We start from the raw sequence: 115,343 nt of genomic DNA on the forward strand, positions 1-115,343 counted from the left end.
ACTGATGCAAATTCAAAATAGCAATCTTGTTTTTAAATGGGTTTTAATTATGTTTATTTCTCTACAATAGTTCGGAAGGTAAGGTTAACTCTAGGAGTTTTAATTTTTTTGGTAGGAGGTAAGCGATGGAGCCAATAAGTTTGTGTAGTTCCTTTCATCACTAATAAACTTCCATGTTCTAAAAGAAGTTCTATTTTCTCTTTTGAGTCTTTGTGTTTAAAAGCAAATTTTCTTTCTGCACCAAAACTTAATGAGCCAATAGCACCATCTTTTTTTAAATCTTTTTCACCATCACTGTGCCAAGCCATTCCTTCGTCCCCATTGTGATAAAGATTCAGTAAACAAGAATTGTATGTTTCTCCTGTTTCTTTTTCAACTTTATTTTTTAGAATTAATAATTCTTCAGTCCAAGGTAAAGCATGTTTTGTGGTATTAGAATAGGTATATTCGAATGGTTTTTCTCCGTACCATGCAACTTTACGCTTTGTGATAATTTTTTTTCCAAAAACAACAGCTTCGTCATTTTTCCATTCAATACTATCAAGTAATTTTTTATAAAAAAAATCAGCTTCTTCTTTCGTTAAAATATGACCATAATAGTTTACAATACCATCTTTTGGTAACCAATTTATTGTTCCATCTATAGTTTGGTTAAATAAGTCGTAGTTCATTTTATATGAATGGATTTTTAATTAATGTTTACTCAATCAGGTTAAAATCTATTTTAATTCCATTGAATAAAGTATATTCTAATTTTATGAAACCATATGTTTCATTGAAATAAGAAATTAAGATACTTTTACCTATTTCTGATGTAGCAGAGGAATAAACTTTTAGAGATTTTAAATTTCCTAAAGGTGTTTTTATTATTTCTTCACCTATAATTTCGTAATTATACTTTAGTAATAGCCTATTTTCCCAAGTTCCCCATCTTTTATCCGACCAATAGTTTCCTATGCTCATAGCATCATTCCATTTGTAACCTATAGGTTTATTTAATATAATATATGGAAAAGGACAAGTTTCTAATGAACGTAAAAAACCAAATCTTGGCGGATGTATCCAAATATTTTGGTTGTTTTCTACTAACCCTGTTGAGGTTTTAAACATAAGATTTGGAATGCTATAATAACTAATTTCTGTTTGGTTTTTATTAGTTCTTCCTTCAAATAATTTTGGTTTTAGAACTTCTAATGCAATATTTTTTATGGCATCATTTGTAGAGGATGTAAGAGAATCAATATTTATTTTAGATAAATAATAGTTTTTATTATCTATTTTTATTTCTACATCAAAGTTATATCTATTTTTTATTTGGTAAATTTTATTGTTTTTATCAACTTTTGATTTTTCTATAAATACATTATCATATTGTTGAGAAATTACGAATGTTGAGAAAAAGAAAGGTATAAAAAGTAATTTTATATTCATGATTAATTTTTCTATACAATGTATGAATTTTTAGTTTAAAAACGTCGTATGTGCGGTACGGATAGTAGCGGCATCCTTTTCTAATTGGTCATTGAGCGAAGTTAAAATGCAGCAACGAATTATAAAAGATATAGCGAATAGCCGGTTAAACCGCCCAATAAAAATTAAATGTCATTATTAATTTTTGTTGCTTCCCAACCTATTATTGCTGTTTTTCGAGTATTTCCCCACATATAACCTCCTGTGTTACCAGACGATTGTATAACTCTGTGGCAGGGAATAAGAAATGCAATAGGGTTATTCCCAATAGCGGTACCAACAGCTCTAGATGCATTTGGGCTTCCTATTTTGTTTGCGATATTTCCATAAGTGGAAAGTTGTCCCAACGGAATTTTAAGCAAGGCTTCCCATACTTTTAGTTGAAAATCTGTTCCTTTTAGGTGTAATTTTATTTCTGATAACTTACTCCAATCATTTAAGAAAATATGTAAGGCTTGTTTGTGAATTGTATCTGCTTTTTGTAAAAAAGTTGCCTGGGGAAATTTTTCTTTGAGATGAAATAATGCTTGTATTTCATCATCATTAAAAGCTATATAACAAATTCCTTTTGGTGTTGAGGCAATGATTATTTTTCCGAATGGACTTTGGTAGAAATTGTAATGAATAATCAGATTTTTACCTTCATTTTTGTATTCGGCTGGTGTCATTCCTTCGATATTTATAAAAAGATCGTGTAAACGACTTGTACTCGAAAAACCAGTTTCGTATGCAGTATCAAAAAGTGTTGCTTGTTTTCCTTTTAATAGTTCTTTGGCGTATTGTACACTTATATACTGTAAGAATTTTTTTGGTGTTGTACCTGCCCATTCTTTGAATATTCGCTGAAAATGAAATGGACTTAAATGGACTTGTTCTGCAATTTCATCGAGTGTTGGTTGCTGTTTAAAATTATTTTTTATGTATTCTATTGCTTTTGCAATGCGAATATAATTTATGTTTTCTTGCTCGTTCATTGTTCAGAAATTATGGTACAAATATCATTGTATGAATGTAATTACAAAATCTGAAACTTGCTATTTTAATAATTCTTTGAATTCATTATTTTTTGTTTTTATGTCATGTTGAGCTTGTCGAAACATAAATTGTTAAGAAATTCATTTAAATAATTTTCTATTTCTTATAATTAGGAATAATTTTAAGAGAATCTACGAAAATAGTATCTTGATTTTCAATGTTAAAAGAACTGTTATTTTTTTCATATAAAAATGTTTTATAATCAGTTTTTTGATACTTATAAAATTCTGTAATGCTACTCGGATTTGCTTTGAATATAAAATTAGCAACGCTATCTATTTTAGAGTTTTTGACTAACTTTAGATTTATCTTTTTTAATTCTACCGAATCTATTTCAGAGTTTGGTAAAGGATTTAATTTATTTATGTTTTGTAAACTATCTTGTGTAATTGCAGTTTCTGCAATTGGTGGTGTTGGTATGGGATTAGTTTTAGGTAATATGAAGAAATAAGTAATTAACAAGCCAACTATAATCAATCCGAAAAATAAGCTCAAAATTTTAAAAATTGAAGAATTAGAATTTTTTGGCTGATGTTGAGATTGTGTTTTATTTTCATTAAAATGATAAAGCGTACTATTATTATTCTCTTTTTTAGGTAGATTAAAATTAGAAGAAACTTCAGGTTTTTTTAATGAAGAAATCAGTTGAAGTTCATCTTTATTTTGAATACTTTTTAAAAAGATATTTTTATTTTCTACATATAATTGTTGAACAGTTTCTAATTGTTCATTTTTTTGTAATAAATGTACAAGCTCATCTATTTTAGACGAAAAAATAGAATACTTTTGGTTGATTGTATTTAAATCAGTTTTTGAATCTTGAATTACTTTCTCGTTTTCTTTTTGTTTTAATTCATTTTGTTCAATCTGAATTTTAAGCTTTTCTACAAGAGCTTTTCTATCAACTTCTAAACTATTTTTTGCTTGTTGCAAATCATTTATTTTAGATAGAATTTCTTGTTTTCTTTTTTCTTTTACCTCATCAATTATTTTTTTAAAACCTTCTTCATCTGTTATTTCAAAGATTTTTTTCGAATTTACATATTCAGCAATTTCTTTGTCTTGTGTAAAATAAATTGTATCATATTCACTCAATAAATTCAATGATTTTTTGAAATATGATTGTAATTGATTTAATGATGTTAAGCAATAAACAACAAGAATTTTATTCGAATTTTGATTAAAATTGACACCATCAACCGTTTTAAGATTATAATTTATTTTATCAAAATCTTTAGGCTGAGTTACTGAAAAATCTTTTGAATGATTTACGACAAGTGTTTCATTATTCAAATTTTTTTCGATGAGGTTTTGATGAAAATCATTCAGTAAATTAATGCTAATACTTTCTTCAGTAATTTGATCAATAAAAGATAAACCAGAACCAATGAAAGAACCACTTCTATCAGAATTTGGTTCTTTGGCGTACGTATAAATCGTGTAAGAAATGATTTTATTTGCTCCTATGTTATCTTTTCGAATAGAATATAATTTTGTATTCGGAAATAACATAATTGCATTTGTATTCAAATCAAATTTTTTAATACTTTGTGCAATAGTTTTGTCTTCTAGAAACAAGAAAGATTGGTTAAACCCATTCGGGCTACCAAAAGTTCCAAAAACTGAAATAAAGTAATTGTTATTCATTAATTTTTAAAACTAAATTTTAAACGCTCCCAAAATGTACCTTCGTAATCTAAATCATAACCAACAATGTTTTTATAAATCCATTTAGACAATACTTCTGCTGTCGAAAGATTTAGTAAACTAATTTTTTCTTGCCCGCTAGAATTTGTAATACTACCAATCGTATAGTAAGATTTACTTAAACCATATGTATCTATTCGTTGGGCAGTCATTGGTAATCTATCGTAAATAAAATTATCTAGTTCTTCAGCACTTTCAACATCCATTTTACCAGATTTATCCCATTTAGAAATAACTAAAACAAGGTTAATTGCTTTTATGTTTTTCCCTTTTCTTTCTAATTCATCTATAAATTCGTTGATTAAAGCATCTTCTTTGTGAGCAGAATCATAACTTGTAACTACAATAAAAGTTAATGGAATATTGGCGTTCAAATAAGATTCTATACTACTATGATAATTTCCACCTCGTCTTATTTCATTATGATTTTCTCCCGATGTTTCAAGAAACGTAAGGTTAATTGGGTGTACTTTTTTTGATTTATTATTTGGCTCAAAAACTAAATCCAATCGAGTAACTTGATCGCGTGTTGTTCTATTAGGTAAAATACCTTGTCGAATATTTTCGAAAAAATCTGATAATAATACATTGGCTTCTTTAGAATTCGGTGTACCGATTCTTGGTCTAAGAACGCCAGCTTGCGATTTTAGATAATATAACATTGACGATAGAATTACAGATTTTCCCGATTCGGCAGTTCCGAAGAAAAAAATGAAATTACTATCTTTATTTTTCAATTCGTTTGATGTTCCTTTTGCCATTGGTACAAAATCATCATCACTTTTTTGATGATTATCAAAAGAAAAAGGTTTTAATTCTTCTTCATTATCAAAAGATAATGGTTTCAGATTTTCGTTATCATCCATCATAAAATTAGTTATTAGGGATTAAAGTTTTACCACTTCTTTTGTTATTAAACACACTACCTCCATTTCCATTGTTTCCATTATTTTTTTGGTCTGTAACGAGTAAAATAATAATTACGATAACAAAATCTAATAAAATACAACCAGCTAAAACCACAAATTGGTAAATTCCGAAGTTTTTAATAGCATGTTGAAATGCAAAACCAATTTTACCAACTTCTTGTGTTTGTGAAACAAGTGGTTGAAATTCAAATTTTTATTTACCAAGAACAGTTTGAGCTCTATTTCCTAGTTTGTTGTATTCTGATAATGATTCATCAATAAGAGCTTGTGATTTTTCGTCTTGTTCTTTTTTAGGTAAGATTAATAAATCCTGAATTTTTTTGTCCCATTTCACAGCAGCATTATCCAAATCTGTTTTCAAAGATCTTTCATCAGGAGATAAGTCAGAAATAATATTATCAATTTGTTTTCCCATTCTTTCAGCCAAATCTTCATAGTCGTTTACAACAGGAGTTAATAAATCAACTTTCTGACCAGTCAATTTTTCAATATCTTTTATAAGAGATTGTGCTCTTGTTCCAATTCCTAAATTTCCTGGATCCTTAATTTGTTCAATTAATTGTTTTTTCTTAATCTCTATATTTTGTGTCGTTTCTTTGTTGTATTTATAACTCAATTTCGACTCAACATTATTTTCTAAATCAGTGTATGATTTATCGATATCACGAAGCTCGGTTGTATAAATATCCGTTCTCATAAATCGAGTATACAAAGCATTAAAGTTTGCAATAAAACAAAAAGAAGCAATAAAAATATAAATCCCAACAAGACTGCCAGTTGGTTTACCTTCTAATTTCGCATTTCTTAGCATCCAACACAAGAAAAGCAATAATAATGATAATACTAAAGCAATAATAAATGATGCTGGCCCAAAAATTTGTTCTAAACCAAGCCAAGTTTGATAAAAACTTACGCTGATTAATAAGAGTGCAAGAATCCCCAAAAATAGGTCAGTTGGAGTAATCGATTTATTCATAATTAAATGTTATTTAGTATTTTGATAAAACAAAAATATAAAAATTAACGATTTGTAAATCAAAAGTTTTAATTATTATGAATAAATAAATAATTTGGTTAAATTGATATATTGTATTTATATTATGAATAGGCTTATAAAGGTTTGTTTATTTGAATATATTCAGAAGGTGTTATACCTTTTATTTCTTTAAATACTCTATTAAAAGTAGATTGACTTTTATAACCAGCATCTGTATATATAAATAAAAGTGTAACTTTTTCTAAATCTGTGTTTTGTATTAGTCTTATTACATGCTCTATTCTATGAGAGTTTATATAACTATTAAAATTATCAAATCCTTGATGTCTTATACATCTAGAAATATAACTACTATTAACTTTTATCATAGCACTTAATACAGAGATGTTTAGATTAGGATTTTTATATAATTCTTTTTCAGTCATTAGTATATCAATCTTTTTAAAAATAGTTTGATATTGTTCTAATTCTTTTTTATCTAAGGAAATTGGTAATTCTATTTTTTTTTGAATTTCAATTTCAGAAATTATTTCTAGACTTCTTATTTTATCTTTGTAATGAATCAAATGAGCACAAATTATAATGTTTGATATAAATAAAAATGTATCTAAAACTAAAACTTTTTCTTTTGAAATTCTTATATAAAAATTAGGAAATAAGAAAGCTAAAATAATGGTAATAAAAATTATTAGTAAAGAATAACTACTGAAGAATATAACTTCTTTTTTTGAAAAAAAAATGTAAGCTCCTAACGGAATAGGTACTAACCATACAAAAGAAGCAACAGAATAAGGCCAAAATTTTAATATAACAATTATATTGTATAAAGGAGCAATTAGTAAATAGCCTCTAACAATTTTTTGAACACAATAATTTTTTTGAAGAAAAAAACAAATTATTGTTAATGTCAATGTAGCAGATAACAAATAGATTCCCATAAAATTATCTTTTATATAAAATAAAAAATATAAAGAATAAAAGAAAAAGATAATACACATGAGATAAATATATCTATTTGTTAATTCTTTCTTTAATTCAACAATTTTTTGCTTTCTTAATTCAGTATTTATCATTTTTATAGCTAATTACAGTAAATGGTTTGTTTAATGGTTTGTTTTTTAATGCTTTATATTGGTATTAGTCAATTACAGTAAATTGTTTATACTTCATTAAAATCTTAAATTAATAGGTTATAAATTTGCTTAACAAATGTAAAACAAATAATTATTTATTAATTAAAATAAAAACATTACATTTACGCAACAACATGTTATAGAGTAACTTATATAGTACTAATGTAAGTTTTAAAATAGGATTAAATAAAAAAAATAACTTAATAATCAAATTATAATTTATTTAAACTTTAACCAAAAAATCTGAAGTATATGAAAAGAATACATTTATTATTTATGCTAATAGCTTTTAGCCTTTCAACTTTTGCTCAAGTGGGAATAAACACTGAACAACCTACTGAGTATACAGCTTTACATGTTTCTGAAAGAAATATCCTCACTAATTCTACTCCTGATTCGTATAATGGAATTATTATTCAACGCTACACGGAGGAAGAAAGAGATAATCAATTAACTCCTAATATGGGGACTAATCAAAATAGTTTAATGATTTACAATACAACAGAAGATTGTTATAATTATTGGAATAATATTGATAAGGAATGGAAAAGTTTATGTGGTTCTTTGGGAAAATCTCAATTTACTTTTGATTGTTCATCTATTTCAATTATAGGTTCTTACATAAAAGGAAAGTCTTTAACAAATTCTAATTATATAAACATACCTGTAACAGTTACTAAGCCAGGTGAATATAATGTTACAATAACAACAACTAATGGATATAGTTTTCAAGGAAAAGGAACTTTTCTTAATTCTGGAACATATACTATACAGGTTACTGGTCAAGGAACTCCAATTGAAGCACAAACTGATAATTTGACTATAAATGCAAATGACGTTGAAATAAGTTGTACACCTGTAAAAACAATTACTGTAATGTCAGCTTCTGGACAATATACATTAAGTTGTGGTTCAGCAATAGTTAATGGAGTTTATAAAGTAGGTACAGCACTTACAACAAGTAATACGATAACTTTACCTGTAAATGTAGCGACTTTAGGTAGTTATACGATAACGACAAATACCGTTGATGGAATTTCTTTTACGGGATCTGGAGTATTTACAGCTACAGGAAGTCAGAATGTTACTTTAAATGGGACAGGTACACCTACTTCAACTACAACAAAAAAAATGACAATTACATCAGACAGTCAAGGGGCAGTTTCAACTACATGTAATGTGGATGTAATTGTTGTAATACCTGGAAAAAGATTATTAACAATAGGAAATTCTCCTAATGGTTATGGTTACAATTTTTCAGGTACAGCCGCATCAAATAAATTAATTACAACACCAGCTAATTATGGAGCTTTAGCAAATAGTGTTGTAAAATATGATGGTTGGACTCAAATTATAAATGGAGGTGGATCTCCAAATGCTACTCAGCTTACTAATTGGACAACAGGAAGCGATCCTGTAGATATTATTGTTATAGGTTTTGATTGGGGAGCAAGTACTGCAGAAGCTCAGGTAATAGCAAACTATTTAGCCAAAGGAGGGGTAGTATTAGCTTTTATAGAAAGTGGTACCGGTTCACAAAATATTTTAAGAGCTGTTTTCGATGGATCTGTTACTACAACTTCAGTTAATTCTGCAGGAGCTTTATATAAATTACCATTAACTAATGATGCTATTTTAAATGGTCCTTTTGGTGATATTAGAGGAATGCAATGGGGAGAAGATGCTTCTTCTACTGAATATGCACTTGGATTACCTACAAGTGGAATAACAGTTTATTCAGGTGATACAAATATCTCTACAGCAACACCTACAGGAAATGTTGGTCGTGTTACGGGGTTTAAGCATAATACGTTAAATTTCATTTGGATGGGAGATGGAGGTTTTAACTCAAATGATGGAGGTACATCAAATACTATCTGTCCATTTTATTTAAATAGTAGTAACTTCCCTATTCCCAAACCTAATTATGGAAATGGTGCTACAGCATATAGAATGAATGTTTATAATTCAATTTTTACAGCTAATGCTTTTGCTTGGGCTATAGAAAGAGCTGAACATAATGGAATAAATACTAAATAATTAAATAAAATTTATTTAGGCTCAATAGTTGCAGAAAAATCTGCAACTATTTTTTTTTAAATAAAAGTTATCATTTATATTATGTTAGAGTATATATTATTTTATAGAATAACTCTTTTACAACATCTTATTCCATATTTATTAGTGTCATGTTGTTTTTATTTTCTTTTTTATTTTCTTTTGAAAAAAAAAATGACCTATAAAAAAATACAACAAAAAAATACAATAAATAAAGATATTATGCGAGAGTTTTTATATTCTCTATTGAGTATAGTTTTTTTTGCATTTTTTGTAACTGTAATTTTTAAAACATCACTTATTAACTATAGTTTTTTATACACAAATATTAATGAACATTCAAAATTATATTTTTTATTCACTATATTTTTATGTATTCTTATTCAAGATACTTGGTTTTATTGGATGCATAGGTTGATGCATATTAAAATAATATTTAAGTATATACATATTATTCACCATAAATCTATAAATCCAACACCATTTTCAGCCTATTCTTTTCATCCCATAGAAGCATTTATAGAATCATCAGTTTTTTACATTATTTTATTTATAATTCCTATACATCCTCTTGCTGTTTTTATTGCGGTTAATTTATCTTTATTAATTAATGTTTACGGTCACTTAGGTTATGAAATTTTTCCTAAAAAAATAACAAAAACATTTTTGTTTAAAATAATAAATACTTCTGTACATCATAATATGCATCATAGAAATATTAAAGGAAATTATGGTTTGTATTTCAGATTTTGGGATAAATTAATGGGCACAGAATTTAAAGATTATGAAAAAAAATTTAATGAAGTCGTTAATAAAAATATAGATAATAGTTAGTTAATAATATTTAAATTACTATTCTGGTAAGTAATTTAAATATTATTAAAAAAATTAGACTAAGTAATAAACTTATAATCAACAAAAGTTAAAATACTAATTCATATATTAATTTATTTTAAAAAATCTTTCTGTTCAAATTCAGGATTAGGATATTTATAAAATCCTTCGCCTGTAGATGTTCCTAATTTATTTTTATCAATAAAATTATCTTTAAAGTATTCAACAACTTTTATTTTTAGAGGATCTTTAGTAGAATCTGCTTCCAATTTATTTATATCATAGACAGTAGTTAAACCTACCATGTCTAGTATAGCAAAAGGTCCCATAGGAGCACCAGTTGCAACCATCCATGTCTTATCAATAGTTTGGGCATCTGCAACATCATTAACTAATAAATTTGTTGCAGCATCCAATAAAGGAACAAGAAGAGAATTAAGCACATAAGCAGGCTGTTCTTTGTGCAATTCTATAGGAATCATTCCTATAGCTTTTGCAAATTCAACAACTTCATCATAAACACCTTTATCAGTTTTGGGATGACCCATAATTTCAGCAGTATTTCGTTTCCATATTTGATTTGCAAAATGAAGAGCTAAAAATTTTTCTGGACGACCAGTAACATCAGCAAATTGACTAGGCAACAAAGTAGATGAATTAGTAGCAAAAATTGTTTTTTCTGGTGCTACTGCTCTTAGATTTTCATAAAATGAAATTTTAATTTTAGGATTCTCAGGAACAGCTTCAATGACCAAATCTGCATCTTTTACAGATTCAGCTAAATTAGAAGAATAATTAAGATTCTTTAAAGTTGCATTTATTTGTTCTTCACTTGCATTGATATCACTTTTATAACTATTAGCTAAACCATTAAATTTTGTTTTAGCTTTTTCTAAAACTTCATCATTTATATCATAAACAATTACTTTAAACCCATGAAAAGCTGTCTGAAAAGCTATTTGATAACCTAATACACCACTACCTGCAACTGTTACATTTTTAATACCCATAATATTATTTTTTTACATAATTTAGATTATAATATTTACTTGTACTACAATCAAATTTAATACCTAATTAGTTGATTGTTAATTTTAAATGGTTAAAAAATATTTATGTGTATTGAGATTATTTTTTATCAAGAATCTTGTTGAAAAATAACCAATCTCCTAAATTAAAATTTCGAAGAATACTATCGTTTTTATATTTGTTGTTGAGGATGAATAAAGTTGTATTAATTGTTGGATGTTTAGTAGTATCTACTTTTATATTATTTTCTGAAACTTCTAAATCTAATTTCAATGTATTTTTTTTGTTATCGTATTTTGAAGAAATTGCTAATAAATGGTCTTTTAATTCCCAAAAATAAACAAAGTACGACCCAAAAAAATCATATTCTTTTACAATTGCTTTACCATGTTTTTGTTCTATAAAACTCAAAAGTTGTTTGAAATCATTTGTTCCTTTGCTTTCGTTTAAAGCTACTAATGCCATAAAATCTCCTTCGAAACTTTTAGTCATTTCAATTTTTTCAAAATGCATTTTTCCATAATAACCTAAATTATCACTATTCTTCCAACTTCCCATATTGTACTGAATACCAATAGGATTTTCACGATTATAATAATCATAATTATAAGGGGCATTATATATAGTGTCTATTTTAATCCATTTGAAATTGTTAAGTTCAGATAATTTTTCATCCAATTTCTTAATTTCTTTTTCAGTATGTTTTTTTTCGCGTATTTTTTCTATTGTTAAATCTTTTTGTTCTTCATATTTTTGTTCTTTCTCTATTTCATTGGCATAGAATTTAGCAACATTAAAGTTTAAATTAAACTTTTCTAAGTTTAACTTATCTTTTCCTAATTCTGTATTTTGTCCACAAGATTGTAGCGAAAAAGTAAATATAAATATTAGTAAGATTAGGTTTTTCATGTTGTTATTTTAATTTATAAAAGATATTTATATTTAGTAAAATGATTAAATAATTATAATTTCTAACCTGTTGTGCATTTTGAATTAAAATTCGTCAATTCGAGTAATTTTTCGGAATAAAATGTAGAAAAATTGTATCGAGAATAGAATTTTATCTTCAAAACCTTTTTTCTCAATACAAAACTCTTACAGAATTCCACTCTAAATGACGGTTTTGTTAATAAAATAAACAAAATGCACAACATGTTAATTTCTAATTTATGTAATTACTGTTATTTACTAATTTTAGTTTTTATCTCAAAATTACAGTTGTACAACAGTTACTGATGTTAACGTTAGTCAATGTTTTTTTTTTTCTAAGTATTCAATATAACACTCAAGATTTCCTCGAATTTTGTCAAAAATTTTTGGTAAATATGGAATTATTGATTTAGTATTTAATTCTCCTTCAAATCCAAAACCGTGATATGTATTTAGATAACTAATAATGTTTTTCTTGTCAATTTCTTCTAATTTATCAAATATATTTTCATTTTGATAATCATGAAAATTTGACAAATGGATAAAGCCGCAACCAAATTTATAAACATTTCTTGTTCAACCATTTAATTCATCTGCAAGCTCTACCATTACTTTATCAGTAATTTGGGTTTTACCAATTTTCCATTTTTTTCCTTCAAAAGTCTGGTTTATTAGTTCTGTTCTAACACTAACAGGTTGATTTAGTAAAAATAGGATTCTAACTAAAGTATCTATTTCTTGTCTCAATACAGATATTGTTTGCCCATATAAATTTGATTGATATAAGATTTTGAATGCATTTTTATTTTCTTCAGAGCGTTTTCGAGCAATGTTACAAAATTTCTGAGTTTCGTTCATTTATATGGTTTTTTGCGGAGTATTACAACTAACGGGAAATGCATTTGACAGTAAATGGTGTACAAACATTCATTTAGCCTTGACCAGCCATTTTGCAAAACTTATGTTATCTATAGTCTTTTTACGAATAAATTGATGGATTTGTAATAATTCCAGCAATAATGTTTGATAATGTATTAATTCCAAAATCTTTTAGTTTTGAACCAATACTTTTCTTTTTCTCTTCAGTAGTTTCTTCGGAATCTAATATATTTTGAATTTCTTCAAGTTGATTTCCATTTAATTCTTTTCTCAATTCTTCAATAATAATACTCAAATTAACAGTTTGGGTATTTTGTTGATTTTGAGTAATATTAAGATTCAATCCTTCTTTTTCTCCCGTATATATTTGGTTTGGGTTTCCTAAAATTTCTAACTCAGTTATGCAAGCATTTAGTATTGCTCTTGCTCTTTCTTTAACAGTTTGAACATAATAAATTGTTGGTCCATTTAATGAAACACGACTTTTTAATTCAATTTTTTCAATCTCTTCTATTTTTTTACTTTTTTGTCCAAAAATTGTTTCGAGTATCGAAATTGTAGCACTTTTCCAAGCCTCAACACCATAAGATCGTTCATTAACTGTTGATTCATTAGTTCCAATTTTTTCTACTTCTTCAAGTTGTCTTTTTAACAATAAAATGTATTTGTCATTCATATGATTTAACTGTGTTTTTTAGAAAGATTACAATTAATTTATATACCTCCGTAAATATAGTATATTTTTATTAATCAATATATTAATTATAAGAGTTTTGCGGTACGGATAGCAGCGACATCCTTTTATAAAAAATGGAACTTCTTACAAAATAAAAAAGTCCCATTTGTTTATCAAAGATACAGCGAATAGCCGTGTCAACCGCCCAAAGAAAAAATAGCTTAATCGTTGTGCCATTCGCCACGGTGCGGAATTAAAGCATCGCGTACCTGTATCATTTCCGATTCTACAACCACCAAATAAGCAACCGCATATTCTGGTTCTACCTCCACAAAATCAGAAAGTGTACTTTGTAGTTTTTCTTTCTCTGCATATTGTTTCAGATGAATTGCATGATGTTTGGCTGTTGGTATTGCGTCGGGACCATAGAAATCCCAGATTAATTTTAATTTTTTTTCCATTTTATATTTTATCAAATGATGTTTTGATTCCTTTTATCAAAGCAGAACTGAAACCTTGGTGTTCCATTTCATTAAGTCCTGCAATGGTGCAACCTTTTGGAGTTGTTACTTTGTCTATTTCTTGCTCTGGATGCAATCCGTTTTCTATTAACAATTCTGATGCTCCTTTTACTGTTTGTGCAACTATTTTTGTGGCTGTTTGTGCATCGAAACCTATTTCGATTCCGCCTTGTATCATAGCACGTATAAAACGTAAAACATAAGCAATTCCACAAGCACCAACTACAGTTGCAGCATTCATCAGTTCTTCGTTAATGAAAATTGAATCTCCAATAGTATCAAAAATAATTTTTACTTCGTTGCTTACTTTTTCGTCTTTTGTGTTTCCACAAATACAAGTGATAGATTCTTCTACCGCAGCAGCTGTATTTGGCATTGCACGAAAAATATTAATGTCTTTCCCAATTATATTTTCGTAGGTGTTTAGTGAAACGCCAGTTGCAACAGAAATAAGAGTTTTGGCTGAGGTAAAATCGTCTTTCAGTTTTTGTAAAACTTCTTCAACCTTGAAAGGTTTTACACATAATAGAATATAATCTGCCTCTTTTACTGCAAACTGATTATCCTTGGTAATCGTTACACCTAGTTTTTCGAGATGTTGTAGCTGAGCTAAATTATTTCTTGTGGCAATAATCTGTTCTGCTCGGAAGGTATTTTTCTTGATTAAGCCTTCTGCAATAGCAATCCCAAGATTTCCTGCTCCTATAATAGCAATTTTTTTCATAGTAGTGGTTCTATATTAGTTTTGTGTTTGTTGTAATTGTTTTGTACTTACGGCATATAATCCCAAAAATGTTAATAATCCGTTGACTACAATAAGTTCTACACCAATTCTGTAATCGGTAAAATTAGTCACAGATTCGTTGATGATATAAGTGAATAATGGTGCTAATACTGCAACGGTTACAATAGCATATTTTTTGTAAATGTTTCGTTTGGTTAAAATTCCGAATGCAAACAAACCTAACAATGGTCCGTATGTATAACCAGCAATTTCCATGACCAAATAAACAATTGATTTGTTATTGATTACCTTAAAAATCATGATTAAAATAAAGAAAATAATTGTAAATACTAAATGTACACGAATTCTGGTTTTCTTTTTTTCTTTTTCGGTTTTGTTTTTGTCTTCATTCAAGTTCAATAAATCGACACAAAAAGAACTTGTAACAGCTGTTAATGCTCCATCTGCCGATGGAAAAAGAGCAGAAATAAGTCCGATGATAAATATAATTGCAATAATCATAGGAAAATGATGTCCTAATAAAGATAAGGCAGGGAACATATCGTCTCCCATAATATTTTGTCCACCTTGTTGCATAAAGAAACCATCTGTCGTATAAAATCCACCTTCGCTCATGGCATAGATATACAATAATCCACCAAGAAATAGGAAAGCTAAATTCACGATAAGTAATGTTCCCGCAAAGGTTAGCATATTCTTTTTCGAATTATGTAAATTATCTACAGAGATATTTTTTTGCATCATTTCTTGGTCCAAACCAGTCATTGCAATGGTTATAAACATTCCACCCAAAATTGTTTTCAGGAAATAAGTTTTAGAATTTGGGTCAGAATTGATGAAATGAGTATAATTTTTTGCTTGCATAATATCGTATGCTTCACCTACACTAAGGTTAAGATGAGATAGAATAAACCATATACAGGCAATTAAACTAATAATCATAAACGATGTTTGTAAAGTATCTGTAACTACAATTGTTTTTACTCCACCTTCAAACGTATACAATAAAATCATTAATAGTAAAATAAATGTTGTTACCCAAAACGGAACACCTAAATTGTCTAATAAAAAGATTTGTAAAACATTTACAACAAGATACAAACGTGCTGTAGCTCCAATCCCTCTAGAAATAATAAAGAAAATAGAACCCATTTTGTGTGCCTCTACATTAAAACGTTTCCCGAGATAGGTATAAATAGAGGTTAAATTCATTTTATAATAAAGTGGTAATAGAATTCCTGCGACAATAAAATAACCCAAGAAAAAACCAATCACCATCATATAATACTCGAAACCACCATATATATATTCTGTTCCTGTCAGTTTACCAACAGTTCCGGGAACGGAAATAAAAGTTACACCACTTAAACTTGTTCCTATCATTCCGAAGGCAACCAACCACCATTTACTTTTTTTGTTTCCGTTAAAAAAAGATTGATTGTCGGAATTACGACTTGTAAAGTAAGAAATGACTAAAAGCCCTACAAAGTATAGGATTACACAAAGTAGTATAATTGTTGAATTCATAATTTATTCTAGTAAATAATTTCAAATTTAAACTTTTTTGTAGATAACAGCCTATATTATTTTTACAGAGATAAAATTGTAAATTTGTAATCTATTATTTTTTAAAATACATGAATTATCCAAGTAAGGTTTTAGAACGAGCAGTAGAAGAAATGTCGAATTTACCAGGAATAGGAAAACGTACAGCTTTACGACTGGTTTTGCATATGCTAAATCGTCCAAAATCTCAAACAACAGCTTTGTCCGAAGCACTTTCTCATTTGGTAGAAGATGTCAAGTATTGCGAACATTGCCATACAATTTCTGACGAAGAAATCTGCGAAATTTGTAGTAATCCATTACGTGACGAAACAACAATTTGTGTGGTAGAGGATGTACGAGATGTTATGGCGATAGAAAATACAGGACAATTCAGAGGACAATATCATGTATTGGGAGGTAAAATTTCTCCAATGGAAGGAATTGGTCCAGACCAATTGAATATCGCAACATTAATTCATCGTGTAAAAAATGAAGATGTAAAAGAAATAATTTTTGCATTAAGTTCTACGATGGAAGGAGACACGACGGTATTTTATTTATATAGACAGTTAAAAGACGTAGATGTAATTTTCTCTACCATTGCAAGGGGATTGGGCGTTGGTGACGAGTTAGAATATGCAGATGAAGCTACATTGGTTCGTTCTATTCAACATCGTATCCCTTATTCAGAAACTAAGTTTTAATTTTTTAGGGCAATCCCTTCGGGTCGCGCTTTTTGTTACAATCTTTTTATTTCGCTAGAATGCTACATAAAAAGGATTTTCACGTCAATCGCTATTGCAGATTAAGACTTATTTTCTGTCAGATAGAGTGATTTTCGCAGAAAATTACAATTTGAATTTATTATGTCATGTTGAGCTTGTCGAAACATAGATTCTTTATAAATTTCGTTTCTGTCAGATAGAGTGGTTTTCGCAGAAAATTGTATCGAAATCTAAGACAGAAAACAAATTAATTAAAATAATATTCCAAAAAATCTTTACTTATTTTTCGATATTAAATTCTAATCGAATTTCACTCAAAATGACAGATTTTCTTTCTGTCAGATAGAGTGGTTTTCGCAGAAAATTGTATCGAGATTTGAGATAGAAAACAAATTGATTAAAATAATATTCCAAAAAATCCTTACTTATTTTTCGATACAAAACTCTAATCGAATTTCACTCAAAATGACAGATTTTTTTTCTGTCAGATAGAGTGATTTTCGCAGAAAATTGTATCGAAATCTAAGATAAAAAACAAAATTAATTAAAATAATATCCAAAAAATCTTTACTTATTTTTCGATACTAAATTCTAATCGAATTTCACTCAAAATGACAGATTTTTAGTATATTAAGAAATGAAAAATTATTATGTATACATTATCGAATGCTCTGATAAATCATTTTATGTTGGAGTTACAAATGATATTCTTAAAAGATTTTCGGAACATCAAAATAATAATGACTACAAATCATATACTTTTAATAGAAAACCTTTAAAATTAGTATTTTTTACATCTTTTAGTAATATTGAAATGGCAATTGAAAAAGAAAAACAAATCAAGAAATGGTCACGAAATAAAAAAATAGCATTAATAAATGGTAACTATGAAAATTTACCTAATTTATCAAAAAAGAAATTTTAATTTTTCTGTCAGATAGAGTGGTTTTCGTAGAAAATTGTATCGAAATCTAAGGCAGAAAACAAAATTAATTAAAATAATATCCAAAAAAATACTTACTTATTTTTCGATACTAAATTCTAATCGAATTTCACTCAAAATGACAGATTTTCTTTCTGTCAGTCAGATAGAGTGATTTTCGCAGAAAATTGTATCGAAATCTTAGACAGAAAATGTTATTAAATAATTTAGATACAAAACAGATCTATCATACAATTAACATCTTTTTGTGTTTTTATTGCTAAGTAAAAATCGTAAATTAGTAATAAATAAAACTTTAGTCGATTATTAGTTGTTTTTTAATGTTATTTCATTGATTTAAAACAAATAATGATCGTTTTTTGAGTTTAATAAAAAGTATAAAAAACATGAAAAAAATATTTATCATAAGTACACTAATTGTAGTGGGAATTATACTTGCTAGTTTTAGTTGTAAAGAGAAGAAAGATAATCAAGTCAATAAAAAAAGTGAACATATTATGAGTAATTCAGAAAGAGAAATATATTTTGCAGGTGGGTGTTTTTGGGGGACAGAACATTTTTTTCAACAAGTTCGAGGTGTTACCAATACAACTGTTGGTTATGCGAATGGAAAAATTGAAAATCCATCGTATGAGCAAGTTACAACCGGTGAAACTGGTTTTGCAGAAACCGTAAAAGTAACGTATGATCCTAAAGTTGTTGATTTGGGATTGTTGATTGATTTATATTTTAAAACGATAGATCCTACAAGTCTTAATAAACAAGGTAATGATGTAGGAACACAATACAGAACTGGAGTTTATTATACAAATCCTGATGATAGTAAGATTATAGACGAAAAAATAAAAGGATTAGAAAAACAATACAATCATAAAATTGTTATTGAACATGAACCTTTACGTAATTTTTATGATGCTGAAAGTTATCATCAAGATTATTTAGTGAAAAATCCTGGAGGGTATTGCCATATAACACCAAATATGTTTGAGATTGCTCGTAATGCGAATCCTGCTCCAAAAGGAAAGGTAGAATATGCAAAAAAAGACGATGCAGAACTTAAAAAAGAATTAACTCCATTACAATATGAAGTTACACAAAATAATGCAACAGAAAGACCATTTGCAAATGAGTATAATGCTGAGTTTAGAGAAGGTATTTATGTAGATATTACGACAGGAGAACCTCTTTTTATTTCAACGGATAAATTTGAATCAGGTTGTGGTTGGCCAAGTTTTTCAAAACCAATAAGTGAAAATCTTATAGAAGAAAAAACGGATAACACTTATGGTATGAAAAGAACAGAAGTGAGAAGTAAAACAGGAGATGCTCATCTAGGTCATGTTTTTGATGATGGTCCACAAGATAAAGGAGGATTAAGATACTGTATTAATAGTGCTTCGTTAAAATTTATTCCAAAAGATGAAATGAAAGCTAAAGGTTATGAAAAGTATTTGACATTATTAGATAAGAAATAGATAATTTTTTTATATAAAATGGATTAAAAAAATAAAAGAGGTAGATATTTTTTCTACCTTTTTTTATGAAGAATATATTTAACGTTTTTTGTGATGAGTTAAAAACTATAAAAGCTTTACTTTTGTAATATGATAGCAGTGATGATGGAACAAATGAAATTAAAACAAATGATTCAAAAAGAAGAAGATCATAATTTATCTTTTCGAATATTTGAATTATCTATTGACAGAATAAATGATTATTCTAAACCCCATCAAAAAGATCATTTTTGTGTTTTAATTCCAGAATCAGGTAATTTAGAATTATTGATAGAAGATAAATTACATGTTCTAAAAAAAGGAAAAGTCTCTGTTATTTTTCCAGAACAAGTACATTCTATTACTAATTATTCTGAAGATGTTACAGGAAAAATAATATTATTTGAAGAAGTTATGTTCTGTTCTGATATTTTAAAAAATGAACTAAGTGCATACAATGTTAACTTATCAAATCAATTAAATTGTACTGTTCTTCCTATCAAAGATTATCAAGAAAAAATACATATTGTTTCTTTAGTCAAAGAGATATACGAGAATCCAAGTCAAATCAAGAAAGAGCAGGCTCGTTTTTATATTAAAATTTTGTTGTTATCTCTTATAGAATCTATTCATGGTCAGCATCCTGTTTTAGGACAACATACAAATGATCAGCCATTATATATTCAATTCAAAAAAATGTTGAATGAAAGTTATAAAGAAGAAAGAACAGTACAATATTATGCTGATAAACTTTTTATAACGACAAAAAAATTGAATTCAATAACAAAGAAAAGTTGTGGAGAAACGGCAATTAATGCAATTCATAATCGTATTTTAACAGAGATTAAGCGGCAATTAATGTTCGCAGATATTTCTCACAAAGAAATAGCTTTTGACTTAGGTTTTAATTCTCCAGCGGCTTTAAATAAATTTGTAAAAGCTAAATTAAATCTTACTCCAACACAATTACAACAAGAATTGGCACAAAAGTATAATACATAGTCTTGTTTGTATAACATTTGCTTTAACGTTCACAACTAATTTTGCATTAGAAAAATAAATAAGAACAATATGAGCAAATTATTTGTTGCTGGTGAAGTATTTCACGGAGCAGGATCATTAGAAGAATTAAAAAATATAAAAGGTAAAAAAGCTATTATCGTTACAGGAGGAAGTTCTATGAAAAAGAGTGGAGCTTTGGATCGTGCAATTGCTTTTTTAGAAGAAGCTGGTTTAGAAACTAAAGTTTTTGATGGAGTAGAGGAGGATCCTTCTTCTGCAACAAGTTTCAAAGGAGCTGAAGTAATGAACGAATTTCAACCAGATTGGATTATCGGTTTAGGTGGTTGTTCTGCAATTGATGCAGCGAAAATGATGTGGGTTTTTTATGAGCATCCAGATGCTAGTTTTGATGCTATGACAAAACCATTTACAGTTCCTACATTAAGAAATAAAGCTAAATTTATTGCTATTCCTTCTACAAGTGGTACAGGTACAGAAACTACAGGTTTAGCTGTTATTACAGATAGAGAAAAAGGAGTAAAATATCCTATCGTTTCTTATGAATTAACACCAGATATCGCAATTGTTGATGGAGAAATTTGTGCTTCTATGCCTGCGCATATTACTTCTAACACAGGATTGGATGCATTAACACACTGTGTTGAAGCTTATGTTTCTAATATTGAAGATAACTATGCTGATGTTTTAGCTAAAGGAGGTTTAGAAATTGTTTTTGATAACTTACAAGAGGCAGTAAACAATCCTACAAACATTAAAGCTCGTCAAAATATGCATGACGCATCTTTTATGGCTGGATTAGCATTTAACAATGCATGGTTAGGAATTGTACATTCATTATCTCACCAAGTTGGTGCATTATACGGTATTCCTCATGGTGCTGCAAATGCAATCTTTTTACCAAACGTAATTCGTTACAATGCAAAAGTTTCAACTCGTTTCCCAGATTTAGCAAAAGTTATAGGAAAAGAAACAGCTGAAGATTTAGCACAAGCAATCGAAAAATTACGTTCTGATGTAAATAATATTTCTTCAATCAAAGAATTTGGAATTTCTAAAGAAGATTGGGAGAAAAACTTAGATTATATTTCAAACAATGCATTAGTTGATCCTTGTACAGGTTTCAACCCAAGAGTTCCAGTTTTAGAAGATTTAAAAGCTATCTATAACGCTTGTTACGAAGGTGTTGTTTTTGAAGGATAAGATTATTCTGAAAAATATTTATAAAAGCTGTCCTTTTTGGGCAGCTTTTTTTATTGATTAAAAAAGATATAGCGAAAAAGCACGGACCGAAGGTATTGCCCCAAAAAAAAAGTGTTCTTTATAAAGAATAAGGTAATTATGAATTGCTTTTAAAAACAAAAAGAGATTTCTATACGAAATCTCTTTTTGAATAATTAATTATATTTTATTGTTTTATGCTCTGATGTGCAAGTCGAATGAAATTCTATTAAAATAATTAAAGTTCTTCGACAAGCTCAGAATGACATTTTATTATAAATAAAAACTCATAATAGAAATGTAAACAATGTTATTTATAATTTTAGTTGAATAAAAATTATTTTTCAATTTTTACTCTCCATTGGTAAGGGTCTTCAACCAAACCATATTGGATATCTTTTAATTTCTTTTTTAATGATAAAGCAAAAGATTCTTCTTCTGGTAAATCTGCTAATTGAGCTCTTTCATCACCAAAACCAATTGCGTTATATTGTGTAATAACTACTGCTGTTCCACATCCGAAAACTTCTTTTAATTCTCCAGATTTGTAAGCATCGTATAATTCTTGTACTTCTACAGGACGAATTTCAACATCGTATCCAGCGTCTTTTGCTAAAGTTAAAACAGAATCACGTGTAACACCATTTAAAATTCTTTCAGAAGTAGGAGCTGTTAATAATTTATTTCCGATACGAACCATTACGTTCATTGTACCTGCTTCTTCAATATATTTGTGACTAATAGAATCTGTCCAAATAATTTGGTCATATCCTTCTTTTTGTACTTCTGCAGCTGGGAAGAAAGATGCAGCGTAGTTTCCACCACATTTAGCGAAACCAACACCACCTTGTGCAGCACGACTATAAAAATCTGCAATTTTTACAGATAATGGTTTTTCATAATAACTAGGTGCATAAGCTAATAAAATAGCAAAAATATATTCGTTAGCAGCTCTAGCAGAAACAGTTTCTTCTGTAGCGAACATTACTGGACGAATGTAAAGAGATGTACCATAGTTTTTAGGAACCCACTGGCGATCGATATCAACGATGGTTTTTAAACCATCAATAAAAATTTCTTTAGGAACTTCTGGCATATTAAGGCGAGAAGCTGATAAATTAAAACGCTCAAAGTTTTTTTCTGGACGGAAAATAAAAACTTCATCATTTTCATTTTTATAAGCTTTCATTCCTTCAAAAATAGTTTGTCCGTAGTGGAAAGACATTGCTGCAGGAGTTAAAGAAATAGGTCCATAAGGTCTAATTTCTGGCTCGCTCCATTTACCATCTTTGTAATGAGCGATTAACATGTGATCAGAAAATTCACTTCCGAAAGCCTTCGTGTCGAAAACTGAATCGTTGAATTTTGATTCAGCTACTTTTTTTATAATCATTTTGCGTTAAATTTTGCTTGTTGCTGTATCAAAGATACATTTTATTTGTTCTTTTTCACAATAAAAAATGATAACTTTAGACGATGAAAAGAATAATTCAAGAGACAGAAGATGGCTCTAAAACTATTTTTATAGAGGATTTAAATGAGACGTATCATTCCAAGCATGGGGCTGTACAAGAGGCCTTTCATGTCTTTATAAATAATGGCTTAAAATATTTTGAATCTGATAATGATTTGATTAGAATTATTGAAATAGGTTTAGGAACAGGGCTTAATGCTTTTATTACTTTACTAGAAGCTGAAAAACTTCAGAAGCCAATAGAGTATGTTGGAATCGAAAAATACCCTGTGTTGGATGAAGAATTTCAATTGATTAATTTTTTTGATGATGTTTTTAAATTTTATCCTGAGTTTGAAGATAGAAAAAAGGAATTTATAGAATTTTATCATCAATTATTTTATTCACAATGGTCAAGTTGGAAAACAATTTCTCCTTATTTTAAAATAAAAAAAGTAGAAGAAGATTTTTTTAATATACAAAAAATAGGTGAACAAAATTTTGATTTAGTTTATTTTGATGCATTTGGTTCTCGTGTTCAACCAGAGTTATGGGAAAAAGAATTATTAGAAATAGTAGATTCTGTGATGAATGAAAAATGTATTTTTACAACTTACGCAGCAAAAGGTTCTATAAAAAGAGGACTTAAAGATTTGAGTTATAATGTTAATAAATTCCCTGGACCTCCTGGAAAAAGAGAAATGATGGTAGGTTTTAAAAATATAGATTTATAGTAGGCATTCGCTTTAGTACTTTCTTACAAATATTTGTAAATTTGTCGCCGAAAGCTTTTTTAATATCTTTCGAATTTTAAATATGACAAATTATATTGAATATAAATTTAAAGTAGCAGAAATAGATCCATGGAATGAGATTTTGATTGCTATGATTTCAGAACTTCCATTTGAAAGTTTTGTAGAAAACACAACCGGATTTGATGCTTATATCCCAAAAACAGATGAAAATATTGCTATAATTAAAGAAGTAATAGAATCTATTGAAAATATAGATTTTACTTACGAACGTAAAGAAATAGAGCAAGAGAATTGGAATGCTACATGGGAAGAGAGTTTTACTCCAATTTTAGTGAATGATCAATGTTTGATTCGTGCTGAATTTCATGAATCTGTAGAAAATATTCCTTATGAAATAATTATTCAACCAAAAATGTCTTTTGGTACTGGACATCATTCTACAACACACTTAATGGTGGAGTATATTTTAGAAACAGATTTCCAAGGAAAAGATATTCTAGACATGGGATGTGGAACATCTATTCTAGCTATTTTAGGAATGAAACGCGGAGCTAATTATGCCGAATGTATAGATATTGATGAATGGGCAGTTGAAAATTCTATTGAAAACGGAAAGAAAAATGGTGTTAGTCTTGACGCTAAAATGGGAGATAATTCTCTTTTAGGAAGTAAAGAATTTGATATTATTTTAGCTAACATTAATAAGAATATTTTGATTAGTCAAATACCTTCTTATATTAATGTTTTAAAGAATGAAGGTGATTTATTCTTAAGTGGTTTAATGGAACAAGATTTTGATGATATTTATGCTTTCTGTAATGAGAAAGGATTAAAATTCATCTCGAAAAAACAACGTAATGAATGGATAGCACTCCATTTTAAAAAATAATTAAAAGATGATAAGAAACGCAACACAACCAATGTGGGAAACAGAAAAAGATTCTTCTGTAGATGTTTTAGAACAAGAATCTCACAAACATCAAATTATTGTTTATAACGATGATGTAAATACATTTGATTGGGTAATCGAATCTTTAATTGATGTTTGCGAACATACACCAGAACAAGCAGAGCAATGTTCATTGTTAATTCATTACAAAGGAAAATGTGAAGTTCTTACAGGTGAATATGAAGATTTGAAACCTCGTTGTACAGAATTACTGAACAGAGGTTTGAGTGCAGAAATTATTTAATAATTATAAATAGTATAATCAGAGTCGTCTAGCGTAATGTTAGACGATTTTGTATTTTGATTATCTTCTATAAATGAATCATAAATTTTCTGATAAACTTCTTTTTCTACTTTAGCATTAACTATCTGTTGATCTGATTTCTGTTTATTCATTAAAAAGATTTCAACTGAGAGTAACACAAAAACTAATATACAAGCAGCAGATAACCAATAATTAATAGAATATAATTTTGATTTTTTGCCTTTAAATTCTTGTAAGTTATGTTTTTTAGAAACAACTTTTTCTAATTGACTAAAATATTTTTTTGGAACATCAAAAGAATCTTCTTTTTTAAGAGAATTCAAAAGTATTTTATCCTGTAAATTATTGAAGTAATTTTCAGGAACTTTAAAATCATTATTTAATTCATCTTTTTTCATATCAACTATTAGACTATAAAATTATAAAAAAGTTTAATCATTCTTTTCTAAAAATTCTTTAATTTTTGCTACTGCATGATGATAAGAGGCTTTTAAAGCACCAACAGATGTTCCTAATATATCAGAGATTTGTTCATATTTTAATTCATCATAATATTTCATTGCAAAAACTAAACGTTGTTTTTCAGGTAAACAAGCGATAGCATTCTGTAATTTATAATTAATTTCATCACCAGAATAATATTCATCAGCCATTAAATCTTTTGCAATAGATGATGAATAATCTTCAAGAGATAGATTTTTTTCTTTTGCATTTTTTTTGATGTAGTTTATTGTTTCATTATAAGTAATTCTAAAAATCCAAGTAGATATTTTTGACTCATTTTTAAATGTTCCAAGATTTTGATAGACTTTAATAAATACATTTTGTGTTACATCATCAGCATCTTCATGAATAAAAACCATACGACGAACTTGCCAATAAATTTTTTGGTGATATTCAGAAACTATAAGCTGAAAAGCTTCGTCTAATTTATTTGCTTGTAAGTAATTTTTTATTTTAAGATCCAAATTTTTTGCATTTCATTAAATGTAAAGCTAAGAAAATTTAGCATAGTCTATTACACGAATAAATACTTAAAATAAAAAAAAATCTAATAATGAGGTAAACCATTAAATTTTGTCGGAAAACGTTATTTTATATTCTTCCACCATTCATCAAATGAAAAATCTTTATTATTTAATTTAACAACTTCTCCAATTTTAGGAGTTACAATAGTAAAATCATGTTTTTTGCTATTCTCTTGTATTTTCTCTAATGGTTCATCCCAAGAATGTTTTGCTAATGCAAATTTAGATGAATGTACAGGAATTATATTTTTCGCTTTAAGATCATTTATAACTAAAGGAATTTCTTCTGGTAAAGTATGTATATATCTCCATGCTTCGTTATATTGACCATTTTCTAAAATAGCGAAATCAAAAGGGCCAAATTTATCCCCTATTTCTTTAAAATGTGTATCGTATCCACTATCACCTCCTAAAAATATTTTTTTATCAGAAGTCTCAAGAACATAAGAAGTCCATAAAGTGTTATTACGTTTAAATTTTCTTCCAGAAAAATGTCTTGCAGGAGTGAAAGTTATTTTTAAATTATTTTTCAATTCAATAGTAGTCCACCATTCTTCTTCTATTAATTGTTCTGGTTTATAATTCCATTTTTCAAAATGAGCACCAACACCCAAAGGAAGAATAACTTTATTTACTTTTGTACGTAATTCTTTTACAGTTTCATAATCTAAATGATCATAATGATCATGAGAAATTACTAAATAATCTATTTCAGGAAAATCTTTTGGTAAATAAGTATTTGTACCTTTAAATGCTTTATTAAAAATAGGTAAAGGAGAACCATAATTACTAAAAACAGGGTCTATTAAAAAAATTACACCATTTAGTTGAATATAATAAGATGAATGCCCGAACCAAATAAAAATATTCTCATCTTTTGGAATGGATAAAATATCCGTTTTTATATGTGGAATGATTTCTTTAGGATAAAGATTTGGATTTTTTTTTCCAAAAAAGAAATCCATCATTACTTTTTTACTATCAAAACCTTCTGCAAATGCAGGTGTATTATGAATATTGTAAAAAGCATTTTTTTTGTAGTATTTAGATTTTTTTAATCGTTCTAAACGTTTTCCACTTGGTTCAGCACCAAAAGTAGGTAATTGCAATACAACAAAAGTTAGTATAACAAGTAACAGTATAATAGAGATAATTATATATAACATTTTCTTCAATTTTATTTAAATTTATTCTGTGTAGTCAATAATATCACCAGGCTTACAATCTAGTGCTTTGCAAATAGCATTTAAGGTTTCGAATCGAATTGCTTTTGCTTTCCCATTTTTCAGGATAGAAAGATTAGAGAGTGTTATCCCGACCCTTTCACTCAGTTCATTCAATGACATTTTTCGTTTTGCCATCATTACATCCAAATTAATAATAATAGCCATAATTATACAGTTAAGTCATTTTCTTCTTTGATGTTAATACTTTGTTTTAATGCAATAGCAAATGCAAGTACAAATAAACTTATAAATAAAGAAGATATATCTAATAAATTGTCATTAGAAATAGTGTATATACTAGTATCTATATATTTAAGTAAATTTTGTCTTTTAATTACTTCTAAAATAAAATCCAATAACGTAATAATTAATAAAGAAAAACCGAAATATAATAATGTATTATAAGTACTTATTTCAAAAAGTTGTCCTTTAATAAATCGTTTTATTAAGCGGATAATAGATAATAAAAAAATAATAACAGCGAGAACTAAAATAGTATATAAAGCCCAATTATAAAAAGGAATAATATTTAAAGAATTTTTACTATAAATAGCTAATTCAATTTTTTCTGCAATTACTTTTCCTTCTATTTTTGGGAATTCTTTAGACAAATTATAATCATAAATTGGAACAATATCAAGATAGTTATAATTTTTATAATTATTTTGATATCCATCTTCAAATCCTTTTATAAAATCACTGAAATGTCCATTAATAGTTAAATCAAAAATTGGAATAATTAAAAGTATTATACCAATTAATCTTAAATAAATTTTAGCTTTAAATTCCATAATTAGATTATTTTATAATTCAAATATATATTTAATTTATTTTAAAACAAATTATTTTTATTGTTTTACAATAAAAATTAATTACAAAACAATTTATTGGGCGTTCGGGCGGGCTTTATATTTCAATCTTTTCACTTCGCTAGAACGCTACGTAAAAAGGATTTCCATTGCAATCCCTAACGCATTTTTATTTTCCAATAAAATTGTCATCACTCAGTGTTTTCATAAAAGCAATCAATTGTTGTTTTTCTTCATCATTCATAGGAATTCTATTTCCATTATTTTTAAAAATGGAATCTAAATTATCTCCCTCCAAAACGCCATTATCCATATAATCTAATACAGCTTTTAGTGTAGCAAATTGTCCAAAACTTCCATAAGGAGCAGTGTATTCTATATTTCGAAGTGTTGGAACTCTAAAACTCATATATTCGGATAAATTTCCAGTAACTCTTGCTCGTCCTGCTTCATTGGAATCTGTATTGATAGGAAAACCAATATTTCTAAAACTTTGGTCTGTAAATAATTCTGTATTGTGACAACTTGCACATTTTTGTTGAAAAATAGTATAACCTTTTTTTTCCTCTGTTGTAAAAGAAATACCTGGTTCATTACGCTTTATTTGGTCATATTTACTATTTGTAGAAATTAGAGTATATTCATATTGTGCAATACTTTTATAAATGCGTTCTGCGGTTAATTTCTCATCTCCAAAAGCTTTTATTAATAAATTTTTATAGGAAGAATCATTTTCTAATTTTGAGATAACTTCCAAAATGGAAGAATTCATTTCTTCATGAGTGATAATAGGAACTAATGATTGACTCTCTAAATTTAATTTACTTCCATCCCAATTATAAAATTTCATAAAAGCTAAATTCTGAATAGGAGGTACGTTTCGGATTCCAATTCTATCATATACTCCAATTGCTTGTGCATTATGATCTGAGAATGCAGAAGATTGTTGATGACAACTGGCACAAGAAATAGAGTTATTGGTACTAAATCTTGTATCATTAAAGAATTTTTCACCTAGTTCTACTCCATATTTTGTTGGTGGATTAAGAGAATAAGCTGAATTTAGTTCAGGAAAATTTTCAGGAAAATTTATTTTTAGTTCAGGATTATCTGTGATAATATTTCCTGTATCAATATTGTCTTCAGAACAAGAAATAAAAAGACATAAAAAATAAAAAAAAGGAACTGTTTTTTTCATAATATAGGTTCTAAAACTTTTTTATCGGTACAAAATTCTTGCATAATCTCAATAGAAATGACAGTTTTATTAATAAAATGCACAACTGATTATTGTAAATTAATTGGATGAAAGAACTGTACTTTAAAAGCACAGTTCTTTTTTATTTATGAAGTTGTTTAAATTATTGTTTTATATTATTTAATCACGAATTTGCAATAGTGATTGACGCGGCATCCTTTTTTGATTGGATACATTTCGAAATTTGCTCAATGACCAATCAAAAAAGATATAGCAGAAAGCACGGTGCGAAGCAATTGCCCAAAAAATAATCATAATTTTAAAAAAAGTTTAAACAACTTTTATATTAATTTTCTACGTTAATGATAGAAAACATTCCACTTAAATCACTTGTTCCATTTCCTCCTAAATTATCAACAAACTTTACCATGTTAGCTGCTGTATGTATACTAGGTGTAGCATTGCCATCGCCTAATGTTATTGTTGTTGTTTTACCACTTAGTAGTTTATCAAAATCTGCTTTTATAATGATTTTAGGAGAAATTCTTCCAACAATAGCATGTGTAGTAAGATTTAGGGTAATCTCTCTGTACGCATTAACACCTTGTGTATAGGTAGATGAATCTCCATTTGTTCCAGATACAGTACTTCCTGTGTGTATAGAAAGTTCTTTATTATCGGTATCGTAAAATCCTTCTATTTTAGTAAAACGATATCCTGTTCCCCATTCCCAATGCATTTTTGTGTCATTTGCACCTGCTGCTTCATAGAATTTAGGAAAACGTACTTGGTCCAATGTATTTAAATCTGCTCGAATACCTAATCCAAATTTTATTTGTTTATAATCTCCAGATGGAATTGTTGATAGAGTATAATTAAGAGAAGATGTTTTTGATTGATTGATGACAGTTGCTCCTTTGTCCAAATCATTTACATTGTATGGTATTTCTGTACCATCGGTTTTTATTAATCGAATGTTACTAATAACATATTTTAATTCAGAGAAATGATGTGTTTGTCCTTCAACTGAAGTATTAGTTGTTGCAGAAGTAGAATTGGCATCTCCTAATACAATGATTTCGTCTTTGAATGTATTTTGAAATTCTAAGGTTACATTATTTGCAACAGAATTAGTATCGTCGTCATTTTGACAAGCAATAATTGTAAATAAAGCGATTAATATAATTATAGAGTTTATTAATTTTTTCATGTTATATGTTTTTTTATTTTAAAAATTTATTTTTAATGATGTAAAGAAATTACGTCCCATTCTTGGGATATTTCCCCAATCGGCGTAGGTACTATAATATTCGTCTAATATGTTTTCTACACCAACTTGTATGGTTGCATTCACTTTTTTAAAGTTTATACGATAATCTGTAGAAAGATTCCAAATGGTATAAGCTGGTGTTTTGTCTTCTCCGTATTCAGGACTAAAATTAATTTGTTTCAAATCTCCATTTACCGAGGTCTGAATTCCAAATTCTTTGTACATATAATGCAACGAAGTTTGATAACTTAATGGACGAATAAAGGGTAAATTATTTTCTTTATTATCCATTCCTCGTGCATAGGTTAAAATTCCATTCCAATGTAATCCATTTGTTATTTCGTAATTGGTATTTAAAGAAAAATTAAATAATGTTGCATAATCAAGAGATGTATAGCTTTTAACGCCTACTGATTGATAATTCATAGGGCTACCAAGACTAAGAATTTTTCCTATGATATAATTTTCTATATGAAAATAATTGACTTTTGCTTGAACACTTAATTTTTTATTTTTGAATCCAGCACTTGCATTACCTTCATAAGAAATTTCATTTTTAAGATTAGGATTTCCTATGTAATCATACCTATCGAAGCTATTATAAATATAGTAACCATAACCCTCGGAAACAGAAGGAGCTCTTTGTCCATATCCGCCTCCAACAGAAAAATTAAATTGATTGATTGTTAATTGATAATTTGCATTTATACTAGGTAAAAACCTTGTCTTTTCTTGTGGGCTTCCTGGATGGAAAATCCAGTTGAATTCTACATACTTAGAACGATTGTAATTTAAACCAAGAGAACCTCCAAAATTTAACTGACTATTTTTAGAGATATCCCAAGAGTTATTGAATGATATACCTGCATATGAAGTTGTAACCCAAGGCCAGCTATAAGCAAACATAGTTTGTTTACTTCTGTCTTGTGGGTACATTCTCATTTCTGTAATTGACCTATTATTGTATGCGTTGAGTTGTATTTCTGATGAAATATCGCCTTGTTTTATGTTTAATTTTGATAGTAAACCATAGGTTGTACTCCAACCCGGCATATCCATATGAACAAGGTTTTCTGGTCGTTTTGTATCGTCCATATAATGTTCTATGGCATTAAAATAGACTTTAGTATCCCATGCTTTTATAATTCCTTTTTTATATAGCTGTTTGTATGTTGCTGAGGTTATTATTGCTCGAGATAACCATAAATCCATTGGTAATGCAGGATATCCAACATCTTTTGCTTGATCGAAAATAGCATCTAATCGAATTGAAGATAATTCACTTGTCTTATAAGCAATACCCAACGAAGTATTGAATTTTTTGAATTGAGAATGCTTTACTTCATGTCCGTTTCCATCATAGTAATTTTCTGCTTTTCGGTAGGAAATACTTCCATCAACAACAAATCTGTTACTAGAGAATGAAAAATTACCAAGATTAAAAAACTGTTTATTATTGAATTCGAATCCAGATTGATAAACACCTTGCCATTTTTGTAATCGACCAAATGGAGAGTTTTTCCTTTTAAGATCAATGCTTCCTGCAATAGTAGAGCCATGCATTCCACCTTCTTGTCCTGATTTTATATCAATTGTAGCAAGATTATTACTTTCTACATAAGATGTAATGGGATCCATTTTGTCTGTACAAGCTCCAAAAACATGCATTCCATCAATTGTAACTGTAGAACGTTCGGTACTCATATTATTAAGTAAAGGCTCCCAAGCATAAGCTCCCCTTTTTATAAAACTAATTTGATCCGAAGAAGCAAGAAATTCATCTACAGAAACATTCATTTTCATATCTGTTTCAATTTTTTTCTTGATGTTATTCATAATTAAAACTTCATCAAGAACTTTTATGCTATCTTTTTTCTCGTGTAGATCTTGTCCTTTTACTACCCAACTTAGAAAAAGTAGAGTGATTGTTAATTTCTTCATGTGTTTTTAGAATAAAATATCAATAAACAATTCACTTTTAGCTCCTTCAATTCCAGGTGTGAAATCTGTTGGTACTTCTGTTCCTTTTATAATTCTTCCTTTTTCATTGAAAAGAATAAAATTTAATGTCCAATTTCCTGTCATAGTATAATTAACAATACCATGATATAATAGATCCAATTGTTGTGTTAAATCTTTATTATTAGGTGAAGAATGATTTCCCATAGAAGGTTCAGGCATTCTTGGGTCAATTTTTAAAGTGTATTTATTAACAATTGAATAAGAAAATTGTGATTCATCAGGAAATACAGTTGTACTTTCAGTTGGCTGATTATATTTGTATATACCAGCAACTAAATTATTTTCTGAAACAGTAGGTTTTTGAGGAGAAATTAATGCAATTACATATTGCTCATCGTCATTTCCAGTAAAAGTTGTCATGTTTAGGTTTTTATTTTCCTGTTCATCTACTGTTATTTTTTGATCGATTTTATATGTTTCTCCATCAATAGAAAAATTAATGTATAAATTCCAATTATTTTCTGAATCAGTTTTTTTTGTAAAAACAGAATAGCCAGAATAATGATTAGCTTTCTCATTGTAAGTCAACTGATATTGATGTGGACAAGATGAAGCATTAGAATTCGGACTTGTTTTAATAGGTAAAAAAGTGATGTCAGAATTATTTATAAATTGATTTGTTTCTGTATTTGTAACTTTTAAATGAATTTCATTATATCCTTTATAAAAAGTACCATTTAATGTTTCTATACTTATTTTATAATGTTCTTTTTCAAAGGAAATAGCTTCCTTGAATTCAGTTTTTTCTGGTATATCTCTATCTTTTTCAGCTTCATAATCTGTCATATCTAACGTACAAGATATCAGTACAAAAAATAGTGAAGCCAAAAGCAGTTGAGGTAATTTTACTGTAATTAGTTTTTGGATAAACTCCATTTTTGATGTTTATTTTTTATCCCTCACAACCAATGAAATAATTTGAATACTATTACTTGAATAAAATGTATTAGTATACTTTAGATAGATTATTTTTATTTTGAAATATATAAAATAATCTAACTATTAAAAATATAATTGATTTTGAGGTTTAAAGGTTAATTTTTAATAAGTAAATGATACGTGAAAGTTTACTTATAGAATATATTCAATAAGCACAAACTACATATCCGAAAAATTAACTAAACAATTGGAGGTTGAAGTAAATTAGATAACAAGAATTGATTTTTATCTTCTTTTACGAAGTCTGAATTGATAAGTATTATTTTATCTGTAATAATATTTTCAATTTTTACTTCAGAATTGTAAACAAAAAAGTCAATTGATTTTATTGTACTAAGGATTTTATCTTTTTGTTGATCTTCACTTGTTTTTGAAACTTCTTTTTTTAGATAACAAAATCCATTACAATCTAACTCTGGTCTATCCCTATTAACACAAAGTTCTGTTATAATTTTATCATAATTAACTAAATATTCTAAAACAGGTAGAAAAGGTCTACATGTAATAAGCACAACAGTTAATATGAATAAATTTGACTTCAACTTTATTTGAAAATTTGCGTAAATATATTAAGATTCTATAAATACTTGGTAAAATTTATTTATGATATATGATCATAAAATAAAATTTATTTTAGGGATAAACTGTTTTTATTAATCTAATTTACTATTAGAACTTCTTTTTTTATTTGTTTTTTGTACAACACTAGTTATATAAACTGTAAAAATTGGAAACATCATCATTCCAAGTACTGGAAGTATTATTGATAGTACTTTTCCAACAGGTGTAATTGCAAAAATATTAGATCCTACAGTTGTAACATTCATCCAAGCCCACCAAAGAGCATTACCATAAGAATCAACAGATTTATTTACGTTATGCTCTACTGCATAAAAGATAAGACTAGAAAAATATATACAAGTAAGTAAAATAGTTAAATAAGAAATAAATAAACTTTTAGCTCTGTTTTTACAAAACCATTCTACTAAAATATAAAATGCGTATCCACCTCGTATTAAAGGAATTAATCTGATTAAAATTTTAGCTTCTTCTGATAATGAAATATTAAAGTAGTTAATGATATTTAAATAAGGTATTGAAATAAAAATAAATAATAAGTGAGTTTTTATGTAATATGTTTTATTTTTTGAAATAATGAATTCATAAAATAGTTCACCTAAGAAGAATATACATACCCAAAATTGAATACGTAGATAAGAATCTTGTGTTTGAAAAGAAATATTATTAAATATATCAATTGATATATCAATGACTAATAATAGAGAAGCTAATATGATTAATAATCGATGGTTCATATTTAGGAATATAGGTGAAAAGTATTAAAAAACTTTTATAAAACTAATATTTTTGAATCATAGTATAATTATTTAAATAGAATCTTTTATTGGATTGTTAATTATTATTAATTTTAATAATAATCTATGTATAGTTATATAATAAAGAACTATAAAGAAAAATACTTATATTATTTTAAAGACTTTTCATTCGTTGTAACTTTGTAGTAGAAATTTCATAAAAATGAATTTAGTAAAACAAGTTGCAATAATTTTTGGATGTTTATCATTTGGAGAATTAGTTGTATATCTTACACATTTAAAAATGCCTTCTAGCATTATAGGATTAGTACTTCTTTTTATTTTATTACAAAAAAAAGTAGTTAAAGTAGATGAAATAAGCTCATTTAGTGGGTTCTTAATTAAAAATATGGGAATATTTTTTGTTCCACCTTGTGTTGCAATGCTTAATTACTTTGATATCCTTGGAAAGTCTATTGTTCCTATTTTAGTAGCTACATTATTAAGTACAATAATTGTAGCAATGTTCACTGGATTTACTCATCAATATTTAAGAAAAAGAAAATGATATTTTTTGAAAACACAACGTTTATACTTTTTTTAACTGTTGCGTTGTATAGTATTGGACTTTTTTTAACAACAAAGTATAAGATGATTATTTTTAATCCAATTATTCTTTCTACAATGATTTTAATGGCTTATTGTATTGTATTAAAAGTACCTTATGAAAAATATGAAGAAGCAGGACAATATATAGATTTCTTTTTAAAACCTTCTATTGTTGCCTTAGCCATACCACTTTATTTACAATGGGATAAAATAAAAAAACAATTACTACCTATTATTTTTAGTCAATTGGTAGGTTGTATTATAGGAATACTTTCAGTTGTTGTTATAGCAAAACTTTGTGGTGCAGAAAAAGAAATAATTTTATCTCTTGCTCCAAAATCTGTAAGTACTCCGATAGCTTTAGAGGTTTCGAGTTCATTGAAGGGAATTCCGTCTATTACTGCTGCTGCTGTTATAATAACGGGTATATTTGGTAGTATGGTAGGTTTTCGATTGTTAAATTTATCACGAATTACAAAACCAATGTCACAAGGAATTGCAATGGGGACATCTTCGCATGCTCTTGGAACAATGAAAGCCTTACAAATTAGTGATAAGTATGGAGCTTTTGCTTCTGTAGGGATGATATTTAATGGAATATTAACAGCTATTTTGGCTCCAATTATTTTAGATTTTCTAAAAGTTTATCTTTAACGTTCTAATTATTTTTTAATGAATATAGCATATTAATTCAAGAGTTAATATGCTATATTTGTTTATTTGAATTTTGTAATTATTAGATTATGGCTTTAAGACTAGAAACAATATCAGATTATTATAATAGAATAAGTGAGGAACAAGCTAAATTAATGAACTCTACTACTTTTGAAAAGGACAAAGCTCATTTTAATATATCTCCTCGAAAATATTGTGGTTTTAAATGTCCTTACAGTAGAAGAGATTATTATAATGTAAGTTTATTTATAGGAGAAGGTATATTGAGGTATGGAAATACCGAAACACATGTAACTAAGCCTATTTTGTTTATTCCTTCACCAAATGTTTCTTATAGATGGGAATGTAAAACTAGTCATCAAGAAGGTTTTTTCTGTTTATTTAATCAACAATTTTTTTCTGAAAATAAAGAATTTGATGTTTTTAAAAAAACATCTTTGTTTAAAGATTGGTCTTCTCCAATTATAGAATTAAAAGAAGAACAAATTATTTTTGTAGATTTCTATTTTAGAGAGATGTATCGTTTGAATCAATCAAATTATCCTCTAAAATATCATAATATAAGAAATCATCTTGCAGCATTATTACATTTTGTTTTAGAACTTGAAGGTAAAGAATATACTATCGATGAATTGCCTTCAAACGTAAGACTTTTTAGAAAATTTGATGAATTATTAAATAATCAATTTCCTTTAGGTTCTCCTGCTAATCCTTTATTATTAAAATCTCCATCAGATTTTGCAAGTCAATTAAATGTACATGTAAATCATTTAAATTCCTCAATTAAATCTGTTACAGGGCAAACAACAACACAAATTCTTAAGAAAAAAATAGTAGAAGAATCTAAAAAATTGTTAATGTTTACTGATTGGGATATTTCTCAGGTTGGTTATACATTAGGGTTTGATGAGCCTGCATATTTTAATAATTTCTTTAAAAAATATACCAATATTTCTCCTTTAAAATACAGACAAGAAAAATATAATAATATTTGATTTTTATAATTTTCTATTTGTCTTTTTCAATTTTTTAATTTTATTCTAGCGTTAAATTTGTAGATATATAATTGATAGGATAAATGTTGAAAGAAGCATCTGAAAAAAGAAAAAAAATTATAAGCATGATAGGTTTTCTATCAGTTCCTATATCTGGTTTTGTTACAGATATTTATTTACCATCTTTTCCAGCTATGGCAAACTCTCTGATGGTATCAGAAAAAAGTATACAATTGACTTTAACATGTTTCTTGTTAAGTTATGGAATATCACAATTATTTGTAGGAAGTATTTTAGATTCAATAGGAAGGTATTATCCTAAATTGATTTCATTAATCATCGTATTATTATCAAGTTTAGGAATTGCTCTTGCCGACAGTATTTTACTTATTTGTATTCTACGTATTATACAAGGAATAGCAATAGCGATTATTGTTATTTCAACTCGTGCACTTTTTATTGATATACATACGCCAGAAAAAGCAAAACATTATTTAGGTTATTTTACTATAGCTTGGTCTTGTGGACCAATATTAGCACCATTTTTAGGTGGATACTTAGAGAAACTTTTTAATTGGCAAGCTAATTTTTATTTTCTTGTAATATATGCTGTAGTATTATTGGTATTAGAGTTAGTGTATGGAGGAGAAAGTATAGTTAGTAAAACTAAATTAAATCTAAAAAATACAATAGAAATTTATAAAGAAATGCTACAAAATAAAGCGTTTGTATTAGGTATTTCAGTTCAGGCTATTGCTTATTCAATTGTTATGTTATTTAATATCACAGGACCATTTATTATAGAAAATGTTTTTAAATATAATTCTGTAACAATAGGTTATTGTACATTAATTCTTGGTTTTTCTTGGATGATAGGTGGATTTGTTGGTAAAAAAAGAATGCATTTAGATTTTAAAGAAAGTATTGGTTTACCAGTTGTTATTCAATTCTTATTAATATCATTACTTATAGTAGTGGGGTATTTTTTTCAAAATCTATTTGTTTTAATATCATTTGCGTTTTTTATTCATATTTGCTCAGGAATATTATTTACATCATTTTTTACTTCAAATATGATGACTTTTCCAAAGAATGCAGGAATTGCAGGAGGTTTGATGGGAGGAATGACTTATGTAATTACTTCTTTGACTAGTTTTGTAATAACAAGTACTGGTAAAGTAGATTCTCAAATAGCTTTATCATGGAGATATCTTATTTTTTCTATTGTATTATTTATGATTATTATAGTTTTATCAAGAATTAGTTCAAAAAGAAAGCATAATATGGTTTAAAATTAATCAAAATGATTTTTTAGATACTAAAAAAAGCTAAATCAAATTTTGATTTAGCTTTTATATTTAAATAACATTTTTACTATCGATGTAAGAATTCGCAGCTGCTTTTCTTCCAAAATAAAACATTAATAAAATGACTATAAAGATGAAATAAAAAGAAGTATTCCATGAATCTCCTTCAAAATGCAGTACACCAAATAAGGGAGGACCAATAGCAGCAATTAAATAACCTATTGATTGAGCCATCCCTGAAATTTTTATAGCATTAATACTTTTCTTTGTTTTTAAAGAGAAAAATAAAATAGATAAACTAAAAGACATACCATTTGATAACCCCAATAATATAGCAGCAAAAAATATATATGATAATTTAGTCCATGTTAATAATGAAATACTAATTAAGAGTAAAACACAAACAAAAGTTATTATACTTTTTTGATTACTCATTCTATTTGCAATAATTGGACTTATAAAAGTTACAGGAAGCATAGCCATCTGTATTACAAATAAAACCCAACCAGTATCTTTTACCATCATACCATAATCAACCAAAATAATGGGTAGCCACGAAATCATACAATAATATACTAATGATTGTAATCCCATAAATATACTGATATACCAAGCTTGAGCTGATTTAAAAATATTGAAATCATCTTTTTCTATAATAGGTTTCTCTTTGATATTTATTTTATTGAAAAATAAATCGATACAAACAAAAATTAATGCTAATAAACTAAATACTAACCAAATTCCTAAAGATCCTTGCCAATTAAGTCCTGTCCATTCTCCTATTTTTACACTATATCCAGATGCTAAAGCTGCAATAATATTCATGGAAATAGCAAATACACCAGTCATTATACCAATTTGAGAAGAAAAATTATTTTTAATATATCCAGGTACGATTACATTTCCTATACAAATACCTAAACCTATAAAAATAGATCCAATAAATAGACTCCATCTTGGACCAAGTACACGTAAAAATAAACCAATGTTTAAAAATATAAGAGCATATAGTAATAAGTTATTTATACTTAATTTATTTGAAAATGTGCTTACTAAAACAGAACATGTTGCAAACATGAATAAAGGAATAGATATTAAAAGACTACTTTGGAAATGAGTAAGATTTAAAGCGGCTTCTAACTGATGTAAAACTGGACCAACAGCCGTAAGAGGAGATCTTAAATTGCTTGATACTAAAATAATCACACATATATTAATGAATAATAATATATATGAAGAATTATTATTTATTTTATTCATAATTCTAATTAAATATAATGACAAAAATAAAAAGGTATTTTTAATTATATTTACCATTATCTTAATATATAACGACATGAGCTGTACTGATAAATACATTGTTATAGATGAAATACAAAAACCATATTTTGTTTGGTACGAGGACAATTGGGTACATGATAATATAGTACATCGTCATGAGAAAGGACAATTGGTATATGTTGATAGTGGTTTTCAGTATCTTACTATAGAAGAAAAAACATATTTATTACCTCAAAATCATGCAGCTTGGATTCCATCAAAAGCTTTGCATAAAACAAATACACATTCGGATAAGATAAAATTGATGATTCTTTTTTTTGATGTATCATCTGAAGAATCATTTTATAATAATGTACAAATTTTTTCTGTTCCTCCTTTATTAAAAGAAATGATAAGATATGCAGAGAAATGGTCTTTACAAGAAAAAGAAAATTCTAATGAAAGTGTTTTTCTACATGCAATGCTTAATGAATTACCTCAGTTGGTAGAACAATCATTGCATTTACATATAACTTTACCAGAAGATTTACGGTTAAAAAAAGCAATTGATTATTTACATTCACATTATACTGATAAATTAAAGCTAGATACACTTAGTGAAATTTCTTCTGTTTCGTTGAGGACTTTAGAACGGATTTTTAAAAAAGAAACAGGTTTGACAATAAATAAATATCAACAAATATTACGTATTATAAAAAGTTTAGAATTATTAAGTGAAAATGAACTTACGGTATCAGAAATAGCATTTAAAGTTGGTTATAAAAGTTTACAAGCTTTTACAAATAGTTTTTATACTATTATGAAGAAGCGACCAACATATTTCTTGAAAGAAAATATATGATTTTTACAAAAAAAATGACTTAGATAGTTTTTTATCTAAGTCATAAATGAAATAATTATATGTATAAATTATATTCTAACTGTATCAGGAACTAATATTTCATAATTACCTCCATTTCTCATAACATCTCTTACGATACTCGAGCTGATATAAGCTTTTCCAGAAGAAGTTAATAAAAATATCGTTTCTATGTTTTTATTTGTGATCGCTCTATTTGTATGAGCAATAGCTTTTTCAAATTCGAAATCAGCAGGGTTTCTTAATCCTCTTAAAATGAATTGAGCATTCACCTCACTGCAAAAATCAACAGTTAATCCTTTATAGGCTTTAACTTCAACATTTTTGAATTTAGCTACAGATTCTTCAATAAATTTTATTCTCTGTTCTAGAGAAAACATATAACTCTTAGAAGAATTAGTCCCAATAGCAACAATTATTTTGTCGAATAATGGTACAGCTCTTTCTATAATATCTAAATGACCTATAGTAATTGGATCAAAAGACCCAGGAAATACGGCTATTCTTCCCATGGTGATTTTCTATTAAGTGCTAATTCAATTTCACTATCCATAAGATCTTCTAATGCAATTCCTGCGTGAGCTGCTTGCTGAGGGAATATACTTGCAGGAGAAAATCCAGGTAAAGTATTCATTTCTATAAAATGAGGTTCTCCATTTACAATGATATATTCTGAACGAGAGAATCCTGTCATATTAAGGCAATTGTAAGCTTTAGCTGCTATTTCACGAACCCTTTTTTCTACATCTGAAGGTATGCGAGCGGGAGTAATTTCATCAGATAAACCATTATATTTGGCATCATAATCAAAAAACTCTGTATGAGAAACAATTTCTGTAATTCCTAAAACAATAGTTTCGTTTTTATAATTTAAAACACCAACAGAAACTTCTGTTCCATCAAGAAAAGATTCAATAAGAACTTCTCTATCTTCATGAAATGCTTTTTCCATTGCACCTTCAAAATCTTCTAATTTCTGTACTTTAGAAATTCCTAAACTAGAACCAGAACGATTTGGTTTTACAAAACAAGGAAGTCCAACATTCTCTATAATTTCTTTTGCGGAATATTTATCTCCTTTAGTTATATATACAGATTTAGCATGAGGAATTCCATATTTACTTAAAACTGCAATACAATCTTTTTTATTAAATGTTAATGCAGATTGGTAAAATGGACATCCATTATATGGTAAACCAATCATTTCGAAATATGCCTGTAAATACCCGTCTTCACCAGGTGTACCATGAATTGTATTAAAGACAACATCAAAATTTATTTTTTCTCCATTTTTTTCAAAAGAGAAATCACCTTTGTTGATAGGAAATTTTTCTCCATCAATTTCGGCATACCATCCTTCTTTTAAGATTCGAACTCTTGTTCGATCATATTTTTCCGGATTTAAATTAGCATAAATTAATTCGCAACTTTTTAACGAAATAACGCTTTCATCCGAGTATCCACCTGCTACAACTGCAACTCTTAACATTTTTTAATTAAAATTTATTCAAATATAGAACTTTGACATCAATCATAAATATTATTTTTAAACTATATTTGTGCGATAATTTATCATTTCAATGAAAGGTATAAAATTAATTAGTCAAGTCTTGCTTAATGTAATTATTGTAATTGCGTTATCTTACGGTATTTATCATTTTGTTTTTAATGTATGGATAGCTTCATATACAAATCATAATAAGGTAATTACTGTTCCAGATTTGTCGAATATGAATATTGTTGATGCTACAGCAGAATTAGAAAAGTTAGGTTTAACTTACGAAGTAGATAGTTCAAGGTTTGATCCTGGAACAAAACCTTATGCTGTAATGGATTTTTACCCTACAGCAGAATCTCAAGTAAAAGAAGGACGTCGTATCTTCCTTAAATCAAATCCAAAAACGTACAGACCAGTAGAGTTACCTGATTTAGTAGGTAAATCAAAACGTTTAGCATTTACTCAATTAGGTATTTCTGAATTAAAAATTGGAAAAATTCTTTATGAACCTGATTTGGCTAAAGATGCAGTTCTCAAAATTCTATATAATGGTAAAATAATGAAAGCAGGTGATTTGTTACCTCGTTTTGCAACTGTTGATTTAGTTTTAGGTAGAGGAATGTTATCAGGAGTTAAAATGCCTAGTTTAATAAATTTAACACTTGATGAAGCTAAAAAAATAATCAATGATAATTTCTTTGAAGTTGGTCAGATAAAATTTATTGGTGGAGGAAATGACACAATTAATGCAAGGGTTGTTTATCAATTCCCTTTCTCTACTGATACTTATGATCAAGGACAGCCTATTGATATTTGGTTATCTACACAAACAAGAGATCAGATTAGAGTACAACTTAAAGAATTAGATGTACAATATAAAAACTTCTCTAATGATGACGAAGATGATTTAGGAAACTCATATAGAGATATGATGAGACAACAACGTACAGATGATCAATTGAAAGAATTACAACAAAATAATAATACAACTAATCCTCCTGTTGAACAAAAGCAACCCGAAGCTCCAAAAACTCAAGAGGAAGTTATTATTGAATAATAATATAAATGACAGAAGATTTAGAAAACTTCTTAGAAGAAGACGATAATAAATTATACGAACATTTCTCAATAACGGTTGACAAAGGTCAATCGTTATTGCGTATAGATAAATTCTTAATGGTTCGTATAGAGAATGCAACACGAAATAAAATACAACAAGCAGCAGAAAATGGAAACATTTTAGTGAATAACGAAGCTGTAAAATCAAATTATAAAGTTAAACCAGGAGATTTTATACAAATTATGTTAGAAAATCCTCCTCGTGAAAATGATGTTGTTGCAGAAGATATTCCAATTCGTATTGTTTACGAAGACGATCAAGTTGTAGTAATAGACAAAGAGCCAGGAATGGTTGTGCATCCAGGACATGGAAATTATACAGGAACTTTAGTAAATGCATTAAAATTTCATTTTGATAATTTACCTTCAATGTCAGACCAAATGGAACGTCCAGGTTTAGTACATCGTATAGATAAAGATACAAGTGGATTATTAGTAATTGCTAAAACAGAAGTAGCAATGACTTCTTTAGCAGAACAATTTGCTGATCACTCTACAGATCGTTTATACAATGCTTTGGTTTGGGGAGTTTTGGCTGAAGATCAAGGAACAATTACTGGGCATATTGGTCGTCATTTAAAAGATCGTATGCAAATGGCCGTTTTTGAAGATGGTTCGCAAGGGAAACATGCTATTACACATTACAAAGTGATAGAAAATTTTTCTTATGTAACTTTAGTTGAGTGTAAATTAGAAACTGGTCGTACACACCAAATACGTGCTCATTTTAAACATATCGGACATCCTCTATTTAATGATGCTCGTTATGGTGGAGATAAAATATTAAAAGGGACAACTTTTAATAAATACAAACAATTTGTAGATAATTGTTTTAAAGCTTGTCCACGTCAAGCATTACATGCACGTACATTAGGATTTAATCATCCAACAACGGGAGAAAGATTATATTTTGAATCTCCTGTTCCTACAGACATGTTAGATATTATTGAGAGATGGAGAAATTATTCAGTTAATTCTGTTCACGCTCAAGAGCAAGACGCTCCAATAGATAGAAATGCAAAAGAATTAGAGGATTAAAATCACAATAAAAATCACTTCGATCGAAGTGATTTTATTTTAATACCTATTTCAATAATTAAATTAAAATTGTTTATTAAATGAATTTTTCAGAATTAAATATAATCTCTCCAATTCTTGATGCTATAAAAGACGCTGGTTATGAAGAACCAACAGAAATACAGCAAAAATCGATTCCTATTGTTTTAGCAGGAGAAGATATTATTGGTTGTGCCCAAACAGGAACAGGAAAAACAGCTTCTTTTGCTATTCCTATCCTACAAAACTTAACAAATAAAGCTAGTAACTCAAAAAAAATACGAACATTAATTTTAACTCCAACCAGAGAGTTGGCAGTTCAAATCAATGATAATTTCAAATTATATGGTAAAAATTTACCATTAAAACATTTGGCTATTTTTGGAGGAGTGAATCAAAAACCTCAAATCAGTACAATAAAAAATGGCGTTGATATTTTAATAGCAACTCCAGGTCGTTTGTTAGATTTGATTGCTCAAGGACATATAAAATTAAATCAAATAGAAATTTTAGTATTAGATGAAGCAGATCGTATGTTGGATATGGGATTTGTGAACGATATTAAAAAAGTTTTAAAATTTGTCCCAGAAGATAGACAAACCTTGTTTTTCTCTGCAACAATGCCAAAGCCTATCAGAAAATTTTCTCATACAGTTCTTAGAAGACCAAAAGAAGTTAATGTAACACCAGTTTCATCGACTGCCGAAACTGTTGAGCAATTTGTTTATCATGTTGACAAAGAAAATAAAGTAGAATTGTTAATTCAACTTTTGAAAGAAAATCCAGATGATCGCACACTTATTTTTACACGTACAAAACATGGTGCAAATAGATTAGCAAGAAATTTAGAAAAAGTTGGAATTCCTGCTGCTGCCATTCATGGCGATAAATCTCAGAATGCGAGACAACGTGCTTTGAATGAATTTAAAGAAGAAAAACTGAAAGTTTTAATTGCTACAGATATTGCTGCAAGAGGTATTGATATTGATATGTTACCTTTTGTAATCAACTTCGAGTTGCCAAATGTTCCAGAAACCTATGTGCATAGAATAGGAAGAACAGGTCGTGCTGGTAGAGAAGGAAAAGCAATTTCTTTTTGTGCTCCTGATGAAAAAGGTGATTTAATGAACATAGAAAAGTTAATCGGAACGTATGTACATGTCTTAAAAACGCCTAAAATGGAGAAGAAAGCATCAACTTCATCAGCATCTAATCACTCAAAACCAAATAATCCTACGGATAAGAAAAAAAATTTCAAAAAGAAAAATGATAGAGGGAGAAGAAGATAATTTTTTGGGCAATCCCTTCGGGTCTTGCTTTTTCGCTATATCTTTTTTGCTTGGGCATTGTATTTCGACTTGATCATTGAGGTTCTCGAAATGCAACGACCAAGTCGAAAAGCCCAATCAAAAAAGGATGCCGCTTCAATCACTATTGCAATTTATGACTAAAAATAAATGAATTACATTTAATCATAAGAATATATAAAAAAAGACCTCTAATGTTTTAGAGGTCTTTTTTTTTAAATAGTTTTTAAATATCTTGATCATAAACATTTTCAAGAATAATTGCATAACCTTGTCCAACACCAACACACATTGTTGCCAAGCCATATTTAGCTCCAGTATTTTTCATTTCTAATGCAGCAGAATAAGTTATTCTCATACCAGACATTCCAAGAGGATGTCCAATAGCAATAGCTCCTCCATTTCTATTAATACGAGAATCATCATCGCTTAAACCTAATTGTCTTGTGCAAGCCAATGCTTGCGCGGCAAAAGCTTCATTAAATTCCATTACACCAATTTCATCTAAAGTTAATCCTGCTTTTTTCAATGCTTTTTTAGTTGCAGGAACAGGACCAATTCCCATTATACTTGGTTCTACACCAACCACAGCAGATGATATAATTTTAGCAATAGGTTTTAAATTATATTTTTTTACAGCTTCTTTAGATGCAATTAAAACAACACCTGCACCATCATTTAATCCAGAAGCATTACCTGCAGTAACAGTTCCATTTTGTTTAAATGCTGGTTTTAATTTATTTAATGCTTCAAGTGTTGTTGAAGGTCTTATAAATTCATCATGTTCAAAAATAACAGAAGGTTTGTTTCTTTGTGCAATTTCAACATTTACTATTTCTGAAGCTAATCGTCCATTATTTTGAGCATTTGCCGCTTTCACTTGAGAATTAAGAGCAAATTTATCTTGGTCTTCTCTAGATATATTATATTTTTCAGCAAGATTTTCTGCTGTAATACCCATAGGATCTGTACCGTACATTTCTTTCATTTTAGGATTTACAAATCGCCATCCAAATGAAGAATCTTCCATTTTAGCATCAATACCAAAAGCTTTAGATGTTTTTGATATTACCAAAGGACCTCTTGTCATGTGTTCTATTCCTCCAGCAATAAATAAATCACCATCGCCAGCTAATATAGCTCTGTTAGCATGTACAATAGAAGACATTCCAGAAGAACATAATCTATTAATAGTTTCACCAGGAACGGTAACAGGTAAACCTGCTAATAAACCTGCCATTCTTGCTACATTTCTGTTGTCTTCTCCAGCTTGATTGTGACATCCTAAAATAACATCATCAATTGCATCGACTGGTACAGATGGATTTCTAATTATTAACTCTTTAATTACAATTGCAGCTAAATCATCAGCTCTAACTTGAGATAATCCTCCTTGAAATTTTGCAATAGGGGTTCTTATTCCATCAATTATATATGCTTCTTTGTTCATTAGATTATTATTTTTCAAGTTTTTCAATAAAACTAGCGGTCGTAGTTTTTCTAACTTCTTCTAGCGTAGATCCAGGCATAACTTCAATTAACGTAAGTTTGTTGTCAATGAATTTGAAAACAGCTTTATCTGTAATAATCATATCAACAGCATTTAATGCAGTGAAAGGTAAATCACATGAGTCAACTACTTTTGCATCACCATTTTTTTCGTTATGCATCATAGTTATAATTAATTTTTTTGCTCCTGTAGCTAAATCCATAGCTCCACCAACACCTAATAAAGGTTGTCCAGGTACAGCCCAATTCGCTAAGTTAGCTCCTTCATCAACTTGTAATCCACCCATAATAGCAACATCTACATGTTTTCCTCTTATCATTGCAAAAGAATCTGCAGAATCAAAATATGAAGCACCTTTTAAAGCAGTAACAGGAATTTTTCCTGCATTTACAGGATAGTCCATAGCGCCACCACCATCTGTTGGAGTTGGTCCTACGCCTAACATTCCATTTTCAGTATGTAATATTATACCATCATCTTCAGTAATTAAATCAGCAACTAATGTTGGAATACCAATCCCTAAATTAACAACGTCTCCTTTGTTTAATTCCTGAAGTGCTCTTTTAGCCATATTCATGCGAGATTCAGATGCCTTTTTATTTGAAGAAACTGACGCTGAACTTCCTAAATCTTCTAATGTTAATGTTGCCTGAACTAAGTAATCTACATAAGCACCTGGTGTGTGAATAGCTTCTGGTGCAATTTCACCTAAAGGAACTATTTCTTCTACTTCAACAATAACTAAGTCTGCAGTAGTAGCCATAGCTCTGTTAAAGTTTTGTTCAGTCATTCTATATTGTAAATTTCCTGCTGTATCAGCTTTCCAAGCTCTAATAAAAGCTACATTTCCTTTGATACTAGGAATAAATACTTGCTCTATATCATTAAAAATTTTTGTCTCTCTTCCTTCAGCAAGTAACGTACCTACAGATGTAGGAGTAAAAAAACCTCCAATTCCTGCACCTCCAGCTCTTAATGCTTCTGCAAGTGTTCCTTGTGGTAAAAGTTCATACTCTACAATTCCATCTTGAGCTGCTTTAACAGCTTCTGGATTAGATGTAAAGAAAGAACCTATCATTTTTTTTAATTGTCCATTTCTTAATAATCGACCTCCTCCTATACCAACTTCACCAACATTGTTACCAACAAATGTGATATTTTTAGTTGATGTTTTTGCCAATGCATGCATTAGATGAATAGGATTTCCCGTCATTCCGAAACCTCCTTGTAATAATATGTCTCCATCTTTTACTTTTGTAACTGCTTCTTCTAGAGAAATTATTGGAACTTGTTTCATTGTATTTTTTTTCTTTATTATTTTAAAAATTTAAGATATTTGAAGCGAATTCATTCGCTAATTCAACAGCGGATAAATGTGCTGCTTTAAGATGAACATGTTTTGAATTTTGAATTTTTTGATTCATATAATTTCCATCCTCAATTGTAGTTACTAAATCATCTGTACCGCTAATAATTAGAGTAGGAGATTTTATTTTTTGGATTTCATTTTGGAAATTAGCATCTCTAACAGCGGCACAATTAGCACAATAACCAACTAAATCATTATTTTTAAATTCATTTAAAATTTCGCTGACTATTTCTGGATGATTATTTCTAAAATCAGTTGTAAACCAACGTTCTGCAGTACCATCTAAAATGCTATATAAACCATTATTTGATACATAATCAATACGATCATTCCAACCTTGTTCATTTCCTATTTTTGATGCTGTATTTGCAATGATAATTTTATTAAACTTATCAGGATGGTTTATACCAAGATATTGACCAATTAACCCCCCCATAGATAACCCACAAAATGTTAGAGAAGATATATTAAAATAACCAATTAGTTCAATAATATCCTCACCTAATTCTTCAATGGTAAGTTCTTTTTTTGTATTTGTAGATTTTCCATGTCCTCTAGTGTCATGAAGTATAATATTGTATTCACTAGATATAATTTCTACAACATCATTCCACATATTATATGTTGTTCCAAGTGAATTGGAGAATATAATTGTTTTGTCTTTGTGGTTATTGATGAATTTAAAATTACAATTGTAATTTTTTAATTTAATTATAGGCATTGTTCTAAATGTTAAGTTATTTTTTAGGCTATAATTGGTTGAATAAAAAAGAAAAAAAGAGAGTTAAAGAAGCTTTTTTATAAAAAGCTTCTTTAATAGAATAACGTTAAGTTAAATTATAATAAGGACTTTATAATTTGTTTATGTTATGGCAAAAACAAAAAAACTATAAGACAACTGATGCTCTTTTTCTATGATTTTCTCCTTCTGGAGCTTCAATTTTTTCTTTTACCATATTGAAATCAAATTCAATTTTTGCAAAAGCTTCATCTTTTCCATATTTTGCAGCATCTTCGCTTGAAATTCTATGGATAGGAGGTACTAATTCTGGACGAGTTGCAAACGCAAAATCATCATAAGTTAATGGATCTCCTTCTATATTTATTTGTGTTGTTAACTTTCTGTAATCAGGATGTGTAACAAAAAAATGAATATGTGCAGGTCTCGCACCATGTCTACCTAATAAACTCATTAGATTTTCTGTAGAACCATTTGGAGGACAAGAATATCCAACAGGTAAGAATGATTTAAACTCATATTTACCATCTTTATCTGTTATGATAGCACGGCGTAAATTGAATTCAGGTTGAGTAGAATCAAAATGAGAGTATAATCCATGAAGGTTACAATGCCAAACTTCAACTTTTGCATTTGGAATTGGATTTCCATTTGTATCTTTTACTGTACCACTCATGTATAATCTTTCTGCATTATCTTCAGGAACAGTTTCTAATTCAGCATAACCAAACGATTCTGGAGAACCAGCAACATATAAAGGACCTTCTATAGTTCTAGGAGTCATGTTATATATACCAACTTGTTCGTCTTCCCAATCCATTTTCACATCGATGAATTTTTCGATACCTAAACCTGCGAAAATTAATCCCCACTCATTGTTTTTTCCAGCTTGTGTTAACCAATCGCATGCAATCCACATTTCTTCCGATGTAATGTCTAAATCAGCCATCGCATTAAATAAATCTTCTAATAATCTATTTACGATTTCTTTTACTCTATCATTACCTTCTCCTTCTTTTTCTACCGATTTAATTTGTTCTAAAGTTTTATCTATTACAGATTGATCCATTCTTCTCATGATATGTGATTTTTGTGATTTTTTTTAATTGTTTATTGTTTTGATTTTAAATCATTGCTTCGCGAACAGCATTCGGATGTTTGCAAAGACTTTTTACTTTTATTTTCATGTAAGGAAATAAAGGAAGAGAACTTATAATAGTATGTAATTCATCTGGAGATTCAACATCTAATACAGATACATTTGAGTATTGTCCTGCTACACGCCATAAGTAAACCCATTTACCACTTTTTTGCCATTTTTGAGAGGTCTCTTTTTCTCTTACTATGTAATCGTTCAATTTATCTTCATTCCATGTTTCTGGAATGTTGACATCCATTTCTACTATGTATAACATGTTTTGTTTTTTTATTTACGTTTGTATTTTTCGATTTTATTATCGTCAATTTCAATTCCTAGTCCAGGACCTTCAGGGATTTCTAAACAACAATCTTTGTAAGTGATAGGTTTTTTAACAATATCATCTACAAGTAATAAAGGAGCGAAAAGTTCTGTTCCCCAAGTTAAATTATTATAGGTGCTAAAGACATGAGCTGAGGCAACGGTACCTATAGTTCCTTCTAGCATTGTTCCGCCATACATCCCTATATCAGCACCTTCTCCGATACCAGCAATTTTAGAAGCGTTATATAAGCCTCCACTTTTCATAATTTTTACAGCATAAACACTTCCTCCTCTAATTTTAGCTAATTTATAAGCGTCTTGTATTGTGCAACAAGCTTCATCAGCCATAATAGGAATACTAAAATATTCTGTTAAACGAGCTAAACCATCAAAGTTTGTTTTATTAATAGGTTGCTCAATCAAATCGATTCCATTTGTTTCTAAAACCTTTATCCATTTTTTAGCAGTAGATTCATCCCAAGCTTGGTTAATGTCTACGGTAATTTTTATATCATCACCTACTGCTTTTTTAATAGCCGACACATGATCAACATCTATCTTTGGATTATTTCGTCCTATTTTTAGTTTGAAAGTATTATGTCTATTTTCTGAAATTAATTGTTTTGCTTCTTCAATATCAGTATCTGTATCTCCACTCGCTAATGTCCATAGTACACTTAATTTTGTTGAAATAGCTCCTCCAAGTAAGGTAGAAACGGAAACATTTAATCGCTTACCTTGTGCATCAAGTAATGCAGTTTCTATTCCTGCTTTAGCAAAAGTATTTCCAGAGATATATTTATTTACACGTTGATTTATTGCGTGTATATTTGTTGCGTCTTGATGAATTAATAACGGTGTAATATATTGATCAATAGTTAGTTTAATTCCTTCTGGAGATTCGCTTCCGTAACTTAATCCACCTATGGTAGTTGACTCTCCGATACCAATAATTCCATCGTCAGAAAAAACTTTTATGATTACCATAGATTGTTGATACATGGTTGCCATCGATAAGACATGTGGTCTTATTGTGGGCAAATCAACAATTATAGTTTCTACTTTTATTATTTTAGGGTTCATTTAACTTCGATTATATTATGTAATTAATACACTAACAAATTTCAGTTAAATGATATTTAAATTATAGTCGTTTTCAATTAAAAATAGGACAAATCAATCATTTTAAGTTAAATGTTTTTATAATCCTAAGCTTTTTCTGAAATCTCGTGGAGTTTGCTTTGTAATTTGTTTAAATAAACGTGTGAAGTAAGAAGGATCATCAAAGCCTAATTTATAAGATACATCTGTGATAGAATAATCAACTTTTGTAAGTAATATCTTTGCTTCATTTATAAAGAATTTTGAAATTATTTTTTTAGTTGATTCACCAATTACTTGGTTGCATATTCTATTGAGGTGACTAGAGGATATAGACAATTCTGTTGCATAAAATTCAACAGAATATTTAAAGCTATAATTCTTTTTGATGAGGTTTCTGAAGCGTCTATATAATAATCTATAGGTATTGAAGTCTTTTTTTATAATGTTTTTAGAAACTAGAGGAATTCTAAACAAACGAATAAGTAGCATTCCTGTTAGGTATTCTAAGGCTAATTCTCGTGCAGGTAAGTCTTGGTTAAATTCTCTAACGCATTTTAGATAGGTTTGATAAAAGTTTTCTAATAAAGGATTTTCTAAATTAATTTTAGAGAGAAAAACTTCTTCAATATCAAAAAATATGTCAGCATCTAGTGTAAGTGTTTTTTCTAAACCTAAATCAGAAATTGAAATTACGTATCCTTCTGTATCGGTTTTTAATGTAATGCTGTGTAAAATATTTTTTGGAATAGTAAAAAAAGATAAATCATTCATTTCAAATTCTTGATTATAACAAGTTAATTTGGCATATCCTTTCTTTATTAAAAAGATTTGAAATAAATCTTGATGAGAGTGAGCTTTAACTTCAATTAGTCCAGCCGAAGAATTAGAAAATTCATCTAAGGAACTTACATGAATTGTATTTCGAACTAATTTAAAGTTATTTTCCGTTGAAATATTTTTTGTTACAGATTCATTCTCCATTGAAATGATAGTTTACTTCTAAATTAATGTTTTTTTAGAAGTAAACTATTTTTTATATTATAATTTCTCACATGTAATAGTATAAGAATTATATGTTATGTTATTTTCTATATAATTTGGTCTTGCCAAGAATAAAACTCTATAAAAATTATTTTCATTAGGATAAGAAATATAAAACTCTCCTGTACTATTTATATCTAATTGTGGACATAAAAGCTGTGGGGTTTGATAATTGTTTGAATTGTAAGTTTTTCCGTTCGATTTGTAATAATTTAGATCATTATCCCCCCATTTTCTAAATAATGTAAAGTACGTTGTAATTTCTTTTTTAGGATCAGATGATAAGTTTAACATTATATCTAAATTTTTATTAGGATATTGTGTATTATTTTTACCATCACGAAAAGAGAATTCAAATCGACCACATTTTAGTTTGTTGTCAGGATTAGGTTTTTCACTAGTATAGAATAATCGTTTAACTTCAGAAATTTCTTCGCTTATTTTATTTTTTAATGTAGATCTATCAACCGTTTCTAAATTTCCAATACCATCAGTAACTAAAACTCTATCATATGATTCATCAGATGTTTTATCTACTAGATTCCTAACTTTTAAATTTCCATTTACATCCAATGCTCTTTCTGGTTTCGATGTATTAATTCCTACTTGACTAAATGAGTTAATATTAAACCCAAATAATATGATTATAGATGTTATTTTATAAAATTTCATAATAATAATTTATTGTTTATAATATCTCTCGCATGTAATAACTCTTAAACCACTATTTTTTAAGTTGATTTGAGTTGTTAGATTATTATCAGAGTCTTGATTGACTATTCTTGTAATATGTATTTTATAAAAATCTCCATTTGTGGGATCTACTATATGTAATTTCAAAAAGTCATTGTTAATCATATGTGCAGGACCTCTATTGTTTGTTGAATAATCAGGAGTGTTGTTATTATATGAACTACTATAATTGAAAATTGTTTGATAAACATCCCAATTATCAGGTGTGAAAATCTTTTTAAAATTACTGTAATAATATTCTCCATTACCTGTATTGGCACTATGACCACCAGTTAATTTCACTCTTCTTTCTAATCTTCTTAGACCATATTGAATTTCAGTGTTTTTTTCTGGATTAATTAATAATTTAAATTTTGCTATATTATTTTCATCAATAATGAAAGAATATTTTCCACATTTTACTTCTTTATTACTATCACCTCCAATACTACTGTAATAAATAATTCTATCTGTTTCAACTTGTTGTTCTGGTGTTTGGAATATTGATGATTTAGATTGTTTATCTATATTACCAGTACTATTTGCTATAATAATATTTTTGAAATTTTCATCTTCAGTTTTATCCTGAAAACTAGTTATTCTTAGATTACCATTTACGTCTAGTGATCGTTCGGGTGTTTCAGTATTAATACCTACACCTCCTTGTCCAAATAAAATTGTTTGTAATAAAACAATAGGAAAAATATATTTTATTTTTTTCATAATTAGAATTTTTCACATGTAGTTACCCAATAGTTACTCCCATTTTGGTAAAGGCGATAAAATGAAACTCTATAAAAATCAGGTTCTTTAGGGTAAGACAAATAAAGTTCATTATATTCACCGTCTTCTATTCTTGCTTGCCCATCAAAAGGAACATCAATAAAATTATTTGTAGATGTAAATTCTTTTGGAGTTGATTTTGCTTGGTATTGAAACCCGTTTGTTTCATAATTCTGTTCAAAAGTTGTATATACTTTTACTGTAGTTCCAGTAACAGGAGCATTTATCAATCTAAATCTTACATCTCCAGTTCCAGAATTAGGTACAAATGCAAATTCAAATTTCCCACACTTGAGAGTTTTTGTAGCATCTGGTGTAGAATTTGGCGTAGTAAATTCATTGTTTAGAATTACTTTATCAATACTTCCATCTTTAGTAGGAAGAATAGATGACTTGTTGATATAATCAATATTTCCTTTATCATCAGTAACTAATACTTTTGTATAATCAGAATCACTTGCTTTAAAAGCTAGGTTTCTAATAATTGTATTCCCTTCTACATGTAAAGTTCTTGTTGGAGATTCTGTTCCTATTCCTACTTGTGAATAAACATTAAACCCCAGCATCATAATTAAAATTTTAAGATGTTTTTTCATAACTGAAAATGTTATAGAATTTTTACTTTTTTGGTATGTTTTTTGTTATGTATTATTACTAAGTGTCTTAGGCTTGGACAATAGTAAAAACTTGTGCAAAATTATAATTAAGATTACAGCTTTCTTAGTTAAGAAGTATCACTATCAGTGATAATGATAGTATTATTTAATAGTTTTTTTTGAATAAAAAAATGCTCTATTAGATCTTGTTTATGAGTATTTTATGCTTTTAAAAAAGCGAATAAATTTTTATGAATGTGTCAAAATTGGTAGTTATTATTTTAAGTCAATAATGGTTTAAAAGAATATGTTTAAAATTATTGAATAGTATATGAATAATTTTAAAAAGTTTTTTGCAACAGTCTTTTTGTTTTTCAATAATTATTAATTGTGTAATTCATTTTCTTTTAGTCACGAATTTGCAATAGTGATTGTAATGGAAATCCTTTTTTTGATTGAATTATTTTCGATATCAAATCAATGACTAATCAAAAAAAGATTGAAATGTAAAGCACGGTGCGAAGCAATTGCCCAAAAAAAGAATATTATTTTTAGTCAAGTTGGGAATAATTTTTTGTGTTAATCCCAATTTTTGAAAAGTTTAAATAATCTTAATAATAAAGCAGAAAAACTCTAAAATGAATTAAATATTCATTTTAGAGTTTTTATATTAATTATCTAAATAATCGTTTTATTTATTTTTTCTTTTTAGTTGAGATATAAATTCTGAAGGTGATATATTAACTTCCTTTTTGAAAATATGAGTAAATCTACTATGTGAAGAGAATCCAGATATTTCTGATAAATAGCTAATTTTATAATTTAGAAAATTGGAATCGTTAATTAGTAATTGAATTATATATTTAATTCTCAAACTATTTATATAATCGCTAAAATTTTGGTTTTTATAATTGTTTAAAATATAATTAATGTATTTTCTATTTGTTTCTAATAATGTGGACATTTGCGACATAGAAAAATTTTTTTGAGTGAAATGATTGCCTTTTTCAAATTCATTAATTTTATTCAATAATTCTAATTCTTTTTCTTCAGACATTATTCTTTTTTCCTTATTCTGAAGTGGTGTTTTTAACTGATAATCAAAAATATCTTTATTATTAATTTTTTCTAGAATGGTATTAAAATGTTTCTTTTTTCTTTTACTATCATAAAAATATAGGAGAGTAGATATTATAACAATAGTGATACAGATATATAAGTAAATAATTAGATTAGATGATTTCTTTTTTTCACTTTCATAATTATTTTGACTGTCATTAAATACTTTCTCAATAGATTTAATTTTTAAATCAGCTAAATTTTTATAACTATCATTTATTTTTATATTGATGCTATCTACTGTTTTATATTTATTTTTTAATCTATAATAATCTGCCTCTGTAGTGTTTATTTCTAATTCTAATTCTTTGTCTTTGGTTATTTTTAAAATTTCTTTCGCTTTTTTTAAATAGTATACTGTGAAATTGAAATCTGGTTTATCTAATTTCAATTCATTCATTGCTATTTTTATACATGTTTGTGCATAAAAATTACGGTCAAGTGCTTCAGAATTTTTTATTTCATCTAAAGCTAGTTTATAGTAGATTTTAGCATTTTTATAATCTTCTAAATGGAAATAACTTGTTGCAGTATTTATGAATGCTGGAACTGCAGAACCTTGAAAATTGTCGTTTGGAAACTCTTTTTTCAACGTTTTTATAATTTCTACAGCTTCTTTATTTATTTCTAAAATTTTTCTAAAATTTTTTTGATTTTGATAAACAAATGATTTGGCTTGTAAAATCATAGATTTAGATAGTAATTCATTTTTTCTATCTAAATCAGCCGCATAAATTAGTGCTTTATCAAAATATTTGATACTTTCTTTTGTAAAACCAATTTTAGCATATAAAGTGGCAACCTGTCCCGAAGTTCTAGTTTTCCAGAATATAAGCTTGTTTTTTTCTGCGATTGAATTAGCTTCTAGAGAATAATCTAATGCTTTTTTATATTCGAATTGCGAATCATAAGCACCAATTATAACAAATAATGATTTGACTTTTTGCCAATCATTTTTTGAACTTTTGTATAAAGAATCACCAACTTCAACAAGTTGTTGATTTGTAATATTTTTTTGATTTCTTAAATAAGTGTTTACAGCATCGTTAAAAGTAGAGTTTTCTTGTGATAATTTTTCTTGTGAAAAACAGAATTGGTAAGCTAAGAGTATAAAAAAAATAAATTTTTTAAACATGTTTATTATAGATAATCTACAACAAATTTAAGTTCAATTTCTCAATCTTGAGTAATTTATCAATAAATTATATTGAGTAAATATTACGTTTAAATTTGGCTATTTTAAATAATATTATAAGCTGAATCGTTTAATTAATAAATCTATCTAAACAACTATAGTTGTTTAGATAGATTTATATATTTTGTACAGGTAAATTACAAAAAGAAAAACTTATTCTTTTACAAATTGAATCGCCAAATTAAGAGCATTATTCGAAACAACTTTTATAAAATCCTCTCTATCCAAATAAGGATATAAATAATGCTTACTTACAGTTCTTTCTCCGTTCGTTACAGAAACCCAAGCAGTACCAACATCTTTCCCGTCCTCACCTTTGTTTGGACCAGCAACGCCAGTTGTAGAAATAGCAATGTCAGTATTCAGTAGTTTACGAACACCTTTTGCCATTTGCTCCGAAACTTGCTCCGAAACCACCGTAAATTCTTCTATATCTTTTTCATTTACATTCAATACAGACGTTTTTACATTGGTTGCATAAGCAACAACACTTCCAGAAAAACAATTAGAACTTCCAGATATAGAAGTGATTAATGTAGCAATATTTCCACCAGTACAACTTTCGGCAGTAGCAATAGTTAATTTTTTTTGTTGTAGTACATCACCTAAAACCTGTTGTGCTTTACCAGAATTATCAGAAACTACAAATTCACCAGCAATCAATTTAAAACGTTCTATTTGCTCTTGTATAGCATTTTTCAGAAAAGATTCATCGTTACCAGTAGCAGAAAATCTTAAATCGATAGAAGAACGACTTGGTAAATAAGCTAAATGAATAAATTCGGGTAATTCATTTTCCCAATCTTCAACCAAAATAGCAAGGTCACTTTCGGGAATCCCATTTATTAGGATATCTCTATGAACAATAGTTTCAGCATCAAATTGATTTTTTAGACGAGGAATTATTTCATCTATCATTATTCCTTTCATTTCATAAGGAACGCCAGGCATATTTACAATAACCTTATCTTCAACTGTAGTCCAAAGACAAGGAGCTGTTCCATAAATGTTTTGTATAAAAGAAGATTTCTCAGGAATAAGAGCTTGGTTTCTATTCAAGTTATTTAGCTCTCTTTTATAACCACGCTGAATAAGTAATTGATAAATATTATCTAAAACCTTTTCTTCTACAACCAAATCGCAGTTAAGGAACTTGCATAAAGCAGCTTTTGTTTTATCATCTTTTGTTGGACCTAGACCACCAGTTACAATAACAATGTTAGATTTCTCTAAACCACGTTCAAAAGCCTCAATAATATGGCTCATTTCATCCTGTACCGATAGAATTTCTTCAACTTCAATTCCTATTTTATTTAGTTGCTGAGCAATAAATGCTGAATTTGTATCAACAATTTGCCCTATCAGTATTTCATCTCCTATTGTGAGTAATGTTGCTTTAATTTTCATATAAAAAAAACTTACTCGAAGTTAGTAAGTTTTCTATTCAACTGTTGTATAAAATCTATTTTTTATCAATTCCATCATTGTTAAACATTTCATTTCTTTTATTATTTGCTTCATCCCAAATTGCATCTACTTGATTACTATTTATAAGAGTTCCTTTTGTTGATAAATTAATTTTAGAAGATTTCTTTATTTCTTTTTTATTTGTAGCAATCCAAGAGTTAATAATTTCTGATTCATCATCTGATTTCTTATAATGCATTTCTAAAATAAATCCTTTTTTAGTATAATATATATCAGGAGAAAAATGGTACGGAATAGCAGTCGTATACCAAATAATAAAATCTATATTATTTACTTTTGCAGTAGCTTCAATAACTGGTAAATTTAAAATTTCTTTTTTATTACCAGTTTCTTTTATCTCAAGTTCAATTAAGTCACCTTTCACAAGATAATTTTTTCCATACACATCCATATTGTAAGAAAATTCATTATTAGCATAATCATTTGTAGTACCAAAAATACCAATTGGAGTTTTAGTTATAAAAAATGTTTGATCATTTTGCGAATTTCTTACTTTTTGAATATAACTAGTTTTACTAAGATGATCACTGTATAAAAATTCAAAAACTTCTTTCGGAGGATTTTTATTTAATTCAATCAATTCTTGTCTGTCTTTAGGGTCTTCTTCCCATTCTTCGAACCATTTCAACCCCTTTGCAGTGTAATGAGTCTGTACTTGGGTTTCGTATGTTATCTCATAGAACTGAGCAGACAAATGTATAGAGAGTAACATAATTAAAAATGTAAAAATCTTATTCATATTAAATTGTTTATTGTTTTAAAAATAATACATTTTATTTAATATCTATTATTTATTAGGGCAAACCTTTCAAGCCGCGCTTTAATGTTCCTAATCTTTTTTGATTGTTCATTAAGCGAAGTCGAAATGCAATGGCCAATCAAAAGAGGATTTTCACTTCAGTCGCTTTTGCGAAACAGATAATGAAACTTTAATATCATTATTCTTCTATTTAAAATTTTATCATTCAGAGCCTGTCGAAGAATCTTAATTATTTAAATAAAATTTTTAAAGAATATGTTTCGACGAGCTCAACATGACATAACACAAAATAAATTATTATACATCAATATTTTATTGGAGAATTTGTCATTCAAAGCCTGTCGAATAATTTTAATTATTGAAATGAAATTTCTAAAGAATTTATGTTTCGACAGGCTCAACATGACATAACGATTCAACTTAGAATTTACTAAGAAAAGCACTTGATTTAATAGAAAATAGAATCTATAATTTCGAATGAAATTCGATAAGAGTTTTATATACTAAATAATAAAGTATTTATATTTTAGTATCAATTAATATAGATTTTTAAAAATATAAGATTTTGAAGTTAAAATGGCAGATAGTAATTAGATTATTTTTATCATTAATAATAAGTTTTCTTTTGTTTTTGATTTTTTCAAAGCAAGATGGTTTATTTGCTTTTATAATTGTATTAATTTTAATTCAGTTTATAGATTTATTGTACTTAATTTTCAATAAAAGGAATATTTTATTTTTAATTATATTGTTATGGTATTTTACACTAACATTTTGTTATTATAAAATGATAGAAATGGGTTTTAGATTGTTTTAAATATCTTATTCTAATGTTTTAGAAAATAAAAAAATATTATTCCTTACTTTTAAATTCTGTAATTGCGTTAGGGATTCTAGTGAAAATCCTTTTTCCTTAGAAAAAGATTGCAACGAAAAGCCCGCCCTAAGGGAACGCCCAAAATTGTATTTTCCTAATAAATAATAATTGACTTTTATGCAGGATATTTTCAAAATTTTTAAAATAGATATTCACGAATCTAATAAAATTGCTGAACAAATAAATGAACCTCATCAACATGACTTTGAAGAATTATTGATAGGGAATAAAGGGGAATTGGAACATTTTATAGATTTTAAATCTCAGATTCTGCAAGCGCCATTTATTAGTTTCGTTACACAGGGAAAAACACATCGTGTAAGACCGTTACCAAAGGATAATGAATGTGATATTTGGGCAATACGATTTAGAAGTGAGTTTATTGCGGAGACAACGTTTCGTTTGTATTCTTCTTTTCATGAGAATGCAAGTTTTACAATGCCAAATTCTTTGTGTTTTGATAGATTGAATGTGATTTGTGAAATGATGCAAGATGAATATTTACAGGCTGTTCCGGATTTTTCGGTAATTAGTGATTTGCTGAATGCTTTGTTTACGATGATACAGTCTGAACGTAATAAACAAAATTTGAATAATGATGAAACGAATAAAATAAATGGGAATACGTTTCGTAGTTTTTTGAAGTTATTGGAGATTCATTATAAAGAGGCAAGAGATGTGAATTTTTATGCAGAAAAACTGTTCATGACTTCGAGAAATTTGAATAATATTTGTCAGAAAATATTACATCAAAGTGTTTCTGAAATTATAGAAACAAGAAAATTGACTGAAGCAAAAAATTTGTTAGTAACAACTGATTTAACAATTGCTGAAATTGGTTTTGAACTTGGTTATAATGAAAAAACTTATTTTACACATTCTTTTAAAAGAAAGTCTGGTATAACTCCATCCGAATTTAGAAAAGAGATGGAGCAAGTAATTCAGTCAAAATAAATATACTTCCTAAAAGCACAACAGTTTTTCCAAATAGCTTTACTTGTTAGGTATTGTTTTATAGACATTTGTACTATCAATTTAAAAGAACATTTGTTATGAAAAAAACTATTTTGAAAAACGTATTCGTTACTACTGCTTTAATTGCATTTTTTGGTTTTACTTCTTGTACACAACATAAAAATGATGAAGAAGGAAAAAAGGCATTGGAAGAAATAAAACAATTAACAGCTGCTAATGCTATAATAAGCTCGAATTTAGAAAAATTTGATACATTGGATTTTGTGGTTTTTAGTAATAGAGATTGGAAACGATTACATGAAAGTCATGCCAAAGATATTAAGGTTCATTTCCCTGATGGACATACAGAAGTTGGTTTGGATCAACATATAAAAACATTAGATGCTATGTTTGTATATGCACCAGATACTAGAATAGAAGAGCATCCTATAAAAATAGGAGATGGAAATATAACTGCTGTTATGGGATATATGTTAGGAACTTTTACAGAGCCAATGCCTATAGGAGACGGAAAATTTATACAACCTACTGGTAAAAAATTTAAATTGCCAATGGCGACAATAGGTATTTGGAAAGATGGAGTAATGACAGAAGAATATCTTTTCTGGGATAACAAAAGTTATATGGACCAAATAATGGGAAGTAAATAAGAACATATTAGTTGTTTAAAAAGACCAGTAGTACAACTACTGGTCTTTTTTATTTTTCCTAAAAACACAACAGTTTTTCCAAATAGCTTTACCAGCTAGATGCCATTTTTATAGAAATTTGTAGTACAGAATAACAAAATGAATAGAAAGGATTTTTTAAAAACTATGGCTTTATTACCTTTAGGTGCAGCTGCTTCTAAGCTAAATGCGCTACACCAAGTTACGGACAATTTTGGTGCTACAGAAAGAATGCCTGTTCTGTTTTTGGGACATGGTAATCCAATGAATGCTCTTGATGATAATATTTTTACGAAAGGTTTTCAGGAAATTGCAAAAACACTTCCAAAACCTAGAGCTATACTTTGTATATCTGCCCATTGGGAGACAAAAGGAACATTTGTAACAGGAATGCAACATCCAGAAACGATACATGATTTTGGTGGTTTTCCACAAGCATTATTCGATGTGCAATATCCAGCACCTGGAAGCCCTGAATTAGCAAAAGAAACGAATAAAATAATTCAATCTACAGAAGTTGGAATTACAAATGATTGGGGATTGGATCATGGTTGTTGGACAGTTGTAAAATTTTTATTTCCTAATGCTGATATTCCTATTGTAGAAATGAGTATAGATTATACAAAAGGACCAGAATATCATTATGCATTGGGACGAGAATTGGCAGCATTACGTAGAAAAGGAGTTCTAATAGTAGGAAGTGGAAATACAATTCATAATTTAAGAAAAGCTGCTTGGGATAAGATGAATCAGATAGGTTATGCCTATGATTGGGCACATGTAGCAAATGAAAAAATGAAAAGTCTTATTGTTGATGGAAATCATAAGGATTTGATAGCTTATGACAAACAAGGAATAGAATTCCAAATGTCTATACCAACACCAGAACATTATATGCCGCTAATGTATACATTGGGATTACAAGAGAAAGATGAGGTTGCAACTATATTTAATGATGGAATTGTTGCTGGTTCGTTGAATATGCTTTCTGTAAAAATAGACAAGGCGTGAGAGGAAAATTAATTTGTCTATCAATCTTTGGATTGATGATAGTTTTCTCGGCATTTGTAATTAAGAAGAATAAAAAAGAAAAAATGGAAAATATAATAAAAACAGATTTAGAATATTTGGTAAGAAAACCAAAAGTAAAAACAGCCAAAACACCATTGATTATATTGTTACATGGTGTAGGAAGTAACGAAAGAAATATGTTTTCGTTAGCTGATTCTTTACCAGATAATTTTTTAGTAGTTTCTGCTAGAGGACCTTTGACATTAGGGCAGGGGAGTTATGCTTGGTTTCAAGTTCAGTTTACTGAAAATGGACCTTCTATAAATGAAGAGCAAGCAGAAAATGCTAGGAAAACAATAATTAAATTTATTGATGACTTAAAAAAAGTAGAAGATTTTGATGCAGATGAAGTTTATTTGGTAGGTTTTAGTCAAGGAGGAATTATGAGTTATAGTGTTGCTTTGACCGATCCAGAGAAAGTAAAAGGAGCAGCAATTCTTAGTGGTCGTTTGTTACCAGAAGTAAAACCTTTAGTAGCTTCAAATGAGCGTTTACAAAAATTGAATTTCTTTATTTCTCATGGAACGCAAGATCCTGTGCTTAAATTTGATTTTGCTTTGGATGCTGTAGATTACCTAAAATCGAAAGATTTGAAACCTATTTTTCATCAATACACAGAAGTACATACAATTAATAACCAAATGTTAACCGATCTAAATGAATGGTTGAATGACGTAAATTAATTATCTTTTGTTTGTTCATAAAAAAAGAGTTCTATTTTAATAGAACTCTTTTTGTTTTAATAATATTTTTTATAAAATATGTTTTTCTGCATGATAAGAAGAACGAACCAAAGGTCCTGATTCTACATGTCTAAATCCTAAACCACGAGCAAAATCTTCATATAATTTAAATTGCTCTGGAGTTATGAATTCTTTAAGTGGTAAATGTTTTTTTGTAGGTTGTAAATATTGACCAATTGTAATAACATCTACATTTGCATTTGCAACATCTTGTATCGTTTCAAGAACTTCGTCTTCAGTTTCTCCAAGACCAAGCATAATTCCTGTTTTTGTACGTCTTTGTCCTGCTTCTTTTGCATAACGTAAAACTTCTAGAGAACGGTCGTATTTAGCTTGTATACGAACTTCTCTCGTTAAACGACGAACAGTTTCCATGTTGTGAGACAAAACTTCTGGAGCTGCTTCTACTAATCTGTCAATATGTTTTTCCATTCCTTGGAAATCAGGAATCAAAGTTTCCATTGTAGTTCCAGGACTTATTCTACGAACAGCTTGTATTGTTTCTGCCCAAATAATAGATCCCATATCTTTTAAATCATCACGATCTACAGAAGTAAGAACCGCATGTTTTATTTTCATTAATTTAATAGAGCGAGCAACTTTTTCTGGTTCAGCCCAATCAACTTGTTCTGGGCGACCAGTTTTTACACCACAAAAACCACAAGAGCGAGTACAAACATTACCAAGAATCATAAATGTTGCAGTACCTTCTCCCCAACATTCTCCCATGTTTGGACAGCTTCCACTTTGGCAAATTGTGTTTAGCTTATATTTATCGACTAAACCTCTTAATTCTTTATGTTTTTTCCCAGTAGGTAACTTTACTCGTAACCATTCGGGTTTTTTTACTCTTCCATCAGGTAATAGTTCAACACTCATATACTAGTTTTTCTACTTGCTAAATTACAATTTATTTTAATAGCAGTAAATCATTTTATTTATTTTCTTAAATGAATCTTTTTTAATTGTTTGGTATGTATATTGATATATAAAATAGTAGATCATAAATTTATGAAAATGAAATATTTTATTTTACCATTAGCTGCATTTGTATTCACTTTTTCTAGTTGTGAAAGTAAAAAAGAAGAAGCTATTTCTCAACATTCTTCAAATGATTCTATAGAGAGAAATGATTCTCTTCCAACTGGTGATAATTCTAAAATTTCTGTAGATTGGCAAGGAACTTATGAAGGAGTTTTACCTTGTGCTGATTGTGAAGGAATAAAAACTACAATACTTTTAAATGAAGATGAAACTTATAAATTTTCATCAGAATATTTAGGGAAAAATCATAAATCTGATGAATCTGGTAAATTCACTTGGTCTGCAGATGGTAATGATATTATAATAAAATTTAAGGACGGAGAAAGTACTAGTTATATTGTTGGAGAAAACCAGTTAGTACAATTAGATCAAGAAGGTAAGCAAATTACTGGAGCATTAGCTGATAAATATGTATTAAAGAAAAAATAATCATATTATTTTTCATCATATATCGTTTTAATAATAGGAACGGTTATCTTTTTGATAACCGTTTTTTTTATTGTATTATAAAAAAATCCGAAGAAATTTTATTTCTTCGGATTTTAAATTTTAAAACTTAATTAAGTTTAATTTATGTTGTTTTAAAAGTAAGTAGTAGAATATTATCTTTGAAAAGATGTAATTCATTTCCTATAACTTCATAACGATTAACATTTTTAAGCATTGATAAAAACGCTTGTTCTTCCTTAAGATTTGGACAAGCCATTTTTGTTTCAGATATATTTCCAAAACTAATTGCTCCATTTGATTTAGATAGGGTTGCATTAAAATTATTGCATCCAGAAAAACCAGAGACTGTAGAATTAGTTTCATTTATAATTAAAGAAACTTCTTTATTATATAATCCTTTTACAACATCACTATCAGTAACTAAATACCAATTTTGATTAGAAATTGATACATCAGTTCTAGGTTTTAACTTAGCTGTATTTGTGTTGGTTGAACATGACACAGCTACAAATGCTGCAAAAAGCGTTGAACAAAAAATGGTTGTTATCTTCATAATTAAAAGAATTTTATCTTAATTCAGCATTAAATTTATCTTGAAATAATTTAATTAATTTTTGCATTAGAGCATCAATGTCTTGATCACTTAAAGTTTTATTTTCATCTTGAATCATAAAACTTAATGCGTATGATTTTTTACCATTTGGTAATTTATCACCTTCATAAACATCAAATAAATTAACAGATTTCAGAAGTGATGATTTTGCTTCTTTGGTTGCTTTAAATAAATCTTCATATTTTACATTAGAATCTATTAATAAAGCTAAATCACGACGGGAACCAGGGAATTTAGGAATGTCTTTGTATTTTAAATTATTTTTACTTGCTAAAGAAACTAAAGTTTCCCAATTCAATTGAGCAAAGTAAGTATCTTGACTAACACCTAATTTTTTAGCAATTTTTTTATCAACAATTCCTAATTTACCTAAAGATTTGTTCCCTGAAATAAATTCGATTCCATCAAGGAAATTTTTATCATTAGCAGGTAATTCTTCAGTTACTTTAATATTTAATCGAACAAAAATTTGTTGAACCAAACCTTTTAAATCACTAAAAGTTGATTTTCTAACATTTCCTGTCCAAGATTCACTATTAAAATTACCAGAAAGTACAATTCCTAAACATTTGTTTTCTTCGTATTTATCGTTTATTTTACCATAAACTTTACCAAATTCAAATAATTTTACGTCTGTATTTCTGCGATTTACGTTAAATGCTACGTTTTCTAATAATCCATTTAATAATGTACGACGCATTACAGCTAAATCAGCAGAAAGAGGATTTAACATAGCAACACTTTCCCCTTCAGGATAAGCGAAAATAGTTTCGTACTCTCTTTTTGTTAATGAATTGTTCATTGCTTCATTAAATCCAAATGCAGTAAGTTGTCTTGCAATAAAATCTTCAATTTTATCTGGACTTACTTTTTGATTTGGAATATAAGAGAAAGAAAATTTAGTAGGAATTTCGATGTTATCATATCCATAAATTCTCAAAATATCTTCGATTAAATCAACATCACGTTGAACATCTACACGATATGCAGGAACTTCTAAATCTAAAACACCATCACTTTCAGCTAATATTTTAATTTCTAAGTTTTCTAAAATAGCTTTTATTTTATCTTCAGCTATTTCAACACCAAGTAATTCTACTACTTTAGCTAAACGTAACTTTACATTAAAGTTAGCAATAGGATTTGGATAAATGTCATCAATATTTGAAGCTATTTCTGCACCTGTAATTTCAGTAAGTAATAATACTGCTTTCTTTAAAGCGTCAACAGTTGTGTTAGGATCAATACCACGTTCGAATCTAAAAGAGGCATCAGTGTTTAATGCATGAGCTTTTGCACCTTTACGAATAGTTACAGGCTCAAAATAAGCTGACTCTAAGAATAAATTTGTTGTAGATTCTGTTACGCCAGAATTTTCTCCACCAAAAACACCAGCAATGCAAAGAGGTTTTTTTTCATCACAAATCATTAATTCATGACCTTTTAATTCTCTTTCGACACCATCTAATGTTGTGAATTTACTTCCTTCTGCTAATTTTTGAACAATAATTTTATTTCCTTCAATTTTATCAGCATCAAAAGCATGTAATGGTTGTCCTAAATCATGTAAAATGTAATTTGTAATATCTACAACATTATTGATAGGAGCTAAACCAATCACTTTCAGACGGTTTTTTAACCATTCTGGAGATTCTTCAACTTTTATATTTTTAAGATAAATACCTGCATATCTTGGAGCAGCTTCTGTATCTTTTACTTCAATAGAAATAGGATTTTTACCAAAATCTGTAGTTGGGTAGTTTGATACATCATAAGGTTTGAATGTAGCATTAATATCTCTTGTTTTTAGTGCCGCGTAAAGGTCGCGAGCAACACCAAAATGAGACATTGCATCAGCTCTGTTAGGAGTTAAACCAATTTCAATTTCTTTATCAGCTTCTTCTGAAGTAAAGATTTGTGAAGTTGGAGTACCTGGTTTTAAATCTTCTGGTAAAACTAATATTCCAGAATTATCTGTACCAATACCTAATTCAACCTCAGAACAAATCATTCCAAAAGATTCTTCACCTCTTATTTTTGCTTTTTTAATTTTAAAATCTCCATCAGGAGTAGGAAAAACAGTACCAACAGTAGCTACAGGAACATTTTGTCCTTCTGCAACATTAGGTGCACCACAAACAATTTGTGTTTCTTTTCCGTCACCTAAATCTATTTTAGTTACTTTTAATTTATCTGCATTTGGATGAGGAATTGTAGATAAAACTTTACCAACTAAAACAGTATCCAAATATTTTTTAGCTCCACCTATTTCTTCAACACCTTCTACTTCTAAACCTGTACTTGTAAGAGTAGATGATATTTCGTCAATAGAAATATCTGTGTCAATATAAGTTTTTAGCCAATTGTATGAAATTTTCATTGTCTTATAAAAAGAATTATATATTTTATTTGTTATGCATTAAGCATAACAGGCATTACTAACATTAAGATTTCTTCTCCATCTTCTAAACCATCAACAGGTTTTATAATTCCTGCACGGTTAGGTTCAGACATTTCTAATGTTATTTCGTCTGATTGTAAGTTGTTTAACATTTCAATTAAGAAGCGAGAATTGAAACCGATTTGTAAATCTGTTCCATTATAATCACATGATAATCTTTCTTCTGCTTTGTTTGAGAAGTCAATATCTTCTGCTGAAATAGTTAACGAATTTCCAACTAATTTTAATCGAGCTTGATTTGTTGTTTTGTTAGAGAAAATAGCTACTCGTTTCAAAGAAGTCAAAAATAAACTTCTATTGATTGTTAATACATTTGGATTTTCTTTAGGAATTACTGCTTCATAATTAGGATATTTTCCATCAATTAATCGGCAAGTTAAAACGATGTTTTGGAAAGAAAAACGTGTATTTGTAGTATTATATTCTATTGTTACATCATCATTATTTCCTCCTAAAATATTTTTTAATAAGTTAAGAGGTTTTTTAGGCATGATATATTCTGCTGTATCTAGATTTTCTAAGCCGCTTCTTGTATATTTTACTAAACGGTGTGCATCAGTTGCTACAAATCTAAAAACATCAGCATTTGCTTGGAAAAAAACTCCAGTCATTATCGGGCGTAATTCATCATTTCCTGTTGCAAAAATTGTTTTTACAATTGCTTCAGAAAGAATATTTGCTCCTATTGTAGTAGAACTAGCATCTTCGATATCTGGTGTTTGAGGATATTCATTTGCATCTTCAAATGCTAATTGATAATTTCCTTGTTCTGATACAATCTCTAAAGTGTTACTTTCTTTTTGAATAAAAGTTAGAGGCTGTGCAGGGAAAGTTTTTAGGGTATCTGTTAAGATTTTAGATGGAATAGCTATTTTTCCATTGTCATTTGACTCTACTTCTAAAGTTGTAGAAATCGTAGTTTCTAAATCAGAACCTGTTATTGTCAATTGGTTACCATCTAATTCGAATAAAAAATTATCAAGTATTGGTAAAGTATTGTTAGAATTAATAACTCCACCTATTAAGTTTACATTTTTTAATAACGTGTTGCTCGATACAATAAATTTCATATGAAGAATATTTCCTTAAGTATATCTAACAAATGTATGAAAAATCTTAAAGAAAAATAATGAAACCTATACATTAAATATTATATGACAATATTTAGTATTGATTTTCAGTCGAAAATACTTTCGTCATCTCTTAATTATTTATATCAATTTTTGTTTGAAAAATTCTTTTTTCAAGCTTAGATTTGTATACTATTTATTGTTTTAACACTTTATTAAATTTATTTAAAAAAGAAAGTATTAATTTAATGGATTAAAACAATTGTATGAAGATAGAATTAAAATTAGAAGATAAAAACGGAGTATTTGAACTGTTAAATGAAAATAATGATATTGTAGGAGAGCTTACTTTTATGCTAAAAGAAGAACAAATGCTTATTAATCATACAGGGGTTAATCCTGAATTAAGAGGACAGGGGTTCGCCGAAAAATTAGTTTTAGAAGCAGTTGAATATGCTCGTAAAAATCACTTAAAAATAATACCATTTTGTAGTTATGTTAGTGTTTATGTGGGTAAACATCCAGAGGTACAAGATGTAATTTAAATATTATGAATTTAGAAAAAATTTTTGAACACAACGAAGATTGGATTAATAAGCGATTAAATCAAGATAAAGAATATTTTGATAAATTATCATCAGGACAGAATCCAGAAGTTTTATATATAGGTTGTTCTGATAGCCGAGTTACTGCAGAAGAATTGTTAGGAGCTGAGCCTGGAGAGGTTTTTGTTCACCGTAATATTGCAAATATGGTAATCGGTTTAGATCTTAATACAACTTCTGTTTTAGATTATGCTGTTGAGCATTTAAAAGTAAAACATATTATTGTTTGTGGTCATTATAATTGTGGAGGTATAAAATCAGCAATGATTCCTAAAGATTTAGGTATTATGAATCCTTGGTTAAGAAATATTAGAGATGTTTACCGTTTGCATTCAGAAGAGTTGAATGCGATTGAGAACGAAGGGATGCGTTACAATAGATTGGTAGAATTAAATGTTCAAGAACAATGTGTAAATGCAGTAAAAAATCCTTTTGTTCAAAAAGCTATGCAAAATGGACTTCAAGTTCATGGTTGGGTTTTTGATTTATTTACGGGAAAATTGATTGACTTAAAATTAGATTTCGATTCTATATTAAAGAATATTAAAGAAATTTACGATATAGATTAATTACTTTAATATATTATTGATTTGGTGCGGTATTTGTTTATTAATGTATTAACCGAACTAAATCAATAAAATAAGCTAACTGCTTATTTAAACGTCATAAAACAATGTTTTATGACGTTTTTTATATCAATTAAAAATTACTTTAATCTATTATTGATATTGGTATAATTTTTGACTAATCCGCTTTTAGTGTAGATTATTTTTAATTAAAAAATATAAATAATTAGACACTAAGTTTTTATAAATAAAACATGTTTGGCATGATAATTGATTGTAAATATATTAACCGAACTAAATCAATGAGTACAAATCGTTGGATAAAAAAAATAAGTATCGCTTTAATAAGTTTTATTGCGATACTTTTTATTTTTAGTTTTTATATAAGTTATTTTCTTAATGATCGATTACCTAAAATTATTATCGAGAAAAATGATACACCTTATAATTTAACTTATGGAGAATTAAGCTTTTCATTGTTTAATTCATCACTTAATTTAAAAAATGTTAATATCTCTCCTAAAGATTCTACATCAATTGTAGATTCTATTAAAGCTACAGGAAAAGTAAAGGAAATTAATATAGTTGGAATTAATTTTTTAAAACTAATTACAGTAAAAGAAGTTTCTGCTTATTCTATTCATATAGATTCTCCTATTGTTAATTATTATCTAAAAGAGAATAACGAAAAAAAAGATACAACTAGAACAAAAGTCGGAGATAGTTTTAATGTTTCAAGAATAAAAATAAAAAATGGAACATTTAATTTATTGTCTAGTTCTGGAAATGAAAAGATTGTAAATGTGTCTAATTTTAATATAAATTTTAAAGGAGTTAAATTCAATGAAAGAACTGCTGATAAAAAAATTCCTTTTAAATATTCGTCTTTTGATATCAAATTAGATTCAATGTTTTTCATTGTAAAAGATAGACAAATAGTTAAATCTAAAAAAGTTCATTTTAGTGATACTACTTTTGAGTTATCAGATTTTTCAATGAAACCTTTTGGAGCTCATAAAGGAGTTTATTTACCGAATAAAACTAATGCAGATTTATTTGATGTAAAAACATCTTTACTTTCTTTAACTAATATGGATTGGGGATTTACAAATGAAGATAAATTGTATTTTAATACAGATAAACTTTTGTTACGTGAACCTAAGATTACAATTATACAAACTGATTACTCAAGAAGGAATGATTCGCTACCTAAAAAAATAAATTTAAAAAATAATGACACTGATTTAATTAATGTTAAAAAATTTCAAATTGAAAATGGAAAAATAAATTCTTTTTTCTCTGATGCTAAAACAATAAAATATAACATAAGCGATGTTGATTTAGCAATAGAAGGAATTAAAATGAATGATTTTACCAGAACAAACGAGATTCCAATCGATTATAATACGTTTAAATTAAACTTAAGGTCAATGTATTATCGTTTAAATCATACACATTCACTTACAGCTTCTACTTTGAATTTAGGAAATTCTAATTTGACATTAAAAGATTTTAAGATGAAACCTATTTTGTCAAAAAAAGAATTTAAAAATAAGTTTACTAAATCTAACGTTCTTCTAGATATTGAAACTCCAATTTTAAAGCTAAATAAGTATAAATGGGGTTTAAAAAATGGTGATTTTTATTTTCATACAAACTCTATAAAGTTTAACAATGCTAATGTTAAAATAATAGAGCAAAAAAATGACAATATTCTTGTTGATAATAAGAACAAATTAAAAGATAAATTAATTGATTTTAATCTATCTGTTGATACAATTAAAGTTAATCAATCAAAATTTTCTTCAGATGAATTATTTGATTTCAATGATATAAATCTTACTATTCTTGGCGTTACTAATATAAATGGAAAAGTATTAAATATTAATGATATTATTTTAAAAAAACCGAAGCTTTTATTTTATAATCAATCAAAAAAGAATAATCAAAAAAGTGATAAAAATTCTAAAGAGTTTGAAAATAGTATATATGTAAAAAGAATAAGATTACAAGATGGTAATTTAGAAATGATTTCAAAAACAGATAATAAGAAAAATTTAATTTTAAAAGATATTCAATTATCCGCTAATCATGTTAAGATTGATAAAAATACTGTTCGAAATAATATTCCTTTTGTTTATGGTAATTTAGAATTAACTTCTTCTGGAATTGATTATGATATTAGTAATGTTTATAAACTAAAAACATCAACATTTATTTATAAAAATGGCAATTTAATTTTAAATCAATTAAAATTGTTTCATAATATTTCTAGAGAAAATTTTACAAAATCATTAAAGAAACAAAAAGATTTGTATACGGTTTCTGTTGATAAAATAACAAGTAAGAATTTAAAAATAGGTTTTTTACCTTCCAAGAATTTATTTATAAAATCAGATTTAATGGTTTTTGATAAACTATATGCAAATATATTTAGAAGCCTATTACCTCCAAATGATCTTTCTAAAAAGACGATGTTTTCTCAAAAATTACGAGAACTAAAAATGGATTTACAAATCAATCAAGTTAACTTGGTACAGTCTAAATTAGAATATGAAGAAGAGGCTAAAAAAACTGAAAAAACAGGAAAATTAACTTTTTCTAATATTAATACAAGTATTAAGAATATCAATTCTGGCTTTAATAAAAAATCTCTACCAAATGTTATTATTGATTGGGATTCAGAATTTATGAATGGGGATTTAAAAGTTAAATGGGTTTTTAACCCAATGAATACCAGTGAAAAATTTAATATTAAAGGATCTATAGCTAATTTGCCTGCTAAAAATTTAGATCCGTTTTTGGTTCCTTATTTTAATGTGAGTGCTAATGGAAAATTAAATAAAATAAATTTTGATTTTGACGGAGATGATATTAAGGCTAATGGAGTATTTAGTATTCATTATAATGATTTAAAAGTTAGTTTATTAAGAGAAGGAGGAAGTAAAAGAAAATTTTTATCTGCAGTTGGTAATGTAGCAATAAAGAAAGACTCGAGAGGAAATGAGAGAGAAAAAGAAGTTAAAAATGTTACACGTAAACAAGATAAATCATTTTTTAATTTCTTTTTAGCTTGTATATTAGATGGACTTAAAAAAGCTTTATTAATTATTTAGAAAATGAAAAGAACAGTTTTTATTACAGGTGCTACTTCAGGTATTGGAATGGCGACAGCGAAAATTTTAGCTTCTGATTATCGTTTAATTCTTTGTGGACGTAGACAAGATCGATTAAATGAAATTGAAAATGAATTAAAGAAATTGACAGATGTAAAAACGCTTCAGTTTGATGTTCGCGATAAAGATGGTGTTTTTAATGCAGTAGAAAGTTTAGATGATGAGTGGAAGAATATAGATATTTTAATTAATAATGCAGGAAATGCACACGGTTTAGCTCCTTTTGACGAAGCAGAATTAGATGATTTGATTTCGATGATTGATATTAATGTAAAAGGTTTAATTTATGTATCAAAAGCAGTTGTTCCATTTCTTAAAAAATCTAACAATGCACATATTGTCAATATATCTTCTATTGCAGGTAAAGAGGTTTATCCGAACGGAGCAACCTATTGTGCGTCCAAAGCTGCTGTAGAATCTTTAAGCAAAGGAATGCGTTTTGATTTGTTGCCTTATGGTGTAAAAGTTTCTAATGTAGCTCCAGGAGCTGTAGAAACCGAATTTTCTTTGGTTCGTTTTAAGGGAGATAAAGAAAAGGCAGAAAATGTTTACAAAGGTTTTGATCCTTTGGTGGCAGAAGATATCGCCAACGCAATAGCTTATTTACTTAATCAACCAGAACACGTCCAACTAGCTGATATAACTGTTTTTCCAAAAGCACAAGCAAGTGGAACAAATTTCTTTAAGAAATAAAAGAATAATAATTCAATTCAATATCAACCACTTTCTTTTTTAGATGAAAGTGGTTTTTTTATTAATTATAGTCATCTAACTATATATTTTAGGGCAATTGCTGCGCACCGTGCTTTCCCGCTATATCTTTTTTGATTGGTCATTGTATTTTGATTTAGTCACTGAGGCTCTCGAAATGTAATAATCAACTCTAAATATATCCAATCAAAAAAGGATGCCGCTTCAATCACTATTGCAAATTCGTAGAATAAAAAAATACAAAATATTTTTTAAGTTTAGATTTAATCTCTGTTTTTATTAAATCAATGTTAGTTTTTTACATTCTAGCACTAAATAAATCTAAAAAAGCTGGAGCAGATAAGTTTAGGAAATCAACAAGAAAATGTGATAATATAACCCATCTTAAACTATTTGTTTTTTTATAAGTTATTGCCCAAACAATTCCCATTATAAATGTCGAAATTACAACAGCATTTCCCCTAAATATTTCTGAGTTTATACCAAATACAAAATGATTCATGGCAAATAGAAAACTAGTAAATAAAATTGATAGTAAACTATTCCATTTTTTAGTTGCATCACTCAGAAATCCTCTCCAATAAAATTCTTCAAGCCAAGGATTTATTAAAGCTAAAAGTATCCAAGGAACAAAAACCGACCAATCTTGTAATAAATGATTATGTTTTATAAATATCGGAATTGGTATTAATCCAATAATTAATGTTATTATAATCCAAAACCAATTTTTATTTCCTTTTTTTAACCAATTTTTTATTGAAGATTCTTCGTCAAATTTGAGAATGAAAAATAAAAAAAGGAACCATTCAATTATAATCAAAGGAATGAAAGACCATTTACCAATTAGTTTTCCAAAAATTAATGCAGATAAAATATTTCCAAAAATTATTATAAAAGGAGAAAGTAGTGCAATTCTTTTATTTTTAATGTTTTTCATCATTTGTTTATACATTTTTAATTAAATATCGTACAATGTTTTTAAGATTTCCGAAGAACTAAAAGAAGTTGAATGAAAGTCCAAGTTCTTCTGTTAAAGTAAATTATTTTTTGCAACGAATACAGTTAATTGTTATTGTGAAATACAATGTTATATGATGTTTTTTTAACTTAGTTTTTTTTGTAGTCATTGATTAGTCTACGATTATTTAGAAGTGTGTATTTTTTCGATTAATTTATCTTTTAATAAGTATGGAAAAAACAAAAATCCAACAGATAAAAATTTATTGACTTTTCTTAGTAGATTGAAATATATTTATGTTTAATAATTATTGTTATTTTGACGCTTTTGGATAAGTTATAAAAGGAAATATAAAATGCTGTTGCTAAAAAAAAGCATAAACTTTTATATTGCTCTATATCTGGCATTTTTCTAATGCGATATTAGTAGAAGTATTATTTTATTTTTATCACTTTAGTTTTTGCTAATAAATCTCCAAGTCTTTGATTTTCGCTTGAATTTTTAATAATTATTATAGCTACAAGTCCAAAAAAGAACATATCAATAATGTCTAATATATGTCTTAAAAACGATTGTTTAAAAGTTATTTTTGATTCAGTTTCCAAATCAACAGGTTTTAATCCGACTATATAATTTCCAATTGTTGAATCTAAAATTAATTCAGTTCCGCAAATGTAAAGCAACCAAAAAATAATTATCGGAAACGTTTTAATTCCATTTACGGAATAAGCACCTTCAGAATTTATTTCTCCAAATTTGAAAATGTAAAATGAAGTTAAAGATAAAATTATTGTATAATCAATAAAACCAGCAATAATTCTACGAGTAATAATTTTTTTAGTCTTCATCCATCTGTTTTTAATTTTCTTTTTGTAGAGTAGGGGTTTTTACATTTCTGCAAATGAAAAACCAATTTACGAATAAATTCCTGAAGCTTTTTGTTTAGCGTTTGACCAGCCATTTCGCTAATACGATGTTAGCTGTAGTCATTTTATTGATAGTCATATTCGACTTTTTCAATATTAAATGATTTTAGTAAATTATTATAGTTGTTTAAGTTTCTTTTATTATGATCATAAACATCTATTATTAGTGTAGAGTCTGATTTAATTACTCCGAATTTTTGACCAGCGTGACCTGGAAATCTTTCAGATATTTTACTTTGAATAAGTTCTGATAAATAAGTATTTACTGCAATTATATTTTTTCTATTTAATTTATATTCTGTTGATATATCAGGTTGTTGAAACTCAGGTTTTCCAATCTTTTCACAATCAACTTTTGTTCTGATATATTTAGCATAGAATTCTTTATCTTCTTTTGAATAAATCTCAAAACTCTCTTCGTGTCCTCCCCATTCTCCACATTCATCGAAATTAGCGTAAATAATTAGTCTAGTTTTTGAGCCAAATGCTCCTAAATCGGAAGGTTCAAAGAAAGTTAAAGTGCGATTATCTATCGAAATGCTTTCTTTTTTATTTTGTTGATTGCAAGAAATAAAAATTATTATGCAAAATAAAAGTAAATTAATTTTTTTCACGTTCACGATTTTTGGGAATGGTTACAGCTAACGTTTCGGAGCTTAGCGATAGTAGTGGATTAGAAAGCTTGAATTTTCAATTTTGCACTAGGCTAAGCAACAGCTTTATTATTTTTTAAATTTAAGAAAAAAGGAATTGTAAATCATGAACACCTTAAAAAAAATAATATTTCAGTTCATAAATATAAAAAGCTGTTGTGACTAAAAAAGGAGAAACTTTCAATTTAGCCTTAAACCCGCCATTTAGCAAAACCCATGTTAACAGAAGTGTTATTATACAAAAATTCCGTTTCTAAGTTTCTCTTTTTCAATTCCCGCATTTTCAGAAAACCACTCTAATATTATAGCTTTAAATTCATTTCTATTAAATGAATGTTCATTGTTTCTGATTTTAAAATAATTTTGAGCAGTATTTTTTTCAATAAGTTCCCGAACATTCTGTTTATCTAATCTACTTGTAAATTTTGTTAGATAAAAGCCAAAAATTGAAATTATCATTCCCAAAATTCCAATCTTCCACATGAAAAATAACCCAATAAATGAAAATATAAAGAGGAAAAACAAGATATTGATTATAATTTGACTTGGTTTCAAAATGTCAATTTTGTAACCTAAAATTCTTTCTATTTTTTTTATGTTTTTTCTTCTATTCTTTTTTGGGAATATAATTTTTAAATCTGTATTTGGATAGATTTGTTCATCAGTTAGAATATTTTCGGTTTCCAAAGCTTTTCTAAATTGATAATAAGCTTTTTGACTAGTACACAAATTATCACTTTTAAACTTAACTTTGGAAATAATTAAATTACTAAATTCACTAAAATTATTTAATTTTTCAATTTCTTCATTTTTCAGTTTGATTTTGAAAGTTTCTTCAAACAAAGGCAAAACATCTTCAATGTTTTCAATTTCAAATTGGTCTAATTTGGTAGTATTCATTTAATATACAATTTCGGGAAACATTTCTGCTAACGTTATTAGGATTTGCAAAGAACGGAGAGAATTTGAACGTTAGTTCAGATTCGTACGTTCAAGCAAATACTTTTTGTTATATGCAGCTAAAATTTAACTATTAGAAATAGTTGATATTGCTTTTTATATAAGTAAGATTTAAATCACTTAAATTATCTTCATTTTCATAGAGTTTAGAATCTAATTCTTCCCAAATATCATTTGCAATGTCTTCGATTTCTTCAATTATTTCATCTCTTAAATTTCTATCTTTTGGTACATTATTGTTTGGGAATTGACAAATAGCTTCTTCTAAAATTGTTGCTGTATAAACAGCATTTATTTCTTTTAAACTTTGAATAGTTTCAAAGGAAAATTCTCCACTTGAATTATAAAAGAACTGATTTAAACCACCATTATTTATTTCTTTTTCGAAATTTTGATTTAAAAAGAAAGTCATTTGTTGTTTTGTTAATACATTTAGGTTTTCACCATATTCACATAATTCATTAATGTAATTATCAATCGAAATTAAAACATCATCAATTTCATTTGATTGTAATAATTTTTCAAGTTCAGGATAGTTTGCCATTGGTAATAATAAATTTATATTAGAGTAGATTTTTTAGTTGCGTATAACGTTTCGGGGCTTGGCGTCAGTGGCGGAGATTGAAGCGAAAAGTTTCAATTTAGCGACACAGTAAGCAAAAGCCAATTAATTGAATAAATTTAAGAAAAAAGTCAATATAATTGGCTTTTTGCGGAATAGAAAGCTAAAAATTTAATTTTTAACCTTAAACCTCTATTGTTATAAACTCTTGTTAGGTGTAGTTTTTTTATTTTTATCTTAAAATTTGCGTATATGGATTAAAATTCTCATATTTGAAAATATAAATATTCGAATTATGAGTGATTGGAATAATAAAGTCAAAAGAATTTTAAAGGCAGAATTAGTTAAAAGAGGTTTGTCAACTGAAGATTTAACTACTTTATTGAACAATGATGGTTGTAATGAAACAAAGTCTAGTGTTGATAGTAAAATAAGTAGAGGAACTTTTAGTGCTTCTTTTTTTTTACATTCTTTATATGTGATAGGATGTACCAAATTAGAAATTGAGGAATTTCAAAATATGATTAGAATTACTAATGATAAATTACCATTAGTAGCTGAAGATGAAATTGAATATAAAAAAAAGGATGATGAAAAGTAAATTAAAATTTATTGATTTATTTGCTGGATTAGGAGGTATTAGATTGGGTTTTGAACAAGCTTGTAGTGATAGAGGTATCGAAACTGAATGTGTAATGACTTCTGAAATAAAGCCCTATGCAATAGAGACATTAAAATATAATCATCATCACGAAAATTTTGTTGGTGATATTTTTAAAGTGAAGAATGAAGATATTCCTTCGTTTGATTTTTTGTTTGGAGGATTTCCTTGCCAACCTTTTAGTTCTAGTGGAAAAAGAAATGGATTTGCTGACACAAGAGGAACTCTTTTTTTTGAAATAGAAAGGATTTTAAAATTTCATAATCCACAAGGTTTTATTCTTGAAAATGTTGAGGGATTAGTAAAGCACGATTTAGAAAATAAAAATGATGAAATAGGCAAAACTTTAAGTACTATTTTATATAAACTCGAATATGAATTAGGATTTAAAGTTAGTTGGAAAGTTTTGGATAGTATTGATTTTGGTGTTCCACAATCAAGAAAGAGAATTTTTATTGTCGGCACAAAAGAAAACAAAGTTGACTTAGAAAACTTTGAAATTTCAAAGTCTATACTTAAGGATGTTTTGGAAAAAGAGCAACCAACATTAAAAACTGATTTTACCAATAAAATCTTAAAACATTTTAAGATTGAGGATTTATATGGTAAATCTATAAAAGATAAGAGAGGAGGAGAAAATAATATCCATAGTTGGGATATTGGCTTAAAGGGTGAATGTAGTAAAGAACAAATTTTACTATTAAATAAGCTTTTTAAAGAGCGTAGAAAAAAACAATGGGCTGAAGAAATTGGAATTGATTGGATGGATGGAATGCCATTGACTTTAAAGCAAATAGAAACTTTCTATCCTAGTAATAATTTATTTTCAGATGTAGATTTAAAATCACTACTTGAAGATTTAGTTTTAAAAGGTTATTTAAAGTTTGAATTTCCAAAAAAATTAGTCAAAGAAGAAACAGAGAATGGAATTATAACATCTCGTGTATATGATGAGACTAAAGAAAAAGGATATAATATTGTAACTGGCAAATTAAGTTTTGAGATCAATAAAATATTAAATCCTTATGAAATAGCACCTACTTTAGTAGCTACGGATATGATTAAATTAGCAGTACCAGACAATGGAGGGTTGAGAAGATTAACCATAAGGGAAGGTTTGAGGCTTTTTGGATATCCTGAAGATTATTTTATACCTGTAAAAGAAACTAAAGCATTTGATTTATTAGGAAATACCGTAGTTGTCCCAGTTGTAAAAGCAGTTTCAGATAGAGTTTTAGATGCGATAAACAATACAGGAACTGAATTATAATTCAGTTCCTGTATTTTCTAAATACTTAGTTTTGACATTTTCTAACCAATTCTCACTGTAACTACTTGTGCTATGAGAATATTTATCAAGTGTTTCACTAATTGCAGTAATAAATGATAATTTATCTGCAAATGGTTTATTTCTAATTCTATTAGCATACCATTTTATAGGTCTAAGGTTGTAAGGTTGACCGTTTTTTGTTTGCATATTTACAGGATTCGTACCTGAATTACCAGCCATTTCCCAAACTTTAAGTAACCATAAATCATCTATTCGCAGAATACTATCTTCCATTTTGTATGAAAATATAAGATAATCAGCATTTAATCTCTCAGGTTTGATTAGTAATGATTTATTGTAAGAGTCAAAATTTGCTATATCGAATGCAGGTGACGCATTGGCATTGAATGTTTTAATCTCAAGTAATCCTTTATTATTTTCCTCTTCTAGATAAAAATCTGGAAATTCTTGTGTATTTGTGTTTTGTCTAAAGTAAAAATTGTTTTCTCTCATCCATTGACCAAACCATTCTTGTAATAAATCTCCTAATGCATCCTTTCCATTATATTTAGCTGAAATTCCACCTAAAATAATTTCAACACTTCCTATTTTATCTTGTATTCTGAACTCATTTTTTAATTTTTCATAAATTTCTAGAGCGGTAATCTTAGTTTTTTCTGGCATTTTTAATTAGTTATATCTTCTGTTTTATTGTTACGTTTTTTAATAAAATTACACCTAACGGTTGACGGATTTGCGACAGTAAAAAATATAGCAACGAAGTTACGTGTATTTTTTATTTAGCAAATTCGATGATGTACGCTATTCGTAGCATAGCGGAGAATTGCGTCACATCATTGTTTTTTCACGAAAGAAAACTGGGTGTAGTTTCGTAAAATAACACCTATAGCTGTATTTCGTCAAATTTTTAACTAAAATAGTTTAGTTTTCTGTAAAGATAATTTAAGAAAAGTTTTATCGATTACGGAAAACCATAATTGCAGAAATAAATATTAAATTACTTTTATAGATTTTTTCTTAGAAAATATTAGGAAGAATATATTTGAAGTAGGATTCCAAGAGTTTCAAAAAAAAACAAAAAGCCCAACAGATTACTATATTGTCTTTTATCAGCGGGTTTGAAGGATCTTCTGTCGAACCCTTGATGTTATTTTGACGTTTTTAAATAAGTTATAATTTTCATTTTTTTTTAAAATCATACTATAAAGTATAGAGAAGAAAAATGATATGAATCAAGAATAAATAAAAAAAATGGTACTCTTTGTCTTCCAAAAGTACCATTTGTCTTTTTGCGGGCAGAAAAGGTACTTCAGTCGAAAACTTTATGTTATTTTTTTAGTTTTTGGATAAATTGTGATTTTAATTTTTTAAAAAGTAATAAAAGGAGAAACATTCAATTTCTCCCTTTATCACCATTTCTCTAATGCGATATTATCGGTAGTTCTTTAGTTTAGTAGTTTTATAACTTTTTCACTTCCTAAATTTATTAAATTATAAGAGTCTTCATTTAAATCTTTAACCAATTCCATCAAATCAAATTTTTCTTTTTCATCTAGTTCTTTTTCTGCTGATGAAAATATAATTGTTTGCTTTTCTGTAGTCTCTGAACATTTTTGGAGTAGTGCTTTCAAACTACTTTGCTTTGCTTTATGTTGACCAGGTTCATCAAACATAATTAATCCTGGATGATTAACGCCGTTATCTCTTAAGGCTAATGTATATGCCCAAATATTTCTAACAAAGTCAGATGCAGAAGAGTTGATTCTAATTGATTGCGGTTGTGGATCATCTTTTCCTCTTTTATATACAGGGAAATATTTGAAAGGATCTTTTCTGTTAATAGAAATTTGAAAATTTCTATTACTGTCATATCCAAACTTAAATAATAAATCTTTGTAATTAGTTTCAAAGGAATTTAGAATATTATTATCATCTGATTCCTCTAAGCCTTCTATCGATTTAATTACATTATGATATTTATTTGCTAAATCGACTAAACTATTTTTTAGTTCCTCTAATTGAAATTTAAATATCTCTAAATTTTTATATTCTTGTTGCAATTGTATTTTTTTTACAATTTCAGATTCTGACAAAGTTCTATCATCAGCGATTAAATCTTTGGAAAGAGATTTAACAATTGTTTCTTGATTTCTTAAAGTATTTTTGAAATACTGTAATAATGTATTTTTTTCCTCTATAGTCTTATTTAAGCTATCAAGACTTGTTTTAATGATTTTTTTTTGACTTACTAAAAAACTCTTATTTTCTTCAAGAGAATATTGAGGAATTTTAAAATCGTCACTAGATAGAATATCTTGTGTCACTGTTTGAGTACAAGTGGGGCATTTTGCCTCATTATTTTTTCTAAATAAATTATTATTAAATACTTTAATTAAACTATTATGTTCCTTAATTTCTTTTTCTATAATAGTTAATTGGTTATCAATGTTTTGCTGTTGTGTTTTCTCAATACTCAACCTGCTTTCAAAATTGGTGATATATTCTTTTAATTCAATGTATTTTGACTTATCAGCTTCATATTGTAAAAGTATATCATTCTTATTACTTGCAATAGTACTAAATGGTTTATTTTCTAGTATGGTGATATTGTCTGATATAGCATTTATATGTTCATCATAAGTAATTTTTTCATCTACAGCTATATGAAATGAAGATGAAATCTTTTCGATTTTATTTTTGTCAGTAGTTATGTTTTCTGGTAGGGAATCAATAGTAGCATTATTTTGTTTTCCTAAAAAAGAAAATGCTTTTATAGATTTATTCCAATTTTCTATGATTTCATTTTTACTTCTGTTATAAATATCTCTTTTCGTAGAATTTGACATTTCATCCAAACCTAAAAGAAATTCAATTACTTTTTCTTTAGGTTTTGTGACTCCAAAGTAAGGCATTGTTGCAAAAAAATCCGACCATCCTTTAGTTTGCTCAATAAACAGCGATGAAAAAACTAATTGAAGGTATAACGGACTATAATTTGATTTACTAGAGCTATTACTTACATCAGGTATTGTTATCCCTATAAAATCTGTCAACCATTGATAAAATCCATTTGGGTTATCATTATTACCTGGACCGTTTACAAAAAAAACATCTTTGTCTTCTTCCTTTGTTTTACTGATTTCTTTTAATGTAGATTTATATATTGTAATATTAGATTCTTTCTCTTCATTGTTAGCGCTTTTAATTACTCGCTCTAAACTATAAGAATCACCGTCACTGTTTTCAATTTCTAAGTATACTTTAGACCAAATAATTTGATAAGTAATTTCATTTTCTGCTTCAGTATTTTCTGTTTTAATAATAAAACTATCTTTTAAAGCTTTATCTAGAGCTTTGTTGTTATGACCACCTAATAACTCCTCCATGCCCAATGCATAAAAGATACAAGAATTTATAGTGGTTTTACCTCTTGAATTTTCACCTGCTATAATGTTAAGACCTTGATTAAAATTGTAGTCGAAACCATATAATTGATCTATGATTTTGCTTTTATTTGTTAAAATTTCAGTTCTTAATCTATTTATTTTAAACATATTTATTTATAGTAGTTTCCAGTTATTATTAGCTTTATTCAATTTCGTTTTAGGTAACCAACCTATTGATTTTATCTTTTCAATTTCATCTTGAAACAATTCTTCTTTGTTTATTGAATTCAATGTTTCTAAACCTTTTTCGGTTAGGACAATTTCTAGTTGATTATTCACAATTTTTTTATCTAAATATTGCTCTATGTAACCAAGTGCTAAGACTTTTTCTAGTCCAAATTCAAAAGACCAAGGTGTTAGTGAATTCCTTGAATTTTTTTTTATATCATAAAGTACTTGGTAATTTTTTTTGTCTCTCAAAGCCCAAAACATTAAGTGGATTAATTGTAAGTCAGCTTTGTTTCTACTACCGCAATGATTAATAATTGCAAGTAAAATTACAAGTTTGTAATACGCATTGTATCGTATAGACACCGATGTTTTTTTTTCGTCTAATATTATATTAATCATTCTTTGTGAAATTTAAAGTACATATACCTAACCATTCGATTATTTGATATTCAGACAAGTCTAAATTTGTTGTTAATGGCATAAAATCTAAAATAGATTTTAATTCATTTTGTAAATCTCTTTGAGATAATTTAGCCTCATTTGGTCTATCAACAGTTAAGGAATATTGTGTCTTAACTTGGTTTACAAGTTTTGAAACTTTAGTTTTAAAATCACTAAATAATTTTGGATATACTCTGGAGTATTCATCTATATTTTCCTTCATAGAAAGATATGTCCTTATCTGATTTATAGTTATTTCATCACATTCTACCAAGTTTGGATATAATACTTTATTTTTTCTATACAAGTAATTGAAGAATTGGCTGTCTGTTTGTTTAAATGCTTCAATTTCAACAGCAGTTCTTTCTTTAATATTATTTTTTTCCCATTTTATGAGATTTTCAAAATCAGATAAATCAACATAATCATCAAAATATGTATGTATATGTGCTACTGAACAACAATTAATATCACTATTCCAAGCTTGTTCTGTAACGACTGAATTTAAAATTCCAATTAAAAAAGGTGATTTATGCCTATAAACAAAAACTCCACTACCAGAAAGTCCTCCTGCTATGAGCTCGCCAGCTTCACCAGCTTGTTGAAATGTTTCTCCATCAGATAATTTAATCTTAAAACAATGGTTAGAATCACTACTAGTAATTAACCTAGACTTAAAAGGTCTATATTCATTATTATTTATACCTTGATACCCACAAAATTCAACATGTGTATCAGCTAAAAAACTATGAGCGATTTTATATTTATAAAGTAATCTATCTTCGTCTTGAAAGTCAATTTCTAATAGTGCATAATCTTTTTCATAATCAAATTCAAGTATAGATACAATAGTGATGTCTTTGAATTCAGATTGATAATCTGATTGTTTTTCAATTTTAATATCTCCAATATTTGGTTTCTCATTTCCTAAACAATGAGCTGCAGTGAACACATAAAAAGTTGTCTTTCCGGTTATTAGCACTCCACTACCAGTTTCTCCATTACATTTTATTCTAACACAATATTTTTCTGCAGTATTATAAGTCATTTTTTGTGAATATGTTTTTATGTTCTATGTTCCAATTACCAATTTTAAGATCATCAGTTGTTATAAATTCACCTATTTTTAATTTTAAGCTATCTAAACTATAGTTCATATAAATATTTATAGTTTCATCATTTTGATTCTTTTTACAAACTATTCTTGCAATAGTTTCTCTAGATGGATGTTTATGGTTTGACGTACCTCCATTTGTTGAAATTAAATAGTTATTAGATTTAATTAATGATAATAATTCTTGAGATGTATTATTTAAACTTCCGTGGTGAGAAATTTTCACAAAATCAACTTCAAGTGGATTAGTTTTGCTATAACCTAATATTTTCAAATTGTTACTAATAACTTCCGCTCTTGAATCTGCTAAAAGTAGAAAGTTCAAATCCGGACATTTTAATAAAAATGCAATAGAAGATGAATTATAAATGTCATTATTAATTGATTTTTCTGGTTTAAAATCAACTTTGTTCAATTCATCAAGGGGTACAGAATAATTTGGTGTACTTGTAGAAATTAAAGCTTTTTGATTAAGTTCACCACTCTTAGGTTTACCTTGTTCTTTCAGCCAGACTTCATACAGTTTATTTTTGATTTCAATGGTAGGCGAGATGATTGTTAACTCTAAACCTTTAATTTTTATAACTCCATTTTCTGTAGTAATTTCTTTAATTACGACATCTGTTATTTTTTCTTTTATTAGTGCTTTCCAATTTTCTGCTTGCGGAACGCTGATTAATGCTTTATCAGATTTAGATTCATATAAATCTACATCAGGCTGGTTATACCAAATTTCGTGAATTTCTATTCTCTTTATTAAACTATTTTTAAAAAGTTTAATTAATCCACCAATATGATCATTGTCAATATGAGTCAATATAAGTAAATCAATTTTGGTAATCTCCTTTAGTTGTTTTTTTAAAGAATATTCAAATGTCAATGGTGTTCCCCCGTCTACAAGAATTACAAATTCTACATTATTTTCATTGTAAGTTTTAATTAATATAGAATCACCATTATAAGCAGGTAGAATGTTTAATTCAGTTTGATTTCTTGTCATTTATGAACGTTGGTGGTTAAGAATTACACATAACATTGTTTTTTCATGAAATAAAACGCGGTATAGTTTCGTAAAATAACATCTATAGCTGTATTTCGTTAAATTTACTAATATAATACAATTAGTTTTCTGTAAAGATAATTTAAGAAAAGTTTTATTGATTACGGAAAACCATAATTGCAGAAATAAATATTGAATTACTTTTATAAATTTTTTCGTAGAAAATAATATGCTTGAAATGAGATTTCAAGAGTTTCAGAAAAACAAAAAAAAACAACAGATTGCTCTATTGGGTTTTCTTAGCGGAGAGTGAGGGATTATTTCATGTTCCCTAGAAAGGAAAAGTGATTCTAAGAAAACCTCATTCGCTTCGCTTATTTATTTTTTGTTTTCCTTTCAGTTTTATGAAAAAAGAATTTTCAACAACTTCAATAAAAACAAAAAACCCAACAGATTGCTCTATTGGGTTTTCTCAGCGGACTGACAGGTACTTCTGTCGAACACTTGATGTTATTTTTGACGTTTTTGGATAAGGTATAATTTCAACTATTCTTTATTAATTTGTACAGATTTATCATAACAATTAGAACATATTTTTGATTTATACTCAATAGTAAAAGTTGATTTTAGCTGTTTTAAGAGCATAAAAATATCCACAAAGAATCTAATTTTTGGGAAATATCCATAGAGTTATTTCATCATTGGGTAAAATTATTTTATTATTAAAATATTGTTTATGTGCTTTTACAGGTCACTAATAAATCTGATACACTACCACTGATTTTTTTATTTGGGATTGATTAAAGGGTGTTTTGATTTTATCTCCAAGAGAAGATTTTTTTGGTTATCTATTAAATTTTCTATTTCGTCAAATATAAAATTTATTCTTTTTGAATTATCATTCGATATTTCAAAATTGTTTAAATCAACAACTCCAGAATTAAAATTATAATCATTCAAAACATCAATAAACTGAAGAAAATTAATTTCTTGTTCATTAAGAAAGTTCTTATTTTCTTTTAGCCATTCTTGATCTTTACTTAAAAGATCTTTATGTAAGTTCATTTGAATAACTTTACTAAAAATTTTCTCAGAATTATTTTTAACTAAGTCAACGAATGAAGCCCATTCATTATCGCGTGGTAATGAGTTGTATTCAAGCCACCGTGGCAAAATACTTATCTCTTTTTCTTCTTTTAAAACCTGTAATATTTCTATGATAGGTTTTAAGTTGTCTAATGGTTTTGTAATTGGTAAACTTTCTTTTTTAGACCATATTTTTAAGATAATATCACAGCATTCTTGTTGTAATACTTTTTTTTCTTCTTTGGATTCAGCTTTGTCTTTATTTTGTATTAACTCTGCAAGATAATGGGACATCCATCTTGCTAATGTATTTGTAGAATGTATTAAGTTGAGTTCTCGTACTAATTTTTTACCCAATTTTATAATCTCTTCCTCTGAGTGTTTTAACTGTGCCATCTGATTTAATTAAATAAAGTTTTACTTGGTATCTATTATCACTATTTCTTTTTTGGTAATTCCGTTCTTCAAGTTGTCTATCTATTATACATCGTACAATTAATGATTTTTGCTCAACTTTCAAGAAATTTAAAATGAATTCATTTTTGACTTTAAATAGACATCCAGAGGTTTCTAAATCATTACCGTATCTGCGATATTCTACATCTGAAATTTCATTCCAATTTTCATATATACTTATTTCTTTTTCATTCAAATAACCTTTTGTGTACAAGTTATCATATTTAATATTGAAATTTGAATGAACAATTTCTCCAAACTTAATATATCCTTTCGAGGTACGATTAAAGACTGAATCATTAGAGTCTAATCCTTCATACTCACTTATAGTTTCCTTTAGCCATCCTTTTAAAGAGAAATTTATTTCCTCAATCTCGTTATCATGTTCGTTATCTTTTTCAAGAGGAAGGTAATAATCATAACTATCTTTTGTACTATGTAGTGCACGTAATAGTGCATCTGCACTTTTTGTTGAAATTATACTGGAACTGAATGTTACTGTTTCTCGATTCTCTCCAATGTACTTTTCTATTGCACCATATACATTTAGATAATCATTATTATTACCAGCTAAACCAAAGTTTTCATCAAAATATTCTTCAGAAATAGAATCTCTCCAATCTAAATCAAAACTTCCAACATTACTTTTCCAATAATCATAATTTAAAGGAATTGATGTTCGCAAATCAGATAACCAAAAATTATCAAAAGCATTTGCCTCCGAATTAAGCCAGTTTTCCCAACTATCCCAATAATCAGAATATTCTGTTTTAACAAATGGTTCATGTTCTAAAAGAAAGCTTGCGGCACAATACATTGCATGATATTCGAAATATATAGACATACTTTCTACTTCGGGATTACTTCCGTGCCGATGACTAGTTTTATACCAATCTCTATCATATAACTGGTCTCTTATGTAATCGTCGTCACGTGATTTTCCAGTATATCCCCATTTTTCAGTAATGAATCTGTCTGCAATATCGGCAACATCATATTCAGATAAATTAAATCTCCTTCCAAGACTACTATACCAATATGGTAAAGTATCTAAAGCATCAAACCTAAATTTCCATTCCTTTCCAGATTTGCGAGAATATTTTCTCTGTTCTCTACTATATTCTTTCTCTTCCACATATCCTAATTTACTCTTATTGACATTTTGTATATTCTGCAATTCAATTTCTGAATATATAGAATTATCAAAAGTATAAAGACCTAAGCAAGATTTTTTTATATAATGTCTAATAAGAACGTGAGGCAATTCTTCATTCATCAATTCTTTATAAAAAACATCCTTGAAAGAGATAATCACACTTGGATTTTCAATAGAAATTCTATCTATTGCAATCCACAAATATAGCTTAGCAGACATCCAATAATAGGTATACCCCTTATTCTGAAAAGGAAAACAATCTTTTTCATTTTGTTTATCTAATAAGACTTTAAGTATTTCTACCTCATTAAGATTTGCTAATCTTCTGATAGAATGAATAGCTCTCCATCTCAGTTTTTTGTTAGGATGCCCCAAAAGGAATCTAAACATATATGCTACGTTTTCATTAACGTTAGTTGGTGGGACTAATTCCTCATCCCAAACACCGTCAGCAATTTCACTTTTGATTTTAGAACTCCAACTTTCTAGAACCCAAATTAAAAGTTCTTCATTTTCACTTTGGGAAAGTTTACATTTAATTAACTCAAAGGAACTGTAGAGTGATTCATCAGACAATAAATCTATTTTTTGAGGTAAAATTTCTATGATAATATCTGCTAATTGAGAATTTGTTATAGAAAACAAATCTGCAAATCGTTTTATTGACCATATACTAAGATTATTCCCATAGTCAAAGTGTTCAAGCTTTGTCAGTAATATATATTTAAATTTTTCGTTCTTCCACTTTTTCACTTCTGGATAGTATTCCCATTCAACTAGAGCCTTTTTAATAATATTTTCAAAAGAATCAAAATCCAATAGACTTTGACTAATATCAACAAAAGCATTTAGAAATCCTATATATTGATTAGGAGCAGTTTTCTTTACAATATCAATGAGTAAATTTTCAATATTCCAACGATGATTAAAACTCTCAGGATTATTCAACATAATTTTATCAATCACTTTTTCTAATTCTCTTGTTGAAGTATAATCTAGTTCATCTAAATCTATATTATGAGCAAAGTCTTCTCGATTGAAATTATTAAATGATTCTTTTTCCTTTTTTTTCTCAAGTGTATCTAAAAAATCTATGTACTCTTTTATTTCAAGAACTGTATCATTATTGAGATACTTTCCTGACTTGATCTCATCATATATTTTTTTTGTAAAATACTTATCTTGCTCTAATCTTAAATTTCTAAATTCTGATTGTATGAATTTATTTTTTAATTCAGTGTTTCCTGAAGCATCAAACCCTTGAATAATCAATTCGTATAATTGTTCTGTTTCTTCAAAGCGATAGTTTGTTTTAAGAAGACTTAATGATGCAGCTACAATATGGTCTATAAATTTTCTTTCTAACGCCTGTCCTATTAAAGAATTTATCGTTACTCCAACCTTAATAACATTTCTATGATGCCATCTACAGATTGTAGCAAACATCGAGGCCATATCAATATTAGCAACGCCTAATAATCCTTGTGTATAAGGAAAATGTTTTTTGTCATAATATCCCAACTTAATATCACAATATTCTATAAAACGAGCGTATTGATATGCTAATTGAGGATTAGGCTTTGTAATTCCAATTTCAGATAATTGATAAATACATGAAATTTGTGTGAAAGCTTCATAATCTATTTCTGATGTAGCTTTTATAGCTGCATCGAAAAAATATTGACTGAAAGAATCATCAACTTTACTACTAAAAAGTAAACATTTTATATAATTATCTGTAATTTCTTTAGCTGATAAATTTGAATCTTTAATGATTGTATCTGATTCATCCAATAGTTTTAGTGAAACATTTAGTAGTTCCTTTATTAGAATTATCTTATCTAAAATTTCAAATCTAACTTTTAATTTATCCCCTTGCTTATCAAAAGATTTTATTATAAAATTAATTCTTTTGTCTTTATTGTCAAAAAGTATCGCTAACTCCGCTAGTTTTCCTGATAAAAAAACAAGTTTATCATCTGCTCTATGATTATATTTGAACTCATAATCGCTCCCGATATTGTTACATATTGTTTCAAACCTTTTTAGACTATCTGATAAAGTTATTCGCTTTAAAAGTATATCAGAACGCAATTGATAAATAGGCACAGCGTACTTGTAAAATTGTCTGAATTCTTTTACATCCCTTTCTAATGAACTTCTTTTCTCATAATCTTTGATGCTTTCTAAATCTTTAAATTTACTTGGGTAAAAGTATTCTACATTGGCTTCCTCATTTTTTAATGAAAATATTAAGGTTTCTTTAGTTAAAGTAATATCCATTAATATTTTTTCTTTGTCATCGGAGTAGATATTATAAAAATATGGAACTCTCTCTAAAGGTTTTGTTATTATAAAATTTAAAATATTAACAATTGTTTCTGAATTAATTTTATGATGAGCCAATATTGTACAAAACTGAACTAGAAGCAAATGAAATCTCTTACTAAATTCAATTCGTTTTTTAGTTAAAACTCCCACTAGTTGTGTAGCTATTAAATCTAAATCAAAATCGATGGATTGATTATATTGAAACAATTTGCAAATAATAAATATTTTTTCATCTAAACGATATTTAGGATACAGTAGCCACTCGTCAATATTTTCTTTTGCTGAAAAGCTGATAACGTTCTCGATTAAGTAGTTTCCTGCTAACAATTTGATTCTTTTAGGCTTCCATCTATCTATTGCATCAATTGCTTTATTTAAGCCAAACAATCTCAAAACAGCCTCCGTTTCATAAGCTATATCAAGACTTGTGATAGGATAGTCTTTTAATTCATCTTCTTTTTTATTATTTCTCCAACTCAACCATTCACGAGCTGTTTTTAAATGCTTTATTGCTATCTCTTTATTTTCAGGCTTTCGAGAATTTATTCCTGCCAATTTAAGATGAAACGCTCCTGCCCAAGGCTTTTCATCTGATTTTAATTTAAGTCGAGTTAATGCAGCTTCATCACCAAATCTTGAAACCAAATCAGGATAATCTATTAATAGTGCTGTAAGTGCTTTATCTGTTTTTGATTCTTCCGCGGCAATAAATAACAGTTTAAAATAGGTTAAATCATCTTGAATATTCTTGCTGGCTTTTAAAGCTAATTTTGTTCTGTTTATATAAACCTCCTTATTTCTTATAGGGTCTTTCGGAAATGATAAGAGTTCACGGTTTAAAACCATATCCACAAGTTCTTGCCTATATTCAGCAATAAACAGAAGGCTTCCTACATTGAAAGAAGCATATTCATCTGTTTTTGCTTTATTCAGAAACATTTGTGCTATTTGCTTTAATTCCTCTAGCGAAATTTTATATTTTTCTTGAACATAGTTTTCAAAATCTTCATCTCTAAAACTAAAAAAATCTTCATCTAATATCAATCCATTCCAGATATCAGATGATAAATCTGTAAGGAATCCAACATCGACATCCATTATTTCTGCTAAATAACTAATGGGGACAGGTCGAGGTAATGAAATTAATAATTTAAAAAATTGCTCAACAAGATTTTTTTTATCTCTTCCAATTCTAATTATCGCTTGTTCAATTTTATCCAATATCAAATCTCCGACACCTTTTCCATTTGGCTTTAAATAATTAATAACTTCATTAATACCTTGATTTTTTAGATTCAAAGAATAAAATTGAACTCTGGGAATTCCTTTGGTATAAAGGTGGAACTCTTTGATTTCTTCATGAGTAATATTCGGAAAATTCTTTTTTGCAAATAAAGTTGTTTCCTCTAAAGAAAAAGGTTTTAATTCAATATCTAAATGTTCATCAGGAAGATTGAGTGAATATTTTCTATAACTTCTTGAAGTTAAAATAAATTGGCATCCAATAGGGATGTCAATATTAACTAAATCTTCAACAAAACTTTTTTCTCTACTATTTTTTGCAGCTGTTATACTATTGTCAGCAGCATCAATTATAAAAATCAAAGAAGCTTTAGAGTTTCTATTTCTTAAAATCTCAACTCCATCTCTGATTCTTTTTATTAGCTCTTTTAAATAAACATCATCAGATTCATTTTGAATAAGTAGAAATTCTGTTCCTATTTTTTGAGCCAACTCGTTTGCGAGTTGAACAATTGCATTTCTATGCAGATGTCTCTTATCTTCAGGGTTTTGATATTTTCCTGCTCCGTAACAATCAAACAAAATGCATTCAGAATACTCTGGTAAATTCATTTTTATTTGATGAATAATTGTAGATTTTCCAATTCCTGCACCTCCATGAATACAGATTGGTAAATAGGAAATATTATTATAAATAACTGATATAACATCACTTAACTGCTCTCTTTGAACAGTATCTGGATTATTTTCAAAATTTTGAGATACTGGAAATAGATTTTCAATACTACTAAATCCAAAATTAGCTACAACATCTATGAATGTTACAGTTCTTTCTTCACGTCTTTCTGGCATCATTTTACTCCAAATCATTTGAAATAAAGAGTTAAATTGATTTTGAGACTTTATACTAGTATTAGATATAGAATTTATAAGTTCAAATTTCAACAATTGTCTTGAATTTGTTCCACAGTCTTCAAAATCTAATAACCTTATAAAATCCGTAAATTCTCTTGAACTAAGCCCAGAGGCCTTTCTCAATTTAGAAAAAGGATCTTTTGAAATTTCAGGCAATTCGTTTAAAACAGTGTTGAAACTCAATAACCTTTTGTTTCTTGTTAAATAATCTTGGATTTTAGTAATTTGTTTTAAGTGGGAAGTGTTAATATTCCTGTTACTGACTAATTTGATTTTAATTTTTTTTAAAACTTCATTTCTTCCAAATTCGTCTAAAAATGTTTTGAAAATAGTAGCTAACCTATGAATAATTGAACCATCATAAGAATTAGACTTTTTACCTTCATAGAGTTTAGAAAAAGTGAAGTTTTCTGACACTCTTCTCGTACTATATTTTAACTGCGATATGACAATTGATTCTGCACTTTCAAAATCAAGTCCTCCAAAATATTCGGTTAAATCAATACCTAAAAATTTTTCTCCTAAAGGATCTATTATTTTTGTTAGATTCTTCTCAAATCCTTCAATTGTAACGGCTTTTATACCATGGTTGTCAAAATTTAATAATTCTAAAGATTTTTTGATAGCCCATAATATATGAAAATCATCTCCAGCACTTGATAGGTCTGCGTCAGAAATAGTACCTTTTTTAGTCATATTTAATTACATTTTATAACTAATCGTTATATGAAATATAGTATTACATGTTTGTATTCTATAGATATTTTTCTATGGAATAATATCTTTCTAAATTACAATTTTTTAGGTTAAATTAAAAAGAATTAAAATGCGTTAAAGTAGTGTTGAATTATTTTTTTATAGTTTTAATACATTAGGTCAATCCCAAAATTTCAAATAATTCTTCTTTTTTGCTTAAGGCTATTGATATTACCTTTCCGTTTGAAAGTTCAACCATGTTTCCATTTATCGACTGTATAAAATCGATATTAACAATAAAAGCTCTTTGTATTCTAAAAAATAATTTATCGTTTAGCATTTCTTCCATAGCTTTCATTGTAGATAATGTAGTATGCGAATTTAATTTGGTAATTATATTAATATAATTTCCTTGAGCTTCAATAAAAATAATTTCACTCAATAATATTTTAATAAATTTACCATCACTTTTAATAAAAATTCGATCTGAATTACTTGGATCTTCGGATATTTTATTTTTTAAATCTAGATTTTCTTTTACTCTATTTACTGCTTTTAATAATCGTTCGAAACGTACAGGTTTTATTAAATAATCCACGGCACCTGTTTCAAAGCCATCAATAGCAAAGTCCCTATGTGCAGTGATAAAAATAAAATAAGGTTTATGAAGTAACGAACGAAATAGATCTATTCCGTTTAATTTTGGCATTTCAATATCACTAAAAACGATGTCTATTTTATTTGATTGTAAAAAAGTCATTGCTTCTAATGGTTTATTAAAGGTTTTTTTTATGTCTAAAAATGATATTTGAGAAATAAAATCTTCTATTAATTCTACTCCTAGAGGTTCATCATCAATTATGATACAACTAAATTTTTCATTCATAATTATAAGTTTATTACAAGTGATACAGAAAATTCACTTTTAGTTTCATTAATATTTAATTCATAATTATAAGGGTATAGTAATTCTAATCGCCTTTTTATATTACTTAAACCAATTCCTTTTTTCTCTGCTGTATTATTTTGAGCTAAATCAGATACGTCATTTATAATTTTAAAACTAAATTTATTTTTTAAAATTGAAACTGAAATTGATAAATGTGCTGTTTCTTCGTTTTTTAGTCCGTATTTGAAAGCATTTTCAATAAACGTGAAAGTTAGTAATGGAGCAATCATTAAATTTGTTACTTTTTCATTTTCTTCAATATTGAATTGAATTGAATAAGAACTAGGATAGCGCATTTTTTCTAATGCAAAATAATTTTCTATAAATTCTAATTCCTTATATAACAAAACTTTTTCTGCATTAGACTCGTATAGGGAATATCCCATTATATCAGATAAATTTAGAATAACGTCAGGAGCTTTATCATCTTTTTTTAAACTTAATCGATATAAATTATTAAGTGTATTGAATAAAAAATGAGGATTAAGTTGAGCTTTTAAAAAATCTTTTTCAATCTTAATATTCTGAATTTCTAAATCAGATTTTTCTTGTTGTATCTTTAATGTATTTGAAAATAATCGAAGTGAATCAAACAAAACTTTAATCAAAATTGAAACAGAAATTGAAAGAACTATTGTAAAAAGATTTCCAAGTAGAGCTTTGTAACCAATAATCTCATAAAAACTAGAATGTGATATTTTCTCGATATAACCTTTGTATACTTCATCATTGAATTCTATTCCAATATTATTAAAAATCTTGAAAAATAAGTAATCTATGATTAGCCATATATAAATAAGTAATGGAAATAATAACGCGACAAGAAATAATGTGCATTTAAAACTATTATTAAGTCTTAGAATAAAGGGAATTAATACATAGAAAAATAAATAAAAAACAATTATATCATTTAATACTGTCCTAATCGATAATATCAAAGTGGTTTCAATTGAAAATTTCGGTCCAAACGAGAAATGAATAATATGTAATACTAGATAGCAAAACCACATTAAAGAATGGCAAAATATTCGAATATTTTTTGTGTAAATTTTTGTAAAATCTAAATTCTTAACGAATTGGATAAATGAATTTAATTCTGTATTCCTAGAATAATTTATCATGGCATCAAAACTTTATTTTTATTAAATTACATTTATTGTAAATATATACAATCAAAGGAAAATCTAGTCCTTTAATTGTGTAATTATTATAAACGATCTTTTTCATCTAAACTACTTGAATCAATTTTTTTAGTAGTAAACTTTTCTCCAATCTTGAAATTATATATCAATGAAAATGAAAAAGTTCTTGATTGTTCTTTATGCGAAATCGCAATTTTAGTATCATTAAAATAGCTTGTAGCTTTATAATTATTTGTATAAAAAACGTCACTAACAGATGCTTTAGCTGTTATTTTATTTTCGAAAAACTTTTTTTGTAAACCAATATCTACTCCTGCAATAGATTTAGTTACTATATTACCGCTGACCATTTGTGGAGTGTAAAAACCGTTTAAATTAGCACTAAATCCATTACCTAGTAAAATTTCATGTTGAGTTTGAAAAATAAAAGAAGGTTTCTTAATTTTAAAATACTCTGATTCTGAAATAGTGTATGTTAATAATAAATTATTTGTTGTAGACCACCATTTTGTTATTGAAATAGGAGCACTTAATGTTGTAGTAAAAACCTTATTTGTTCCTGTATTATCTTTAATAATTGTTAATAGTCCTTCACTTGAATTATTTTGAATTATTTGAGCTATAGCATCTTTAGTTTCAGAATAACTAAAAGATGTATAATATTTCCCATTCCATAAGCTGCTCAATTCAAATGAATTTGTAAACTGTGGTTTTAAATATGGATTACCCGTTAATATTGAATAATTATCAATGAAATATTTATAAGGATTTAAATCAAAATATGAAGGACGTTTTATTCGTCGATTATAAGAAAATGATAAATAATTACTGCCCTTTTCATTTAAATTTTTCTTCAAAAACAGTGTAGGAAACCAATTAAAATAATTTTGATTAATGGTTGCTTTTTGATTTCCCCATAAATACCCTTCTACATTAGATTGTTCACCTCTTAAGCCTAATTGATAGTCAATATTTTTCCATTTTCCACTAAAATTAACATAACCTGCATAAATTTTTTCTTTGTAATCAAATTGAAAGTCAAGTGATGGAATCGAATTCCAAATATCATTAAAAACTTCGTAATGATTTGTATTATTAATTTCTGTAGAAGTAATTTTTGCACCAAAAGTTAAATTTTGTCTGTTTTTTAAAATCCAATTATATTTAGAGTCAGCTGTTACTATTTTTGCTTCGCTAGGATAATAAAGCTTAAATAAAGTATCTCTAATAATAGTGTTAATATCATTAAAATCTTTACTATCACTCGTGCTACTTCCATTTCTATTATTATGAGTAAAATCTGATATAAATGAAAATTTAGAGCCTAAGCTATCTGTTTTAATGGTATAATTTAATCCTATATTATGATATTTTGAATCTGAGTCTGTTGGGAATCTACCTGTTGATTTTACATTCTTGGCATTATCAAGATATACAATTGATGAATTTGAAATTGAATTGTTTGATGAGTTATTAAATTGACCTATGTAAGAAATACCTAAAAATTGTTTTTCAGAAATATCATAAGTCAAATCAAATTTTATACGATGACTTTTTGATTTCATTACATTATTTGTATTTTGACGATATATTCCTTTATCTACAAAATCTCTTTTTTGTTCTAATTCTTCATAATTTTTTGAATTATTGTAGGAATAATTTGCATTTATACCAAATTTTCCATTTTTATAATTTAATGAAACATAAGGATTATAGGTAGGATATTTACCTAAACCAATAGAATAATCATTCCCTATATATCCATTAAACCCTTGTTTAGAACTACTTTTTAAAATAATATTAATTATTCCTCCAGAACCTTCAGCATCAAATTCAGCAGAAGGATGTGCAATTATTTCAATTGATTGAATATCATTTGAACGTAATGTTTGTAAATAGTTTCTTAAATCATCTCCACTTAAATTAAGCATTTTTCCATCCACCATTACACGTGCACCCCAAACGCCATTTATAGATATATTTCCATTGTTAAAAAAAACTCCTGGAGCAAGTAGAAACAAATCCATAGAAGTTTTTCCTGTAGTAATAGAATTATCTGAAACATTCATTACGATACGATCAAGTTTTCTTTCAATTAAAGCTTTTGATTTTTTAACGATAACTTCTTTTAATTCTATATTTTGATTTTCTTCTTTAGGAACAGTTAAAGTAATTGAATCTTCAGGCATATTAAAATCAAACTGTTGTTTAGCCTCAGAGTAGTTTCCATAATAAGAGATAATCGTATATGTTCCGTTACTCGGAAGATAAATTTCAAATAATCCATTTTCATCTGACACTTTTTCAATAATTCCTATACTTGTTTCAGTAGTAGATTGAATATTTAAAGTAGCAAAGGCAATTGGATTACCATTTGTATCAATAATTTTTCCTTTAATTGAAGTTTGTGCATCAACATAGCTGATGAAAAACAAAAATAATAGACTTATTAAAATAGATTTTTTCATGTATTTATTTTTTTTCAAATCTATTGTCATAGTAACTCAATTACAATTCTGTATGATAAAAAGGTATTTATATGTGATGAAAATATGATTTTAAATGATTAGTGTTTTATAAAAAATATCTTATGATTTATAGTTAGAATTAACATAAAAAAGATGGGATTCTAATCTTCCTCAAAATAAAATCTTTTTAATATTTATTTTTTTGACAAAATACTGACTTCGGAAGATTTTCTAGTCTCGCAGAGCAAGTCGTTTTGAGGCACGAAATTCATTTCGAGTGCCTCAAAACACAACTTGCCATGATCTTGTGATCATAAAAAATTGTTGGTTAAAACGAATTAATTTGAAATAAAACTAATCGGTTTTGAAAACCGTTGTTTAATCTACTATTTCTTCTAAAAGTCAAGATAAAAAATAGTCAATCATAATTATCAAACAAAGTAAGATTGTTTTTTGAGTAAGGTTTGTAATAATTTTTTTATTCTAGTTTCAGTTTAGAATTCCAATTAACATTTTTTGGTTTCAACTAAATATTTACCATTCTTTATAAATACTCATAAATGAATGTCATTAGGTATGTCCATATTTATACAAATAGAGGCATAGATAGATAAAAGATTAAATAAATAAGTATGTACATATTTACATCAATACGTAATTACAATTGTACGTTTTTATGTAAAAGCATTTTACTATATGTATATACAAGCAGTTGAAATAACTAAATCTTTATTTAGATTTAGTTTTCAAAAGAAAAAGGAGAAAAAGAAAGCAGTAAATCGGAAAGGACAGTGCAGAGACAAAAGGAAACGGATTAAGTCCCAAAGGGTGAAACAGAAAAAATAATTTTATTTTTGTTTTTCTGTTTCATTATGCCGTAAGCTTTTGGCTGGCTATAGCGCAGGAGTCCTTTCAAACTTAGCTGCCTTTTTATTTCTTTTGATTGAAAATCTATCCTTTTTAATCAAATCACTTATGAAAGTGAATAATCAAAAATATTTAATAAAGTTGGCTGTCACAGCCATTGAAAGGATGACAGATGTTATGCTTTCACCTATCCGATAAAAACTCTTTAATAAGCCGAGAAAATAGTGGATGAAAATTAAAGTGTTTTGAGGATTGAAATTCTATTATTTTTTTTTTTAAGTTGAATATAGATAGATGAAAAATGTTTTCTCACAAATTCACTTTGTTGTAAACGAACTCCAATTCCGAAATACGAATTTCAGACAAATATACGTTCTCATTATCTTGCTTTTAACATCAAAGAGTATCTGCTATTAATTATTGATGAAAGTAAGTGAACCCACGCGTTGTTTATGTAATTTACATTTAGTGAGTGTTTATTACCAACCTCACCTTATGGGTGTACAATCACCCTCAAAATTATAGTGTTTTAAGATTTGAATTTCTATTATTTACCCAATCAAGGTTAAACATAGACAAACAAAATTTTTATAATATTCAAATTCATTTACTTAAATAAATTTCCGAAACTGACTTAAGAGTTGTATCCGAGTTTGTTTTTTTAATATTCGAATTGTCCTTTTAAATAAAAAAATTCTAGATAACAGGACTACAAAATATTTAACATACATTCTACTGTCACTATGTTGCCTTTATCCTGCCTTCATGTTGGGAGTATCCTGCTATTATCTATTGGTGAAAAAACGATAAGTGAGCTGTTGTATATGTTATTTACATTTAGTGAGTGTTCGTAATCAACCTCACCTTACGGGTGTACAATCGCCCTCAAAAATTATAATTTATGCTATAATAAGCTCAATTCCTGCTTTGTCAGCTTTGTATTTTATTTTAGTCATCAGTTCATAGTAACTCCAATTCCTCAGTACAAATTCTTCTTCTTTGGCTAGTTCTATTTTTTCTTCTTGATCCAATAAAATAAGTGTTCCTGCTTTATTATTGATGCAAAAATCAATTAGCTTTCGACTGTAAACATGTAATCGATTATGTACGTAATTACGTTCTAATTCACTCATTTTTTCTAGCGCTTTTAGTTTTCTCGTTCTTCCTTTGCCCGATTTCGCATAGGTTACTCCTACTTGCATTCGTTTACGAGACGCTTGTATCGCTAATCTTCTATACAAAAACTCTTCTTTGGTTCCGATGGTAAGCCGAGATTTACCTACTTTTACAACCAATGGATATTCTAATGATAAGGAAGCCTCTGCAATAGTTTCTGGTTGTAATTGATGGTTTTCTTTTTCAATTTCTACAACAGCTAACCAAAATATTTTCCCTTTTTCTATTTTTATTTGCGACGTACAAAGTTTAACTTCACCATTCACTACTTGTTCCAATAGTTTTCTGTTACCTGTAAAATCTCTTCCTAAATAGGTTTTGAATGGAAGTTGAAACAATCGAAAACAAAAACTTTTTTTCTCGGGATGATAAGATAATTTGCTAATACCTTCCAATCCAAAAGGAAATGCCATATCTCGTTTAAAGTTTTTTAAAGAAGCTTCTCCTCTCCAATATTCTTGGTAATCTTTGTTAAAAGTACTTTGGAGTCTACTATTTAAACACGATAAGATATTCATTGGAATTTCACCCTTAAAACGATCTGATATCACACGATAAGTGGTATTTATTCGCGAACGTTGTAAGATTCCTGCTTCATCTTTCTTTTCATCAACCAACTTTTGTATAACCCCTTCTGAAAGATACAAGAACTCTTTTACCATCGCTTGTATATACAAATGTGAAACGATCAAATTAGCGGCTCTATAACACCTGTTTCTCCATTTATAAAGTGTTTCCAAAACCTCTTGACGTTCTTCTTGGGTAGGTAAATCAACAATTAACTGTATTTTTCGAGTGAGTATTAAAGTAGATTTCTCCATCATCAATAGTTTAGGGATTGAACTTTATTTTGTTGGGTAAATTTATAGGCGACTATAAACTCATTGTGTACTTCTTTCTGTGACAATTGTAATTCCTCTGCGATGTTTGCAAAAGATTGTTTATGCTCGCATCGAAGTTGTAAAATCAACGATTGTGTTTTGGTCATCTTTTCTTGCTTCTCTTCTGTAGAGATTGTTTTGGTTTTAATAATTAACTTATCTTGGTGACTTAAAATCTTCTTAAGATCTTCAATAGCACTTTTAATTTCATTACTTGTTTCGGTGATTCCTCTTCCCATTACATGAGCAATGGCTTTATACTGAAATCCATGTTTTAAACAGAGTTCTATCAAATGTTTTCTTTCAGTACTTAAAAGGGGTAATAATTTTATAATTTCATCAAAATAGTGCTGTTGCGTTTCTTGTTCGTTCAGGTTTTCTATTACATCAGCTGGATCATATCCAGCTAAATAACTTTGATAATTCTCATAGTTCTCTAATGAATTCACAGTTCTAAAAAATCTATTCTTCGGTTTAGCATAATGAGAATAGCAACTGTATTTCATTACAAATCTCAAAAAGAAAAAGATATGATCAGGGGACTCTATCTTTTCTCGATATTCCCAAAGTTTCAGAAACACATCTTGTAACAAACACTCCACTACAAATTCATCTTTAATTAATTGTTTACCAAACCAAAATATTCGTTTATTATATCTGATATAAATACGTTCCAAAGCAGTAGAATTACCTTTTTTTAATAATTCAAATTCTTTTTCTAGCATAATAATGGGTTTTACTATAATAGTTTTGATTTATTGCAAGTTTTTAGGTTTCATAACTTAAAATGAATTTTAGTCATTTCAACTATACTCATTGCTTACAACTTAAAGTAGGTAGTAGCCCCAATAAATTTGGTAAATGACATGAAACGTTTTACTTTTAATGTCCGAATAAAAAAGGTAAAACAAATGCTGTCAAAGTCTCAATACTGAGGCTCTGATAGAGGGCGTGTAAAGAAAGGATAGCCCTTTGCTTTACGATCCGTGTTTTAAAATGTTATAAATACGGAGTATTTTTCTTTAAAAAGAAGTAGTAAGCCAACAGACTTTGTCTGGTGGTTTTTTACGGATGAATGGAAATTGTTTCGTTCTCATTTTGTGTTGGGTTTTTATGGAACGATGTTTCTCGTGTATGAAGAAATACTTGCAAAAAAAGCAAGGCGGATCCACACTTTAGTACCGAGGGCGACCAAACCCTACTTAATAAATTTAAGCTTCTACCTAAAGGATATGTGAAAACCGCCCATGCCGTATGCGAAAGTACAAAACTTTTGAGACATGGAGCGATTCCACGATACTCTCGATAGAAAATTGGTCGTTTCGGTTCGAGATTACATCGTTTAATTATGACTATTAAAAGTCTAATTATCAATTCGCTCATACAAATATAACAATATTTTTTAATTATAGGGATATATTCCTAAAGATATTTTTAATAATAATCTCATTTTGCTTTGAAATACTGTAGAAATGGATATAACAGATGAATTTTTAGTTGAAATAGGAAAGCAAATTTCACATCTTAGAGAAAAAAACAATCAAACTTTAGATGATTTAGAATACTTAAGCGGAATTGATTCAAGCGATATTAATAAGTATGAAAAAGGAAAAACGAACTTAACTATACGTAATTTAATTCGAATAGCTAAAGCTTTAAATGTTCATCCAAAAATTCTTTTAGATTTCGATTTTGATGTTAATAAATATAATAATGAATAAAGGCTCTAATAAGGATCTTTTTTTAATTAAAGAAATACTTACACAACAATGGTTATGAATTAGTTTTGTTTGTATATTTGTTATTTAGGCTAATTACTGATATTTTTTTATGAAACATATATTGTATTAGCTTCGTGAAAACAATGTTATACGTCACTTTAGAATAAACTAAATGATTAGAAAGAAACAAAGAGTTCTTCAACATGTAATGGAGGATGAATCATATGAAATTATAAAATGTCAAATTCCAAAGCACTGGGTAATTAGAGAATTTAATCGCCCAGATTATGGAATTGATTTGGTTATCGAACTTTTTGAATTAATAGATGAGGATGTTGCTGAGACTTTAGGTGAATTCATTTATGTCCAAGTAAAATCGGTAAAAGAATTACAATTAAAGCAAGAAATTATTTATGAAGTTGGAAATGTTGCTAAAGGAATATGGAATGAAAACAGAAAATCTTATACTAAACTTGACGTAATAAAATATCCTTTTGACACAACTTCAATTTTCACCTTTCAATCTTTAGGTGGTAGTGTTCCTGTCTTATTATTTGTTGTAGATATAAAAAATAGAGAGACATATTTTGTATGTGTAAACGATTACATTGATAAAATAATTTTACCACAAAACCCTAAATATACAGAACAAGGTTCAGTGACATTTAATATACCATCGTTAAATAAATTATCCAACCCTGATATAGCGAACAACGCTCTCAAATTTTATGGCAAAAGAGCTAAACTTCTTGCGGCTTTTTCTAAATTTTCGTTTCAAAAAAACGAAATCAAACATATTTTTGGCTACAAAGATTATCCAGTTTGGACATACCGAGATGAAATAGAAAAAGATAAAGTCTATCAACCATATGAAATTAAAACTCAAATATTATACTTTATTTCTCAAATAGAAGATTTGGATATATGGCAACACAATGAGTGGCAAGTATTACCACAAGCAAAATTTGACCTAATTCAAGTAAAAACTATTTTAGAAAATGATGAAATAGATTGGAGAATTGCGAAAGATAAAATTATTGTTTTATGGCATCAACTAACTAACTTTGGGACTATGTATGAAGACATTTGTCGTGAATGGTTTCTACCCAAAATGATTAGTTTAATGACATCTTATCCAACAATGCCTGAAATAATTGATGAAAAATAAAAGCGAACGCATAACATGGGTAACTGTTGCACAACTCCAATTTTAGGTACAAAAACACAAAATAGTATAAATAATAACATGTTTAGAAGCTTTTTTTAAGGAGGTTTTTGTTTTTACGTGAAAACGTATTTTTTTATTAAATGGTTGTTGTATGTTTGAGAACATACCATCTATTATACTCAATAAAACTCAAAAAATAATGGCAAAAACAAAAAAGATTGAAGAAGTTTCTTTAGTTTCAGATAACCCAGAAGTTGCAAAACCAAAACTTACAAAATTAATTATCAAAAACTACAGATGTATTGGAAGTACACCTGTCGAAATAAATTTAAATGATATAGTAGTTTTAGTTGGAGCAAACAATGTAGGAAAAAGTTCTATTCTTAAAGCTTATGAATTAGCTATGTCTCAAGGCTCAAATAAAGCAAACTTGAGTTTAGAAGATTTCCCGCATAACAAAATCGACCCAGAAAATTTACCTGAAATAGAAATACATACAAGAGTCTACGATAATGCTCCAGGAGAAAAATGGATAGAAATTCAAGAAAATGGAGATTTTATAGTTAAGGAAAAATTCATTTGGGAAAGTGAAGGAAAACCTAAAAGACAAGGATTTGACGTTGAAGTAAAAGATTGGAGCGATAATGTTCCTTGGGGAGCGCCAAATGTCGCAAATTCAAGAAGACCTGAACCTCATAAAGTAGATGCTTTTGATTCGCCAGAAAAGCAAGCAGATGAAATTAAGAAATTAATTATGCAAGCCTTGACTGAAAGAGTTAAAAATTACAAAAATCTAAACCAAGAAGGAGAAGAAGAAAACGAATATCAAAAGCTTTTAAGACAAGTTAAAGAGTTACAGAAAAAAATTCTTGATGAGGCTAAAGATCAAATTGATGAAGTAAATCAAGAATTAACAACACTTATAAGTAAAGTTTTTCCAAAATATAAAATCGATTTTGACGCCAAAGCCGAAGATAATTTAGATAATGCAATTAATCTTTTTAAAGCAGATACACAGTTATTAATGGGACCCGAAGATGGATATTTAAGTACAATCGATAGACAAGGAAGTGGTGCACGTAGAACTTTATTATGGACAGCACTAAAATTCATATCGGAAAACAATCAAAAAGCAAAACCTGAAGGGGCTTTAAACAGACCTCATTTATTACTAATTGATGAACCTGAATTATGTTTACATCCAAATGCTATAAGAGAGGCTTGTAACTTACTTTACGAATTACCTGAAACTGGTAATTGGCAAGTTATGGTTACAACTCATTCACCAATTTTTATAGATTTTTCAAAAGACAATACAACAATTATTAAAGTTGAAAAACAAGAGAATGGTGATATTATTGGAACTACTGTTTTTAGACCTGATAAGGTTAACTTAGATGATGAAGATAAAAGAAATTTAAAATTACTTAATTTATGTGACCCTTATGTTGCTGAATTCTTTTTTGGCGGAAAAGTTATAGTTGTCGAAGGGGATACAGAATATACAGCTTTCAATTATATCAAAAGACAAAAACCTGAATTATATAATAATATAAATATTATTAGAGCTCGTGGAAAAGCTACTATAGTCTCGCTTATCAAGATTCTTAATCATTTTGGTTCAGATTATTCTGTTCTTCACGATTGTGACTTGCCAAGAATTACAACCAAAAAAGGAAAAGAAATGGCTAATCCTGCTTGGGGAAATAATCCTAATATTTTGGAGGCTATAAATTCAAAACCAGCAGGTACTTCTACTAGACTCTTAGCTTCTCTTCCAAATTTTGAAGAAGCCTATTTTGAAGAAATAGCAAATGAAGAAAAACCATATAATGCATTAAAAAAACTTGAAGAAAATCATATTTATTTTAATAAAGTTGAAACTCTTCTGAAAGCATTAATCAACTTCGAAAGCGAAACACCTATTAATTGTACAGAATGGTCTTCAATTGAGGAATTAGAAACTAAGCTTTTGGCAATTGGATCCTAACAATATTACTGCCTATAATAACTAAGATTTCGTCTTGCCCAGAGGGCATGAGATGTATTGGAAATTATTTAAGATAAAAAACAATGAATATACAACCTCGCTAAATATTTTAAGCGAGGTTTTCTTTTTTACACAATAAGATATACTTGTTATCTTATCGTCTATTTTTTTTGAAGGACAAAATAGTCTATTTCTTCGAGGTTTGTTCGAGTGTCCTTCGACAATGGTTCGAGAAAAAGTATGTTTTGTTGAACATCATTCGAACAACGGTCGAAGGATTGTCGAAGAATATACATCAAAAAATACATTTTAGCTAGTCTACTATTTTTTGCGTTAGAGATCACCAAACAATAAAACTAACCTCTTGATTAATTCCTTAATTAATCAAAACCAATACCTGACATATACTTCCAATAAATACCTATTTATAGCTACTTCATCATTTAGAACTACTTTTTATTAAACGATTCAAATGTTTAAAAACTTTATGAATAATAAAGACTAAGATAATGAAGAAAGGTGATGGATATTTAAAAATAACTGATAATCAAAAAGATAATATTGATATAAATCAAAAAAGACTAGCTAAGAAGGAAGAAAAAGTTGTAAATTTGATTATAGAGATCATTTTATCTACCACTTTAAAGGAATACTATGAAAAGAGCAATAAGATACCTTAGGTTTAGTCAGCTCGGACAGAGTAATGGTTCAATAGAACGACAAGAACTTTATACTGATCAATGGTTAGAATTTAATGAAGTTAAATTAATAGACACTTTTATTGATCGTGGTAAAAGTGCTCGCACATTTGATCGTCCAGATTTTATTAAACTCAAAGATTTTATTAAGAAACATTACAAAGCTGTTGATTATCTTCTTGTCGACCAATTGGATCGTTTTAGTCGCGATGCAGGTGAAGCGATGAGTATGGTAAAATTACTTCAGAAAAAATACAACATTCAAGTTGTAAGCGTTACAGAGGGAATAATCTTCGATTACGACACGCCTGGTAGTTTTTTCAGAGCAGGTTTACAATTACTTCTAGCCGAAGAAGACAACATTAATCGAAGTATAAAGGTGAAAGGCGGTATTTATACTGCTAAAGCAAAAGAAGGACGATTTGTTTTTAAAAATGCTCCATTTGGCTACAGGAAAATTGGAGAACGAAAAGAACGAAAGCTAATTGTAGAAGAAAAAGAAGCTAAAATTGTCCGCCATATTTATGACGCTTTTCTTAAAAACACACCACTTTATTTGATAAAAGAAGAAGCTAGAAATCTTGGTTTCACCACCAAAGGAAATATGGCGATTGAACGTGTTCTAAAAAATCCTGTCTATGCAGGATTATTAAAAGTAGAAGCCTATAAAAATTATCCTGGGGGATTATTTGATGCGATACATGAACCAATCATCGATAAAACTTCATGGATGATGGTTCAAGAAAAATTTAAAAACCCAATTAAACAGCGTGTAGTCATAGATGATGAACTTCCTCTACGAGGGATATTAAAATGCCATTGTGGAACACCATTATCAGGAGCACCATCGAGAGGGAAATCAGGAAAATATTTTTACTATTATAAATGCAGACATTCACGACACAACAACATTAGTGCAATAAAAGCTCATAATCAACTTCTTCAAATTTGTGAGTTAATGAGTTTATCATCTATTCAACTCAATAAAATTAAATCTGAAACAAGTAAAACACTTGAAATTGAGCTATCAAACAATAGAAAAAAGGTTGTTGAAAAACAAAATCAATTATTAGCAGTTCAAGAGAAGTTATTTTCGGTAGAAGAAAAATGGATTAAAAACGAAGTAAGTAAGGATACGTATCAACGTTGGTTTTCTAGTTACAATGATGAAATTATAACTCTTAAAGGGTCAATAGAGCGATATAGTACTGATCAACAAGTTGCTTTTAAAATCTTAGAAAAGAATCTGAATCAATTAACAGATATGAAGTTTGTTTATTCTAAAGCTAATACTTTACAGAAAAGAGAATTTGTAAATATAGTGTTCGACAGCAATTTATACTATGAAAATGGGATTTATCGAACACCTACAATGATGGATTTATTTTCGATTAATCATTTGAAAATGAAGGAAGAAAACTTACTTATTTATACAAAAAAAGAGATTCTAAATGATAGAATCCCTTTCAGCGGAGAGTGAGGGATTCGAACCCCCGGAGGTGTGACCCTCAACAGTTTTCAAGACTGCCGCATTCGACCACTCTGCCAACTCTCCTTTAACACCGTTTATTTCGGTATTGCGAGTGCAAATATAGAATGTTTTTTGGAATAAACAAACTATTTATAAAAACTAAATAATTAACTATAACGTTTTAGTTGATTGTTTTTATTTGTTTATTTATTATAATAATCTTTAATTGAGTATATTATGAGGTTATAATTAATTTTTAATTTTATTAAAAAATCTATTGTTTTTCATTAAAATTATTTATTTTCGTATCGAAATGTTCTTTTAAATATGATAATTATCAATTTTAGTAAAAAAAAGTCACGAAATCGTTATAATTGTTTAATTTTGCCAAAACAAAACAAGAAACATAAATCTATTTTTAAAAAAAATGAGCAAGCCAACTTACGAACAACAGCTTTCGTCATTTAACGAAACAAATAAGAAAGTCATAGAGTTCATAAAAATTATCTCTGATTTATGGTACGAAAAATCGATTGAATTAGTTCTTTTTCGTAACCAATTGGTTGATAAAAGTATTAGTGATATAATTAATTTACATCAGTATGCTGAAGAATTTATTGGTAAACCTATTTCTATCACAGAAACGTTAGCGTTAGCAGAAGGAATATCTAAGTTAGATTTACCAGCTTCACGTATTGATATTGGAAAGTTGGCATCAGAATATCAAAACGAAAATTCAACGGTACAAGATTTTTTAAATGATAAATTAGAAAACAAAATAGATTCTAAAGTTATTCATGCAAAAGATGTTGTATTATACGGTTTTGGTAGAATTGGTCGATTATTGGCGCGTGAATTAGCTTCGAAAACAGGTAAAGGTGAACAATTAAGATTACGTGCAGTTGTAACTCGTGATAAAGTAGATCCTGTTTTATTAGAAAAAAGAGCTTCTTTATTAAGACATGATTCGGTTCATGGAGATTTTAATGGAAGTGTAGTTGTAGATCATGAGAATAATGCTTTAATCATAAATGGGATTACAGTAAACATGATTACAGCATCACAACCAGAAGATATTGATTACACATCTTACGGGATTGATAATGCTTTAATTATAGATAATACAGGAGTTTTTAAAGATGATGTGGCTTTAGCAAGACATTTATCTTCTAAAGGTGCTGATAAAGTATTGTTAACTGCTCCAGGTAAAAATGTTCCTAACATTGTTTACGGAGTTAATCATGAAGAATATAGTCCAAATGATACAACTATTTTTTCTGCAGCTTCTTGTACAACAAATGCTATTACGCCTATACTAAAAGTGATTGAAGATAATTTCCAGATAGTAAAAGGACATTTAGAAACAATACATGCATACACAAACGATCAGAATTTGGTTGATAATATGCATAAAAAATACCGTAGAGGACGTGCAGCAGCATTAAATATGGTAATTACAGAAACGGGAGCAGGTAGTGCTGTTGCAAAAGCTTTACCAAGTTTAGCAGGAAAACTAACATCTAATGCTATTCGTGTTCCAGTTCCAAATGGTTCTTTGGTTGTTCTTAATTTAGAAGTTGGTAAAACAACAACGAAAGAAGATTTGAATGAAACGCTTAAAAAAGCAGCTTTAGACGGAGAGTTAGTAGAACAAATTAAATACTCTTTGAATAATGAATTAGTATCATCGGATATTATAGGAACTACAGCTCCTTCTATTTTTGATAGCAATGCAACGATTGTATCAAAAGATGGTAAAAGCATAGTTTTATATGTATGGTACGATAATGAATATGGATACAGTCATCAGGTAATGCGTTTAGCAAAACACATTGCAGATGTAAGAAGATATACTTACTATTAATAGTAATTTTTCCCTTTTATTAAATAAACCCACCAAATTTTTGGTGGGTTTATTATTTTATCTTGAAGTTGTTTTAAACTTCTATTATATATTATGTCATTCTATTCTTGTCGAAGAATCTTATTTATTTTTAATCACGAATTTGCAATAGTGATTGAAGCGGCATCCTTTTATAAACAATTCTTCTTTGAAAAAAATAAATTTTATTGTTTATAAAAGATATAGCGGGAAAGCACGGTGCGGAGCAATTGCCCAAAAAATAAATATAATTTTTAAAGTTTAAATAATTTTATTACTTCATCAATTTCACTTGATATAAATCTTGTCTCCTGTCTTTCATTGTTTTTACTGTTCCATATTCATGCAGTTCTCTCAATAAATATAAATCAACATCTGCTACTAAAACCATTTCTGTATTTGGAGTTGCTTCAGCTTTTACACCATTATTAGGAAATGAAAAATCTGAAGGTGTAAATACAGCAGATTGTGAATATTGTATATCCATGTTATTTACGCGAGGTAAATTACCAACAGATCCAGCAATTGCAACATAACACTCATTTTCTATAGCTCTTGCTTGTGCACAACTTCTTACGCGTGTATATCCATTCTGAGTATCAGTCATAAAAGGAACAAATAGAATTTCCATTCCTTGTTCTGCTAATAAACGACTCAATTCAGGAAATTCTACATCATAACAAATTAGTAAACCTACTTTTCCACAATCAGTATCGAAAACTTTTATTTCGTCTCCTCCGTTCAGTGCATAATATTTAAACTCATTCGGAGTGATATGTATTTTACTATAAGAATCTAATTTACCAGAACGATGACATAAAAATGAAGTATTATATAATTTATCTTCTTTTATATGTGGCATTGAGCCAGAAATAATATTGATATTATAGGTTATAGCTAATTCTTGAATTTTTTTCACAATATCATCTGTCATTGTAGCTAATTGTTGCATAGCTTCAATTTCTTTAAGATGATTGTATGGACTCATTAATGGTGTATTAAAAAATTCTGGAAACATTATAAAATCAGAACCATAATCACTCACAGCATTCACAAAAAATTCTACTTGATCATAAAAATCCTGTAAACCATTAAACAATCTCATTTGCCATTGTACCAAACCTATTCTTATGTTACGTTTTGTCGGTGAGTTGGATGTTAATTCTGGCTCATAATAAATATTATTCCATTCTAATAATGTTGCATACTCTAAGGATTCTTTGTCTTCTTTTAAATAATTTTTTAAAATCTTTTTTACATTAAAATCATTAGATAGTTGGAAGGCTAAAGTAGAATCATATATTTCTTTTCTTTTAACTTTTTCTATGTATTGTCTTGGAGAAAGTTCATTAGAATAATTGTGATAATTAGGTATTCTACCACCTGCAACGATAGATTTTAGATTCATTTCTTCGCAAAGTTCTTTCCTCACATCATATAATCTTCGACCTAATCTTAATTGTCTATAATTGGGATGAACAAATACTTCAATTCCATACATTGTATCACCATCGGGATCATGTTTTAAAAACTTACCATTTGATGTAATAGTATCATAATTGGAATTTAAATTTGTTTTTTTTGAGTTAACAATTATACTAAGTGCAGAAGCTACAACTTTACCATCTACTTCAACACAAAATTGTCCTTGTGGATAAATGGCTAGTAATTCTTTGATTTCATCAACTGTCCAAGTATCCATTTGGTTATCGTAAGCTTCTTTAGTTGATTGTGTTAAATCACTATAATCATTAATTGTTAAATTCCTTACTTGGATATTCATCTTGTTTTAATTTATAACTTTTATTAAACGTATATTAAAAATAACAAATATTAATCCAAAAACATTATTGAATATTTTTTAATTTATTCTTTACAATAACTTAAAAATAAAGTCTTAATGTTATATTTATTCAATATTTATAAATAAAAATTAAAAATATTTTTTTTGTTATTAAAAATAATTCTATATTTGACAATAGGTAGTAGAGAGTAAGATTGATTTTTTAAATTTATAATTTGTACTTACAGTGTAAGTTTTTAAAAATCAATTGGGTTTAAGCTGAGGAGCTTAAACCCGTTTTTTTTATATCTAATTAAACTTTTCTTATTTATTAATCTTTCTTACAATTAAAACACTATATAATAAGCTTATTATTAATTAGGTAAGTTTATTTTTAATGTATTTATTACCATTTCTTTTGATAAGAAAAAAACTTCATAGACTTTAATTCAAGAAAAATTTTCTACTAAAAATGATAAAGAAGAAAGTTTTTTATGTCAATTCTCATTAGACTTTGTAAATTTGTAGCGAATTATGAAGATTTTACCATATAAAAATTTATTTGTCGGGATAACTGACACATTGCAACAGATTTTCTTCGAGGGGAAATATGCTGATAAGGAAGTAGAACGTACTTTAAAATCAAACAAACAATGGGGAGCTAGAGATCGTGGATTTATAGCTGAAACTGTTTATGATTTAGTTCGTTGGAAACGTTTGGTTGAAGGAGCGATGAGTCGCCCACTTTCTCCTGAAACTATATGGGAATTTGTAGGTACTTGGTTTGCCTTAGATCCAGAGCAAACATTACCTAAATGGGAAGAATTTCAAAAAATTTACCCTAAAGAAGTTTTAAAAAGACATCATACATCCTCTAAAAATCCTGCTGTAGCAGAATCTTATCCAGATTGGATGTTCGAACTAGGAGAAAAATCTTTAGGTAATCGTTGGTTAGATGAAGTTCATGCAATGAATTCTCAAGCACCAACTGTTTTACGTGTTAATACAATAAAAACAGATCGTAAAACATTACAAAAAGCATTGAAGGATCGTAGAATAAAAACAAAAATTTTATCTAAATATCAAGATGCATTAGAGTTAGAAGAGAAAACAAACATATTTAGAACAGATGAGTTTCAGAATGGTTGGTTCGAAGTTCAAGATGCAGGTTCTCAATTAATCGCTCCATATTTAAGAGTAGAGCCAGGAATGAGAGTTGTTGATGCTTGTGCTGGAGCAGGAGGTAAAACATTGCATTTAGCTTCTTTAATGGAAAATAAAGGTCAAATTATAGCAATGGACCTTTATGAGTGGAAGTTAAAAGAGTTAAAACGTCGTGCAAAAAGAAATAATGTTCAAAATATTCAAACAAAGATTATTGAAGCTAAAACAATAAAAAGAATGGAAGGTACAGCTGACCGTTTATTGATTGATGCTCCATGTTCTGGAATGGGGGTTTTGAAACGTAATCCTGATGCAAAATGGAAATTAAAACCTGAGTTTTTAGAAGAAATTATAGCAACTCAAGAAAAAATATTATCTGATTATTCTAAAATTATAAAAGTAGGAGGTTTAATGGTTTATGCTACTTGTTCTATTCTTCCACAAGAAAATGAAGAGCAAGTGAAAAAATTCTTAGCAAATCACTCAAATTATAAACTAATATCAGAAAAAATGCATTATCCATCTCAAACAAACTATGATGGATTTTATATGGCTTTAATTGAAAGATTAGCCTAAACTGATTTATACAATTATATTAAGACCAAGTTTACTTGGTCTTTTTTTTGTTTATATTTTGAAAAAAACACTAAAAATTATCATAATTAATCATTTATTTTTAACAAAAAAGTTATGTAAATTTGTACTTTATTTTACATAAAAATGAGTTTTAATTTTAGTGAAGTTGAGAGAGTTGAAAATATTTCAGCAAAAGATTTTCAAAAATATTACGTAAAACCTCAAAAGCCAGTTGTTGTAGAAAAAATTACTGAAGATTGGCCTGCTTATGAAAAATGGAATTTCGAGTACATTAAGAAAGTAGCTGGAGATAAAATTGTTCCTTTATATAATAATGATCCTGTAGATTATACAAAGAAAGTAAATGAACCTATCGCTCGAATGAAAATGTCTGAATATGTTGATTTATTAAAAACTGAACCAACTGATTTACGTATTTTCTTATATAACTTAATGAAACAAGTTCCAGAATTACAAAAAGATTATAAAATGCCAGACTTGGGTTTGAATCTTTTTAAATCAATGCCAATGCTTTTTTTCGGAGGAGAGGGATCTAATGTTTTTATGCATTATGATATTGATTTA

General features: G+C 27.8%; 101 protein-coding genes and 1 tRNA gene (1 of these 102 only partly in view). 37 read left to right on the plus strand and 65 right to left on the minus strand.

What is annotated here, in order from left to right; all coding sequences use genetic code 11:
* Nucleotides 1–53 precede the first annotated feature (53 nt).
* From RT575_RS03160 to RT575_RS03190, 7 genes are all read right to left on the minus strand, one after another.
* A complete protein-coding gene (locus tag RT575_RS03160) occupies nt 54–671 on the minus strand; it encodes an alpha-ketoglutarate-dependent dioxygenase AlkB (RefSeq protein WP_313578747.1) in 618 nt (205 codons plus the stop codon).
* A 28-nt stretch (nt 672–699) separates the two neighbouring features.
* Entirely contained in the window at nt 700–1,431 is a 732-nt protein-coding gene (locus tag RT575_RS03165) for a hypothetical protein (RefSeq protein WP_313578749.1), read from the minus strand.
* Nucleotides 1,432–1,595: 164 nt separating this feature from the next.
* The gene (locus tag RT575_RS03170) at nt 1,596–2,444 is read right to left on the minus strand and encodes a methylated-DNA--[protein]-cysteine S-methyltransferase (RefSeq protein WP_313578750.1); all 849 of its coding nucleotides are present in this window, start codon (nt 2,442–2,444) and stop codon (nt 1,596–1,598) included.
* 157 nt (nt 2,445–2,601) lie between these two features.
* Entirely contained in the window at nt 2,602–4,152 is a 1,551-nt protein-coding gene (locus RT575_RS03175) for a hypothetical protein (RefSeq protein WP_313578752.1), read from the minus strand.
* Entirely contained in the window at nt 4,152–5,081 is a 930-nt protein-coding gene (locus RT575_RS03180; RefSeq protein ID WP_313375491.1) for a hypothetical protein, read from the minus strand. The genes RT575_RS03175 and RT575_RS03180 overlap by 1 nt, the downstream gene beginning before the upstream one ends.
* Before the next feature lie 253 nt (nt 5,082–5,334).
* Nucleotides 5,335–6,117: a hypothetical protein gene (locus tag RT575_RS03185; protein ID WP_313578753.1), complete on the minus strand. Its 783-nt coding sequence runs from the start codon at nt 6,115–6,117 to the stop codon at nt 5,335–5,337.
* Between the two features lie 134 nt (nt 6,118–6,251).
* Nucleotides 6,252–7,076, minus strand: a complete 825-nt coding sequence (locus RT575_RS03190; RefSeq protein ID WP_313578754.1) for a helix-turn-helix domain-containing protein — start codon at nt 7,074–7,076, stop codon at nt 6,252–6,254.
* 447 nt (nt 7,077–7,523) lie between these two features.
* Here RT575_RS03190 and RT575_RS03195 point away from each other — a divergent pair, with 447 nt between their 5' ends.
* Together RT575_RS03195 and RT575_RS03200 are read left to right on the plus strand one after the other, a co-directional pair.
* The gene (locus tag RT575_RS03195) at nt 7,524–9,311 is read left to right on the plus strand and encodes a hypothetical protein (RefSeq protein WP_313578756.1); all 1,788 of its coding nucleotides are present in this window, start codon (nt 7,524–7,526) and stop codon (nt 9,309–9,311) included.
* A 192-nt stretch (nt 9,312–9,503) separates the two neighbouring features.
* Nucleotides 9,504–10,163 (plus strand): sterol desaturase family protein, encoded by a 660-nt coding sequence (locus RT575_RS03200; protein ID WP_313578758.1) that lies wholly within the window; start codon nt 9,504–9,506, stop codon nt 10,161–10,163.
* A 113-nt stretch (nt 10,164–10,276) separates the two neighbouring features.
* Here the strand turns inward: RT575_RS03200 and RT575_RS03205 are convergent, their stop codons facing one another.
* From RT575_RS03205 to RT575_RS03235, 7 genes are all read right to left on the minus strand, one after another.
* The gene (locus RT575_RS03205) at nt 10,277–11,173 is read right to left on the minus strand and encodes a 3-hydroxyacyl-CoA dehydrogenase (RefSeq protein WP_313578759.1); all 897 of its coding nucleotides are present in this window, start codon (nt 11,171–11,173) and stop codon (nt 10,277–10,279) included.
* Between the two features lie 118 nt (nt 11,174–11,291).
* Nucleotides 11,292–12,101: a hypothetical protein gene (locus RT575_RS03210; protein WP_313578761.1), complete on the minus strand. Its 810-nt coding sequence runs from the start codon at nt 12,099–12,101 to the stop codon at nt 11,292–11,294.
* Between the two features lie 597 nt (nt 12,102–12,698).
* Entirely contained in the window at nt 12,699–12,980 is a 282-nt protein-coding gene (locus RT575_RS03215) for a hypothetical protein (RefSeq protein WP_313578763.1), read from the minus strand.
* 121 nt (nt 12,981–13,101) lie between these two features.
* Nucleotides 13,102–13,677 (minus strand): hypothetical protein, encoded by a 576-nt coding sequence (locus RT575_RS03220; protein ID WP_313578765.1) that lies wholly within the window; start codon nt 13,675–13,677, stop codon nt 13,102–13,104.
* Nucleotides 13,678–13,898: 221 nt separating this feature from the next.
* Complete coding sequence (locus RT575_RS03225; protein ID WP_313385209.1) at nt 13,899–14,138, minus strand: hypothetical protein; 240 nt, start codon at nt 14,136–14,138, stop codon at nt 13,899–13,901.
* Between the two features lies 1 nt (nt 14,139).
* A complete protein-coding gene (gene proC, locus RT575_RS03230; protein ID WP_313578767.1) occupies nt 14,140–14,922 on the minus strand; it encodes a pyrroline-5-carboxylate reductase in 783 nt (260 codons plus the stop codon).
* 15 nt (nt 14,923–14,937) lie between these two features.
* Nucleotides 14,938–16,470 carry a sodium:solute symporter gene (locus tag RT575_RS03235; RefSeq protein WP_313578769.1) on the minus strand — a complete coding sequence of 511 codons (1,533 nt, stop codon included), beginning with the start codon at nt 16,468–16,470 and terminating at the stop codon, nt 14,938–14,940.
* A 110-nt stretch (nt 16,471–16,580) separates the two neighbouring features.
* Between RT575_RS03235 and recR the strand changes: the two genes are divergently transcribed.
* From recR to RT575_RS03260, 5 genes are all read left to right on the plus strand, one after another.
* Nucleotides 16,581–17,195, plus strand: coding sequence for a recombination mediator RecR (recR, locus tag RT575_RS03240; RefSeq protein WP_313578771.1), 615 nt, complete (start codon nt 16,581–16,583; stop codon nt 17,193–17,195).
* Nucleotides 17,196–17,853: 658 nt separating this feature from the next.
* Nucleotides 17,854–18,141: a GIY-YIG nuclease family protein gene (locus tag RT575_RS03245; RefSeq protein WP_313385215.1), complete on the plus strand. Its 288-nt coding sequence runs from the start codon at nt 17,854–17,856 to the stop codon at nt 18,139–18,141.
* A gap of 404 nt (nt 18,142–18,545) precedes the next feature.
* The gene (gene msrB / locus RT575_RS03250) at nt 18,546–19,634 is read left to right on the plus strand and encodes a peptide-methionine (R)-S-oxide reductase MsrB (protein ID WP_313385217.1); all 1,089 of its coding nucleotides are present in this window, start codon (nt 18,546–18,548) and stop codon (nt 19,632–19,634) included.
* 153 nt (nt 19,635–19,787) lie between these two features.
* The gene (locus RT575_RS03255; protein ID WP_313578773.1) at nt 19,788–20,654 is read left to right on the plus strand and encodes a helix-turn-helix domain-containing protein; all 867 of its coding nucleotides are present in this window, start codon (nt 19,788–19,790) and stop codon (nt 20,652–20,654) included.
* Between the two features lie 69 nt (nt 20,655–20,723).
* Nucleotides 20,724–21,875, plus strand: a complete 1,152-nt coding sequence (locus RT575_RS03260) for an iron-containing alcohol dehydrogenase (protein WP_313578775.1) — start codon at nt 20,724–20,726, stop codon at nt 21,873–21,875.
* Between the two features lie 355 nt (nt 21,876–22,230).
* Here the strand turns inward: RT575_RS03260 and RT575_RS03265 are convergent, their stop codons facing one another.
* On the minus strand, nt 22,231–23,286 hold the full coding sequence (locus tag RT575_RS03265) for a branched-chain amino acid aminotransferase (RefSeq protein WP_313578777.1): 1,056 nt from the start codon (nt 23,284–23,286) through the stop codon (nt 22,231–22,233).
* An 83-nt stretch (nt 23,287–23,369) separates the two neighbouring features.
* On the opposite strand from RT575_RS03265, the gene mnmD reads away from it, so the two are divergent.
* The 3 genes from mnmD to RT575_RS03280 all read left to right on the plus strand — a co-directional run bounded on the left by mnmD (nt 23,370) and on the right by RT575_RS03280 (nt 25,294).
* Entirely contained in the window at nt 23,370–24,080 is a 711-nt protein-coding gene (gene mnmD, locus RT575_RS03270) for a tRNA (5-methylaminomethyl-2-thiouridine)(34)-methyltransferase MnmD (RefSeq protein ID WP_313578779.1), read from the plus strand.
* A gap of 82 nt (nt 24,081–24,162) precedes the next feature.
* A complete protein-coding gene (gene prmA / locus RT575_RS03275) occupies nt 24,163–24,990 on the plus strand; it encodes a 50S ribosomal protein L11 methyltransferase (RefSeq protein WP_313578781.1) in 828 nt (275 codons plus the stop codon).
* 7 nt (nt 24,991–24,997) lie between these two features.
* The gene (locus RT575_RS03280) at nt 24,998–25,294 is read left to right on the plus strand and encodes an ATP-dependent Clp protease adaptor ClpS (RefSeq protein WP_313385225.1); all 297 of its coding nucleotides are present in this window, start codon (nt 24,998–25,000) and stop codon (nt 25,292–25,294) included.
* Here RT575_RS03280 and RT575_RS03285 read toward each other — a convergent pair.
* The 11 genes from RT575_RS03285 to RT575_RS03335 all read right to left on the minus strand — a co-directional run bounded on the left by RT575_RS03285 (nt 25,291) and on the right by RT575_RS03335 (nt 35,123).
* Nucleotides 25,291–25,713, minus strand: coding sequence for a hypothetical protein (locus RT575_RS03285; protein ID WP_313578783.1), 423 nt, complete (start codon nt 25,711–25,713; stop codon nt 25,291–25,293). The two genes, RT575_RS03280 and RT575_RS03285, sit on opposite strands and share 4 nt — an antisense overlap.
* Nucleotides 25,714–25,746: 33 nt before the next feature.
* Nucleotides 25,747–26,283: an RNA polymerase sigma factor gene (locus RT575_RS03290; RefSeq protein ID WP_313578785.1), complete on the minus strand. Its 537-nt coding sequence runs from the start codon at nt 26,281–26,283 to the stop codon at nt 25,747–25,749.
* A 122-nt stretch (nt 26,284–26,405) separates the two neighbouring features.
* Nucleotides 26,406–27,509 (minus strand): MBL fold metallo-hydrolase, encoded by a 1,104-nt coding sequence (locus RT575_RS03295; RefSeq protein WP_313578787.1) that lies wholly within the window; start codon nt 27,507–27,509, stop codon nt 26,406–26,408.
* 21 nt (nt 27,510–27,530) lie between these two features.
* Nucleotides 27,531–27,734, minus strand: a complete 204-nt coding sequence (locus RT575_RS03300; RefSeq protein ID WP_313578789.1) for a helix-turn-helix transcriptional regulator — start codon at nt 27,732–27,734, stop codon at nt 27,531–27,533.
* Nucleotides 27,735–27,736: 2 nt separating this feature from the next.
* Nucleotides 27,737–28,360, minus strand: coding sequence for a DUF2975 domain-containing protein (locus RT575_RS03305; RefSeq protein WP_313578791.1), 624 nt, complete (start codon nt 28,358–28,360; stop codon nt 27,737–27,739).
* 187 nt (nt 28,361–28,547) lie between these two features.
* The gene (locus tag RT575_RS03310) at nt 28,548–29,576 is read right to left on the minus strand and encodes a cytochrome-c peroxidase (protein ID WP_313578793.1); all 1,029 of its coding nucleotides are present in this window, start codon (nt 29,574–29,576) and stop codon (nt 28,548–28,550) included.
* Between the two features lie 346 nt (nt 29,577–29,922).
* Nucleotides 29,923–30,786, minus strand: coding sequence for an MbnP family protein (locus RT575_RS03315; RefSeq protein ID WP_313578795.1), 864 nt, complete (start codon nt 30,784–30,786; stop codon nt 29,923–29,925).
* An 18-nt stretch (nt 30,787–30,804) separates the two neighbouring features.
* Complete coding sequence (locus RT575_RS03320) at nt 30,805–32,787, minus strand: TonB-dependent receptor (RefSeq protein WP_313578797.1); 1,983 nt, start codon at nt 32,785–32,787, stop codon at nt 30,805–30,807.
* A 6-nt stretch (nt 32,788–32,793) separates the two neighbouring features.
* Nucleotides 32,794–33,744, minus strand: a complete 951-nt coding sequence (locus RT575_RS03325; RefSeq protein ID WP_313578799.1) for a hypothetical protein — start codon at nt 33,742–33,744, stop codon at nt 32,794–32,796.
* A gap of 242 nt (nt 33,745–33,986) precedes the next feature.
* A complete protein-coding gene (locus RT575_RS03330) occupies nt 33,987–34,349 on the minus strand; it encodes a hypothetical protein (protein ID WP_313578800.1) in 363 nt (120 codons plus the stop codon).
* Between the two features lie 111 nt (nt 34,350–34,460).
* Nucleotides 34,461–35,123, minus strand: coding sequence for a potassium channel family protein (locus RT575_RS03335; RefSeq protein ID WP_313578802.1), 663 nt, complete (start codon nt 35,121–35,123; stop codon nt 34,461–34,463).
* 223 nt (nt 35,124–35,346) lie between these two features.
* Here RT575_RS03335 and RT575_RS03340 point away from each other — a divergent pair, with 223 nt between their 5' ends.
* From RT575_RS03340 to RT575_RS03355, 4 genes are all read left to right on the plus strand, one after another.
* A complete protein-coding gene (locus tag RT575_RS03340) occupies nt 35,347–35,691 on the plus strand; it encodes a CidA/LrgA family protein (protein ID WP_313385242.1) in 345 nt (114 codons plus the stop codon).
* Nucleotides 35,688–36,386 (plus strand): LrgB family protein, encoded by a 699-nt coding sequence (locus RT575_RS03345; RefSeq protein WP_313578804.1) that lies wholly within the window; start codon nt 35,688–35,690, stop codon nt 36,384–36,386. Before RT575_RS03340 ends, RT575_RS03345 begins: the two co-directional genes overlap by 4 nt.
* Before the next feature lie 89 nt (nt 36,387–36,475).
* Complete coding sequence (locus RT575_RS03350; RefSeq protein ID WP_313578806.1) at nt 36,476–37,402, plus strand: helix-turn-helix transcriptional regulator; 927 nt, start codon at nt 36,476–36,478, stop codon at nt 37,400–37,402.
* 83 nt (nt 37,403–37,485) lie between these two features.
* Nucleotides 37,486–38,694: an MFS transporter gene (locus tag RT575_RS03355; protein WP_409515942.1), complete on the plus strand. Its 1,209-nt coding sequence runs from the start codon at nt 37,486–37,488 to the stop codon at nt 38,692–38,694.
* 66 nt (nt 38,695–38,760) lie between these two features.
* Here the strand turns inward: RT575_RS03355 and RT575_RS03360 are convergent, their stop codons facing one another.
* Nucleotides 38,761–39,969, minus strand: a complete 1,209-nt coding sequence (locus tag RT575_RS03360; protein WP_313578810.1) for an MFS transporter — start codon at nt 39,967–39,969, stop codon at nt 38,761–38,763.
* Between the two features lie 76 nt (nt 39,970–40,045).
* On the opposite strand from RT575_RS03360, the gene RT575_RS03365 reads away from it, so the two are divergent.
* On the plus strand, nt 40,046–40,831 hold the full coding sequence (locus RT575_RS03365; RefSeq protein ID WP_313578812.1) for an AraC family transcriptional regulator: 786 nt from the start codon (nt 40,046–40,048) through the stop codon (nt 40,829–40,831).
* A gap of 68 nt (nt 40,832–40,899) precedes the next feature.
* On the opposite strand, the gene coaD is transcribed toward RT575_RS03365, so the two are convergent.
* Together coaD and RT575_RS03375 are read right to left on the minus strand one after the other, a co-directional pair.
* On the minus strand, nt 40,900–41,361 hold the full coding sequence (gene coaD, locus RT575_RS03370; protein ID WP_313385251.1) for a pantetheine-phosphate adenylyltransferase: 462 nt from the start codon (nt 41,359–41,361) through the stop codon (nt 40,900–40,902).
* Nucleotides 41,349–42,338 (minus strand): D-alanine--D-alanine ligase, encoded by a 990-nt coding sequence (locus RT575_RS03375; RefSeq protein WP_313578814.1) that lies wholly within the window; start codon nt 42,336–42,338, stop codon nt 41,349–41,351. Before RT575_RS03375 ends, coaD begins: the two co-directional genes overlap by 13 nt.
* Nucleotides 42,339–42,429: 91 nt before the next feature.
* On the opposite strand from RT575_RS03375, the gene RT575_RS03380 reads away from it, so the two are divergent.
* The 3 genes from RT575_RS03380 to RT575_RS03390 all read left to right on the plus strand — a co-directional run bounded on the left by RT575_RS03380 (nt 42,430) and on the right by RT575_RS03390 (nt 45,811).
* Nucleotides 42,430–43,404 carry a PASTA domain-containing protein gene (locus RT575_RS03380; RefSeq protein WP_313385253.1) on the plus strand — a complete coding sequence of 325 codons (975 nt, stop codon included), beginning with the start codon at nt 42,430–42,432 and terminating at the stop codon, nt 43,402–43,404.
* A gap of 8 nt (nt 43,405–43,412) precedes the next feature.
* The gene (locus tag RT575_RS03385) at nt 43,413–44,504 is read left to right on the plus strand and encodes an RluA family pseudouridine synthase (RefSeq protein ID WP_313578816.1); all 1,092 of its coding nucleotides are present in this window, start codon (nt 43,413–43,415) and stop codon (nt 44,502–44,504) included.
* Nucleotides 44,505–44,584: 80 nt separating this feature from the next.
* Complete coding sequence (locus RT575_RS03390; RefSeq protein ID WP_313578818.1) at nt 44,585–45,811, plus strand: DEAD/DEAH box helicase; 1,227 nt, start codon at nt 44,585–44,587, stop codon at nt 45,809–45,811.
* A 244-nt stretch (nt 45,812–46,055) separates the two neighbouring features.
* On the opposite strand, the gene pcaF is transcribed toward RT575_RS03390, so the two are convergent.
* The 13 genes from pcaF to RT575_RS03455 all read right to left on the minus strand — a co-directional run bounded on the left by pcaF (nt 46,056) and on the right by RT575_RS03455 (nt 59,706).
* Nucleotides 46,056–47,279, minus strand: coding sequence for a 3-oxoadipyl-CoA thiolase (pcaF, locus tag RT575_RS03395; RefSeq protein WP_313578820.1), 1,224 nt, complete (start codon nt 47,277–47,279; stop codon nt 46,056–46,058).
* Between the two features lie 7 nt (nt 47,280–47,286).
* On the minus strand, nt 47,287–48,636 hold the full coding sequence (locus RT575_RS03400; RefSeq protein WP_313578822.1) for a 3-oxoacid CoA-transferase: 1,350 nt from the start codon (nt 48,634–48,636) through the stop codon (nt 47,287–47,289).
* Between the two features lie 22 nt (nt 48,637–48,658).
* Entirely contained in the window at nt 48,659–49,429 is a 771-nt protein-coding gene (gene pcaD, locus RT575_RS03405; protein ID WP_313578823.1) for a 3-oxoadipate enol-lactonase, read from the minus strand.
* Between the two features lie 166 nt (nt 49,430–49,595).
* Nucleotides 49,596–50,525 carry a catechol 1,2-dioxygenase gene (gene catA, locus RT575_RS03410; protein WP_313578825.1) on the minus strand — a complete coding sequence of 310 codons (930 nt, stop codon included), beginning with the start codon at nt 50,523–50,525 and terminating at the stop codon, nt 49,596–49,598.
* A gap of 46 nt (nt 50,526–50,571) precedes the next feature.
* The gene (gene catC / locus RT575_RS03415) at nt 50,572–50,862 is read right to left on the minus strand and encodes a muconolactone Delta-isomerase (protein ID WP_313374343.1); all 291 of its coding nucleotides are present in this window, start codon (nt 50,860–50,862) and stop codon (nt 50,572–50,574) included.
* Nucleotides 50,863–50,873: 11 nt separating this feature from the next.
* The gene (locus tag RT575_RS03420; RefSeq protein WP_313578828.1) at nt 50,874–51,992 is read right to left on the minus strand and encodes a muconate cycloisomerase family protein; all 1,119 of its coding nucleotides are present in this window, start codon (nt 51,990–51,992) and stop codon (nt 50,874–50,876) included.
* A gap of 117 nt (nt 51,993–52,109) precedes the next feature.
* Nucleotides 52,110–52,994 carry an AraC family transcriptional regulator gene (locus tag RT575_RS03425; protein WP_313578830.1) on the minus strand — a complete coding sequence of 295 codons (885 nt, stop codon included), beginning with the start codon at nt 52,992–52,994 and terminating at the stop codon, nt 52,110–52,112.
* Nucleotides 52,995–53,051: 57 nt separating this feature from the next.
* Nucleotides 53,052–53,726 (minus strand): hypothetical protein, encoded by a 675-nt coding sequence (locus tag RT575_RS03430; RefSeq protein ID WP_313578832.1) that lies wholly within the window; start codon nt 53,724–53,726, stop codon nt 53,052–53,054.
* A gap of 9 nt (nt 53,727–53,735) precedes the next feature.
* A complete protein-coding gene (locus RT575_RS03435) occupies nt 53,736–54,509 on the minus strand; it encodes a hypothetical protein (RefSeq protein ID WP_313578834.1) in 774 nt (257 codons plus the stop codon).
* 2 nt (nt 54,510–54,511) lie between these two features.
* The gene (locus tag RT575_RS03440; RefSeq protein WP_313578836.1) at nt 54,512–55,165 is read right to left on the minus strand and encodes a hypothetical protein; all 654 of its coding nucleotides are present in this window, start codon (nt 55,163–55,165) and stop codon (nt 54,512–54,514) included.
* A 691-nt stretch (nt 55,166–55,856) separates the two neighbouring features.
* Nucleotides 55,857–57,419 carry a helix-turn-helix domain-containing protein gene (locus tag RT575_RS03445; protein WP_313578838.1) on the minus strand — a complete coding sequence of 521 codons (1,563 nt, stop codon included), beginning with the start codon at nt 57,417–57,419 and terminating at the stop codon, nt 55,857–55,859.
* A 213-nt stretch (nt 57,420–57,632) separates the two neighbouring features.
* A complete protein-coding gene (locus tag RT575_RS03450) occupies nt 57,633–58,886 on the minus strand; it encodes a CinA family nicotinamide mononucleotide deamidase-related protein (protein ID WP_313578840.1) in 1,254 nt (417 codons plus the stop codon).
* 55 nt (nt 58,887–58,941) lie between these two features.
* Entirely contained in the window at nt 58,942–59,706 is a 765-nt protein-coding gene (locus RT575_RS03455) for a GLPGLI family protein (protein ID WP_313578842.1), read from the minus strand.
* Between the two features lie 1,015 nt (nt 59,707–60,721).
* Here RT575_RS03455 and RT575_RS03460 point away from each other — a divergent pair.
* The 4 genes from RT575_RS03460 (at nt 60,722) to RT575_RS03475 (ending at nt 64,001) form a co-directional block, all read left to right on the plus strand.
* Complete coding sequence (locus RT575_RS03460; RefSeq protein WP_313578844.1) at nt 60,722–61,558, plus strand: helix-turn-helix transcriptional regulator; 837 nt, start codon at nt 60,722–60,724, stop codon at nt 61,556–61,558.
* A gap of 98 nt (nt 61,559–61,656) precedes the next feature.
* Nucleotides 61,657–62,229, plus strand: coding sequence for an ester cyclase (locus RT575_RS03465; protein ID WP_313385269.1), 573 nt, complete (start codon nt 61,657–61,659; stop codon nt 62,227–62,229).
* A gap of 138 nt (nt 62,230–62,367) precedes the next feature.
* Nucleotides 62,368–63,258 (plus strand): 4,5-DOPA dioxygenase extradiol, encoded by an 891-nt coding sequence (gene ygiD, locus RT575_RS03470; protein ID WP_313578846.1) that lies wholly within the window; start codon nt 62,368–62,370, stop codon nt 63,256–63,258.
* Between the two features lie 83 nt (nt 63,259–63,341).
* A complete protein-coding gene (locus RT575_RS03475) occupies nt 63,342–64,001 on the plus strand; it encodes an alpha/beta hydrolase (RefSeq protein ID WP_313578848.1) in 660 nt (219 codons plus the stop codon).
* A gap of 69 nt (nt 64,002–64,070) precedes the next feature.
* Here the strand turns inward: RT575_RS03475 and lipA are convergent, their stop codons facing one another.
* Nucleotides 64,071–64,940, minus strand: a complete 870-nt coding sequence (gene lipA / locus RT575_RS03480) for a lipoyl synthase (RefSeq protein WP_313385273.1) — start codon at nt 64,938–64,940, stop codon at nt 64,071–64,073.
* 138 nt (nt 64,941–65,078) lie between these two features.
* Between lipA and RT575_RS03485 the strand changes: the two genes are divergently transcribed.
* Entirely contained in the window at nt 65,079–65,534 is a 456-nt protein-coding gene (locus RT575_RS03485) for a copper resistance protein NlpE (RefSeq protein WP_313578850.1), read from the plus strand.
* A 142-nt stretch (nt 65,535–65,676) separates the two neighbouring features.
* On the opposite strand, the gene RT575_RS03490 is transcribed toward RT575_RS03485, so the two are convergent.
* Genes RT575_RS03490 through dnaN form a run of 3 tightly spaced genes read right to left on the minus strand, consistent with a single transcriptional unit; the run spans nt 65,677 to nt 69,699 of the window.
* Nucleotides 65,677–66,108: an META domain-containing protein gene (locus RT575_RS03490; protein WP_313578852.1), complete on the minus strand. Its 432-nt coding sequence runs from the start codon at nt 66,106–66,108 to the stop codon at nt 65,677–65,679.
* A 13-nt stretch (nt 66,109–66,121) separates the two neighbouring features.
* Nucleotides 66,122–68,548: a phenylalanine--tRNA ligase subunit beta gene (gene pheT / locus RT575_RS03495; protein WP_313578854.1), complete on the minus strand. Its 2,427-nt coding sequence runs from the start codon at nt 68,546–68,548 to the stop codon at nt 66,122–66,124.
* Nucleotides 68,549–68,580: 32 nt separating this feature from the next.
* A complete protein-coding gene (dnaN, locus tag RT575_RS03500; protein ID WP_313385280.1) occupies nt 68,581–69,699 on the minus strand; it encodes a DNA polymerase III subunit beta in 1,119 nt (372 codons plus the stop codon).
* Between the two features lie 266 nt (nt 69,700–69,965).
* On the opposite strand from dnaN, the gene RT575_RS03505 reads away from it, so the two are divergent.
* From RT575_RS03505 to RT575_RS03520, 4 genes are all read left to right on the plus strand, one after another.
* Nucleotides 69,966–70,244 carry a GNAT family N-acetyltransferase gene (locus tag RT575_RS03505; protein WP_313578856.1) on the plus strand — a complete coding sequence of 93 codons (279 nt, stop codon included), beginning with the start codon at nt 69,966–69,968 and terminating at the stop codon, nt 70,242–70,244.
* Between the two features lie 5 nt (nt 70,245–70,249).
* Entirely contained in the window at nt 70,250–70,873 is a 624-nt protein-coding gene (locus RT575_RS03510) for a carbonic anhydrase (RefSeq protein WP_313385282.1), read from the plus strand.
* 299 nt (nt 70,874–71,172) lie between these two features.
* A complete protein-coding gene (locus RT575_RS03515; RefSeq protein ID WP_313578858.1) occupies nt 71,173–73,986 on the plus strand; it encodes a hypothetical protein in 2,814 nt (937 codons plus the stop codon).
* A 3-nt stretch (nt 73,987–73,989) separates the two neighbouring features.
* Nucleotides 73,990–74,739 carry an SDR family NAD(P)-dependent oxidoreductase gene (locus RT575_RS03520; protein WP_313385286.1) on the plus strand — a complete coding sequence of 250 codons (750 nt, stop codon included), beginning with the start codon at nt 73,990–73,992 and terminating at the stop codon, nt 74,737–74,739.
* A gap of 316 nt (nt 74,740–75,055) precedes the next feature.
* On the opposite strand, the gene RT575_RS03525 is transcribed toward RT575_RS03520, so the two are convergent.
* The 5 genes from RT575_RS03525 to RT575_RS03545 all read right to left on the minus strand — a co-directional run bounded on the left by RT575_RS03525 (nt 75,056) and on the right by RT575_RS03545 (nt 78,798).
* Nucleotides 75,056–75,697, minus strand: coding sequence for a CPBP family intramembrane glutamic endopeptidase (locus RT575_RS03525; RefSeq protein ID WP_313578861.1), 642 nt, complete (start codon nt 75,695–75,697; stop codon nt 75,056–75,058).
* A gap of 452 nt (nt 75,698–76,149) precedes the next feature.
* Entirely contained in the window at nt 76,150–76,563 is a 414-nt protein-coding gene (locus RT575_RS03530) for an RDD family protein (RefSeq protein WP_313578862.1), read from the minus strand.
* A 143-nt stretch (nt 76,564–76,706) separates the two neighbouring features.
* The gene (locus RT575_RS03535) at nt 76,707–77,255 is read right to left on the minus strand and encodes a hypothetical protein (RefSeq protein ID WP_313578864.1); all 549 of its coding nucleotides are present in this window, start codon (nt 77,253–77,255) and stop codon (nt 76,707–76,709) included.
* 273 nt (nt 77,256–77,528) lie between these two features.
* On the minus strand, nt 77,529–78,194 hold the full coding sequence (locus tag RT575_RS03540) for a hypothetical protein (RefSeq protein WP_313578865.1): 666 nt from the start codon (nt 78,192–78,194) through the stop codon (nt 77,529–77,531).
* 133 nt (nt 78,195–78,327) lie between these two features.
* Nucleotides 78,328–78,798 (minus strand): DMP19 family protein, encoded by a 471-nt coding sequence (locus tag RT575_RS03545; protein ID WP_313578867.1) that lies wholly within the window; start codon nt 78,796–78,798, stop codon nt 78,328–78,330.
* 313 nt (nt 78,799–79,111) lie between these two features.
* Between RT575_RS03545 and RT575_RS03550 the strand changes: the two genes are divergently transcribed.
* Both RT575_RS03550 and dcm read left to right on the plus strand, forming a co-directional pair.
* A complete protein-coding gene (locus RT575_RS03550) occupies nt 79,112–79,417 on the plus strand; it encodes a DUF6471 domain-containing protein (RefSeq protein ID WP_313578869.1) in 306 nt (101 codons plus the stop codon).
* Complete coding sequence (dcm, locus tag RT575_RS03555) at nt 79,407–80,747, plus strand: DNA (cytosine-5-)-methyltransferase (RefSeq protein WP_313578871.1); 1,341 nt, start codon at nt 79,407–79,409, stop codon at nt 80,745–80,747. Before RT575_RS03550 ends, dcm begins: the two co-directional genes overlap by 11 nt.
* On the opposite strand, the gene RT575_RS03560 is transcribed toward dcm, so the two are convergent.
* The 12 genes from RT575_RS03560 to RT575_RS03615 form a co-directional block, all read right to left on the minus strand.
* Nucleotides 80,742–81,431, minus strand: a complete 690-nt coding sequence (locus RT575_RS03560) for an NgoBV family restriction endonuclease (RefSeq protein WP_313578873.1) — start codon at nt 81,429–81,431, stop codon at nt 80,742–80,744. The genes dcm and RT575_RS03560 overlap by 6 nt on opposite strands.
* 782 nt (nt 81,432–82,213) lie before the next feature.
* Nucleotides 82,214–84,322, minus strand: coding sequence for an AAA family ATPase (locus RT575_RS03565; RefSeq protein ID WP_313578875.1), 2,109 nt, complete (start codon nt 84,320–84,322; stop codon nt 82,214–82,216).
* A 6-nt stretch (nt 84,323–84,328) separates the two neighbouring features.
* The gene (locus tag RT575_RS03570; RefSeq protein ID WP_313578877.1) at nt 84,329–84,784 is read right to left on the minus strand and encodes a hypothetical protein; all 456 of its coding nucleotides are present in this window, start codon (nt 84,782–84,784) and stop codon (nt 84,329–84,331) included.
* Nucleotides 84,777–85,874, minus strand: coding sequence for a trypsin-like serine protease (locus RT575_RS03575; protein ID WP_313578879.1), 1,098 nt, complete (start codon nt 85,872–85,874; stop codon nt 84,777–84,779). The genes RT575_RS03570 and RT575_RS03575 overlap by 8 nt, the downstream gene beginning before the upstream one ends.
* Nucleotides 85,864–86,940 carry a ComEC/Rec2 family competence protein gene (locus tag RT575_RS03580; RefSeq protein WP_313578880.1) on the minus strand — a complete coding sequence of 359 codons (1,077 nt, stop codon included), beginning with the start codon at nt 86,938–86,940 and terminating at the stop codon, nt 85,864–85,866. The genes RT575_RS03575 and RT575_RS03580 overlap by 11 nt, the downstream gene beginning before the upstream one ends.
* 786 nt (nt 86,941–87,726) lie before the next feature.
* Nucleotides 87,727–88,422, minus strand: a complete 696-nt coding sequence (locus tag RT575_RS03585; RefSeq protein ID WP_313578881.1) for a hypothetical protein — start codon at nt 88,420–88,422, stop codon at nt 87,727–87,729.
* The gene (locus RT575_RS03590) at nt 88,376–94,822 is read right to left on the minus strand and encodes an ATP-binding protein (protein ID WP_313578883.1); all 6,447 of its coding nucleotides are present in this window, start codon (nt 94,820–94,822) and stop codon (nt 88,376–88,378) included. Before RT575_RS03590 ends, RT575_RS03585 begins: the two co-directional genes overlap by 47 nt.
* A 175-nt stretch (nt 94,823–94,997) precedes the next feature.
* The gene (locus RT575_RS03595; protein WP_313578885.1) at nt 94,998–95,708 is read right to left on the minus strand and encodes a LytTR family DNA-binding domain-containing protein; all 711 of its coding nucleotides are present in this window, start codon (nt 95,706–95,708) and stop codon (nt 94,998–95,000) included.
* Between the two features lie 2 nt (nt 95,709–95,710).
* Nucleotides 95,711–96,709 carry a sensor histidine kinase gene (locus tag RT575_RS03600; protein ID WP_313578887.1) on the minus strand — a complete coding sequence of 333 codons (999 nt, stop codon included), beginning with the start codon at nt 96,707–96,709 and terminating at the stop codon, nt 95,711–95,713.
* Between the two features lie 269 nt (nt 96,710–96,978).
* Entirely contained in the window at nt 96,979–99,381 is a 2,403-nt protein-coding gene (locus RT575_RS03605; RefSeq protein WP_313578889.1) for an outer membrane beta-barrel family protein, read from the minus strand.
* A 1,766-nt stretch (nt 99,382–101,147) separates the two neighbouring features.
* Nucleotides 101,148–102,245 carry a hypothetical protein gene (locus RT575_RS03610; protein WP_313579160.1) on the minus strand — a complete coding sequence of 366 codons (1,098 nt, stop codon included), beginning with the start codon at nt 102,243–102,245 and terminating at the stop codon, nt 101,148–101,150.
* Nucleotides 102,246–102,247: 2 nt separating this feature from the next.
* Nucleotides 102,248–103,030 carry a sigma-70 family RNA polymerase sigma factor gene (locus RT575_RS03615; RefSeq protein WP_313578891.1) on the minus strand — a complete coding sequence of 261 codons (783 nt, stop codon included), beginning with the start codon at nt 103,028–103,030 and terminating at the stop codon, nt 102,248–102,250.
* 747 nt (nt 103,031–103,777) lie between these two features.
* On the opposite strand from RT575_RS03615, the gene RT575_RS03620 reads away from it, so the two are divergent.
* The 5 genes from RT575_RS03620 to RT575_RS03640 all read left to right on the plus strand — a co-directional run bounded on the left by RT575_RS03620 (nt 103,778) and on the right by RT575_RS03640 (nt 109,362).
* A complete protein-coding gene (locus RT575_RS03620; RefSeq protein WP_313578893.1) occupies nt 103,778–104,026 on the plus strand; it encodes a helix-turn-helix transcriptional regulator in 249 nt (82 codons plus the stop codon).
* Between the two features lie 172 nt (nt 104,027–104,198).
* Nucleotides 104,199–105,194 carry a DUF4365 domain-containing protein gene (locus RT575_RS03625; protein ID WP_313578895.1) on the plus strand — a complete coding sequence of 332 codons (996 nt, stop codon included), beginning with the start codon at nt 104,199–104,201 and terminating at the stop codon, nt 105,192–105,194.
* Between the two features lie 199 nt (nt 105,195–105,393).
* Nucleotides 105,394–107,184, plus strand: coding sequence for an AAA family ATPase (locus RT575_RS03630; RefSeq protein ID WP_313578897.1), 1,791 nt, complete (start codon nt 105,394–105,396; stop codon nt 107,182–107,184).
* A gap of 509 nt (nt 107,185–107,693) precedes the next feature.
* Nucleotides 107,694–107,864, plus strand: coding sequence for a hypothetical protein (locus RT575_RS03635; RefSeq protein ID WP_313578899.1), 171 nt, complete (start codon nt 107,694–107,696; stop codon nt 107,862–107,864).
* On the plus strand, nt 107,839–109,362 hold the full coding sequence (locus RT575_RS03640) for a recombinase family protein (protein ID WP_313578901.1): 1,524 nt from the start codon (nt 107,839–107,841) through the stop codon (nt 109,360–109,362). Before RT575_RS03635 ends, RT575_RS03640 begins: the two co-directional genes overlap by 26 nt.
* Here the strand turns inward: RT575_RS03640 and RT575_RS03645 are convergent.
* A tRNA-Ser gene (locus RT575_RS03645) sits at nt 109,353–109,437 on the minus strand. The genes RT575_RS03640 and RT575_RS03645 overlap by 10 nt on opposite strands.
* A gap of 343 nt (nt 109,438–109,780) precedes the next feature.
* Here RT575_RS03645 and RT575_RS03650 point away from each other — a divergent pair.
* Entirely contained in the window at nt 109,781–111,217 is a 1,437-nt protein-coding gene (locus tag RT575_RS03650) for a glyceraldehyde-3-phosphate dehydrogenase (protein ID WP_313578903.1), read from the plus strand.
* Between the two features lie 292 nt (nt 111,218–111,509).
* Here the strand turns inward: RT575_RS03650 and RT575_RS03655 are convergent, their stop codons facing one another.
* The gene (locus RT575_RS03655; RefSeq protein ID WP_313578905.1) at nt 111,510–113,018 is read right to left on the minus strand and encodes a bifunctional GNAT family N-acetyltransferase/carbon-nitrogen hydrolase family protein; all 1,509 of its coding nucleotides are present in this window, start codon (nt 113,016–113,018) and stop codon (nt 111,510–111,512) included.
* Nucleotides 113,019–113,552: 534 nt separating this feature from the next.
* Between RT575_RS03655 and RT575_RS03660 the strand changes: the two genes are divergently transcribed.
* Nucleotides 113,553–114,758, plus strand: coding sequence for a methyltransferase domain-containing protein (locus RT575_RS03660; RefSeq protein ID WP_313578907.1), 1,206 nt, complete (start codon nt 113,553–113,555; stop codon nt 114,756–114,758).
* Nucleotides 114,759–114,902: 144 nt separating this feature from the next.
* Nucleotides 114,903–115,343, plus strand: the 5' portion of a protein-coding gene (locus tag RT575_RS03665) for a cupin-like domain-containing protein (RefSeq protein ID WP_313385307.1). Its footprint extends 426 nt past the window's final position; only the first 441 of its 867 coding nucleotides appear in the window; its start codon is at nt 114,903–114,905; its stop codon lies beyond the right edge, outside the window.

This window comes from Chishuiella sp. (assembly GCF_032109125.1).
Lineage (GTDB): Bacteria > Bacteroidota > Bacteroidia > Flavobacteriales > Weeksellaceae > Empedobacter.

Excerpts from the sequence above, each read along its gene's own strand:
- RT575_RS03430 (WP_313578832.1), bottom strand. The coding sequence starts at position 53,726 with ATGAAATTTTATAAAATAACATCTATAATCATATTATTTGGGTTTAAT.
- pcaD (WP_313578823.1), bottom strand. The coding sequence starts at position 49,429 with ATGCCTATAATTAAATTAAAAAATTACAATTGTAATTTTAAATTCATC.
- RT575_RS03285 (WP_313578783.1), bottom strand. The coding sequence starts at position 25,713 with ATGAAAAAAGATGAATTAAATAATGATTTTAAAGTTCCTGAAAATTAC.
- RT575_RS03460 (WP_313578844.1), top strand. The coding sequence starts at position 60,722 with ATGCAGGATATTTTCAAAATTTTTAAAATAGATATTCACGAATCTAAT.
- RT575_RS03435 (WP_313578834.1), bottom strand. The coding sequence starts at position 54,509 with ATGAAAAAAATAAAATATATTTTTCCTATTGTTTTATTACAAACAATT.
- RT575_RS03335 (WP_313578802.1), bottom strand. The coding sequence starts at position 35,123 with ATGAACCATCGATTATTAATCATATTAGCTTCTCTATTATTAGTCATT.
- RT575_RS03260 (WP_313578775.1), top strand. The coding sequence starts at position 20,724 with ATGAGCAAATTATTTGTTGCTGGTGAAGTATTTCACGGAGCAGGATCA.
- RT575_RS03650 (WP_313578903.1), top strand. The coding sequence starts at position 109,781 with ATGAGCAAGCCAACTTACGAACAACAGCTTTCGTCATTTAACGAAACA.
- RT575_RS03295 (WP_313578787.1), bottom strand. The coding sequence starts at position 27,509 with ATGTTATATATAATTATCTCTATTATACTGTTACTTGTTATACTAACT.
- mnmD (WP_313578779.1), top strand. The coding sequence starts at position 23,370 with ATGAAAAGAATAATTCAAGAGACAGAAGATGGCTCTAAAACTATTTTT.
- pcaF (WP_313578820.1), bottom strand. The coding sequence starts at position 47,279 with ATGAACAAAGAAGCATATATAATTGATGGAATAAGAACCCCTATTGCA.
- RT575_RS03550 (WP_313578869.1), top strand. The coding sequence starts at position 79,112 with ATGAGTGATTGGAATAATAAAGTCAAAAGAATTTTAAAGGCAGAATTA.
- prmA (WP_313578781.1), top strand. The coding sequence starts at position 24,163 with ATGACAAATTATATTGAATATAAATTTAAAGTAGCAGAAATAGATCCA.
- msrB (WP_313385217.1), top strand. The coding sequence starts at position 18,546 with ATGAAAAAAATATTTATCATAAGTACACTAATTGTAGTGGGAATTATA.
- recR (WP_313578771.1), top strand. The coding sequence starts at position 16,581 with ATGAATTATCCAAGTAAGGTTTTAGAACGAGCAGTAGAAGAAATGTCG.
- RT575_RS03445 (WP_313578838.1), bottom strand. The coding sequence starts at position 57,419 with ATGTTTAAAAAATTTATTTTTTTTATACTCTTAGCTTACCAATTCTGT.
- RT575_RS03175 (WP_313578752.1), bottom strand. The coding sequence starts at position 4,152 with ATGAATAACAATTACTTTATTTCAGTTTTTGGAACTTTTGGTAGCCCG.
- RT575_RS03490 (WP_313578852.1), bottom strand. The coding sequence starts at position 66,108 with ATGAAGATAACAACCATTTTTTGTTCAACGCTTTTTGCAGCATTTGTA.
- RT575_RS03485 (WP_313578850.1), top strand. The coding sequence starts at position 65,079 with ATGAAATATTTTATTTTACCATTAGCTGCATTTGTATTCACTTTTTCT.
- RT575_RS03380 (WP_313385253.1), top strand. The coding sequence starts at position 42,430 with ATGAAAGGTATAAAATTAATTAGTCAAGTCTTGCTTAATGTAATTATT.
- pheT (WP_313578854.1), bottom strand. The coding sequence starts at position 68,548 with ATGAAAATTTCATACAATTGGCTAAAAACTTATATTGACACAGATATT.
- RT575_RS03605 (WP_313578889.1), bottom strand. The coding sequence starts at position 99,381 with ATGAAAAAATCTATTTTAATAAGTCTATTATTTTTGTTTTTCATCAGC.
- RT575_RS03310 (WP_313578793.1), bottom strand. The coding sequence starts at position 29,576 with ATGAAAAAAACAGTTCCTTTTTTTTATTTTTTATGTCTTTTTATTTCT.
- RT575_RS03360 (WP_313578810.1), bottom strand. The coding sequence starts at position 39,969 with ATGAATAAAATAAATAATAATTCTTCATATATATTATTATTCATTAAT.
- RT575_RS03265 (WP_313578777.1), bottom strand. The coding sequence starts at position 23,286 with ATGATTATAAAAAAAGTAGCTGAATCAAAATTCAACGATTCAGTTTTC.
- RT575_RS03620 (WP_313578893.1), top strand. The coding sequence starts at position 103,778 with ATGGATATAACAGATGAATTTTTAGTTGAAATAGGAAAGCAAATTTCA.
- RT575_RS03420 (WP_313578828.1), bottom strand. The coding sequence starts at position 51,992 with ATGAACCCTAAAATAATAAAAGTAGAAACTATAATTGTTGATTTGCCC.
- RT575_RS03385 (WP_313578816.1), top strand. The coding sequence starts at position 43,413 with ATGACAGAAGATTTAGAAAACTTCTTAGAAGAAGACGATAATAAATTA.
- RT575_RS03580 (WP_313578880.1), bottom strand. The coding sequence starts at position 86,940 with ATGACAAGAAATCAAACTGAATTAAACATTCTACCTGCTTATAATGGT.
- lipA (WP_313385273.1), bottom strand. The coding sequence starts at position 64,940 with ATGAGTGTTGAACTATTACCTGATGGAAGAGTAAAAAAACCCGAATGG.
- RT575_RS03440 (WP_313578836.1), bottom strand. The coding sequence starts at position 55,165 with ATGAAAAAACATCTTAAAATTTTAATTATGATGCTGGGGTTTAATGTT.
- RT575_RS03595 (WP_313578885.1), bottom strand. The coding sequence starts at position 95,708 with ATGAATGAAAAATTTAGTTGTATCATAATTGATGATGAACCTCTAGGA.
- RT575_RS03660 (WP_313578907.1), top strand. The coding sequence starts at position 113,553 with ATGAAGATTTTACCATATAAAAATTTATTTGTCGGGATAACTGACACA.
- RT575_RS03570 (WP_313578877.1), bottom strand. The coding sequence starts at position 84,784 with ATGATTAATATAATATTAGACGAAAAAAAAACATCGGTGTCTATACGA.
- RT575_RS03300 (WP_313578789.1), bottom strand. The coding sequence starts at position 27,734 with ATGGCTATTATTATTAATTTGGATGTAATGATGGCAAAACGAAAAATG.
- RT575_RS03585 (WP_313578881.1), bottom strand. The coding sequence starts at position 88,422 with ATGGCACAGTTAAAACACTCAGAGGAAGAGATTATAAAATTGGGTAAA.
- RT575_RS03210 (WP_313578761.1), bottom strand. The coding sequence starts at position 12,101 with ATGAAAAACCTAATCTTACTAATATTTATATTTACTTTTTCGCTACAA.
- RT575_RS03215 (WP_313578763.1), bottom strand. The coding sequence starts at position 12,980 with ATGAACGAAACTCAGAAATTTTGTAACATTGCTCGAAAACGCTCTGAA.
- RT575_RS03610 (WP_313579160.1), bottom strand. The coding sequence starts at position 102,245 with ATGGAGAAATCTACTTTAATACTCACTCGAAAAATACAGTTAATTGTT.
- RT575_RS03640 (WP_313578901.1), top strand. The coding sequence starts at position 107,839 with ATGAAAAGAGCAATAAGATACCTTAGGTTTAGTCAGCTCGGACAGAGT.
- proC (WP_313578767.1), bottom strand. The coding sequence starts at position 14,922 with ATGAAAAAAATTGCTATTATAGGAGCAGGAAATCTTGGGATTGCTATT.
- RT575_RS03350 (WP_313578806.1), top strand. The coding sequence starts at position 36,476 with ATGGCTTTAAGACTAGAAACAATATCAGATTATTATAATAGAATAAGT.
- RT575_RS03365 (WP_313578812.1), top strand. The coding sequence starts at position 40,046 with ATGAGCTGTACTGATAAATACATTGTTATAGATGAAATACAAAAACCA.
- RT575_RS03355 (WP_409515942.1), top strand. The coding sequence starts at position 37,486 with ATGTTGAAAGAAGCATCTGAAAAAAGAAAAAAAATTATAAGCATGATA.
- RT575_RS03400 (WP_313578822.1), bottom strand. The coding sequence starts at position 48,636 with ATGAAACAAGTTCCAATAATTTCTCTAGAAGAAGCAGTTACAAAAGTA.
- RT575_RS03315 (WP_313578795.1), bottom strand. The coding sequence starts at position 30,786 with ATGAAAAAATTAATAAACTCTATAATTATATTAATCGCTTTATTTACA.
- RT575_RS03455 (WP_313578842.1), bottom strand. The coding sequence starts at position 59,706 with ATGAATAAGATTTTTACATTTTTAATTATGTTACTCTCTATACATTTG.
- RT575_RS03390 (WP_313578818.1), top strand. The coding sequence starts at position 44,585 with ATGAATTTTTCAGAATTAAATATAATCTCTCCAATTCTTGATGCTATA.
- RT575_RS03520 (WP_313385286.1), top strand. The coding sequence starts at position 73,990 with ATGAAAAGAACAGTTTTTATTACAGGTGCTACTTCAGGTATTGGAATG.
- dnaN (WP_313385280.1), bottom strand. The coding sequence starts at position 69,699 with ATGAAATTTATTGTATCGAGCAACACGTTATTAAAAAATGTAAACTTA.
- RT575_RS03185 (WP_313578753.1), bottom strand. The coding sequence starts at position 6,117 with ATGAATAAATCGATTACTCCAACTGACCTATTTTTGGGGATTCTTGCA.
- RT575_RS03190 (WP_313578754.1), bottom strand. The coding sequence starts at position 7,076 with ATGGGAATCTATTTGTTATCTGCTACATTGACATTAACAATAATTTGT.
- RT575_RS03345 (WP_313578804.1), top strand. The coding sequence starts at position 35,688 with ATGATATTTTTTGAAAACACAACGTTTATACTTTTTTTAACTGTTGCG.
- RT575_RS03220 (WP_313578765.1), bottom strand. The coding sequence starts at position 13,677 with ATGAATGACAAATACATTTTATTGTTAAAAAGACAACTTGAAGAAGTA.
- RT575_RS03630 (WP_313578897.1), top strand. The coding sequence starts at position 105,394 with ATGGCAAAAACAAAAAAGATTGAAGAAGTTTCTTTAGTTTCAGATAAC.
- RT575_RS03320 (WP_313578797.1), bottom strand. The coding sequence starts at position 32,787 with ATGAAGAAATTAACAATCACTCTACTTTTTCTAAGTTGGGTAGTAAAA.
- RT575_RS03375 (WP_313578814.1), bottom strand. The coding sequence starts at position 42,338 with ATGTTAAGAGTTGCAGTTGTAGCAGGTGGATACTCGGATGAAAGCGTT.
- catC (WP_313374343.1), bottom strand. The coding sequence starts at position 50,862 with ATGTTATACATAGTAGAAATGGATGTCAACATTCCAGAAACATGGAAT.
- ygiD (WP_313578846.1), top strand. The coding sequence starts at position 62,368 with ATGAATAGAAAGGATTTTTTAAAAACTATGGCTTTATTACCTTTAGGT.
- RT575_RS03635 (WP_313578899.1), top strand. The coding sequence starts at position 107,694 with ATGAAGAAAGGTGATGGATATTTAAAAATAACTGATAATCAAAAAGAT.
- RT575_RS03525 (WP_313578861.1), bottom strand. The coding sequence starts at position 75,697 with ATGATGAAAAACATTAAAAATAAAAGAATTGCACTACTTTCTCCTTTT.
- RT575_RS03305 (WP_313578791.1), bottom strand. The coding sequence starts at position 28,360 with ATGGAATTTAAAGCTAAAATTTATTTAAGATTAATTGGTATAATACTT.
- catA (WP_313578825.1), bottom strand. The coding sequence starts at position 50,525 with ATGAGAAGAATGGATCAATCTGTAATAGATAAAACTTTAGAACAAATT.
- RT575_RS03235 (WP_313578769.1), bottom strand. The coding sequence starts at position 16,470 with ATGAATTCAACAATTATACTACTTTGTGTAATCCTATACTTTGTAGGG.
- RT575_RS03170 (WP_313578750.1), bottom strand. The coding sequence starts at position 2,444 with ATGAACGAGCAAGAAAACATAAATTATATTCGCATTGCAAAAGCAATA.
- RT575_RS03160 (WP_313578747.1), bottom strand. The coding sequence starts at position 671 with ATGAACTACGACTTATTTAACCAAACTATAGATGGAACAATAAATTGG.
- RT575_RS03590 (WP_313578883.1), bottom strand. The coding sequence starts at position 94,822 with ATGACTAAAAAAGGTACTATTTCTGACGCAGACCTATCAAGTGCTGGA.
- RT575_RS03255 (WP_313578773.1), top strand. The coding sequence starts at position 19,788 with ATGAAATTAAAACAAATGATTCAAAAAGAAGAAGATCATAATTTATCT.
- RT575_RS03195 (WP_313578756.1), top strand. The coding sequence starts at position 7,524 with ATGAAAAGAATACATTTATTATTTATGCTAATAGCTTTTAGCCTTTCA.
- RT575_RS03205 (WP_313578759.1), bottom strand. The coding sequence starts at position 11,173 with ATGGGTATTAAAAATGTAACAGTTGCAGGTAGTGGTGTATTAGGTTAT.
- dcm (WP_313578871.1), top strand. The coding sequence starts at position 79,407 with ATGAAAAGTAAATTAAAATTTATTGATTTATTTGCTGGATTAGGAGGT.
- RT575_RS03165 (WP_313578749.1), bottom strand. The coding sequence starts at position 1,431 with ATGAATATAAAATTACTTTTTATACCTTTCTTTTTCTCAACATTCGTA.
- RT575_RS03180 (WP_313375491.1), bottom strand. The coding sequence starts at position 5,081 with ATGATGGATGATAACGAAAATCTGAAACCATTATCTTTTGATAATGAA.
- RT575_RS03545 (WP_313578867.1), bottom strand. The coding sequence starts at position 78,798 with ATGGCAAACTATCCTGAACTTGAAAAATTATTACAATCAAATGAAATT.
- RT575_RS03615 (WP_313578891.1), bottom strand. The coding sequence starts at position 103,030 with ATGCTAGAAAAAGAATTTGAATTATTAAAAAAAGGTAATTCTACTGCT.
- RT575_RS03510 (WP_313385282.1), top strand. The coding sequence starts at position 70,250 with ATGAATTTAGAAAAAATTTTTGAACACAACGAAGATTGGATTAATAAG.
- RT575_RS03425 (WP_313578830.1), bottom strand. The coding sequence starts at position 52,994 with ATGGAGAATGAATCTGTAACAAAAAATATTTCAACGGAAAATAACTTT.
- coaD (WP_313385251.1), bottom strand. The coding sequence starts at position 41,361 with ATGGGAAGAATAGCCGTATTTCCTGGGTCTTTTGATCCAATTACTATA.
- RT575_RS03280 (WP_313385225.1), top strand. The coding sequence starts at position 24,998 with ATGATAAGAAACGCAACACAACCAATGTGGGAAACAGAAAAAGATTCT.
- RT575_RS03200 (WP_313578758.1), top strand. The coding sequence starts at position 9,504 with ATGACCTATAAAAAAATACAACAAAAAAATACAATAAATAAAGATATT.
- RT575_RS03245 (WP_313385215.1), top strand. The coding sequence starts at position 17,854 with ATGAAAAATTATTATGTATACATTATCGAATGCTCTGATAAATCATTT.
- RT575_RS03505 (WP_313578856.1), top strand. The coding sequence starts at position 69,966 with ATGAAGATAGAATTAAAATTAGAAGATAAAAACGGAGTATTTGAACTG.
- RT575_RS03530 (WP_313578862.1), bottom strand. The coding sequence starts at position 76,563 with ATGAAGACTAAAAAAATTATTACTCGTAGAATTATTGCTGGTTTTATT.
- RT575_RS03475 (WP_313578848.1), top strand. The coding sequence starts at position 63,342 with ATGGAAAATATAATAAAAACAGATTTAGAATATTTGGTAAGAAAACCA.
- RT575_RS03655 (WP_313578905.1), bottom strand. The coding sequence starts at position 113,018 with ATGAATATCCAAGTAAGGAATTTAACAATTAATGATTATAGTGATTTA.
- RT575_RS03225 (WP_313385209.1), bottom strand. The coding sequence starts at position 14,138 with ATGGAAAAAAAATTAAAATTAATCTGGGATTTCTATGGTCCCGACGCA.
- RT575_RS03565 (WP_313578875.1), bottom strand. The coding sequence starts at position 84,322 with ATGTTTAAAATAAATAGATTAAGAACTGAAATTTTAACAAATAAAAGC.
- RT575_RS03575 (WP_313578879.1), bottom strand. The coding sequence starts at position 85,874 with ATGACTTATAATACTGCAGAAAAATATTGTGTTAGAATAAAATGTAAT.
- RT575_RS03325 (WP_313578799.1), bottom strand. The coding sequence starts at position 33,744 with ATGGAGTTTATCCAAAAACTAATTACAGTAAAATTACCTCAACTGCTT.
- RT575_RS03625 (WP_313578895.1), top strand. The coding sequence starts at position 104,199 with ATGATTAGAAAGAAACAAAGAGTTCTTCAACATGTAATGGAGGATGAA.
- RT575_RS03540 (WP_313578865.1), bottom strand. The coding sequence starts at position 78,194 with ATGAATACTACCAAATTAGACCAATTTGAAATTGAAAACATTGAAGAT.
- RT575_RS03515 (WP_313578858.1), top strand. The coding sequence starts at position 71,173 with ATGAGTACAAATCGTTGGATAAAAAAAATAAGTATCGCTTTAATAAGT.
- RT575_RS03340 (WP_313385242.1), top strand. The coding sequence starts at position 35,347 with ATGAATTTAGTAAAACAAGTTGCAATAATTTTTGGATGTTTATCATTT.
- RT575_RS03450 (WP_313578840.1), bottom strand. The coding sequence starts at position 58,886 with ATGAAAATTAAAGCAACATTACTCACAATAGGAGATGAAATACTGATA.
- RT575_RS03465 (WP_313385269.1), top strand. The coding sequence starts at position 61,657 with ATGAAAAAAACTATTTTGAAAAACGTATTCGTTACTACTGCTTTAATT.
- RT575_RS03560 (WP_313578873.1), bottom strand. The coding sequence starts at position 81,431 with ATGCCAGAAAAAACTAAGATTACCGCTCTAGAAATTTATGAAAAATTA.